Annotated in this window: 111 protein-coding genes, 6 pseudogenes and 2 other annotated features (2 of these 119 running past the window's edge); of the genes and pseudogenes, 28 read left to right on the top strand and 89 right to left on the bottom strand. The window is 36.9% G+C overall.

Annotated features, from left to right (window positions below):
* From AN957_RS06665 to AN957_RS06645, 5 genes are all read right to left on the bottom strand, one after another.
* On the bottom strand, positions 1 to 365 hold the 5' portion of the coding sequence (locus AN957_RS06665; protein ID WP_053474767.1) for an LOG family protein. 220 nt of this gene lie to the left of the window's left edge; the window shows 365 of its 585 coding nt (coding positions 1-365); the start codon lies at positions 363 to 365; its stop codon lies off the left edge, out of view.
* Between the two features lie 692 nt (positions 366 to 1,057).
* Complete coding sequence (locus AN957_RS06660; RefSeq protein WP_053474766.1) at positions 1,058 to 1,816, bottom strand: alpha/beta fold hydrolase; 759 nt, start codon at positions 1,814 to 1,816, stop codon at positions 1,058 to 1,060.
* A gap of 489 nt (positions 1,817 to 2,305) precedes the next feature.
* Positions 2,306 to 2,833: a hypothetical protein gene (locus AN957_RS28280; protein ID WP_056682981.1), complete on the bottom strand. Its 528-nt coding sequence runs from the start codon at positions 2,831 to 2,833 to the stop codon at positions 2,306 to 2,308.
* A gap of 757 nt (positions 2,834 to 3,590) precedes the next feature.
* Positions 3,591 to 4,439: an MBL fold metallo-hydrolase gene (locus AN957_RS06650; protein ID WP_056682978.1), complete on the bottom strand. Its 849-nt coding sequence runs from the start codon at positions 4,437 to 4,439 to the stop codon at positions 3,591 to 3,593.
* Between the two features lie 84 nt (positions 4,440 to 4,523).
* Positions 4,524 to 4,982 carry a VOC family protein gene (locus tag AN957_RS06645; protein WP_056682975.1) on the bottom strand — a complete coding sequence of 153 codons (459 nt, stop codon included), beginning with the start codon at positions 4,980 to 4,982 and terminating at the stop codon, positions 4,524 to 4,526.
* A gap of 219 nt (positions 4,983 to 5,201) precedes the next feature.
* Here AN957_RS06645 and AN957_RS06640 point away from each other — a divergent pair, with 219 nt between their 5' ends.
* Positions 5,202 to 6,146 carry a helix-turn-helix transcriptional regulator gene (locus AN957_RS06640; protein ID WP_056682972.1) on the top strand — a complete coding sequence of 315 codons (945 nt, stop codon included), beginning with the start codon at positions 5,202 to 5,204 and terminating at the stop codon, positions 6,144 to 6,146.
* Between the two features lie 350 nt (positions 6,147 to 6,496).
* On the opposite strand, the gene AN957_RS06635 is transcribed toward AN957_RS06640, so the two are convergent.
* Together AN957_RS06635 and AN957_RS06630 are read right to left on the bottom strand one after the other, a co-directional pair.
* Positions 6,497 to 7,675, bottom strand: a complete 1,179-nt coding sequence (locus AN957_RS06635) for an MFS transporter (protein WP_056682969.1) — start codon at positions 7,673 to 7,675, stop codon at positions 6,497 to 6,499.
* Between the two features lie 138 nt (positions 7,676 to 7,813).
* Complete coding sequence (locus AN957_RS06630; protein ID WP_053474761.1) at positions 7,814 to 8,629, bottom strand: MerR family transcriptional regulator; 816 nt, start codon at positions 8,627 to 8,629, stop codon at positions 7,814 to 7,816.
* Positions 8,630 to 9,162: 533 nt separating this feature from the next.
* On the opposite strand from AN957_RS06630, the pseudogene AN957_RS06625 reads away from it, so the two are divergent.
* Positions 9,163 to 9,852: pseudogene (locus AN957_RS06625) on the top strand (IS110 family transposase); the annotation flags it as partial.
* A gap of 1,155 nt (positions 9,853 to 11,007) precedes the next feature.
* On the opposite strand, the gene AN957_RS06620 reads toward AN957_RS06625, so the two are convergent.
* The gene (locus AN957_RS06620; protein ID WP_053474760.1) at positions 11,008 to 11,883 is read right to left on the bottom strand and encodes a GNAT family N-acetyltransferase; all 876 of its coding nucleotides are present in this window, start codon (positions 11,881 to 11,883) and stop codon (positions 11,008 to 11,010) included.
* Positions 11,884 to 12,363: 480 nt separating this feature from the next.
* Here AN957_RS06620 and AN957_RS27555 point away from each other — a divergent pair, with 480 nt between their 5' ends.
* The gene (locus tag AN957_RS27555) at positions 12,364 to 12,582 is read left to right on the top strand and encodes a hypothetical protein (protein WP_053474759.1); all 219 of its coding nucleotides are present in this window, start codon (positions 12,364 to 12,366) and stop codon (positions 12,580 to 12,582) included.
* Positions 12,583 to 12,820: 238 nt separating this feature from the next.
* On the opposite strand, the gene AN957_RS26705 is transcribed toward AN957_RS27555, so the two are convergent.
* Complete coding sequence (locus AN957_RS26705; RefSeq protein ID WP_379998040.1) at positions 12,821 to 13,354, bottom strand: tyrosine-type recombinase/integrase; 534 nt, start codon at positions 13,352 to 13,354, stop codon at positions 12,821 to 12,823.
* 116 nt (positions 13,355 to 13,470) lie between these two features.
* Between AN957_RS26705 and AN957_RS06610 the strand changes: the two are divergent.
* A pseudogene (locus AN957_RS06610) lies at positions 13,471 to 14,022 on the top strand (IS110 family RNA-guided transposase); the annotation flags it as partial.
* A gap of 233 nt (positions 14,023 to 14,255) precedes the next feature.
* Here the strand turns inward: AN957_RS06610 and AN957_RS06605 are convergent.
* The 3 genes from AN957_RS06605 to AN957_RS06595 form a co-directional block, all read right to left on the bottom strand.
* Positions 14,256 to 15,278 (bottom strand): Gfo/Idh/MocA family protein, encoded by a 1,023-nt coding sequence (locus AN957_RS06605; protein ID WP_075209096.1) that lies wholly within the window; start codon positions 15,276 to 15,278, stop codon positions 14,256 to 14,258.
* A 543-nt stretch (positions 15,279 to 15,821) separates the two neighbouring features.
* Positions 15,822 to 16,655: a CPBP family intramembrane glutamic endopeptidase gene (locus tag AN957_RS06600; RefSeq protein WP_053474756.1), complete on the bottom strand. Its 834-nt coding sequence runs from the start codon at positions 16,653 to 16,655 to the stop codon at positions 15,822 to 15,824.
* Between the two features lie 314 nt (positions 16,656 to 16,969).
* Positions 16,970 to 17,764 (bottom strand): MerR family transcriptional regulator, encoded by a 795-nt coding sequence (locus AN957_RS06595; protein WP_053474755.1) that lies wholly within the window; start codon positions 17,762 to 17,764, stop codon positions 16,970 to 16,972.
* 56 nt (positions 17,765 to 17,820) lie between these two features.
* Here AN957_RS06595 and AN957_RS06590 point away from each other — a divergent pair, with 56 nt between their 5' ends.
* Complete coding sequence (locus tag AN957_RS06590) at positions 17,821 to 18,015, top strand: hypothetical protein (RefSeq protein ID WP_053474754.1); 195 nt, start codon at positions 17,821 to 17,823, stop codon at positions 18,013 to 18,015.
* A gap of 350 nt (positions 18,016 to 18,365) precedes the next feature.
* On the opposite strand, the gene AN957_RS06585 is transcribed toward AN957_RS06590, so the two are convergent.
* From AN957_RS06585 to AN957_RS06570, 4 genes are all read right to left on the bottom strand, one after another.
* Positions 18,366 to 18,788 carry a VOC family protein gene (locus AN957_RS06585; RefSeq protein WP_053474753.1) on the bottom strand — a complete coding sequence of 141 codons (423 nt, stop codon included), beginning with the start codon at positions 18,786 to 18,788 and terminating at the stop codon, positions 18,366 to 18,368.
* 119 nt (positions 18,789 to 18,907) lie between these two features.
* Positions 18,908 to 19,330 (bottom strand): DUF1801 domain-containing protein, encoded by a 423-nt coding sequence (locus tag AN957_RS06580; RefSeq protein ID WP_053474752.1) that lies wholly within the window; start codon positions 19,328 to 19,330, stop codon positions 18,908 to 18,910.
* Between the two features lie 552 nt (positions 19,331 to 19,882).
* Positions 19,883 to 20,500, bottom strand: coding sequence for a sterol desaturase family protein (locus AN957_RS06575; RefSeq protein WP_056682964.1), 618 nt, complete (start codon positions 20,498 to 20,500; stop codon positions 19,883 to 19,885).
* Positions 20,497 to 21,189: a GntR family transcriptional regulator gene (locus tag AN957_RS06570; RefSeq protein WP_056682961.1), complete on the bottom strand. Its 693-nt coding sequence runs from the start codon at positions 21,187 to 21,189 to the stop codon at positions 20,497 to 20,499. Before AN957_RS06570 ends, AN957_RS06575 begins: the two co-directional genes overlap by 4 nt.
* A gap of 1,908 nt (positions 21,190 to 23,097) precedes the next feature.
* On the opposite strand from AN957_RS06570, the gene AN957_RS06565 reads away from it, so the two are divergent.
* Positions 23,098 to 23,457 carry an ArsR/SmtB family transcription factor gene (locus AN957_RS06565; RefSeq protein WP_053474749.1) on the top strand — a complete coding sequence of 120 codons (360 nt, stop codon included), beginning with the start codon at positions 23,098 to 23,100 and terminating at the stop codon, positions 23,455 to 23,457.
* 3 nt (positions 23,458 to 23,460) lie between these two features.
* A complete protein-coding gene (locus tag AN957_RS06560; RefSeq protein WP_056682958.1) occupies positions 23,461 to 24,459 on the top strand; it encodes an NADP-dependent oxidoreductase in 999 nt (332 codons plus the stop codon).
* A 232-nt stretch (positions 24,460 to 24,691) separates the two neighbouring features.
* On the opposite strand, the gene AN957_RS06555 is transcribed toward AN957_RS06560, so the two are convergent.
* Positions 24,692 to 26,755, bottom strand: a complete 2,064-nt coding sequence (locus AN957_RS06555; protein WP_056682953.1) for a sigma-70 family RNA polymerase sigma factor — start codon at positions 26,753 to 26,755, stop codon at positions 24,692 to 24,694.
* A gap of 299 nt (positions 26,756 to 27,054) precedes the next feature.
* Here AN957_RS06555 and AN957_RS06550 point away from each other — a divergent pair, with 299 nt between their 5' ends.
* A complete protein-coding gene (locus AN957_RS06550) occupies positions 27,055 to 28,104 on the top strand; it encodes a PD-(D/E)XK nuclease family protein (RefSeq protein ID WP_056682951.1) in 1,050 nt (349 codons plus the stop codon).
* Between the two features lie 158 nt (positions 28,105 to 28,262).
* On the opposite strand, the gene AN957_RS06545 is transcribed toward AN957_RS06550, so the two are convergent.
* The 21 genes from AN957_RS06545 to AN957_RS06445 all read right to left on the bottom strand — a co-directional run bounded on the left by AN957_RS06545 (position 28,263) and on the right by AN957_RS06445 (position 49,029).
* Positions 28,263 to 29,216: a branched-chain amino acid ABC transporter permease gene (locus tag AN957_RS06545; protein WP_053477451.1), complete on the bottom strand. Its 954-nt coding sequence runs from the start codon at positions 29,214 to 29,216 to the stop codon at positions 28,263 to 28,265.
* Positions 29,217 to 29,257: 41 nt separating this feature from the next.
* Positions 29,258 to 30,127 (bottom strand): branched-chain amino acid ABC transporter permease, encoded by an 870-nt coding sequence (locus AN957_RS06540; RefSeq protein ID WP_056682949.1) that lies wholly within the window; start codon positions 30,125 to 30,127, stop codon positions 29,258 to 29,260.
* Positions 30,128 to 30,148: 21 nt separating this feature from the next.
* Positions 30,149 to 30,853, bottom strand: coding sequence for an ABC transporter ATP-binding protein (locus AN957_RS06535; protein ID WP_056682946.1), 705 nt, complete (start codon positions 30,851 to 30,853; stop codon positions 30,149 to 30,151).
* On the bottom strand, positions 30,831 to 31,604 hold the full coding sequence (locus tag AN957_RS06530; RefSeq protein WP_053474744.1) for an ABC transporter ATP-binding protein: 774 nt from the start codon (positions 31,602 to 31,604) through the stop codon (positions 30,831 to 30,833). Before AN957_RS06530 ends, AN957_RS06535 begins: the two co-directional genes overlap by 23 nt.
* Before the next feature lie 46 nt (positions 31,605 to 31,650).
* Positions 31,651 to 32,853, bottom strand: coding sequence for a substrate-binding domain-containing protein (locus AN957_RS06525; protein WP_142108985.1), 1,203 nt, complete (start codon positions 32,851 to 32,853; stop codon positions 31,651 to 31,653).
* Between the two features lie 30 nt (positions 32,854 to 32,883).
* Entirely contained in the window at positions 32,884 to 34,725 is a 1,842-nt protein-coding gene (locus tag AN957_RS06520; protein WP_056682940.1) for an NHL repeat-containing protein, read from the bottom strand.
* Positions 34,722 to 35,732, bottom strand: coding sequence for a 3-oxoacyl-ACP synthase (locus AN957_RS06515; protein WP_056682937.1), 1,011 nt, complete (start codon positions 35,730 to 35,732; stop codon positions 34,722 to 34,724). The genes AN957_RS06520 and AN957_RS06515 overlap by 4 nt, the downstream gene beginning before the upstream one ends.
* The gene (locus AN957_RS06510; protein WP_053474740.1) at positions 35,732 to 36,148 is read right to left on the bottom strand and encodes a MaoC family dehydratase; all 417 of its coding nucleotides are present in this window, start codon (positions 36,146 to 36,148) and stop codon (positions 35,732 to 35,734) included. The genes AN957_RS06515 and AN957_RS06510 overlap by 1 nt, the downstream gene beginning before the upstream one ends.
* A gap of 4 nt (positions 36,149 to 36,152) precedes the next feature.
* Positions 36,153 to 37,634, bottom strand: coding sequence for an o-succinylbenzoate--CoA ligase (locus tag AN957_RS06505; RefSeq protein WP_053474739.1), 1,482 nt, complete (start codon positions 37,632 to 37,634; stop codon positions 36,153 to 36,155).
* A 14-nt stretch (positions 37,635 to 37,648) separates the two neighbouring features.
* Positions 37,649 to 38,251 (bottom strand): TetR/AcrR family transcriptional regulator, encoded by a 603-nt coding sequence (locus AN957_RS06500; RefSeq protein WP_053474738.1) that lies wholly within the window; start codon positions 38,249 to 38,251, stop codon positions 37,649 to 37,651.
* Positions 38,252 to 38,602: 351 nt separating this feature from the next.
* Complete coding sequence (locus tag AN957_RS06495) at positions 38,603 to 38,914, bottom strand: DUF6092 family protein (RefSeq protein ID WP_156319084.1); 312 nt, start codon at positions 38,912 to 38,914, stop codon at positions 38,603 to 38,605.
* Positions 38,892 to 39,416 (bottom strand): nitroreductase family protein, encoded by a 525-nt coding sequence (locus AN957_RS06490; protein WP_053474736.1) that lies wholly within the window; start codon positions 39,414 to 39,416, stop codon positions 38,892 to 38,894. Before AN957_RS06490 ends, AN957_RS06495 begins: the two co-directional genes overlap by 23 nt.
* 16 nt (positions 39,417 to 39,432) lie before the next feature.
* Positions 39,433 to 40,245, bottom strand: a complete 813-nt coding sequence (locus tag AN957_RS06485; RefSeq protein WP_245637765.1) for an NADPH-dependent oxidoreductase — start codon at positions 40,243 to 40,245, stop codon at positions 39,433 to 39,435.
* A 74-nt stretch (positions 40,246 to 40,319) separates the two neighbouring features.
* Entirely contained in the window at positions 40,320 to 41,267 is a 948-nt protein-coding gene (locus tag AN957_RS06480; protein WP_053474734.1) for an aminopeptidase, read from the bottom strand.
* A 15-nt stretch (positions 41,268 to 41,282) separates the two neighbouring features.
* Positions 41,283 to 41,954, bottom strand: coding sequence for an AroM family protein (locus AN957_RS06475; protein ID WP_053474733.1), 672 nt, complete (start codon positions 41,952 to 41,954; stop codon positions 41,283 to 41,285).
* 49 nt (positions 41,955 to 42,003) lie between these two features.
* Positions 42,004 to 42,951: a DUF1177 domain-containing protein gene (locus AN957_RS06470; protein ID WP_053474732.1), complete on the bottom strand. Its 948-nt coding sequence runs from the start codon at positions 42,949 to 42,951 to the stop codon at positions 42,004 to 42,006.
* A gap of 22 nt (positions 42,952 to 42,973) precedes the next feature.
* Positions 42,974 to 44,035: an S-methyl thiohydantoin desulfurase family protein gene (locus AN957_RS06465; RefSeq protein ID WP_053474731.1), complete on the bottom strand. Its 1,062-nt coding sequence runs from the start codon at positions 44,033 to 44,035 to the stop codon at positions 42,974 to 42,976.
* A gap of 11 nt (positions 44,036 to 44,046) precedes the next feature.
* Positions 44,047 to 45,666 carry an OPT/YSL family transporter gene (locus tag AN957_RS06460; RefSeq protein WP_053474730.1) on the bottom strand — a complete coding sequence of 540 codons (1,620 nt, stop codon included), beginning with the start codon at positions 45,664 to 45,666 and terminating at the stop codon, positions 44,047 to 44,049.
* A 52-nt stretch (positions 45,667 to 45,718) separates the two neighbouring features.
* Positions 45,719 to 46,636 carry a DMT family transporter gene (locus AN957_RS06455; RefSeq protein ID WP_053474729.1) on the bottom strand — a complete coding sequence of 306 codons (918 nt, stop codon included), beginning with the start codon at positions 46,634 to 46,636 and terminating at the stop codon, positions 45,719 to 45,721.
* Positions 46,637 to 46,680: 44 nt separating this feature from the next.
* Positions 46,681 to 47,337, bottom strand: coding sequence for an aspartate/glutamate racemase family protein (locus AN957_RS06450; protein ID WP_056682932.1), 657 nt, complete (start codon positions 47,335 to 47,337; stop codon positions 46,681 to 46,683).
* A gap of 165 nt (positions 47,338 to 47,502) precedes the next feature.
* Entirely contained in the window at positions 47,503 to 49,029 is a 1,527-nt protein-coding gene (locus AN957_RS06445) for a PucR family transcriptional regulator (RefSeq protein ID WP_053474727.1), read from the bottom strand.
* Positions 49,030 to 49,482: 453 nt separating this feature from the next.
* Between AN957_RS06445 and AN957_RS06440 the strand changes: the two genes are divergently transcribed.
* The 3 genes from AN957_RS06440 to AN957_RS06430 are packed head-to-tail and all read left to right on the top strand — an operon-like array spanning position 49,483 to position 50,543.
* On the top strand, positions 49,483 to 49,848 hold the full coding sequence (locus AN957_RS06440; RefSeq protein ID WP_053474726.1) for a DUF2089 domain-containing protein: 366 nt from the start codon (positions 49,483 to 49,485) through the stop codon (positions 49,846 to 49,848).
* 13 nt (positions 49,849 to 49,861) lie between these two features.
* Positions 49,862 to 50,251 (top strand): SHOCT-like domain-containing protein, encoded by a 390-nt coding sequence (locus tag AN957_RS06435; RefSeq protein WP_053474725.1) that lies wholly within the window; start codon positions 49,862 to 49,864, stop codon positions 50,249 to 50,251.
* Between the two features lie 10 nt (positions 50,252 to 50,261).
* A complete protein-coding gene (locus AN957_RS06430) occupies positions 50,262 to 50,543 on the top strand; it encodes a hypothetical protein (RefSeq protein WP_053477450.1) in 282 nt (93 codons plus the stop codon).
* Between the two features lie 306 nt (positions 50,544 to 50,849).
* Here AN957_RS06430 and AN957_RS06425 read toward each other — a convergent pair whose 3' ends face one another.
* From AN957_RS06425 to AN957_RS06405, 5 genes are all read right to left on the bottom strand, one after another.
* Positions 50,850 to 51,872 carry a DUF4179 domain-containing protein gene (locus tag AN957_RS06425; RefSeq protein ID WP_056682929.1) on the bottom strand — a complete coding sequence of 341 codons (1,023 nt, stop codon included), beginning with the start codon at positions 51,870 to 51,872 and terminating at the stop codon, positions 50,850 to 50,852.
* Positions 51,865 to 52,398: a sigma-70 family RNA polymerase sigma factor gene (locus tag AN957_RS06420; RefSeq protein WP_053474723.1), complete on the bottom strand. Its 534-nt coding sequence runs from the start codon at positions 52,396 to 52,398 to the stop codon at positions 51,865 to 51,867. Before AN957_RS06420 ends, AN957_RS06425 begins: the two co-directional genes overlap by 8 nt.
* A 303-nt stretch (positions 52,399 to 52,701) precedes the next feature.
* Entirely contained in the window at positions 52,702 to 53,532 is an 831-nt protein-coding gene (locus AN957_RS06415) for a nucleotidyltransferase domain-containing protein (RefSeq protein ID WP_053474722.1), read from the bottom strand.
* Positions 53,533 to 54,152: 620 nt separating this feature from the next.
* Positions 54,153 to 55,169, bottom strand: coding sequence for a serine hydrolase domain-containing protein (locus AN957_RS06410; protein ID WP_056682926.1), 1,017 nt, complete (start codon positions 55,167 to 55,169; stop codon positions 54,153 to 54,155).
* Between the two features lie 387 nt (positions 55,170 to 55,556).
* The gene (locus AN957_RS06405) at positions 55,557 to 56,759 is read right to left on the bottom strand and encodes an MFS transporter (protein ID WP_053474720.1); all 1,203 of its coding nucleotides are present in this window, start codon (positions 56,757 to 56,759) and stop codon (positions 55,557 to 55,559) included.
* Positions 56,760 to 56,883: 124 nt separating this feature from the next.
* Between AN957_RS06405 and AN957_RS06400 the strand changes: the two genes are divergently transcribed.
* Positions 56,884 to 57,492: a TetR/AcrR family transcriptional regulator gene (locus tag AN957_RS06400; RefSeq protein ID WP_053474719.1), complete on the top strand. Its 609-nt coding sequence runs from the start codon at positions 56,884 to 56,886 to the stop codon at positions 57,490 to 57,492.
* Positions 57,493 to 57,646: 154 nt separating this feature from the next.
* Positions 57,647 to 58,462, top strand: a complete 816-nt coding sequence (locus tag AN957_RS06395) for a DMT family transporter (RefSeq protein WP_231690022.1) — start codon at positions 57,647 to 57,649, stop codon at positions 58,460 to 58,462.
* Between the two features lie 83 nt (positions 58,463 to 58,545).
* On the opposite strand, the gene AN957_RS06390 is transcribed toward AN957_RS06395, so the two are convergent.
* From AN957_RS06390 to AN957_RS06355, 7 genes are all read right to left on the bottom strand, one after another.
* A complete protein-coding gene (locus AN957_RS06390; RefSeq protein WP_053474718.1) occupies positions 58,546 to 61,362 on the bottom strand; it encodes a DUF6359 domain-containing protein in 2,817 nt (938 codons plus the stop codon).
* 224 nt (positions 61,363 to 61,586) lie between these two features.
* On the bottom strand, positions 61,587 to 62,783 hold the full coding sequence (locus tag AN957_RS06385) for a M14 family zinc carboxypeptidase (protein WP_053474717.1): 1,197 nt from the start codon (positions 62,781 to 62,783) through the stop codon (positions 61,587 to 61,589).
* Between the two features lie 448 nt (positions 62,784 to 63,231).
* The gene (locus tag AN957_RS06380) at positions 63,232 to 64,413 is read right to left on the bottom strand and encodes an MFS transporter (RefSeq protein ID WP_053474716.1); all 1,182 of its coding nucleotides are present in this window, start codon (positions 64,411 to 64,413) and stop codon (positions 63,232 to 63,234) included.
* Positions 64,414 to 64,580: 167 nt separating this feature from the next.
* Positions 64,581 to 64,883: an ArsR/SmtB family transcription factor gene (locus tag AN957_RS06375; protein WP_053474715.1), complete on the bottom strand. Its 303-nt coding sequence runs from the start codon at positions 64,881 to 64,883 to the stop codon at positions 64,581 to 64,583.
* A 221-nt stretch (positions 64,884 to 65,104) separates the two neighbouring features.
* Positions 65,105 to 66,127, bottom strand: a complete 1,023-nt coding sequence (locus AN957_RS06370) for a DUF3231 family protein (protein ID WP_053474714.1) — start codon at positions 66,125 to 66,127, stop codon at positions 65,105 to 65,107.
* 397 nt (positions 66,128 to 66,524) lie between these two features.
* On the bottom strand, positions 66,525 to 67,862 hold the full coding sequence (gene ltrA, locus AN957_RS06360) for a group II intron reverse transcriptase/maturase (protein ID WP_056682923.1): 1,338 nt from the start codon (positions 67,860 to 67,862) through the stop codon (positions 66,525 to 66,527).
* Between the two features lie 682 nt (positions 67,863 to 68,544).
* Positions 68,545 to 69,738: an MFS transporter gene (locus AN957_RS06355; RefSeq protein ID WP_056682920.1), complete on the bottom strand. Its 1,194-nt coding sequence runs from the start codon at positions 69,736 to 69,738 to the stop codon at positions 68,545 to 68,547.
* 255 nt (positions 69,739 to 69,993) lie between these two features.
* On the opposite strand from AN957_RS06355, the gene AN957_RS06350 reads away from it, so the two are divergent.
* Positions 69,994 to 70,572 (top strand): TetR/AcrR family transcriptional regulator, encoded by a 579-nt coding sequence (locus AN957_RS06350; protein WP_056682917.1) that lies wholly within the window; start codon positions 69,994 to 69,996, stop codon positions 70,570 to 70,572.
* Between the two features lie 469 nt (positions 70,573 to 71,041).
* Here AN957_RS06350 and AN957_RS06345 read toward each other — a convergent pair whose 3' ends face one another.
* From AN957_RS06345 to AN957_RS26690, 9 genes and pseudogenes are all read right to left on the bottom strand, one after another.
* Positions 71,042 to 72,010, bottom strand: a complete 969-nt coding sequence (locus tag AN957_RS06345) for an LCP family protein (RefSeq protein WP_053474710.1) — start codon at positions 72,008 to 72,010, stop codon at positions 71,042 to 71,044.
* Between the two features lie 31 nt (positions 72,011 to 72,041).
* Entirely contained in the window at positions 72,042 to 72,677 is a 636-nt protein-coding gene (locus AN957_RS06340) for a DUF1232 domain-containing protein (protein WP_053474709.1), read from the bottom strand.
* Positions 72,678 to 72,863: 186 nt separating this feature from the next.
* Positions 72,864 to 73,037, bottom strand: coding sequence for a twin-arginine translocase TatA/TatE family subunit (locus tag AN957_RS26700; RefSeq protein ID WP_075209095.1), 174 nt, complete (start codon positions 73,035 to 73,037; stop codon positions 72,864 to 72,866).
* 723 nt (positions 73,038 to 73,760) lie between these two features.
* Positions 73,761 to 73,844 (bottom strand): annotated as a pseudogene (locus AN957_RS26695) (IS3 family transposase); the annotation flags it as partial.
* A 5-nt stretch (positions 73,845 to 73,849) separates the two neighbouring features.
* A pseudogene (locus AN957_RS28400) lies at positions 73,850 to 74,101 on the bottom strand (IS3 family transposase); the annotation flags it as partial.
* Positions 74,102 to 74,265: 164 nt separating this feature from the next.
* On the bottom strand, positions 74,266 to 75,744 hold the full coding sequence (locus AN957_RS06335) for an Lsa family ABC-F type ribosomal protection protein (protein ID WP_053474708.1): 1,479 nt from the start codon (positions 75,742 to 75,744) through the stop codon (positions 74,266 to 74,268).
* A gap of 498 nt (positions 75,745 to 76,242) precedes the next feature.
* Positions 76,243 to 77,298: a Cfr family 23S rRNA (adenine(2503)-C(8))-methyltransferase gene (locus tag AN957_RS06330; protein WP_053474707.1), complete on the bottom strand. Its 1,056-nt coding sequence runs from the start codon at positions 77,296 to 77,298 to the stop codon at positions 76,243 to 76,245.
* A gap of 151 nt (positions 77,299 to 77,449) precedes the next feature.
* On the bottom strand, positions 77,450 to 77,599 hold the full coding sequence (locus AN957_RS28005) for a hypothetical protein (RefSeq protein ID WP_172797601.1): 150 nt from the start codon (positions 77,597 to 77,599) through the stop codon (positions 77,450 to 77,452).
* A gap of 80 nt (positions 77,600 to 77,679) precedes the next feature.
* Positions 77,680 to 77,964, bottom strand: a pseudogene (locus AN957_RS26690) (IS4 family transposase); the annotation flags it as partial.
* 173 nt (positions 77,965 to 78,137) lie between these two features.
* On the opposite strand from AN957_RS26690, the gene AN957_RS06325 reads away from it, so the two are divergent.
* On the top strand, positions 78,138 to 79,211 hold the full coding sequence (locus tag AN957_RS06325) for a sulfite oxidase (RefSeq protein ID WP_056682915.1): 1,074 nt from the start codon (positions 78,138 to 78,140) through the stop codon (positions 79,209 to 79,211).
* 62 nt (positions 79,212 to 79,273) lie between these two features.
* Here the strand turns inward: AN957_RS06325 and AN957_RS29090 are convergent, their stop codons facing one another.
* The 7 genes and pseudogenes from AN957_RS29090 to AN957_RS06300 form a co-directional block, all read right to left on the bottom strand.
* Positions 79,274 to 79,498, bottom strand: coding sequence for a helix-turn-helix domain-containing protein (locus AN957_RS29090; protein WP_425388872.1), 225 nt, complete (start codon positions 79,496 to 79,498; stop codon positions 79,274 to 79,276).
* Positions 79,499 to 79,593: 95 nt separating this feature from the next.
* Positions 79,594 to 79,698 (bottom strand): annotated as a pseudogene (locus AN957_RS26685) (IS3 family transposase); the annotation flags it as partial.
* A 25-nt stretch (positions 79,699 to 79,723) separates the two neighbouring features.
* Entirely contained in the window at positions 79,724 to 80,752 is a 1,029-nt protein-coding gene (locus tag AN957_RS06315; protein WP_053474704.1) for a S66 family peptidase, read from the bottom strand.
* Between the two features lie 40 nt (positions 80,753 to 80,792).
* Positions 80,793 to 81,019 (bottom strand) — a binding site (T-box leader).
* Positions 81,020 to 81,302: 283 nt separating this feature from the next.
* Positions 81,303 to 81,767: a DinB family protein gene (locus AN957_RS06310; RefSeq protein WP_056682910.1), complete on the bottom strand. Its 465-nt coding sequence runs from the start codon at positions 81,765 to 81,767 to the stop codon at positions 81,303 to 81,305.
* Positions 81,768 to 82,089: 322 nt separating this feature from the next.
* Positions 82,090 to 82,746 (bottom strand): lysozyme inhibitor LprI family protein, encoded by a 657-nt coding sequence (locus tag AN957_RS06305; protein WP_056682908.1) that lies wholly within the window; start codon positions 82,744 to 82,746, stop codon positions 82,090 to 82,092.
* A gap of 76 nt (positions 82,747 to 82,822) precedes the next feature.
* Positions 82,823 to 82,918 (bottom strand): GrpB family protein, encoded by a 96-nt coding sequence (locus AN957_RS27550; RefSeq protein WP_142108044.1) that lies wholly within the window; start codon positions 82,916 to 82,918, stop codon positions 82,823 to 82,825.
* A 182-nt stretch (positions 82,919 to 83,100) separates the two neighbouring features.
* Positions 83,101 to 83,955 carry a helix-turn-helix transcriptional regulator gene (locus AN957_RS06300; RefSeq protein WP_053474701.1) on the bottom strand — a complete coding sequence of 285 codons (855 nt, stop codon included), beginning with the start codon at positions 83,953 to 83,955 and terminating at the stop codon, positions 83,101 to 83,103.
* 122 nt (positions 83,956 to 84,077) lie between these two features.
* Here AN957_RS06300 and fabF point away from each other — a divergent pair, with 122 nt between their 5' ends.
* Positions 84,078 to 85,316, top strand: a complete 1,239-nt coding sequence (gene fabF / locus AN957_RS06295; protein WP_053474700.1) for a beta-ketoacyl-ACP synthase II — start codon at positions 84,078 to 84,080, stop codon at positions 85,314 to 85,316.
* 375 nt (positions 85,317 to 85,691) lie between these two features.
* Positions 85,692 to 85,905: a binding site (T-box leader), on the top strand.
* Positions 85,906 to 86,012: 107 nt separating this feature from the next.
* Entirely contained in the window at positions 86,013 to 87,305 is a 1,293-nt protein-coding gene (aspS, locus tag AN957_RS06285) for an aspartate--tRNA(Asn) ligase (RefSeq protein ID WP_056687073.1), read from the top strand.
* Positions 87,306 to 87,617: 312 nt separating this feature from the next.
* On the opposite strand, the gene AN957_RS06280 is transcribed toward aspS, so the two are convergent.
* The 3 genes from AN957_RS06280 to AN957_RS06270 form a co-directional block, all read right to left on the bottom strand.
* The gene (locus AN957_RS06280) at positions 87,618 to 88,211 is read right to left on the bottom strand and encodes a dienelactone hydrolase family protein (RefSeq protein ID WP_056682901.1); all 594 of its coding nucleotides are present in this window, start codon (positions 88,209 to 88,211) and stop codon (positions 87,618 to 87,620) included.
* Between the two features lie 312 nt (positions 88,212 to 88,523).
* Positions 88,524 to 89,054: a GNAT family N-acetyltransferase gene (locus AN957_RS06275; RefSeq protein WP_053474697.1), complete on the bottom strand. Its 531-nt coding sequence runs from the start codon at positions 89,052 to 89,054 to the stop codon at positions 88,524 to 88,526.
* Positions 89,055 to 89,565: 511 nt separating this feature from the next.
* Complete coding sequence (locus AN957_RS06270) at positions 89,566 to 90,075, bottom strand: TetR/AcrR family transcriptional regulator (RefSeq protein WP_245637824.1); 510 nt, start codon at positions 90,073 to 90,075, stop codon at positions 89,566 to 89,568.
* A 174-nt stretch (positions 90,076 to 90,249) separates the two neighbouring features.
* On the opposite strand from AN957_RS06270, the gene AN957_RS06265 reads away from it, so the two are divergent.
* A complete protein-coding gene (locus tag AN957_RS06265; protein WP_053474696.1) occupies positions 90,250 to 90,885 on the top strand; it encodes a pentapeptide repeat-containing protein in 636 nt (211 codons plus the stop codon).
* Positions 90,886 to 91,034: 149 nt separating this feature from the next.
* On the opposite strand, the gene AN957_RS06260 is transcribed toward AN957_RS06265, so the two are convergent.
* Both AN957_RS06260 and AN957_RS06255 read right to left on the bottom strand, forming a co-directional pair.
* Positions 91,035 to 91,577, bottom strand: coding sequence for a hypothetical protein (locus tag AN957_RS06260; protein WP_053474695.1), 543 nt, complete (start codon positions 91,575 to 91,577; stop codon positions 91,035 to 91,037).
* A gap of 117 nt (positions 91,578 to 91,694) precedes the next feature.
* Positions 91,695 to 92,210, bottom strand: coding sequence for a DinB family protein (locus AN957_RS06255; protein ID WP_053474694.1), 516 nt, complete (start codon positions 92,208 to 92,210; stop codon positions 91,695 to 91,697).
* 263 nt (positions 92,211 to 92,473) lie between these two features.
* Between AN957_RS06255 and AN957_RS06250 the strand changes: the two genes are divergently transcribed.
* Entirely contained in the window at positions 92,474 to 92,962 is a 489-nt protein-coding gene (locus AN957_RS06250; RefSeq protein ID WP_053474693.1) for a MarR family transcriptional regulator, read from the top strand.
* A 3-nt stretch (positions 92,963 to 92,965) separates the two neighbouring features.
* The gene (locus AN957_RS06245; RefSeq protein WP_056682898.1) at positions 92,966 to 94,153 is read left to right on the top strand and encodes an MFS transporter; all 1,188 of its coding nucleotides are present in this window, start codon (positions 92,966 to 92,968) and stop codon (positions 94,151 to 94,153) included.
* A 221-nt stretch (positions 94,154 to 94,374) separates the two neighbouring features.
* Here the strand turns inward: AN957_RS06245 and AN957_RS06240 are convergent, their stop codons facing one another.
* Together AN957_RS06240 and AN957_RS06235 are read right to left on the bottom strand one after the other, a co-directional pair.
* Positions 94,375 to 95,064, bottom strand: coding sequence for an alpha/beta fold hydrolase (locus AN957_RS06240; protein ID WP_053474691.1), 690 nt, complete (start codon positions 95,062 to 95,064; stop codon positions 94,375 to 94,377).
* A gap of 328 nt (positions 95,065 to 95,392) precedes the next feature.
* Complete coding sequence (locus AN957_RS06235; protein WP_056687070.1) at positions 95,393 to 95,821, bottom strand: VOC family protein; 429 nt, start codon at positions 95,819 to 95,821, stop codon at positions 95,393 to 95,395.
* A gap of 597 nt (positions 95,822 to 96,418) precedes the next feature.
* Between AN957_RS06235 and AN957_RS06230 the strand changes: the two genes are divergently transcribed.
* Positions 96,419 to 97,333, top strand: coding sequence for a helix-turn-helix transcriptional regulator (locus AN957_RS06230; RefSeq protein WP_056682895.1), 915 nt, complete (start codon positions 96,419 to 96,421; stop codon positions 97,331 to 97,333).
* A 78-nt stretch (positions 97,334 to 97,411) separates the two neighbouring features.
* Complete coding sequence (locus AN957_RS06225; RefSeq protein ID WP_053474690.1) at positions 97,412 to 97,912, top strand: DinB family protein; 501 nt, start codon at positions 97,412 to 97,414, stop codon at positions 97,910 to 97,912.
* Between the two features lie 435 nt (positions 97,913 to 98,347).
* Here the strand turns inward: AN957_RS06225 and AN957_RS06220 are convergent, their stop codons facing one another.
* The 5 genes from AN957_RS06220 to AN957_RS06200 all read right to left on the bottom strand — a co-directional run bounded on the left by AN957_RS06220 (position 98,348) and on the right by AN957_RS06200 (position 101,023).
* Positions 98,348 to 98,782, bottom strand: coding sequence for an NUDIX hydrolase (locus AN957_RS06220; protein WP_056682892.1), 435 nt, complete (start codon positions 98,780 to 98,782; stop codon positions 98,348 to 98,350).
* A 153-nt stretch (positions 98,783 to 98,935) separates the two neighbouring features.
* Entirely contained in the window at positions 98,936 to 99,190 is a 255-nt protein-coding gene (locus tag AN957_RS06215; protein WP_245637823.1) for a GNAT family N-acetyltransferase, read from the bottom strand.
* A gap of 40 nt (positions 99,191 to 99,230) precedes the next feature.
* On the bottom strand, positions 99,231 to 99,758 hold the full coding sequence (locus AN957_RS06210; protein WP_053474688.1) for a GNAT family N-acetyltransferase: 528 nt from the start codon (positions 99,756 to 99,758) through the stop codon (positions 99,231 to 99,233).
* A 97-nt stretch (positions 99,759 to 99,855) separates the two neighbouring features.
* On the bottom strand, positions 99,856 to 100,260 hold the full coding sequence (locus tag AN957_RS06205; RefSeq protein WP_053474687.1) for an NUDIX hydrolase: 405 nt from the start codon (positions 100,258 to 100,260) through the stop codon (positions 99,856 to 99,858).
* A gap of 319 nt (positions 100,261 to 100,579) precedes the next feature.
* Positions 100,580 to 101,023, bottom strand: a complete 444-nt coding sequence (locus AN957_RS06200; RefSeq protein WP_379997923.1) for a GNAT family N-acetyltransferase — start codon at positions 101,021 to 101,023, stop codon at positions 100,580 to 100,582.
* Positions 101,024 to 101,129: 106 nt separating this feature from the next.
* Here AN957_RS06200 and pdxR point away from each other — a divergent pair, with 106 nt between their 5' ends.
* Positions 101,130 to 102,530 (top strand): MocR-like pyridoxine biosynthesis transcription factor PdxR, encoded by a 1,401-nt coding sequence (gene pdxR, locus AN957_RS06195; protein ID WP_056682889.1) that lies wholly within the window; start codon positions 101,130 to 101,132, stop codon positions 102,528 to 102,530.
* A 335-nt stretch (positions 102,531 to 102,865) separates the two neighbouring features.
* Here the strand turns inward: pdxR and AN957_RS06190 are convergent, their stop codons facing one another.
* Positions 102,866 to 103,330 carry a hypothetical protein gene (locus AN957_RS06190; RefSeq protein WP_053474685.1) on the bottom strand — a complete coding sequence of 155 codons (465 nt, stop codon included), beginning with the start codon at positions 103,328 to 103,330 and terminating at the stop codon, positions 102,866 to 102,868.
* Between the two features lie 216 nt (positions 103,331 to 103,546).
* Here AN957_RS06190 and AN957_RS06185 point away from each other — a divergent pair, with 216 nt between their 5' ends.
* Positions 103,547 to 104,920, top strand: a complete 1,374-nt coding sequence (locus AN957_RS06185; RefSeq protein WP_056682886.1) for an IS1182 family transposase — start codon at positions 103,547 to 103,549, stop codon at positions 104,918 to 104,920.
* A gap of 102 nt (positions 104,921 to 105,022) precedes the next feature.
* On the opposite strand, the gene AN957_RS06180 is transcribed toward AN957_RS06185, so the two are convergent.
* Both AN957_RS06180 and AN957_RS06175 read right to left on the bottom strand, forming a co-directional pair.
* A complete protein-coding gene (locus AN957_RS06180; RefSeq protein WP_056682880.1) occupies positions 105,023 to 105,298 on the bottom strand; it encodes a hypothetical protein in 276 nt (91 codons plus the stop codon).
* Between the two features lie 352 nt (positions 105,299 to 105,650).
* Positions 105,651 to 106,646, bottom strand: coding sequence for a zinc-dependent alcohol dehydrogenase family protein (locus AN957_RS06175; RefSeq protein ID WP_056682877.1), 996 nt, complete (start codon positions 106,644 to 106,646; stop codon positions 105,651 to 105,653).
* A gap of 280 nt (positions 106,647 to 106,926) precedes the next feature.
* Here AN957_RS06175 and AN957_RS06170 point away from each other — a divergent pair, with 280 nt between their 5' ends.
* Complete coding sequence (locus AN957_RS06170; protein ID WP_053474682.1) at positions 106,927 to 107,367, top strand: YaiI/YqxD family protein; 441 nt, start codon at positions 106,927 to 106,929, stop codon at positions 107,365 to 107,367.
* A gap of 171 nt (positions 107,368 to 107,538) precedes the next feature.
* Here the strand turns inward: AN957_RS06170 and AN957_RS26680 are convergent, their stop codons facing one another.
* Positions 107,539 to 107,700 carry a DUF3934 domain-containing protein gene (locus tag AN957_RS26680; RefSeq protein ID WP_075209094.1) on the bottom strand — a complete coding sequence of 54 codons (162 nt, stop codon included), beginning with the start codon at positions 107,698 to 107,700 and terminating at the stop codon, positions 107,539 to 107,541.
* 186 nt (positions 107,701 to 107,886) lie between these two features.
* A complete protein-coding gene (locus AN957_RS06165) occupies positions 107,887 to 108,450 on the bottom strand; it encodes a hypothetical protein (RefSeq protein WP_053474681.1) in 564 nt (187 codons plus the stop codon).
* Positions 108,451 to 109,124: 674 nt separating this feature from the next.
* Here AN957_RS06165 and AN957_RS06155 point away from each other — a divergent pair.
* Positions 109,125 to 109,907 (top strand): alpha/beta fold hydrolase, encoded by a 783-nt coding sequence (locus AN957_RS06155; protein ID WP_053474679.1) that lies wholly within the window; start codon positions 109,125 to 109,127, stop codon positions 109,905 to 109,907.
* A gap of 171 nt (positions 109,908 to 110,078) precedes the next feature.
* On the opposite strand, the gene catA is transcribed toward AN957_RS06155, so the two are convergent.
* The 4 genes from catA to AN957_RS06135 all read right to left on the bottom strand — a co-directional run bounded on the left by catA (position 110,079) and on the right by AN957_RS06135 (position 113,937).
* On the bottom strand, positions 110,079 to 110,726 hold the full coding sequence (gene catA, locus AN957_RS06150) for a type A chloramphenicol O-acetyltransferase (RefSeq protein ID WP_056682874.1): 648 nt from the start codon (positions 110,724 to 110,726) through the stop codon (positions 110,079 to 110,081).
* A 328-nt stretch (positions 110,727 to 111,054) separates the two neighbouring features.
* A complete protein-coding gene (locus AN957_RS06145) occupies positions 111,055 to 111,525 on the bottom strand; it encodes a DinB family protein (protein ID WP_056682871.1) in 471 nt (156 codons plus the stop codon).
* A 463-nt stretch (positions 111,526 to 111,988) separates the two neighbouring features.
* Positions 111,989 to 112,783 carry an SDR family NAD(P)-dependent oxidoreductase gene (locus AN957_RS06140; protein ID WP_053474676.1) on the bottom strand — a complete coding sequence of 265 codons (795 nt, stop codon included), beginning with the start codon at positions 112,781 to 112,783 and terminating at the stop codon, positions 111,989 to 111,991.
* Positions 112,784 to 112,923: 140 nt separating this feature from the next.
* Positions 112,924 to 113,937, bottom strand: a complete 1,014-nt coding sequence (locus AN957_RS06135; protein ID WP_056682868.1) for an AraC family transcriptional regulator — start codon at positions 113,935 to 113,937, stop codon at positions 112,924 to 112,926.
* Positions 113,938 to 114,226: 289 nt separating this feature from the next.
* Here AN957_RS06135 and AN957_RS28970 point away from each other — a divergent pair, with 289 nt between their 5' ends.
* Complete coding sequence (locus tag AN957_RS28970) at positions 114,227 to 114,487, top strand: TetR/AcrR family transcriptional regulator (protein WP_342668464.1); 261 nt, start codon at positions 114,227 to 114,229, stop codon at positions 114,485 to 114,487.
* Positions 114,475 to 114,810, top strand: coding sequence for a hypothetical protein (locus tag AN957_RS28965; protein WP_342668463.1), 336 nt, complete (start codon positions 114,475 to 114,477; stop codon positions 114,808 to 114,810). The genes AN957_RS28970 and AN957_RS28965 overlap by 13 nt, the downstream gene beginning before the upstream one ends.
* A gap of 40 nt (positions 114,811 to 114,850) precedes the next feature.
* Here the strand turns inward: AN957_RS28965 and AN957_RS06125 are convergent, their stop codons facing one another.
* Both AN957_RS06125 and AN957_RS06120 read right to left on the bottom strand, forming a co-directional pair.
* Entirely contained in the window at positions 114,851 to 115,141 is a 291-nt protein-coding gene (locus AN957_RS06125; RefSeq protein ID WP_053474674.1) for a TIGR04104 family putative zinc finger protein, read from the bottom strand.
* Positions 115,142 to 115,282: 141 nt separating this feature from the next.
* Positions 115,283 to 115,343, bottom strand: the final stretch of a protein-coding gene (locus AN957_RS06120; RefSeq protein ID WP_053474673.1) for a MerR family transcriptional regulator. It continues 641 nt past the right edge of the window; the window shows 61 of its 702 coding nt (coding positions 642-702); its start codon lies beyond the right edge, outside the window; its stop codon occupies positions 115,283 to 115,285.

Below are 115,343 nucleotides of genomic sequence, written 5' to 3'. Positions count from 1 at the left end.
TGTGCCCATGTAAAGATTTCAAAAAACTCTTCTAACGTTCCTGGCCCACCGGGTAAAGCAATAAAGCCGTCTGCCAGGTCCGCCATCTTGGCCTTTCTTTCATGCATAGATTCTACAACAATCAGCTTGGACAAGTTTTTGTGGGATATTTCTCTTTCATCCAAAAAGCTTGGCATTACCCCGATCACATGTCCGCCTGCTTCTAAAGCGGCATCGGCCACCGCTCCCATGACACCTACACTGGCTCCTCCGTATACAAGGCCAATCCTACGCTTCGCAAGCTCTATTCCTAGCGCTTTTGCTTCCTCTATGTAAATGTCGGATGCCCCATTACTCGATCCACAAAATACAGCTAACCTTTTCATATGTATTCCTCCTTTAATGACACACTGTTATCGATTATACAGGACAACCAAATGTTTGGTAAAGTATTCCACATATAGGAAAAGAGACTGGTATGTAGCTGTTAGAGTGAATAAAGATGAACTAAAAATGCAGCACGACTTTGATATAACAGCAGGAAAAAGAACTCCGTTTGACAAAGATTGATCAAAGGAGAGCCCTTTTTTAAAAATTAGTTATCAAATTTTCATAAGAATGTTGATCATTGCGAGTCATCTTTATTTTATAAACATTTAAAATTTTTTCAAAATGGTGCGACTCTTTTATAAACAGTTAAACTTTATTTCAAACCAACATTTTCTCTACAACTTGTCCCACAATCTGGCTCGATTGTTGATTAAAAGCTAAAGACCATTCCACCACTAAACTGCTTCGTTCGTATAATAACTTCAACGAAAAATGGTATCTAATTTTTGTTCAAGAGAAACTCTTGCCATAAAAAAGGAACCTCTAAGTGTTAGATTCGTGTCTAACATTTGGGGTGCAGTTCAGTTACAGGAAAGCGCCCTTTAATGGAATAACTATATTCTGACCGCTCTCATAAAATCACTTAATAAACTAACGCACCCGTTAGTTTAAGTGAAATACTTCACATATGAAATATATTCATTCAATCTTAGACTTGATACCAAAAAAATTTTAAAAGCAATGTCGCTTATTTTCCCATCTCCATCAACATTAACATAATCTCCTCTATAACAATTTCTGGCTCATCATGATGAATATAATGTCCACTTCGACTAGCAATTCTGTACTTGCTTGACGTTGACAGCCATTGGAATTCTGCTTGGAGTCTTTGCTCAATTTCCAGTATTTCTTGAGATGGCCATCCCTCTTCATCATTGTCAGGCAAACCTCTTGTAATAATTGAGAGAGGGAGGTTGTTTTGCTTTGAATGATCAACGATTTGCTTATAGCTTTGTATTTTATCAATCTTCTCACTATTCAACATAGGATTCTCGTAATATTCCCTATTTCCTGCAATCAGATTTTCTGGTAGAACCTTTTCATAGGCAAGTTCTTTATATTCCGGTGCAGCGTCAACCAAAACCATACCACAGATGTTCAGTGGATAAAGGCTGGCATATAATCTGGCGACCAAACCACCAAAAGAATGTCCCACCAATATATAGGGTTTCTCCACTTCAAGTGCTAGCAACAATTCGTTGAGCTCCTCGACTAGATCATAGCAAGTCGTCGGGACGGATGCGACTTGACTCCTGCCAATACCCGCCCTGTTATAGGACAAGGTTGATGTTTTTTGCGATATTCGGTCTTGGACTTTTTTCCATGTCTCATAGCTATCGCCTAACCCTGCTATGAAGATTACGCTTGGAGTACTGTTACGTGAATTATTATTGAATAGTCTGCGGTTATCACAGATATCAATTATCTTTTTATTTTGTATAGTCACTTTTAATCACCTAGTTCAATTATAAGCTTCACACTATTAATATTTCCATAATAATTGGATTATTATATAGTTTTGCGAACTTTTCCATTTTTTATTTTGTAACTTCAGCTGAAACCACTTCAAAAGAAATCTGTAGAATACCAATTGATAATTTGCTTACTTCCAAGTTTTTTGTCGTTTTAAACATTTCACACTGGATCGCCTAAATCTATTTGATTGTTCTGTACATATAAATAGACCATCGAATGATGGTCTTGTTCTGCTAAAGTACCTGTTAGTAAAAATTCGAATTTTCAACTTTTTCTTTTTCTAAAAATACTTTTAACAAAATTCCCCTTGAAATCAGTATATTCATTTACTCTTGTGGAAGACATTTTTAGATAATCCAACTTAATCTCTAAATACAGTTTTCTTGCTGTTGCATCTGAATTAATATAAACAACAAAATCTTCCAATAATAAGATAGTGGAAGGTTATTTGGCAGCTCAATTATACGATTTGTGAACAAATAATATAACCGCACAGTGTAAACTGTTGATTACCTTGACCTTCTGCTCGAAAAATCCATTGATTAGGGGAAGAACCAACCGGTTGCATTTGAGTAAGTCTAACTTGATTACCGCCAGTAATAGAAAACCCAGCAGAGATCGCAATATTACTAGGTGGACAGGTAATTGTAAAGGTCGCGACACCAGCTTGTGAAGTTACACATTCTGATACTATTTGAAAACCAGTTAATCCAGGTCCTTGTGGTCCCTGTGGTCCTTCTGGTCCCTGTGGTCCTTGTGGTCCTTCTGGTCCTTGTGGTCCTTCTGGTCCTTGTGGTCCTTGTGGTCCTTGTGGTCCTTGTGGTCCTTCTGGTCCTTGTGGTCCTTCTGGTCCCTGTGGTCCTTCTGGTCCAGGAGGACAATTGCACATTTGTCCGTGCGATTTTGGAATCGGAAACAGTGGACAGCATCCTCTAAACTTTGAATTAGAGGATTGAGGCCAGGAAGGAGGAATAATATAATGTTTCATTTTATCATCCTTTCTCAATTATCTATAAAATTATATATTCAAAGATAATTAAGATGCCTGGACAGTTTTATCAAAAACAATCACTACTTCTCTAACAAAAGAATTGAAAAAAATCTATAAACTACAATTAGAAACAAGCTTTTACTAGGCATTGAATATCATGATTTGGATTTAGTCTTTGCTCAAAAAAATAGTAAACAAATCCACCCACCTAAAAATGGCAAGAAATTATCGAAAGCCCGTTGATAAAAGCGGCTTACCATATTGGCGGGACTGTGTGGGAATCCACCCCACCAGACCTGCCACGCAGGTATCAAGCAGTTTTGAAGACTGTGGAGGACAACAGTAAGCATATCAGCTTCATAATTTTCACATTAATATGCTAGTGATTTTGGGAGGGATTGTACTATTTTCATATTTGTACTATTATCCTTTTTGTACAACATATGACTTCAATTACTACAACAACATCAAAATTTTTACCACAACAAAATCCCTTATGTTTCTTCAACTAAAGCACCCGTTCGTACAACAGCCAATCAATATTGTAATATTATACTCTTATCTATAGCAGATAAAACTTGATTCTTCACTTATAGTAGTCACGCTTATAGTTGCTAAGACCATTATAATTTTATTTTTTTTCTGTCAAACCATCAGATCATGTGATACGGAAAAAATGGCCTGCAACTCATTAAAAAGCCAACTCGTTTTTAAAGAGTTGGCTTCACATAATTGTGATGATAAATCTATTGAACTATTGTGATCGAATAATATGATCATTCACAAATCCTTTTATGAAGAATAATTCATTATCATTTGGGTCTCTCTTATTATCTACCTTAAAACATTCTATAGCACTTTCTAGTGATGTGGATTTTGTAGCTTGACTTGCTGTTGTCAACTCTTTCCAATACATATTCATTTCATCTTTGTTATAGATAGATTCATGACCCAGCAAGAAAAATTCAGAATCATATTTTTGAATGTCTTTTATCATGGGCAATAACAATGATTGCTTGAAATGGAATAAAGAATTTGTATTAGTACCATAAACACTATCACCTAAGAAAATAACTTTTTCATCAGGAATATAAATGATTGTCGAGTCATCAGTATGAGTGCTTCTGATCCTCTCAAGGAAGCAAAGTTTATTTCCCAAATCAATAGTTAATGAATTTTCAAAAATTACATTTGGAGAGTTCAACTTAAAATTTTCTCTATTAGGTATTTCAGACTGTATTATTTCCTTACACATAGAAGTCATTTTATTAGTATTCACATACTTTTGAAGAGAACTATCATCGTATAGATAGCCTTGCCACTCTTTAATCACTTTATTTGTCTGACTATTAACTATAACAATAGCATCAAATTCATTCATACCTAAAATATGATCCCAATGTGCATGTGTAATAACCACATATTTAATAGGTGGTACGTTTAGTTTATCTATTTCCTGTAAAAAATCCTTAGCATGTTGTACAGAATTACCTGAGTCTATTACCAGACTGTATTTGTCTCCACATACCAACCCTAATGTTGGTCGGACTCGTTCATCTTGATTAGATAAATAATAAATACTATTACTTAATTTATTTAACATGTTATCTCTCCTCTATTCTTAAATGTTACTTTTATGAAATTTTTCCATCTGACAATTCTCAAGAGTGAAACAGATTCATAACGTTTAACTATCCTTTTGATGTCCTCTTTTTACTGCATCTTCTGATAGTGCTGTGAAAATTTGAAAGGTAACACCGAATTTGTCTGTTATCATTCCATAAGCTGGGCTAAAATGAACTTGTTGAAGTGGCATCACCACTTGACCTTCTTGGCTCAACAATTCATAAAACTTAGTGGTTTTCTCTATTTCATTGGTCGATATACAGATGTTAACGTTGTTCCCGTTTCGATAAGGCATACCAGGGAACATGTCAGCAACCATGATATTGGTCTCACCGATATTTAATATTGAGTGTGCCACCAAATCCTTCATATTTTCTGTCAAAGGAGATTTGGGATCTTCCGGTGCATCCCCGAATGTTTGGCTAAATAAAAGCTTGGCATCCAGCACTTCCTTATAAAACTCAATGGCTTCTTTTGCATTTCCGTTCATCATCAAAAATGAACTCAATTGTACAGTCATAGAATGACAACTCCTTTAGATTTTGTGTAGTATAAATACTCATATCTTTGGTAAATCCAATACTTATCTTTCATTTCAACCGGGTTATTTTACTCTCAAATACAACTATTTTTACGCTTTTTTCTTTTTCATATGTCCCCTTTATCTATTTGTGATTATACATTATAATGGTGACAACTTTTGTCACTGTTATGTTTGTTTTTAGGAGGTTTATCATGAATGTCTAAAGCAAAAAGATTAAATGAAATGATCATGATGGTTAATCGAAAAAAAAGATTTAAAGTTAAAGAATTAGCACAAGAATTCGGCGTGTCAAAAAGAACCATATTGAGAGATTTACAAGAATTAAGTGAGATGGGCGTCCCTCTATATTCTGAATCAGGTCCATATGGTGGGTATCAAGTACTTAATGAAAGAATTCTGCCCCCAATTGCTTTTAATGAAGGTGAGGCTATTTCTATATTTTTTGCAATTCACGCATTACGACATTATATTTCCCTCCCTTTTGATAGTGAATATGAATCTATTATCAAGAAATTTTATTTAAATCTTTCTGGAGACATAAGGGAAACGATAGACAAGATGAAAAATCGAGTTGACTTTGTGTCTGTTTACCAACAGGAAGAAACTCCTTATATAAAACAATTATTAGAGGTATCAATCAAACAAGAAATAGTTATAGTAGGCTATGAAGTAAATGGAAAAATCACGTATAGAAGTATTCAACCTATTGGTATTTATGCAAATGAAGGAAAGTGGTATTGTCCATCTTATTGTTTTTTAAGAAAGGATTATCGTGTATTCAGATGTGATCGCATAAAAACTATTGAACTTGATGTAAATACTGTACCTATTAATTTATCAACTATTTATTTAACTAACCGATTTTCTCTTATAAATAGAAATAAAGAAACATACCAATTACATGTGGAATTAACAAATAAGGGTGTGGATAAATATAAATCAACAAAATGGCCAAATATTGAGTTGATTATAAGAAATGATGGGACAGGTTTTTTGAAAGGAACTATCTTAAAAAGCGATACTGCCTTTTTTTCCAATTTCTTTATCAATTATGGTGAAGATGCTATGGTTAAAAGCCCCTCCGAATTAGTTGATTCCATAAAAGAAAAACTAAATACCATTTTAAAACAATATCTTTAACAAACAGTATTACTCCTATATTCAATGGAATTTATATTTTGAGCATTAATTCTTGGATGTATGTTCCATTTTCCCTTCTTTCTTCTCATTCAATTATGCTCTCCCTTAGTGTAATAATAAAAGCTGCCAAAATGGCAGCTTTCTCTATAATACTTGCGCCATTAGTTAAAGAAGTGTGTGCGTTAGTTGATCGTTTTTAAACCGCTTAATGCATGTGCATTATTTTTCATTTCACAAGAATGTATTTTTTCTGTTGACTTTACTTAAGAAAAAGGAAAGCAAGTACTAAAAGTAAACGACTAATTCCACTCAAATTCGAACCAATAGTTGAAATAAATAGACGATCGTTTCTAACATTTTTCCATCAATGTCTTACTACTAGAGATTCGTTCAAAAGCAACTAACATTAAGGTCATTAGTAAAGCAAGAACAACAGTGCCGGCACTGACCCAACTAAGATTCAATACAGATGTGTCCATTATCACAAGTCCTCCTAGTCCCGAACCTAGGGCGAATCCAAATTGAATAAATGAAGTGTTCACACTTAAGGCGATATCAGGAGATTTCGGTACCAGCGTAACTAAATATAGTTGCTGTGCTGGAGAGGTACTCCACGTAGCTATCATCCATATCATGATAACGGCAATAATGCCAACTAGATTTCCACCGATTAGTGCCAGTAAAATCAACATGAGTATTTGTAATATTAATCCAGTGAAAATCGTAAACTTTGGACCTTTTTTATCCGCAGCTATCCCTCCAATGCTAGAGCCGATGAAGCTACAGATTCCCGCAAGTAATAAAATACCACTAATTTCTGCAATTGTGAGATTTGCTGAAGCTTGTAAGAATGGTGTTAAATAGGTGAATAATGTGGAATAGCCGCCTACATAAAATAACGTCACTGCAACTGCTAACACAATTCTTTTATCTTTTAATATGGATAATTGCATACCAATCGTAACTGGTTCTTGTTCCTTAATAGCAGGAACACTCCTATAAACAGCGAGTAGTGGAATAATTGTTATCAAACCAATTAATACGAATAATCCCCTCCACCCCATGATCTCACTGAGAAATGTGCCAAGTGGTACTCCAACGACTAAGGAGCTACTTAAACCCATTAAAATGATCCCAATAGCACTTCCTCTTTTTTCATTCTCAACAAGGCGAGTAGCAACAGCCATTGCTACGACAATAGCAATCCCACCACTTAATCCTTGCAAAATTCGTGTGAAAAGAACCATTTCAAAAGAATGACTAAAAAAAGTGATAAAATTACTCAAAATGAAAATGATAAGCATCGATAACAATATTTTTTTGCGGTCAAAATTAATGGTGAGGGCAATGACAATAGGTGCACCAATAGCCGCTGAAAGTGCGAATGAAGTGACCAATAACCCAGCAACAGATGTAGATACACTTAAGTCAGTTGCTACCATTTGAATGATACCTGTGATGATATATTCAATCGTTCCTATTAAAAAGGCTGCTAGGGCAAGCAAATAGATGACTGTTTTATTTTTCATCGAAACATTTCTCCTTCGGACAACCAATTATGTTTTTTTCAAAATAAACAAACAGTAAAACTCTCTTCCAAAAATTAAATGCAGTTTACCTAATTTAGAATTTGTGAAATGAACCACAAATTCATTGGGAATTCTACTTCATAGTTCAATCGGGATTTGAATTTCAATTAATCTATCTTCTTGGTTTTCAGACAATGGTAAATAAATTTCTCTACCCGGCTGATCTTCTTTTACTCGATAGCCATTTTTTTCTATCCATGTCGCCAAATCAATACAAGCAGTTTGTGCAAAAGTTGATTTTGAACGAAATAGCAGCGTAGCCATCGTTGTTTCAGCTGGCAAAGAACGTATATATAACTCCTTTGGAAGAGATGCAATTTCACCTTTGACAGAATATCCCACTTCAAATTCAAAATCACTTTCTTTTTCAGCTGATTCTCTCCATAGCACGATTTGAGGTTCGGTTATCAAATCTCGACTATATTTTCCTAGCAAATGATTAAGGGTTTGAAAGAGAAAGGGAATCTCTTCTACTGATCCGTAAGAATGAAAAGAAATGAGGCGCTCACTTTCAACTGTTTTTATAATAACCTCCTGCTCCCTTTCCGCACTCCCTTCCCGTCCGATTAACTGCATACGTTCTTTAATACGGACTAATTTTTCTTGTTCTTTCTCCAGCAACTGTTGAATTTCGCTCTCTTTCAGCTTAAACATCCCCTGAATCTGTTCTAAAGAAATTTCTTCATGAAGGAGCTGAGCTATTTGTTTTAAGGTAAAACCTAATTCTTTGTATAAAAAGATTCGATTTACTTCAAGAAGCTGCTCTGCTGAATAATATCGATAACCTGTATCTCGATCCGTTTTCTGGGGCTTTAATAGCTCAATTTGGTCATAATAACGTAACGTTTTTACGGGAACTTTACTTAACATAGAAAAATCACCTATTTTAAACATCTTAAATCCTCCATTTTGTTTATTTGATCAGAGTATAAACCCTTTAGTAAGGGGGAAGGTCAAATGATTTTTTGAAAAATTTCCGAATAACTATTTATAAATGACAATACTACAGAACTAAATTGCAGTGCGAATGAAAAAACGAGTATAAAAAAAAGATATTGCTTTTGACACAATACCTTTTTTAATCAACATATTCTAGTTCTATAATTCCTTTAAGATCTATCACTAAAAATTATTTACATAGCACTTTATTCCCTAACCAAACTGCTTCTTCGTATTATAAGGTTAGCCAGAATGCTAAATTTTTCTGGTTGACCTTATTTATATTGGTCTTATTATATCAGTAGCCAGGGTAGAACGTAACTGCTCGTGGGGCTTCGACCCCGTCAACTAAACGGTTCGCCCCCTACTTGTAGAAACATGATTGAGGCTGGTTGGGACTTAGATCTCGTATAACAAGCGAAGCTGTGATACTGCATGGAGGAATTAGGGGTTACTGGCAACTTACTAGTTTAGGAGGAGATTTGAAAATGAATCCAGTCGTTGGTCTGGATGTATCAAAGGGAGAAAGTCAGGTTCAAGCATTTTTGGGAAAAGGAAAACCATTTCGAAAAAGTTTTAAAGTTTCTCATACTCTTGAAGGTCTTGGTTTACTTGTAGAATTTTTGGAGGAAGTTAAGAGAGCAACAGGACAGAAACCACCGATAATCTTAGAATCAACAGGACACTATCATTCCTCAGTTGTTCAATACTTGGAGGACCGTGGATATTTATTGATAATCGTTAATCCATTGATTTCTTATAAGGCTAAAAGTTCAAGTCTCAGGAAAGTAAAAACAGATGCAGCTGATGCTTACCATCTCTGCGAGCTGTTTTATAAAGAGGACTTAGAGCCTTATAAAAAGCGAGGAGTTCAACTTTTAAACCTTCGAAATCTTACCAGACAGCACGAGAATATAACTGGGGTATTAATCCAAACAAAGCTACAATTTCAAGCCATTCTGGACCAGGTCTTTCCTGAATATAGAGGGGTTTTTGGCGACTTATATTCAGTAGTATCACTGTTAACTCTTTCAGAGTTTCCCTCATCTGAAGATATATTAGAGGCAAGTGTTGAAACCTTAGCTGACAAAATCGCTCAATTATGTAAAAGCCGTTCATACAGATGGGCAAATGAAAAAGCTATTCAACTCAAAGCTGCCGCAGACCGAAATCCGTTTGATATGTTTGTGAATATGTAGATGATAAGCTAGATACCCGCTCCCCTTCTACTCTCTATAATTATGTATTAGACTATAAACTTTTTTTTGAATGGTTAATTAAAAAGAAAATTGCTAAATGCATTGAAATCAAAGATGTACCCTACTCAGTTTTAGAAAACTTAAAATTAGAACATGCCAAAGCATTTATAAGGGATCTTAATCGACGCGACATTCAAGTAAACAAGAATGAAACAAAGAAACCTGAAAAAGAAAGCGTAAATCGAAAAATTTCCGCTCTTCGATCTCTTTTTAAATACTTAACTACTCAAACCGAGAAAGACAACGGTGAGCCTTATTTTTATAGAAACGTCATGTTGAAAATTGAAGTAACAAAAGTTAAAGAGACAAAAATATTCCTTGCTTCATTCTTTGTAAGATTCCATATTGATGTTGCAGCCTTTACAAAAGAATTACGTATACCCGATCGAACATTATATAGCATATATTGAATCAATCTCTTCATTTGCATCTTTAGCTAATAATTTTTTTGTGAACTTAAGAATAACTGTATGGGTTCTATCAATCGTTTCAATTTCAAATGATGTTATTTAATATTTCACAGAGTGATTTGACCATGCTTGCAGATCAAATTAGGCACAAAACTATTGATTGCAATAGGTCAACAAATTAGTAAAAAAGTTAATCCGATGTATGGTCAATATCGTTAATATGACAGCAAACCAAAGATTAAGGTTTCTGGATCATGGATAAACGTACGGAAGTACGGGAGGCTTCCCGTCGTTCCGTACGTTTTTTGTGTTAGGCGAGCGCTCGCGAAGCTGGCGATCCTTTAAGCTGCACTGGCAGCGCGGATGAATCTGCTCTGGCTCCGATTAAGCGGACAGATTGGTTATTATCATTATGGAAACAAGTATTCGGGGGGAGTGAGCAAAGCGTTTAGTAACTTGTTAAAGTACATCGACAAATTACCACATACAAAAAGAACTAGTATATCAATGTAAGTAGTTCAGTAGTTATTGTGGAGAAAACCTAAAATAACAATCTAATTAACATTTGAATTCAATGGGCTTTATTTGTAGAAGCCCTACTTGAAAAGACAAGTTAGAGCAATCTGAGCTTTTTTGCGTGCTATTTACTGTGTGATTAACTTTCTTATACATTTCTAGTAAAAAAACATAATTCATGTATATGTTGAAATCCTACTTTCTTATATAAACTTATAGCATTCTGATTACTTGAATTGACACAAAGAGTAATAGATTTGATACTTTCAATAGTAAAGAGCCATTTTAGGGCAATAGTTAATAATTTACTTCCTATTCCTTTTCCTCTCTCACTTTCTTTAACAGCGAAAAATTCAATACTTGCTTCTCCATAGGCTGGTTCTGCTTCTACATAAATATAGCCGCATAATTGACTGTTATCTACTATTATAAAAACTTTCCTTTCCTCATTTAGTCGGTTAATAATTTGTTGACCACTATAATAAGTATTAGGAAAATATTTATCATGCAGCTGTTTCATTTCTGTAAAATACTCTTCCTTTAATTCTAAAATAGAAACCGCATCTAATTCAGTTATTCTATTCCGGTTGAATTTCAATATAGTTTGGTCACTATGTCTATTAAATGAAAGGTCTTTAGCAAGTTGAAGGACTTGTTTGTTTTGTTTATTTGGAAACATACTAATTGAATTTATTTCATCAGGTAGCAATCCAATCATTTTATTCCACAATGTATTAACAACGTCCCATTTATTTTTCTTAACAAATGGTCCCCAAATTTCCGCACTATTATTCTCCAGGTCTGCATCAAATCCTAATACACCAATCAGTTCACCTTCCTCATACACAGTCAAAAAGCTGTTATTATATGGAATATCTGATATATCTTCCCTTAATGCATGAGCTATTTCCAAACTATCTTTGCCGCAATAACCTATATTTGATTCTTCAATTTTGTTAATTTCTGAAATGAAATCAGCAACAATATCAACTTCGTTATATTTCATTAACTCTATTTCTGCCATATCCTAATCTCCCTAAATATTAATTTGATTTTATTATAACTAACAATTAAAAGATATTTCTGATTTTTTATTATGACAAAAACCCTAGTTGCTTGTTGAATTATCCTGCTATGTTAACAGAACAGAAGCAATTTTGCTTCTCTCTATTTTAACATAAATTACTTATTAATCTTTATAAAACATCAAATTACAACCTTAATTATTCCCAAAATAACGGAGTGACAATAGTTGTTATTATCCTGTTAATTGGTATGCTATTTCGCCTGTTAATTCGATAACGAAAACAGGGAGAACATTTACATATAATAAAAAATCAAGTATAAAATCTTTACGATTTAATATCCGATTTCGAATGCTAATTCTATTTTTAAGGAATCATCCATTGAATACTCGAAGATTGGTGATAAACAGTCTGTTAATGACGGTCATTCAGTACGTTTTGTGAATTGTGGTGCGTCTAGTCGACAAGAGATTATTGAAATGCCAAGCTCAGTGCTTCGTTCCTCCACTATCCAATTAATGGGTAGTGGTCTAGGAAGTGTACCAATGCCTAAGTTGCTTCATACAATTAGAAATGTTTTTGAGGCAGTTAAGATGGAAAATCTACAAGTTAATACAAATGTTGTACCACTTTCATCTGTTGAGAGCATTTGGGATAACGCTTCTGGTAAACCGCGTGTTGTTTTTACCATTAATTAAAGAGGTACCTCGGTTTCAGCAATCGGGCGCTTAAACGGAGCAACGAAAAAAGCCTAATTTCTCAATATAAATATTGAGAAATTAGGCTTTTTAATATAGGAATTTCCTTAACGTTGTAAATCCGCATTTTCCTGATGCTACCCCTTAAATAAGAAAGAAAAGAAAGGTAACGAGAAATTTATAAAATAAATAGGAGCCGCTCCCATGGAAGCGCTTCAAAATAAACGGCAAATGATTATTATTTTCTTCTTTTACCCATTTTAGCTGCAGCATGCTGTGCTTTATCAAGCTCTGGGTTATCATATAAAGCTGCAGTTGTAGTTGAGGTATGACCTAATTGAGACATTAATAGATGAATATCTTTTTCTTGGGCCATGAGATTGGTCGCGTAGGTATGCCTTAGTTTGTGTGGTGACATTGACTTATTAGACTTAAATGCCTTAGTATATTTTTTTACTAACGTTTCTACGGTCCGATTTGATAGTGGGGTAGAGGTATTTTGTGTCTTAGTAACAAATACAAATTCATTTTCATCGTCTGTTGCATTGTACCTTTGACAGCGTACATTCAGATATTCTCTTACATCGATCATTGACTCAGGTGTAACTGGTACAACATCACTTTTATCACCTTTTCTAATCACCGATATTCGATTACTTTCAAAATCTAAATCTTTCAGTTTTAAGTTTGTTAACTCATTAACTCGTATCCCAGAACCAAGAAATAGGGAGATAATAGAATAGTCTCTCTCTTTATCTCGTTTAAAATAGATTTTACTTCTAGAACCTTCACCTAATGTATTTTCATAATGATTCTTTAGATAGTCCAGGAATAAAACGTCATCATCATTATGGAATATCTTCTGAGATATCCGTGCTGCCCTAGCACACTTTGTATCAAAGTCATATTTTGAGTCTAGGTATGTATATTAACATCATTCTTCAATACAAAGAGCACCTATCCAAGTTAGAGTCAGAGATAGATGCCCTCGCTAAAGAAGTTGAAGAATATAATATTATCAAATCTATCCCAGGTATCGGTGAAAAGATCGCTGCAACGATCATTTCAGAAATTGGGGAGATAGATCGTTTTACTGATCCTAAAAAGATCGTAGCTTTCGCTGGAGTTGATCCTAGTGTATTCGAATCTGGTAAGTTCACAGCCACCAAAAACCGAATTACGAAAAGAGGCTCCAGTAGGCTTCGTCACGCCTTATATATGGCTGTTCGTTGTGCGATTCGTGACTGTCGTAAGAGCAAAACAAGCGATGAAATTATTCCTCGAAATAAGAAATTACGAGAGTTCTATGATAAAAAACGTGAAGAAGGAAAACCTTTTAAAGTAGCTGTTATCGCTTGTGTAAATAAGCTCTTACACTGGATATTTGCCCTTTTAAAAAGCAAAACGACTTTCCAAGATATAGATTATAACCTAAATTAAACCAAATAGAACAAAACCTTCCAAAAATAGACTAAAGGAAGGTTATTTGGCGTGCACATTTTTAGTATAGCATGAGATATTTTAAGTTTTTATTGAAAAATATTGACAAACTATTAGCTGGTTTAGTTAAATACAAATTTTCACAAACATTATTCTGTCAATACCATAAGTATTCAATTTTCTTGATACTCTTCCTCCGTTAAATGCCAAAATTGACCCTCATAAATTTTTAATTATTTTGGACTTACATCATATGCTTTTAAGATAATTTCCATTGATTTTTTGCCTTCTTCACCATTGATTAAAGGCTCAGTGTTGTTGTTAATAGCATCAATGAAATCTTTATAAAGCGGAGTATGACCTTTACCATAAACATTTTCAATTTCCATTTCTTCTTGCTCTTTGTCATAGTCTCTTTCATCTGCAAACTGCCATGTTTTAATTTCGTTAACAGCCAGTCCACCGATAACTACTGTTCCGGTTTCGCCGAAGATACTTAATGTTTCTTCTAAGTTCTTCGGATAAACAACGGCACTACCTTCGATGATGCCGATCGATCCATTTTTAAACCGGATTAAAATCGCACCAAAGTCCTCCATCTCGATGTCTCGTAGGAAGGTTTCTCTTTCAGCATGAATACGTTCTACCTCAGAACCCATCATCCATTGAAGAAGGTCAATGTTATGTATACACTGGTTCATAAGTGTTCCGCCATCTAGTTCAGAAGTTCCACGCCATGGAGCCTGCTTGTAATAATTGTTATCTCGAGTCCAAAGAATTCGAGCTGTTCCATTCATAATTCTTCCGAAACGACCTTCTTCGATCGCTCTTCTTAGCTTTTGAATTGGAGGATTGAATCTATTTTGGTGAGATACACAAATCTTTAGGCACTTCTCTCTTCCTAATGCGATCATATGATCAGCATCTTCTACTGATAGGGCCATTGGCTTTTCAATCAATACATGTGCTCCATCATTCATGCAGTCTATCGCATGCTTTGCATGGTAACCGCTTTCTGTTGCAATCGTAACTACATCAATGTCTTCGTTCTTTATCATTTTCATATAGTCTGTGTAAATCTTCACATTTGCATTTGGAAATGCCTTTTCATATTGATCTTTTCTTTCAATTGCTTTTTCTTCTACGATATCACATGTAGCTACTAATATCGCATCTGGTTCGTTATTTATTAACGCTTCCACATGCTTATAAGAAATTCTTCCGCAGCCTACAATTGCGAATTTTAATTTCGACATTTTTATCACCTCTGTAATATCTTTATAATAACTCATTTTGTTATTTAAAAGTTAGTTTATGCTTTGATTACACTACCATTAATTTTTTATCTTTTTTTTAAGGCTTATATCCATACTTTTTAGCTTTCACTACATTCTTTAGAATCCTTATCTTTGCTTGGTTTACATTAGTAACACAATAATGAGGTTTTCAAAGTATCCCTCCTATTATTCTTCTACTATTTAACCCGTTACTTTAAGACATTGATTCACAATCGCTTCCTAATTTTAGCACATTTTGTGTGCAACGTTATTCAACAATTTGGTCCAATTGTTGAATAACGCTATATTGTTCAACTAAAATGTTCTTAATTATATAAGCCAAATTAAAAAGCCCTTGATATAAAGACAAGTATATAGAGCATGTTTTGAAAAAGATTGATCAAAACATGCTCTTATTTTATGTAATCGATTCATTTCTTTATAAAAAAGTTTGATAATTTTATTAAACCTTGTTCAACTAACGCTTCCAATTGTTTAAGTGTATAGCTGTACAAACTATCACTAACTCATATAATGCTTTCCATTATTAATATTTGTATCTTCCTTTCCATACAATACTTTCTTTGGATTTATAACGATGAGTAGAACAGCTGCTGCTAAATATAAAAATGCGTTATACATAATTAAATCGACTAAGTTTTCGTTTATTATGCCAATAAAAAAATTAAAGGATTGGTGGATGACAATGGAGATGATTAAATTCTGATTTAAATTATAAAATGCCGCTATGATAATCGTAGTGGATAAGATTGAAATCATAAAGAATAGCATATATTTGATTAAATCAATGCCCGTATACCCTGTAGTAAACCATATTGGCAAATGCCACATCCCCCACCAAAAACCTAAGATTATCGCAGCTTTTAATGGCGAATACTTTTTTTGAAGCTCAATTTGAGCGAATCCTCTCCACCCTAGTTCTTCTCCTAATGGCCCTGACAGAAGATTTTTAAAAAAGAAATAGATTAGCATTCCCCATGAAGATTTAGTAAAAATAGAGTCCACTTCACTATTATTAGATACGAAAAATAAAATCAGCAAAAATATGAAGACTTGTATCATACTTACCGTAAAAAGCACAGAAAATTTAAGTTTATTCTTAAATTTATCTTTTACAAATTGTATAAAACTCTGCCCAGGATAGATTCTTTTAAATAACACTCCAAAAGCAAAGGTTGAGGACCAAGCAGATATACAGAGCATAATATCAAAGACCCATGCAGGAAATCCTAACATCCTTATGGCTCCTACAAGAAGAAAAAGTGGCCAAAAAATGATATTGGTTAGCAGAATAAAGCTTGCTACTGGTTTATTTAGTTTCTTTTCTCTATTCATGTATAAGCCCCCGATTCAAACTAAGTATTTCGTAAATATAATTACACTCATATTTACGAATACCTTCAGCTTATACCTAGGGGTTACTCACAGGTCAATATATGTCTGCATTATTTTATCCCGCATTAAAGAACAGTAAGAATCCCACCTCAAAATTCAGCAAAAGCCAAGATGGCAGGTGAAGATCAACTGCCCGTGAAAGCCTGATTCGTGAAATAAGAATTTTCTTTGAGCTTCAGCTCTTAGAAAAATCAATCAGACTCAGCGTGACTATAATCAGCGGGGGAGGAAGAAAACCCCCACTGATTGAAGTTTCACTTTATAGGTGCATACATTTCTAAAAATACACGTTCGAGTCCATCTTCATAAGTGGTAAGTAATAGATTTATATAAACTAGCCCCAAAAGCTCATACCCATTTACTATCGCTGCTTTTCTTAAACTAGCCTCCACGTTATCGTCAATATTTTTTCCACCAGTTGACCATCTTCCATCTTCAATAACGGTATACAGACATTTTTGATGAGATACAATTTCACGTTCAATTGCTCTATGATAGTCTTCTACTTTTCTTACAATAATAAACTTATCTTCTAGAACACCTTGATCATTAAACCTTATGACTCTTCTTAAAGAGGTTAGATTAACAGCTTTTTTCAAGCTGTCCGTGTTCACTTTAAGAGCTTCATATTCATCAAACGCATTGAAATGCCCTATTTCTCCTTTTATTTCTAAAGGCTCCATTTCTTTTATTGTGTATTCTCCTAAGAATTGTTTAATTTTTGCGCAATCTTCTTTTACAATCTGAAGCTTTTTTAAAAGAAGCTTTTTATATTCTATTTCTGCTAAAACCTCTTGTTCTTTCTCTTCTAATAATAATTTTATTCCCTCTACACTCTTGCTTTTTCTTATTTCCTGGATTTTTTTTATTTCAATATCCATCTCTCTATAGAAATTTACCGTGGCTATATCATATATATCAAAACGATTATATTTTCTATACCCATTCTCAATATTTTGCTTAGGCTTTACTAATTCCTTTTCTTCATAAAATTTTAAGGTATCTCTAGAAACACCTAAAAATTTAGCTACTTGACCAATTGTGTACATTATACTCTCCCTTATCATTGCTACATCTACCATATTATGAAGTATACCGGGCACACATGTATAAATTCTATCATTTACTCTTAAGTACAAACTTTGGAAATACTGGCTGGGTAGGTTATGCACATAATACGAGTACCGAAAAAGTCGCAAAAGCTGAGGAAAAACGGATTGTAGATGGTGATCCGACTGAATTTTTCGGAGATGTTTATGAATTAACTGAAGAAAGTCCTAATATAATTATAGGGACTTGAAATGATAGAAAGGAATAAGAAAAAAAGAAGTAATCCCTCGTCCAAGGTCGGATCTATCACCCAACCAAAAGCATCAGCGATATACAAAAAACTCATAAAACATAGAATTTTGGTGCAAGACCTCCAGTTCGGTAACACTTTAACTCATCGGGGAGCTGGCACCATTTCCTGAACGAACACTAATGCCACTCTTCAAATGTGACAGATTTGCTCAGGTAGGCGAAACTCTCTTGCTTTACCGCTCCCTTCTTTTTTCTAATAGTTTGCAGTCAATTTTGTGAGAAAAAAGAGCCCTTAAAAAACGACTTTGTCATTCGTACAAAGCCGTTTTTCTACTTTTATCGTATGTACTAACCTTGATATCCTTCAGTATAAATTTGGAAGGTTACACCGAATTTATCTTTAATCACCCCGTAAGCAGGACTAAAACCCGTTTCTGATAGTGGCATTTCAACTTGTCCGCCATCCTGTAAGGCTTCAAAAATTTGGCGAGCTTTGTCTGCATTGTCAAACGTGACACAAATGGTCACTAGATTTCCTTCTTGAGCTGGTTGACCTGGGAATGTATCTGAAAACATAATTACTGACTCTCCAACCCTTATCGTAGCGTGTGAAACAAGGTCTTTTGCATCCTCAGGGAAAGGAAAATCTGGGGTAGTAAGCATTTCACCATATGTAATAACTCCTAAATTTTCTGCATGAAATACCTTTTCGTAAAATCCAATTGCCTCTCTTGCATTTCCGTTCAACTGTAAATAAGGAATACATTGCATTTTTTTCAGCTCCTCTGATTTTATTGGGAGTATGTACTCCAAATTTTATTATAACCAACAAGATCGTGAGTTGTATTAAAATTCCGATAAATTTAATTATTTCGTGCCAGGCTATATCTTTAGTCGTTCGGATAAAGATTCTGATATGTTTCTACTGTATGTATAATTAAATCCTTTAAAACATTGGTATCGATATCAGCTAATTTATTAACATAAATACAAGCCTTACTCTTAGTGTGTTTACCAAAGCTTTCTAATAATTTTTCTCTTTCCTCACTTTCATAGGCCAAATAAAGACTAATTTTCGCCTTTCTTGGTGAAAAACCCACTAAAGGCGCATCCCCTTCATGCCCTGATTCATACTTATAGTGATAGCTACCAAAGCCTATAATACTAGGACCCCACATTTTTGCGTCGTAACCAGTTACCTCTTCAAAAATTTCTACTAACTGATAGGCATCTGCCTTCTTCTTCTCATTTTCCACACTTTCAATAAATTCAATTACACTATTGTCGGTTTCTTTCATCTTCGGTTCATACATATATGCGCTCTCCTATTCTCTGAGTAAATACTTATTTACATTATTTTCATCATTATTACATTCTAAAATACAAGTCCAATTTCCTGCAAAAAAAAATAATCTTTAAATAACCAATTACCCTATTTTACTCAAATATTTTGCAGGAAATCTAAAAGTCTTTGTTACTGAAAACACATGCAAATAACTCTATTGTCTTTACTTCCCCAATATTTTAAATGTCCCTTTACTATCCTCGGCCAATGTTAGATCTATAACAAAACCACTTTCCGGCAAATAGGTAACTGCTATTTTTTTACCTTTTTTTCTACTAACATATCCTTTTTTCATTATTCGTCCATTAGAATTCACTGGTTCTTTACTAAGCTTGAGATACCCCTATACAGAGGGGGAATACGGTGCAACTTTATTTCAAAGTCACAAAATGAGCGCTAATCCTTTTTTTTCAGGATAGCGCCCGAGTGCATCCAGTACAAAATCGTTTGAGTGAACATAACAGTACAATGACGAACAGCTTATCGGAATCAAAACTGTTCAAGAACAAATTGTGTAGTATTATGCTCTCTTTTCTAAATCCTTTGCTGTCTCACTCGTCTCTACCTCTTTTTCGTTCTTTAATGTACCAAATAATACGTCGACAAATGGAGTCGAAACACCATACCAATAGTTTTCATTTTTATAGTGATGGAGGATGTGCGTCTTTTTCACCCAATTGCCTAGCTTTGTTTTCGGCTTTATTGGCCGATGAGCAACATAATGCTTCCATTCGTATATGAGAAGCATGAGGACTGTCCCGATAATAAACGATACGGTTCCAACCACCGATTGGACGATTAAATAGAAGATGCCAGCTGCAATAAGTAAATTAGGAACACTGTACCAAAGAGGGAGGAACAATAAATGCAAGTCATTTGGATGTTTATGATGATCATAATGGAGACGTTTCAATAATTTTAGGAAAAAGGGGTCTTTGGGTGTTTTTAGGTGAAAAAAATAGCGGTGTGTTAAATATTCTGTGAACATATAAGAGACTAATCCAATTAAAAAATACAGCATGTATACCCAGGTCATTCCTTTTACGAGTACAAATGTTGTTGCTATGCCAAATACGGCAAGCATAATAAGAATATCAAAATGAAGAAAATAATCTCGATACAACCCTTTCTTTTTCATGACTCCTTCTCCCCTTCACTTTTTTTCTTCCATAGCGATAAGCTTTTTTCCATCATCGTTTTTGCAATCTGTTCTGTTCCTTCTACATTCCCCTTCAATAGGGATGAAACAAGATCATCAAAGTATTGTTTTGAGACAATCCTGTGATCTTGTTCACCAAAGTATTTTTCGGCCATGGGAATATATATTTCTGCGAAGCTATTGATAAGTAAGCGATAGATTGGATTTGGGGAGAGCTGAGCCAGATTTTGGTGTAGAGCCCAATCAAAAGCAGCATATGATTTCGCATCGTCCTGAAGCTCATCAAGCTTAGCAAATAATGCAAGGACCTTTAGCCGGTTATGCACTGCTGCCTCTTTCATATAGATCGGAGTAATCGCAATTCTTAGACCTAGCATGTATTCAATAAATACATTTGGAATTTCATCATAGCATTGCAGAATATCCACGATTGTCATTAGATTCCCATGGGACCAATAATCGTTTACAACGGCAGGCATTCCTTTACGGGCAGCTATCCATCCATCCCGTTCTAAACGCTGGAGCGCTTCTCTTATTGTTGGTCTGCCAACTTGAAATTTCACCGCTAATTCCCTTTCTGGCAACAGGGGTTCATTGATTTTATATTCTCCCTCTAAAATGGCTGAGATGACTTTTTTACAAATTAACTCTGAAGATCGTAGCTTCAAACTCTATTCACCTTCCTTCCATTTGGTCATACCAAAAATCACCTTGGTATTACCAATATATTATTGTTTATTAAATTAAGTGTCAATATATTCATAAAATTCAAAATAACAAATCCCAACTGCGGTCTTGCAGTGGGGAGTCAGTTCCCTTCTTTAAAATAGGAACAAAGGGGGGGCACTTGCTTACTGAATAAAAAAGATCAGGTGCTTAGAACACCTGATCAGCGCAACTGCAAGTCGGAAAGTGAGTGGCTCCTATGTAATGATTATTAAAAAATGAAGGAACCACTCTAACCTAGGGCAAGGAAAGCAGTTCCTACTTTTTATGCTAACTTTAAGTTTGATATTTTCCTTTGCAAGTTCCTTTGCAAAAGCCTTCACAGTAATCATCAGACTCCCCTTTTTTTAAATGGCATGTTTTATTGATATTTATGAAAAAAGTAAATCCGCTTCAAATTGCATAAATCTATTATTCCGATTTCCGAAAGAAGTTCATTTGTATTATTTCGAGATTGAGTAGTTTTTCCTTTGTTTCTCATCTTTCTTTTCCTTTGACATGAGAAATATATCTTCGAACTTGTCTTCCACTATAAGAGGATGAGTATTTCTTCAAAAAAGAAGAGTGAAAGAAGCTTTTCAGCTGGTGCAGCGGGGTTGCCATTTTCTTTACTTTATAATGCGAAATTCGTTCCAAACCATATAAAAAAGCAATATTGATAATGGTTATACGGAACGAAATAATCAATTAAAAGGCCAGTTTAGTTCAAACTGAACTCAATCGAGCTCATCGGTTCCCGTTAACGAGTAATTTTTGGATAAACCTAACTCAATCGAGCTCATTGGTTCCCGTTAGCGGGTTATTTTTGAATAAACTGAACTCAATCGAGCTCATTGGTTCCCGTTAACGAGTAATTTTTGGATAAACTGAACTCAATCGAGCTCATTGGTTCCCGTTAACGAGTAATTTTTGGATAAATTGAACTCAATCGAGCTCATTGGTTCCCGTTAGCGGGTAATTTTTGGATAAACTGAACTCAATCGGGTCTATTGATTCCCGTTAGCGGGTAACTTTAGAAGAAACTGAACTCAATCGGGTCTGTTGATTCCCGTTAGCGGGTAATTTTTGGATAAACTGAACTCAATCGGGTCTATTGATTCCCGTTAGCGGGTTATTTTTGGATAAACTGAACTCAATCGAGCTGATTGGTTCCCGTTAGCGGGTTATTTTTGAATAAACTGAACTCAATCGAGCTCATTGGTTCCCGTAAACGAGTAATTTTTGGATAAATTGAACTCAATCGAGCTCATTGGTTCCCGTAAACGAGTAATTTTTGAATAAACTGAACTCAATCAGGTCTATTGATTCCTCCAAATAAGCAATTTTTGTTCAGCGGCAACGAATAGAGTGTAATCATGCTCATGATCGAACAAAAAGCCTATCAGGAGTGAGATTAATAGAAGAAACTAAATTGTTCAAGAATCCTCCCTTTTGGGACAGCCTCTTTATCATAGAATTCCCATCCATTTAGGTATTAAAACGGCTACTAAGCAACCACTCTAACCGAGAGCAAAGAGAGCGGTTACTTCTTTTTATGTTACCTTTATATTATAGATTGCAACAACAATACCTATTAAACGAAGCGATCATCCTTTCACAAATCCCCCTCCCACAGATACTATCTCGATCCCCTTTAAATTCTTCAAATTCGTCAGCATATTAATAAAATTTGCTAGCTATCCTTCTTTAATCTGTCCTTCCTTTCTTCCAAGTATCCCACTTCTAAGAAGTGATTCGTCTCGATTTGCTTTCTCAATATTGCACCCAATACCCCCATAGTATTTTGTAGTATTCGAAGATATGGTTCGTTAAATTAAACCATTCAACTGATTATTGGAGGGATTCATTAAATGAATAAACAGGACCAACTAAATATGATCAAAGAAGATTTTATTAATTGTCAAAAAGTACTATTGGCGATTGGTGATGAAACACGTCAAGCGATCTTGTTAGTTTTAATGGGAACGGATTGTCAAACAGGATTGCGTGTAGGTGAAATCACAGAGCAAACACATCTTTCTCGACCTGCCGTGTCACATCATCTTAAAATTTTGCGAGATGCCGGGATTATTTTAATGCGTAAAGAAGGGACAAAAAACTTTTACTATATTAATGTACGTACAGAATTAGGTTTATTAAGAACGCTTGTGTTGGATATTGATAACTTCTTGCAGAACTTTTATTCAAATGATGGAATTTTGGAGGGATAAGCAATGAAAGCAATGGTTATTGATAAATATGGGAAAGTTCCATTGCGTTTGGCAGAAATGCCCACACCTGAAATTGGTGAATATGAGGTTCTAGCAGAAATTCATGCAGCTAGTATGAATCCTATTGATTTTAAGATACGCGATGGGAAAGTGAAATTGTTAGTTAAATATAAAATGCCTCTTATCTTAGGGAATGACTTTTCTGGTGTCGTTACAAAGGTTGGCGCAAAAGTGACTCGTTTTAAAGTTGGCGACGAAATATATGCACGTCCACGTAAAAGTAAAATCGGGACTTTTGCTGAATATATCGCTATTCATGAAGATGACATCGCCTTAAAACCGAAAAATTTGAGCTTTGAAGAAGCAGCATCGATCCCGCTGGTTGGGTTAACCTCCTATCAAGCCTTAATAGACATTATGCAATTACAAAAGGGACAAAAGATTTTAATTCAAGCTGGGGCTGGTGGTGTCGGTACATTTGCTATACAACTGGCTAAAGTAATGGGTGCCACTGTTGCAACGACTGCAAGTGTTGCTGGTACGAATTTAGTAAAATCCCTAGGTGCTGATGAAATTATTAATTACAAGACAGAAAAATTTGATAAGATACTGAAAAACTATGATGCTGTATTTGATACACTTGGGGGCGAGACACTCGAAAAATCATTCGAAGTGATAAAAAGCGGAGGAAAAATTGTTTCCGTTTCGGGATTACCGAATGCTCGTTTCGGCAAAGAATATGGTTCCGGATTTTTTAAAACGTTGTTGTTTTCAGCAGCAAGCAGTAAACTTACTGCACTTGAAAAAAAGCATAATGTTCAATATACGTTTTTGTTTATGAAGCCAAGTGGAGATCAATTACGTATGATCGCAAACCTTATTGAGGCTGGTAAAATCAAGCCTGTAATTGATAGAGTTTTTCCTTTTGAAGATGCACAAAAAGCGATGGAATATGCGGAGGAGGGAAGGGCGAAAGGGAAAATAATTTTGAAAATCAGATAATTATTATACGAAGCAAAAAACATTCATATGGACTATTTATCATTCTGGCACGATTGTTGAAAAAGAAAGGACATTACAGATTAGTATATAAAATATGTAATGTCCTTAATTTATTTATCTTTATTTAATTTAAGTCTTGTTCCCCATTAGTCATTTCTTATGAGACATTGCCCTAACCTAAAAGAAAATATTGGGGCGATTTCCCTGTAAATAATTGAAAAACATACACAGATTAATCCACCAAAATCTCCACCACATCATCCACATACTTCGTTGTATTATATCCATAAATCTCCAGCCTTTTAGGAACTACTTTTTCTCCAGAGTTATTATCGTACAGCTCGATATTTTGTACTGTAATGAAAAAGCGCGGCCACTCCAGTTCCACAAATGGGACAGGTGGTTGATTCATATCGTATTCCTTCCCGCTTTTATCAACGATCACTGCTTCTGTTCTATTTCCCATTGAACTCACTTCCATTTCATCCTCTGCTATAATACGGAAATGAAAGGAATCATATTGTCGATTCTTAATTTGATGATCACTTAGTACCACTTTGCTCGGGGTTCCCACCTCCACCTTGTCGATAGAGATTGTACTCCCTGCATATTCAAACAATTGAGGTTCTTCCTTTGAAGCATCAATTTCAATCGTCTTATGGTCTTCAATCCTTAAATAAATGGATCCAAATTGAACCTTCACTTCTTTTGCCTTTTCTTTAAATAGCGAGTCGAAATGTGCTTGAAGACCATCCTCATTCATGCCTTGCTGTGGATCTACATAAGAGCTGCCAAATGGATCAGTCTTTACTTTCTTCTTGTTCACTTCAAGGCTCTCAAAGTTAACAGATTCTAACCGCTTCTCTAGCTGTACATTATGAATATCATAGTGCAAAATTGTCGTAGTTGGAGCAATCGTTAGTTTATTAAATTGAACCGGAATCCCCTCGATTTCTATTTCTTTATCCAGCGAATATTCGATGGAAGGACGTTTTGTTACAGGAATCTCAAAGTTCCACTCGCCTGTTTCATATTCACTTCCCACGTACCCCCTATAACTAACAAGATTAGAGGGATCATGGATCAATTTCTGCAGTCTTGTAACCTTCAGTTTGATCGTCCCATTTTCCGCTGTGAGCGGCAGAAGACTGATCTTACCCTGATATACGTTCTTTTCTTTATTATTTTGAGCAGGGGGATAGTATTTTGGATGTGCGTTAATGTTCATGATCTCATTTTCGTTCTCTATCCAAACCCCATTTTGATATGTCATCGTATATTGATTGTCTTCATTCGTATCTTCAATTTCATAAAAAAGCAGCGTCTGAATATCATCGGCAATCACACTTTTAATTGTAATTTTCACGCCATTACTTTCCGCTTCCAGATTCAGCCTCTCACCTAGATTATGCTGAAGGTATTGGCGCAGCTCTTGATCTTCTTCCGTCCATAAATAGTAAAGATCGAAGAACCATCCAGTAAGAAAGCCAGTACAAATTAACATGACAATGACACTTGCAGATACGAGTCCAATTTTTTTAAGTTTCCTTGCCCTCAGTTGTCTATGCTTTTCCTTTTCTGCCAGCTTAGCTTTAATCTTCTTCATGAAACCTGATGGCATATGGAAATCTCCAACCATTTCCGTAAGCTCTAACATGTTTAACATGACCTCTTGAAAAGTAGCCAAATCCTCCTGACAGTTTTGACAATGATGAACATGCATCTCGAAATCTACCTTTTCCGGCCGATCGAGCGTTCTTTCTAAATAACCAATGTAAAGCTGATGATATTCCTTGCAGCCATCAAAGTGTGATCCATATCCCGACTTTTCACGAAGTGACTGGATGCCAGAAAACAAACGTGCTTTCATCTCTTCAACTGAAACTTCAAGAATATGTGCGGATTCCTCCAAAGAGATTCCTATTACATATGTAAGAACCATCGCTTCTTTTTCGGACACTTTTAATTGATCAAGTGCTTGAAAAACATCCTTCCGCTGCTCACTTTCCTCTGAAGCTTGTAAACTACTCTCGGCTGAAAGCTCTCTGCACATATGTATGAAAATAGTAGTTATCCAACGATCTAATGAAGTTTCTCTTTTAAATCGAGGCAGTTCCTTATGTATTTTTAAAATCACACGATAAAAAAGCTCTTCCATTTGCCCCTGATTCCTAAGATAGGACCAGCCAAGTGTATAGAACGATTCCTTATGATCATCAAACCAATCAACGGTGGATTCCAGGCTCATTTGGAATTCAGCATTGATTCGATTGGAATCTATTTTTATTGGGATCATCTTGATGTCCCCCCTTTTATATTGATTTAAAACTTCATGCTGGCCTTTTTCCAATCATGTGCTTTTCAGCTATCGTCCTTTCCAGTTCCACCCTATTTTATTCATCATATCATATGGGTGCACAGCCTGTAGTTAGCAATTCATCCAAGGTGATTATATATTGCTTCATTTATTTTTATTATGGATGCTTAATAACTTAGTAAGGAAAATCTATCAAATAAACAGATTGTCAAATTGTGCGAATAGTTCTATTGCACTATACTAATTAAGAAAGAATTCGTTCAGTGGAGGTACATAAAGTGAATAACAATTTTGTTAGTCTTATAGGCTACCAGCTAGAAAAAATCCATACAGGAGTCATCAGATGGATGCTTGATTCCAAGAATACGAATGTATCAGTAGAAACAAAGTACAAAATTCTTAGAAGAATGTTTAATATGACGAAGAACCCTATCAACTTTCAAATCCATGAGATCTCAGCCATTTCGTGTTTCCCTGAGTATTCTTTTGGGCGAAAAAGAAAGATTGATCTCGTAGTGAAAATTGACCTTTTTCAAAAACCAGCAAAATATATTGTTATCGAAATGAAAGTAGACTCGCTGCCATATAGTGCACAATTGGAAGGAACAAAGAATGATTTCTTTGAGTCAACCCACTGTCAGCCTGAGGATGCAACCTTTATTCTCATGTTATTTGGTTCTTCTCAAGTTTGCGAGGTGCCTGAACTTCACCAATTCCATTTGTTCCGTCTGTTTGAAATCATTGAAGTATTTAACGGTCTTCCTATAGAAGATGTCATCTATAAACAGTGGATCGATTCTCTATTTGAAGAGGAGAATAGACGCATCGACATTCTAGCTGATTTAGACGTTGCCCCAGATATTTGGAATATGGAATACTGGAAAGACAAAGGCTATAGAACCCCCTTTCCGCTTTTCTATTATCTATATGACCATTTAAAAATGAAATCAAAGAGATCAAAAGAATGGGAGATTTATAGCGGACAGAATAATCCTGTTATGAACTGGACCAATGGTGCGCTGCACAAAGATATTTTAGGACATCCTGTAAAATTTTATTGGGAATTCAACTATGATGAGTTCGTACTTAAAGTACGATTAAATGAGGATAATAAGCTTCCGCAGGATCAATTGAACTGGCTTCGGGAGGAAATCGCAAAAATTTGCTTCGAGGAAGTTCAAAGCGGGAAACGCACGAAGAAAACATACGGCAAGTTTAATTCCATCTATAAATGGAAATTCGATTTCCATAAGCAGCCGTTTGAAGCAATCATGAAGAAAGTCGATCGCATTCTGGATAAAATCCCGCCGGTGCTTTCTTCCATTTAATAAGGCAGGGAGAGAATCTAATGATACCGCTGAGCAGATTAGTAAGCTTCAAAAAAATTAGAAGGTAAAATGAATCAGCAATAAACTTCTAAATGAATAAAGGGGGAGCTAGAACGCCCCCTCATTTGGTCCTTTGTTTAAAGTCAACATAGAGCTTACTAAGCTACTCTCTGCAATTCCCCTTTCTTCTTCATCTTCCTCTTATTTTTCAAATTGATTCTCTTTATAAATCCTGCCAGCCCAGAAGGAAACACAAGCAGAACCACAATATACAAGAACCCAAGAATAATCGTCCATCTTTCAAAAATAGGGTAAGTCATCGCGAGCTCTGATAGATAATGTCTGAGGAACTCGATAATTCCCGCACCTGCAATAGCACCTGCCAGGGTTCCTAGCCCTCCGATCATCGTCATTAAGAGCGCATCCAGCGTGACTTCGATGGAAAAAACATTTGTATTGATGAACCTTAGGGACACAGCATATAGCGCTCCGCTAAAGGAAGCTGCTACTCCAGCCGTTACGCTCGCAATCAGTTTATAATGAAGCGATTTATACCCTAATGCCTCTGCACGATACTCATTTTGAGAGATGGCTTTTAACACCTTGCCAGTAGATGACTCCGTGAATAGCTTCAGCAGGATGAATACAACTGCAACACTTATGAGCGTTATATAATAGAAGGAAGTACGGTCTTTGAACACATCAGGCACACTGAATGTAAATCCGTCTCCTCCGTGTGTCAGACCGCGCCACTTCTCTGCCAGGACTAGGAACAGTTGTGAAACGGCCAGTGTCAGCATCGCATAAAAATGGCTTTTGAGCCGTAAGGATAATGAGCCAATGATATAGCTCACCAAGGCAGACAGGATGATCCCGATAGCCAAGCCGATCATAAAATTAAGCAGAGTTGCTTCTAAATGATTAAAAATGATAGCTGTACTATAAGCACCGATTCCAAAGAACATACAATGCCCAAAGGACACAATGCCTGTATATCCTAAAAGGATATCAAAGCTCATCGCAAAGATAGCAAAGATGAAGATTTGCGTTAACAAAATCAGCATGCTACGGGAGTCGTTAACAAACGGGAACAGCAGCATAAACAGCATAATCGCAAGTCCCCAATATAGCGGGACTTTATGAAAAAGACCTCTCATACGGCACTCCCCTTTTCTCCCATCAGGCCTGTTGGTTTTACAAGTAAGACGATGGCCAATAGAAGCATATTCAATGCGAGTGACAAATCAGGGATATAGTATGCCATAAATGCTCCAGCAACTCCTACAATCAGAGAAGCGAGTGCCGATCCCTGCAGGCTGCCCATTCCTCCTATGATCACCACAATAAAAGCCAATATAGCGTACTGCATGCCCATTTCCGCAAAGACCACTCCCGAATACGGCGCCAAAAGGGCTCCTCCTAAAGCAGCCAGTGCTGCGCCTAGCAGGAATACGAAGGTAAAAAGTCCCTTTACATTGATTCCAAGCGCCTGAACCATTTCCTTATCCATAACTCCAGCCCTGATCATAAGTCCGATCTGGGTCCTGCTGAGCAGCAGCCATAATGCCAGATACAAAAGCAGTCCAACCACGATTACAAATACGCGGTATTTAATGATGATGATTCCATCAAACTGATAACTACCCTCCAGCCACCCAGGCAGGTTTACCCGTATCGGATTCGGTCCCCAGAAGATTTTGATGCTTTCTGATAATACTAGCATTCCTCCTAAAGTAATCAGCAGCTGCCTGACATGATTTCCGTAAACAGGGCGGATAAGGAATCTCTCTAATACCCAGCCTAATGCCATTCCGATTACAATGGCACCAACAATCGCCAATAGGAAGCTGTTTGTCTCTTTATAAATCCATGCTCCTGAAAAAGCACCCCAGACGAATAGTCCGCCATGGGCAAAATTCAATACACTCATCAGTCCGAAGATTAAAGTAAGTCCAGCAGCCAGAAGGAAAATAAGCAGCCCTGTTGAGACCCCGTTGACCAATAAATTAATAAATACTTCCATTTCCAGCCCCCCCTTCGTTGCTTACGCTATGCCCAAGTATTTCTGGCAGGTTGCCTTGTCTTCTTTTAAGTCCTGCATCAAGCCTTTATGGACAATTTTTCCGTCATCCATAATGTAAAAATAATCACCTATTTCGCTTGCCATCAGAAAGTTTTGTTCAACAAGCAGAATCGTCGTTTTTTCCTTCATTTTTAGAATCGATTCCATCAGCTTTTCAACCATTATCGGGGACAGACCTTTACTTGGCTCATCAATCAGCAGCAATCCATCCCCATTGATATACGCCCTGGCAATCGCAAGCATCTGCTTTTGTCCGCCAGAAAGCAATCCGCTTTTTTTGCGCCAGAATTTCTTTAGATCCGGGAATAGCTCCAGCATCCATTCCATTTTCTCTTCCGTTTCTCCCTTGCTCTTTGCCTTAGCTAGATTTAGCGTTTCCTCCACTGTCAGGGCACTGAATATCCCCTGATTTTCAGGTACATATCCGATTCCCTTTCTCGATATCAGATGGGTAGAAATTCCGCTAATCCGCTGGTTGTTATAATGCACAGAGCCAGTGGTGGATGGATTGAAGCCCATGATGGAGCGGAGTGTTGTCGTTTTGCCCGCTCCATTTCTGCCGAACAGAACAGTGATGCTTCCTTCTTCAACTGACATCGACACTCCCTGCAGGATGTGATATTGCCCTAAATAGGTTTCCAGATTATCCAGTTTTAATAGACTCACGATGCAAGCCTCCTAAGTATGCCGTCTGAACTCTTTGATCCTTAATGATTTCCTGCGGGTTGCCGCTGGCGAGGAGCTCGCCATTGAATAGAACCACAAGGATATCCGACAGATGCATGACCATCTCCATTTTATGTTCGATTAATACAATCGTGTACATGCCGTCCTTCTTAATGTTCTCGATCACTTCCAGAATGGCAGGTATCTCTTCAATCGAGATGCCTGCTGTTGGTTCATCGAGAAGCAGCAGCTCGGTTTTGAGAGCAAGCAGCATCGCCAGCTCCAGTTTTCTTTTTTCCCCGTGCGCTAGATCTTGGGCCAGCACATGTTCCTTGCCATTCAGCATACACTTTTTCATGTAAGCTTTTGCTTCATCCTGTTGCCGGCTCAAAGCAGACAGCCTCGGAAAGATCGAGTAGTAATCTTTGCTTGAGGATTGGATGGCCAGCCTGATATTCTCAAGAACAGTCAGCTCAGGAAAAATATTTGTGAGCTGGAAGGAGCGGCCAATGCCCCTTCTGGCCCGTAATGGTACAGAAAGCTTTGTTACATTTTCGTTCTTAAAATAAATCTCTCCTTTTGTGGAGGTAATCTGGCCGCTCAGCAAATTAAAGAGAGTCGTCTTACCCGCCCCATTTGGACCAATAATGGAGATCAATTTTCCGCGCTCTATTTCCAGGTTCACATCTTTAATGACATCATGCTCACCAAAGGAAACGGATAGGTCTTTCGTTTCTAAAATATTTTCCATCTTGGCGATCCCTCCCTGGTGATTTATATCTAACTATTCTGTAATTTTATTTCCCATTTCTGATCGGTGGCTCTGTTTCCTCCATATTCAATTCCCTGATTAGAACAGGAACTGGATGATCCACGCCTTCCTGCTCCTCAAGGGTTACCGCGTACAGAGACTGCAATGCCTGGTGGTCTTCTGCCCGGAATTTCATCGTCCCTTTCGGTGTCTCGAACTCCATATTCTCCATTGTGCTGATTAAGCCATCTACATCTTTGTCGCCATCTGTTTTCTTAAGAGCTTCCACAATGGAAATGGCAGCCGTCATCCCACCTGCAGTGAACAGATCAGGTATTTCCCCATCAAATTTTTTCTTGTGCTGCTCCACTAACCAGTCATTTATTTTATTATCAGGCAGCGTATGATAGTAAATAGAAAAGCCGCTCATGCCAATTAAAGAATCCATTGTTTTTAAAGAAGCGATATCCTGTGCGGCTGTGGATATCTTGATTCCCTGTTCCTCCAGCTGCATATCTTTTAACTGCTTCCATGGTGCATTGGAACCTGCCCAAACAATATAGAGATAATCAGGCTTTTCATTGATAATGCTTTGAATGTTCGCTGTGAAATCAGTGGAATTTGGATCTGCATATTGTTCATTCACAATTTTGGCTCCAAGCTTTTCTGCTCCCTCTTTAAAAGCCGCGATTCCTTCTCTTCCATAGGCATTATCCTGTGCGAAGGTAGCGATTTTCACATCCTTTTCAGCGATTGCTGCCGCACCTGCAACTGCATCCTGTGAGGAGTTTCTTCCTGTCCTGAAAATGTACTTGTTCCAGTTCTGACCGGTGATGCTATCTGCAACCGCAGGCTCCACCACCATGATTTTTTCGTATTCTTCAGCCAGCGGCAATACGGCCAGCGTGTCTCCTGAGCTTGATGAACCAACTAAGAAATCCACCTCATCCTCTTCCAGCAGCTTAGTCGCCTTTCTTACCGCCACATCTGGTTTCGTTTCGGTATCTTCCACGATAAACTCAATCTTCTTGCCTGCTACTTCATTCGACCCTTCTGTTGCATACTCCAGCCCCAGTTCAAATCCCGCTACTGTTTGCTTTCCGTACGTCTCCAGCGGACCGGTTAAGGAAGCAAGGACACCGATTTTGATCGTTTCTTCATCTGAACTTGCCTTGTCGCCGGAACATCCAGTGATGAATAAAAGAGTGAGTACGACGAAGAGCGTTAATATAGACTTAAAGCCATACAACTTACACTTCACTTCCCATTCCCCCTATCTTTAATTACCTTTATTGAAAAACTGTATTTTATGAAGAAGCCCGTCTGCGATGATGATGTTCCCATTGATGTCTATATCAAGACCCTGAGGTGAGAAGAACTGCCCGTCTTCTCCGCTGAAAGAACCAAATTGTTCTATAAACGTCCCATTCTCATCGTAGACATTCATGCGGTTATTTGAAGTATCGGTCACATAAACACGGTCTTGATCATCAATAGCAATTCCAGTAGGCAAGAACAAATCACCCGGTTCTTCACCCCAATTCTCCAGCGGGTCTAGGTGGCCGCTTCCGTTGTTTGTTCCCCACTTAGCAATAAACTGGCCATTGTTATCGAATTTCTGAACACGATTGTTAATTCGGTCCACAACGTACACATTGTCTTTAGAATCGATCGCAAGCTGCATCGGCTGAGAAAATTTTCCATCGCCAGTCCCTTTTCCGCCCCATTCTTTCATGTATACAAAAAAGGAATTGAACTTTTGGATTCTATTATTTTCAGAGTCTGATACAAAAATATTGCCTTTGCTGTCTACTGCTACTCCACTTGGAAAACGGAAAAAACCGCTTAATGTTCCTAAAGAACCGTAGGCTGCCAGAAAAGTCCCTGAATTGGAGAACTTTTGAATGCGATGATTCACTGAGTCAGCCACATATACATTGTCATAACGGTCAACAGCAATTTGTCTCGGCACGAAAAATTGGCCTGCATAGCTGCCATATCCAAAAGGCCCGCCAGTACCGAACATGCTTCCCCATTTGCTTACCAGACTCCCGCTTGAATTATATTTCAAAATTCTATGATTAAACGAATCTGATACAAACACATTCCCCTTTGAATCGCTTTGAACATCATAAGGCCCTGCATATTGTTTGTCCCCATATCTGCCTAAGCCAATTGTCATTTTGTAAGAGATGCTTAATCCAATCTCCTTGTAAACCTCAATGCGATTATTGCCTGTATCCGTTATGAATAAATCCCCATCCTCATCCGGCAGGATCTGGTTCGGATACACTAAGTTAGGAAAAATCCCCGTTGTGTAGAGAAACCTGTCTGCACTATCAAATTTCATTATTCGGTTATTATAAGTGTCCGCTACATATAAAGCTCCAGACTTAGGCTCAAAGTTAATTCCTCTTGGATGGTAAAACTGATAATAGCCTAAACCAGGTTCAAGACCGCCTATTTTCCGTTTGAAGCTGCCGTTTGGATCAAACACTTGAATACGATTATTGTAAGTATCAGCAACATAAACTTCGCCTTTATCGTTTATGGCAATGCCTTGCGGGAGTGCCATCTGTCCGTTGCCTTTTCCATAGGAACCTATTGTAAGAAGATACTGGCCATCGGAATTATATTTTTGAATACGATGATTAAACTCATCCGTGATGTAATAATTATTCTGCTGGTCTATCGCAATTTCTCTCGGAAAGCCAAATTGATTATCCCCTTCCCCCTTCGTACCCCAGCTTTTTAAATAGTTGAATTGAGAATCGAACTTTTGAATTCGATAGTTTCCCGTATCAGCAACCAGAATGTTCCCTTCGCGATCAACAGCGATTCCAAATGGCATATTGAATTGTCCAGGGGAATCACCGAGCGTGCCAAATGTTTTCAGTATTTTGCCGGAAGAATCCATTTTTACAATTCGATGATTTCCCATATCAGCCATGTAAATATTGCCTGAACGATCCTTAGCCAGAGCTACCGGCGTCCGGAACTCGTTTGCAGGATCGGTCTCATTTCCCCAAGCATGCTGGAAACGATAGGATGCCTCTGCAAACCCGCCGCTACAAAGGGAAAATAGAAGGAGGAAAAGTACTAGTCGCTTTATCCTTTTCATCGTTTCTCTCCTTTCCACTTCACAACAGTCGCAGCCCATGTGTACCCCGTTCCAGCACTGACTGCTACAGTAAGATCGCCAGAATTCAGAAGTCCCTTTTCCTGTGCAAAGTGAAGGCCAATGCATGGATCAAGTGCAGACATATGGCCATGGTGATTAAGATAGATAGCATTTTCTTCAGGAAGTTCTAATGATTGTAAAAGTTCTTTGAACATTGAGCGTTTTGTATGCAGTGGCAATAGAAGTTTAATATCTTGAGGAGTATAACCGCTCTTATGAAGTGCTTTGCGAATAACATGGTCAAAATTTGAGATAGATACAGGATCCAGTCTTTCTTTCATTGATTGTGGATCTTTTACATCAATATAATGAAGATTCTTTTCGACTGTTTCGTGGCTGGCAAAATGTTTCGACCCTCCAGCCGGTGTTCTGACATCATCATGAAAGGACCCGTCTGTCAGGATGGCGCTTTCCAGTATTTCGCTCTGGGAGGAATCCCTGGTGACTAGTGCAGCCGTGCCTCCATCCGCAAAGTTAAACATAAACCGTGACCGTGGGTTCTCATAATCCACGATTTGAGATTCTTTGCATCCCCCAACAAGCAGGATGTTTTGGATTGATTGATCGGAAGCAATCATGTCCTTTGCTACCTTTAAGGCAATCGGAAAACAGGAGCTGACATTCATGATTTCAAATGCATAGGCATTTTTCGCACCCAATTCATGCTGAATTTTTGGCGCGCTCGACCAGACATAATAATCCTTATGAGGACTTCCAAAGTAAATCACTACATCGATAGTTAGAGGGTCAATCCCTTCGATCGCCTGCCTTCCTGCAGCAATGGCCAAATCAGATGCATGCAGGCTTTCATCTGCAACATGCTTCTGGACTAAACCGAACTTTTCAATAATCACCTGTTCGGGTATGCCCGTCTTCACAGCCAGATCGGCAGCTGTTTCTATGCCAGGAGGAAAAAAGACACCAGTCGCTTCTATGCCAATTCCCATTAGATTACCCCTCCATCCTCAGGCACCATCATCTTAGCGGTACCCGTCAAAACAAGTGTCCCATCCTGATTAAAGCACTGTGTTAGCAGCGTCAGAATTCGTCTTTCCTCGTCAATTTCCTGAACCGTCCCTTTTGCGGTAATCGTTTCGCCTATAAAAACGGGTGCTTTAAACCTGATGGTTTGCTCGACATAAATGGCCCCTTTTCCTGGAAGATGAACACCCAACAGCTGCGATAATAAGCTTGAAGTTAGAAGCCCATGTGCAATTCGCTGCTTAAACCTCGTTTTTTTGGCATATTCCCCATCTATGTGGATGGGATTAAAGTCACCGCTTAATCCTGCAAACAGGACAAAGTCCGTTTCTGTTATCGTTTTGCTGCAGGAGGCCTGCTGACCGATACTATAACTATTCACCACTTCACCTGCTTTCTATGAGTTTTGTTTTTTGAATTTTTCCGGTGGCATTCTTTGGCAGTTCCTTTAAAAATGTAACTTTCTTTGGAATTTTATATTTTGCCAGATTTCCTTGACAGTATTGAATGATGTCTTCCTCGGCTAAAGCGCTTCCATTTCCCTTTACAATAAACGCTGCAGGCACCTCACCCCAAAGCGGATCCGCTTTTCCGACTACGGCAACTTCATCTACACCTTCCATTTGGCTGATGACCTGCTCCACTTCGAGCGGATAAATATTTTCCCCACCCGAAATGATCATTTCTTTTTTCCTGCCTACGATAAACAGGAAGCCTTCATCATCTGTTTTCGCTAAATCTCCTGTCAGTAGCCACCCTTCTTTCAGTGCATCCTTAGTGGCATCAGACCGGTTCCAATATTCTTTCATTATATTTGGCCCTCTAACAGCTAACTCGCCAACTTCACCCTTGTCAACCTCTTTCCCCTCCGAATCAATCAGCTTGTATTCGGAAAATAACACAGGCTTTCCAATGGAGCCTCTCTTTCTTGGGGCGTCCTCTTTTGATAGCATAAATAGAGTAGGAGACGTTTCAGTCATTCCAAATCCCTGGCCAAATAAGAAGCCTCTATCAAAATAGGCATCTATTAATTCTCTCGGACATGGTGCTCCACCATTATAGAACCAGCGGACTGTACTCAAATCAGCGGAATTGAATGCTGGGCTCGTGAGCAATGCGTGATGGATGGTCGGAACTCCCATCACCACGGTCACCTTATACTTTTCAATCATTAAGAGGGCTTTTTCCGGATCGAACTTTCCGGGGATGACGATCGTTCCGCCTGAAAATAAGGATGGAAACGCGAATAGCCCGATTCCCCCAATATGAAACAACGGAAGGAGCACGATGCAGCGATCCTCTGACGTCAAATCGATAGCAAGCTTGTTATTGACGGCATTCCAGAACATATTACTTTGTGTCAGCACAGCGCCTTTTGGCTTACCAGTTGTCCCTGATGTATAGCAGATAATGTATGGTGCTTCCTCATCAATCGTACACTCAAAAGGAGCACTAGTTTGAGTCCCCTGGCATAAATCCTCCATGAACGCCAAATCTTCAAGTTCACTTTGCTCAACAAGGGATGCTGCAAACTCCGCATTTTCTTTTTCGGCATAGATGATTTTTGAGCCGCTATCATTGAGCTGGAAAATAAGTTCCTTCGCGCTTAACCGAATATTTAACGGGATCGCTACACATTCTGCCTTAGCAATAGCAAATAAAAGGATAATGTATTCCATCCGATTGTGCGACAATATTGCGATGCGCTCCCCATTTCTTCCTTTCAGCTTTTCCTGAATCTTTCTAGCAGCAGAATCTATCATTCTATCCAACTGCTTATACGACACTTTTTCGTTATCTGTAATAATTGCTGTTCGATCTGGATGTGTGTATGCCCATTTCTCAATCCAATAGGCAATCCCTTTCATCGAACTCCCCCTCTTTACTTTTTTAACCCTTGGAAGATAAGAGTCATCGCAGCATCAAATGCTTCTTCAGGAACTTCTTTCTTTTCCCAATACACCCATCTCATTCCTAGGAACTGTCCAATAGACATTAAACAGTAAGCGACTGTCTCCTGGTCAAGATTCTTAAATTCACCCGCCTCCATTCCTTGTGACAGACTCTTTAAAAATCCATTGGCAAGCTTGCCATAATACCAGCGGAATAGCTCCTGATCCACTACAACAGCCTGTTGTACAATGCTGTACAAATTGGGGTGATTTTTTACCCAGCTGAAGAAAGCGAAGAAGCCGTTTCGCTGTGCTTCCTCAAAAGAAGAGCTTCCTGCCATTCCTTCTTTAATCGCAATGCGCAAATCCCGGCTGTAGCTCCGGATTAACTCATCATAAATATCTTTTTTTGAAGGAAAATAATTATAAAACGTTCCCTGCGCAACTTTGGCTTCCTGTGAAATATTAACAATGGAAGCCTCAAAATATCCCTTCTGACCAAAGACCTCTTCAGCTGCTCTTAAAAGCTTCTCACGTGTTTCGATTCCTCTTGGGGTTAGTGCTTTTTCCTCAGATATATTATTAGTTGACACCTGAATCACCTCTCAACTTTATTATAAATAATATTCTTAAAATTACAACAATAAATTTCTATTTTTAAAATTACTAAATTAATAGGTTGATAAAACAGGGACGGTTCTCCTATTTTTTCAATTCAAAGGAATAATAGAAAAAGAAACACAGAAATTTCTCCTATACTAAAGAAACGATGTTGGAGGGAGAAAATGCTAGAGAGGAATTTAGTTGATCAAATCTAATGAACTAGTAAAAATTTACCTTTTTCAAAAACCAGCAAAAAATAATATTTAAATACAAATAAAGGGGAACACAACATGTCGAAATGTTATGTTCCCCCATTTATGTTCTATGCACCTTAAGAAATCTTATTTATTTACCGTTATATCTACAAGATTAAGAATCGATTCATCCATTGCCTTTCCAAACTCTTCTGACTCGGTCATCGCTTTCCATCTTGCGTTTCTTACAGCTGCTAAGCCTTCCTCCAGTGCCTCATCCTGTATTCCTGCTTCTTTCAGCAGGTGCAGCGCTTTTTCCATTGAATCGATCATCCGCATTGGTCCGTAGCTATGAGGCTCCCTATATAATCCTTTCGCGCTCGTTAATGTATAGGCAACATAATCTAGAAGGTCCTCTTGTAAAAGCTGGGCAGTCTTAGTATTTTCCGTAGTGTTCAAAAGAAATAACCTCCTGTACATGCTTGCTCGTTTTGGGGCGCGGCGGCCTATCAGCATAGCCTAAGCTTATAAGAAGCTCTGGTTCTATTTCAGGTGGCAGGTCAAGTATGCGTTTAATAGACTCCTTATGGAAGGAGCGTACAGGGCAGTTTCCTACCCCATCGGAATGGGCAGTGAGAAGAATGTAGGCTGCTGCTATCCCGAGATTCACAAAACGCAGCACTTCTTCCGAATCCTTCCCGCCCCGAATGAACGACTCATTTGCATTGGAGCATAAGACAACGATCGCGGCAGGATTGCCTGATAATCCAGGGGCAAACCGTTTCATGTTTTTTATTTGTCTTTCATCCTGAACGATCACAAAATGAGATTCTTGTGCATTACTGCCAGAAGGACTATTTAATATCGCATTTTCGATGTCTTTCATTATTTCCGTTGGCAATACACGCGGATCAAAGGACCTGGTACTCCGCCTTGTTTTAACGGCTTCTATTACTTCCATTCTATTCTCACTCCCTTTACCGTATCGAAAATCCAAGTTCTTCAAGGGTTTGTTTTAGATTTTCTCTTAGGCTTGCTGAAACAGCAATTGTTTCAGGGCGGGTGCATCGCCGCGCTGTGTGCTCACACCAGCCGTAATCCCCCCCATGTTTTTCGGGTTCTCCTGCTAAAGAAACTCTGCGCCCGTCATACGTTTTTCGTGAAATCATCGTTTGGTCATATTCATTTAGATAGTGATCTCTATTTTCTGTAGAATAGATTTCATCATGAACGGTTAGTTGTTCTGGAAGCCGAGGCTTGACCCCTCTTCTAACACCCTCTCGTTCAAATCCTATGGCTAATCCAGCAACTGCAAAAACACCTTCAGGCAGTTTCAATTCCTTCGCCACAGCTTTTGGATCATTCCTAATGGAACCAACAGGAACACACCCTAGTCCAAGGGATTCAGCGGCAACTAAAGCATTTTGTAAGGCCAATGAAGCATCAACGGCAGAAAGCAGAAACATCTCGAGTGTCTCAGCTGCAAATGTATAGCCTTGTTTAGCCGTTACATATTTTAAGCGATTAATATCAGCACAAAATACTAGATATACAGGGGCTTCTCTAATAAAATGCTGATTGCCTGATAATGTGGCTAATCGATTCTTCCGTTGTTCATTTTTGACGATAATGATACTGTATGCTTGAAGATTGGATGATGTGGGCGCACTGCGTGCAGAAGCTGTAATGGCCTGTAAAGCCCCTTCTGGAATAGGCTTTGATTGAAATCCCCTGACAGATTCATGGCTAGTAAGAGTCTCAATTGTTTGATTGAGACAATCATTTGCCAAATGGAGTTCTTCTAGTTCTAATCGATTGGAAGCATTGATTGGATTAGATATGTTACATCCACCCTTTACTACACTTAGATTTTAAATACTCCTTTTTCCATGAGCAGTTCTTCGTTTATATAAACATCGGGCTGTTTGACTACCCCATCTATGTGCACGCCCGCTGATACGTTTCCGCCAAAGGTATTGTTGCTGCCAAAGGCAACATGAATTGTTCCGTAAACCTTTTCATCCTCAAGCACAACACCTGTAATACGGGCTTTGTTATTTGTACCAATTCCAAATTCCCCTAGAAGTCTGCCGTCGCCTTCACCTAATATCTCTAGTAACTTTGCCCCTTCCTCTCCCTTCGCCTCAACAATCCGTCCATTTTCAATAGAAAGAAGGACTGGTGATTGCAGTTTGCCGATGCCTGCAATGGAGCCGTCAATTAGGATTTGCCCATTTGCCGTTCCCTCGATAGGAGCGATGTACGCTTCTCCAGATGGCAGGTTTCCTGACTCTCCAGCATGTAAATACATCCCCGTACTCGGAATGCCATCCCGTCCCGAAATGGAGAATGAGAGTGAGTATCTATCCTTCTCAATTCTTACTGATTCCCCTTCGGTCAAAATTTCTGTCACACGATCTGTAAGTACTTTTACTTCTGCATAATCAGCGGAAATCGCTCCCTCTAAAAACATATCTTCTGTAATACCCGGCATCGTCGCTAAGCGAGTACCTGAAGCAGCGGCTTTTTTCCTTGCTTCTGTATGGGTTAAGGAATGCTCTGTTATGCATACAGCAACATCTGCCTGCAGCATGGCGGCTGTAACGGCAGCTGGCGGTTCTTCTCCTGATCTTTCTCTTTCCTGCATGACTATCAGCATGGATTCAGCCCCAAGCAGCTTTCCAGCTTCGTACAAGGATTCAGCGAGCTCCTTTTTGACATCATCTGCCACGACAAGGAACTGTTCATCTTGTTTTAGACCGAGGCATTTCGATAGTACATTTTTGCTTGTTTCAATCAATTGTTCTTTCATTGCTACCATCCTTTTCTAAATCATTTCTGAAGTTAATTTTGCCATGATTGCATTGGATAAAATGACAGGAAGTCCCGTTGCCTTTGCAATCATTTCACGCGCCTCTTCCGTGTATCCCATACAGTCTAGTAAAATAATTTCCACTTTGTTTTTTAGGTTTTCTGCCGCTTCTGCATAGCCTGTATGATCATGATGATAGGGAGAGGCTACAGCGAAAAAAGGATCTAAGCCAAAGGGAGAAAATTTTGGATACAGTGTTTCTTTTTGTTCACTAAGCGGGACGATGACCCCAAACCGACGGTCTCCAACCATCGCCTTTACGGTTGGCGGGATTACATGATCAGGTTCGATCAGATACGATGATGTAGTTGTCAGTCCTGGAAAAACGCCTGTACATAGAAGAAGTATCTGTTCAATGCCTTGCTTTTCGAGATAAGTTATTTTCTCCTGTAAAATAGGTTTAATTTTTTCACGAGACATCACTACCGATTCATTTGTTACTAAACGAGAGGTTAATACATAATCATCCTTCTCAGGGTACAAATTCTCCTCAATATACTCCTTCGACATTCCGTCCAAAACACCTACCTGCACCAATTCGGCACGTCCATCCAAGTATTTTTCAATAATAGGTGCAACATCTGTACGTGGAGCCTGGCCGATGGTGATCATTCCTAGCTTTTTCATTTCCTTCACCCCTTTATAATAGAAAAAGGAGGGCACCGCCCCCCTCTATTTATTGCTGAGTAGTTTTTTGCCCTAATGTTTGTAATACTTTCATTGAACCGTATAAATCTGTGATTCTATTAAATTCATCATTGCTGTAAAATGTGCATGTTCCATTTGTCGCTTCCTTTGCCACTTCCACCGCAAAACGAACGGCATCCGCAATGTCTGTTTCATGGCTTGCCCCTGTGCCACACCCAGGAACAATCGATTGTGCTGTAATGGCTACCCCGACAACAGGAGAATCCGTTGCTACCGCAGGCTGCAGGATTGAATTAATATGATAGAGTTCATTTCCATATGGAGTAATGTCTTGAGTTGTAATAGGGAATGTAACAGGCAGCTGACCTGTTGTCATCTCCATAATTCTCAGCAGGTCATCACTTACGCGCAGAATATACCCTTCCTTTACAGTTGGAGAAATTGCAATTCCTTTATGATTGACGACACGATTCCCTTTCGTTGTATCAATAGATAAAATGACTTCCATTTCAGGCAGTACTTCATATTTATTCATGGTTAAAATATCTACCGGTGAGTCCATGAAATCAACCGGATCATGCGGAAGTGTTGGCGCATCTGGACAGATATGGGTAGTAACCAATACATCTCCAAGGAGTGTGTCCCCTTTTGATTGCATATCAGCAAGTTTCAGGGCTGAAGCGACCGCTGCAACAGCTCCGTCTGCATCTGACACGAGACCAATTCGGCTAGGGCGGGCACCAATGCCTCCAAGACGACCTATAATACCAACTGTCGGTGCATTTCCACCTTTACTCTTCCCCTCTGACCCTGGGATAACAACTTTAACAAAATCCGTGCTTCCCTTTTCACCTGTAACAGTCTGAACCGTTACTTCAACGTTTTCATGCGGACTGAATAATTCCTTCACCTTTTCTCCAGTTACGTAAGCACTTTCTAGAGATTCCATCACTGTTAATGTTTGCTTAAGTACCATTTAAAACCTCATCCCTTCTATTTTAGAAACTGTATTCAAGAATCGATTTCTTAATGATTTCTTCTACCGGCTTCATCAATTTTTCATTTCTCATCGTGCTGCTCAAAATTAGATGTTCCTTTGGTACGGAAATGACGGCAATTTGCTGGCCTTTTTGGATGGCTGCTGAGACAATTGGTTCTGCAGTTCTTGCATCCAGAGTCATGATTAGGTCTGGAAACGTGCCAAATCTCTCGCCATTTTTTTCAATCGTCATATATTCATTCCAGAAGGTCATTTCAAAGGCATCATTAATCGTTACCGTTCCAACATCAAAGCCTCCAGTCGTTTCAAGGGTAAAATCGGTTACAAGCCCCTCTGTTACCACTTTCCCTCCAAGCTTCTGCACAACCGCATCAATCGCAGCTTCACCTGTATGACTTAGCAATGCTTGTCCAACCTCAATGGCCTGCTGGATGGCCCCTGCTGCACCATTCGCCTTTGCATAAGCGGCAGTAATTGGATTTCTCGCAACCGCTAATAAACCTCCAGCTTCAACAGAAGCTTTACGAATCAAGGTTGATGCCTTGTCCAGTGATCCAGAAATGCTCAATTCCATATAGTTGGAACCCTTCCCGCCAACAGCTGCTTGATGGGAAACATACTTCTCCTGCTCAGATAGATTCATCGAACCCATTGAGCCAGTTGGATGCGCTCTTCCATTGCAAGGGATATCCACGACTGGAATGCCTGTTATCGCGGATTGGAACCATCCATTCACTGTCGTTCCTGCACCATTTTCATTGGTGATAATTCCTTGAATCGGTTTTCCGATCTTTTGAGCAAGAATTTCAAGCGCTTTTGAATAATGAATCGGTTTCAAATAGGCATCCTTTGCCGCGGGGGCCCCAACTAGTGAAACGGTTACAAGCAAATCTTCATCCTGAACCTCATCTGCTGTAAGGAGGACCGGCTGGCCAATATCAACTGCAAGCCTGCCGATTTGGAGGCCTTCTTCAATCCAGCCTCCTCCTCCGCCTCCTAAGACTGCACCGCCATAGACGGCATATTCTACCATTTTTTTGTCTAATTGAATGTTTGCCATTTTAATTCTCCTCACTTACCCATTTTAAATACGGAATTGAAGAAGCTATACAATGCGTCACCCGCAATAAACCCTGCTGCTAAAATACTCATTGGTGTATCTGCTTCTTTTCCTTTCGCTTTTCTCCAGATGATGCGAATGAGAATCCCTGCTAAAACTGCAAAGCCTGCATAAGGAGTCAAAATTAATAGACCTGTCGCTAGCATGACACCTAACTGACGGCTCGGTCCGCCGATCAATTGAATGATTGCACCTGGGATCGCCCATAGGAGAAGCTGCATAGCTACGTCTTTCGATGTCCCTGCTTCGATCGTTGATACATACACAGCATCAATTGGCGGGACTAAGTTCTGTGCAAAATAGCCTTTGTACGTGACAACTACTGTTAAAAGCGCTACACCAAATGCGATCATGGCAGTAATGTATTGCTGCTTTCTGCCCTTTATTTCAAATTCTCTGTCTTGCCCATTTCCACGCAGGATATGACCTGTTTTAAAGTCATAGCCCATATCTGCAAATGCCGGGCCCGTTGCTGCGCTAAAACCTGCAAGTAAAGCGAGTGCTAGCGGCGGGAAACCAACCATCATCCCGATCAGGAGTGTAATGAAGGCTACTGCAAAGGCAGGGAACCAGCCGGAGTGCATGGCTGCAATACCGACAATTAATTCATGGACGAATGCTGCAAAAGCTGCGAATACTAAGAATCCGATTAACATGCCTGGAGACATATCTGTAATAATTCCAGCTGTAAGAGCGATGATCAAAGCAATGACAACATAAACGATAAAACCTATTCCTAATGTTCTTCGTGCCTCTTTAATTGAACGAGTTAAGCCAGCTTCATCTGCTGTTTCTAGTGCTGCTGCCACCTCTTTATTGGCATTCTTTGGTGTTTTTTGCTTTGAAAAAATCAGCATAGAAACTTGAACCAATGCGACGATACCCGCACCAACCATGATTCCATGTGGGATATATAATGCATTTACATCGATGCCAAACACGGGTACCGAGTATTGGCGTATCAAAAGTCCAATCCCAAACATGGAAAGCGCCCAAATGTTCCCGATAAATGCAACCCCAAACGCTGACATGGGAATATGGAGAAATGAACCTATGATCCCGATTCCTGTACCAAGACCAAGAAGTCCAGCGCGCTTCCCGCCTTTATCTCCCGCTATAATGGCTTCTGCTGTCGCAACCCCAGGCGCCCATGTTCCGGATGCAGGAAATAGCTTGGAGTCAAATATTTTATAAAGGATGCCCGCATCGACAAACATCGCTAATGCTGCACCGATTAACATTGGAACGATTAATTCTGGAGCCCCCATCAGGAAGGGAATCCCAATCGGAATTAATAAACTATTAGCCGCACCGAATGTAGCTGCTGAAATAGAGGTTTGAACCAGGTTTTGACGGTGCATCGATTTGTATCTTTTAAAAAGAGTCATCGGGATTCTAGCAATCAGCATCGCTAAAAGAGCACCAATGATAGAAGTATTCGGTGTTACACCGAGACTAGTAATAATCTGCATCCCAATGATTGCACCGAAAACGGCTGTAACAATCGTCAAAATAAAAGTAACTGGCTCAAAAATACGCGGATGTTTTTTTTCCTTCTCTTCTAGATTCATCGAAATTCCCCCTATAAAGATAGATGTTGGTTCATTTTCTAATCTACTTTTTTCAATTTCTTTTCCATTCCTTCTTTTGTTTTAGACAATGTATAGTTTGTTTGTTTTTTACTAAACGTCTTTTCTGGACAATACTTATAAGAATTCCGGTGAAAACAAATACAGCACCAACTATTTGCTGAAATGTTACGACGTTCTGGTAAATCCAATAATCAAGCATCATCGTCATTAAAGGCTGTAAATTCAGAATAACGGCAGCCTTTACAGCACCTACATCATTCATTGCCTTATTCCAAAGAATGGTCGTAAGCCCTTGTCCAATAAGAACGGATGCGACAGCAAAGGCCCATATAGAAAGGGAATGACTCCAATCAATCGTGGTACTCGATAATATAAAAGGATCAAATATAATCGCACTGATCATAAAACTGTAGGTCGTAATGATAAAGGGTGATAAACGCTTAGAAAGCAAGCGGACAAATATAAGATTGCATGAAAATGTAGCTGTTGCACCAAACAGAAGGACATCCCCAATGTTGAATGCAAATTGTCCTCTCACTGATAGAACCAAATAGATTCCAAAGATAGCGATTAAACTGCCAAGAATCATTTGCATGGTTATCTTTTCTTTAAGAAAAACAGCAGCTAGTACAGCTGTAATTAAAGGAGCTAGGCTAAAAATTAACGAAGCATTCGTAGCTGAGGAATACTTCAATCCAGTAAACAAAAAGACTTGATTGGCGACCAATCCTATTAAACCTGCCAAGCAAAAAAGTAACAGTTCATTCCGTGTAAGCCGAACATAGGATTTCGCAAGGAATGCCACAAAACAAAAGAAAAGAGAAATAACCGTTAAACTAAAGGCTGATAGAAATAATGGCGTATATTCTTTTAATAAAAATTGACGAGCCAGATAGTTTCCTGCCCAAATAAACACACAGAATAAGAGAATTAAATAGGATTTGTTCAACGAACAACCTTCTTTCAAAGCAGCAAGGCTACCCTAGCAATCAATTATTTTCCATTGGAGGCTGTCAATTGCTTATCGAGCGCTGCGGCAAACATTCCCTCTGCTTCGACTGCATCAATAATCGGGACGCCTAATTCTTCTCTTAAAACATTCGCTAATCCAATCGTCGAAAAACCAGTACATGCAAACAATATGACCTTTGCTCCCTGATTGATCAGTGTTTTAGCAGCTTCCAGCCCTTTTTTACGGCCATCAGGGCTTAATAAATCAGTTGTATTCCTTACCCCTTCTGGTCTTTTATAACCCGTATACAGTGGACCTAGAAGACTTTCTATGACTGCTGGTGGTTCATTTGTTATTCCAATAACACCAACGGGTTCACCAATTGCTAATGCGGCAAGGGCAGCTGAACTGCCAGCCCCGATGACTGGGATCGATACTTCCTTTCGAATTTCAGCAACAGCCGGGTCAGCTGCACAGCTGATCACAATCACATGGCAGCCTTGCTGTTCAAGCTCCTTGCCCAGCTTTACGATCTTAGGGATAGCCACTTCTTCTGTTTCATCATTAAAGATCCCTAACGGCTGATCCGGTATACATTTTGTTACCGTTGGAACTTCATAGGTTTTGGTAATAACATTTCCATGCTGTTCAAGAATTTCTTGATCATCAGTTGTAAAAACACGGATAATACCAATCATCCATTCGCTCTCCCCTCATTAACAAATTCGCCAAAAACAATTCTGAATTCATCCAAATCATTGAATATTTATAATTTTAATGAAGTCTATATTTTTAAACAATGTCCCTCAGATATAAAAAAAATGGGAGACTATTATGCTCTGCGCACAATAGACCCCATTCAACTAATCCTTTTTTAACAGGTAATACACAATACAATAGTAATACTCAAATCGTTTTTGATGATTATCTAAATCAATATCAGACAGCTGCTTAATTCGGTCGATTCGATATTTAACTGAATTTCGATGTATAAATAATCGTTTGGCTGTTTCTATTAAACTTCCGCCCGTGCTTAAATAATGATATAAGGTGGGCAGCAGATCCATCCCATTCTCTTGATCATATTTATAAAGATGTCCAATCCTTTTCTCTACATAGGCATCCATATCTACATATTCAGATGCATCGATTAATAAATCCAATATTTCTATTTCCTCATAGGTAAATACCCTTGGATTCAAATTCATTCTGGCCCCAATCATGAGTGCTTTTTTTGCTTCTAAATAACTCCGATTGATGTTCCATAGTTGTGTTTTCCCACCCAGGCCAAGACGAATGCCTTTCCAGTCATTCATAAAAGGAGTAAGGATTTCATTCCAGCAAAAAGACAGGTTTGATTGATGTTTTGGATCTGCATCAAGGCTTTTTGAAGCTAATAATAGAATGTATTTATCCCCTTGCCTGTGAACATGCGACTTCACACGTAATTTTTGAGACTCTAGATGAATGAGGTTCGTAACTTTATCGATGAATAAGGAAATGGATTCGCTATCTGACTCAACAACCGCAATTTCCCAATCGACCTCTGAATTAAATCCTAATTGACTGCCTTTATTGATAATGACTTGTTTAGATAGGGGAAGACCACTCAACAGTTCATCAATAAAATCCCCTCGGATTTTTTTCTCCGTTTCCAGTGCCGTTTTTCTTCTCATTAATTCCAAAGAAAATACTAGCCTTGCCTGCTCCACACAAATAAGCTCCAATTCATCTAATGCTTCCTTTTCTATAAAGAGCCTTCCTTCTATTTGTTTATCTACTGTAATATTCCAAAACTTCGTATGACTAGAGAGTTTATCTGCTGTATCTGATGGCGATTGAACAATGGTTTCTCCAGTCTTATCTACTAACCAGATTGAGGACTTTAATAATCCTGCCACATTGTCTGCAACCGCTTGAATGCCTTGATTTTCTAATACTAAAGTCGTCAATCTTTTGTATATTTCTTCTGATCGGCGAAGAAGAGAGCCTTGTTTATCAATAATCTGCTCCATAACCGCATTCGTAATATCCATATATGGAATATTGTTTGGAAGCTGAATAATAGGCAAATGATAGTTATTGCTCATTTGAAGCATTTCTATCGGCATATCATGTAAAAATCTTTCCGGTTTAATGGCTAATGCAGCTGCATTTGCCTTAGCCAGCTCTTCTACTAATTTAGGCAGTAAAGTGGGATCATGACGAATCGAGTAAGCAGTCGTCAGTAATAACTCCCCTTCTCTCAGCCACCCTTGGACATCCGGTACTTCCATAATATCCACGAATTTAACCATTCGATTTAATCCCTTTTCCCCACTAATCACCTTAGCCTCTTTTAAAACGGGAAGGCGAAGCAATTCAGATAATGTAATACCAGCAGGATTCATTTTTCTCCCCCCATTTCATTTTTTGAATAAAAACTTGTAAGCTTCTCTCTGAATAAAAATTATATTACCAAAGTAATTATAGTTTTAAATAGTTTAACATTTTAATAAGTGAAAAAATATACGATTTGAAATGTTTGGTGTTCACTAAAATATGGGCCTTTGCAAAGTTTAGTATAGAGGATTGGAATTGGACTGCTGAATAATCATCATCAGTTGGAATATTAATCAGCATTTCAAAGTCTAAGTAATCGTGCTCATTATGTAACTGAGTATTTTCACCAAGAGGATTGTCTGCAGCTTCAACTATTACTAATAAAAACCAAAACGTAAATTCATAATATTAAACAACAAATTAACATTATTAATTTTTTTAATAAAAAAATTTGATTTTATTGTTTATATTTTTATTTTCTTGTTGTATAATCAAATCAACTAAAAGGAAGGAATGTCATTATGGCTTATAAAGTAATTACAAATTGTCCTGTCTGCAGTAAAACATTGAAAATTACAAAGCTGCATTGCTCTCATTGTCATACGACGATTGAAAACGAGTTTGAATTATCTAAGCTGGCATCCTTATCAAAGGATCAGCTTCATTTTGTGGAAGTATTTTTAACATGCAGAGGGAATATCAAAGAAGTTGAAAAGGAACTGGGGATTTCGTATCCAACGGTTCGAGGCAAGCTGACAGACATCATTTCATCCCTAGGATATGAGCAGAAGAAGAAAAATGAAGTAGACGAGAAAAAAGTTGTCACCATGCTGGAAAATGGCGAAATCACACCAGAAGAAGCGATTAAGCTCTTAAAAGAGGAATAAGGAGGAATTTATCATGAAAGAGGAAATTACAAGAGTGTTAACGATGGTTCAAGAAGGAAAGATTGATGCAGATAAGGGCTCAGAATTGATTCAAGTATTAAGAGAGAAAGAAGAAACAGGTAATAAGCTTTTTGAAAAACCAACTAAATATTTAGATAAAACATTAAAAATTCGTGTGGTATCAACCGAAAATGATAACGTCACGGTCAATTTGCCTATAAAACTTGTCAGAGCAGTATTAATGGCTGGACACAGCATCGCAGCGAGTATTCCTCAATCGGAAAAATACGTTAAAGATATAGACATAAATCTTATTATTGAAGCAATCGAAAATGAATTAGATGGCCAAATTGTTGATATTAAATCAGCAAATGGGGATACCGTTTCGGTTATCATTGATTAGTGATTCGCTTATGATGCATGTAAAAGTGAAAGCAAAAGACGTTCGATTTACCATCCCCATCCCATATGCTATGTTAAACATGGTTATTTCCATTTTGTCCTCAAAATTTGTTCTGCACCAAGCAAACAAATGGACAAAAGAGCACTTCGAAAGAAAAAAATTGGACCTTGCCATTCCACAAATAGACAAAGAAATGCTAAAGCCTATCGTCCAGGAACTGAAAAATTATAAGGGGCTGGTGCTAGTAGATGTCAAAGCTAAGGACGGGACTGAGGTGAAGGTTAGACTATAGTTTATTAAAGAGTACACCGGCTACTGACAGGTATTTTGAAGAATGAGCTTAATTTCTTGCTCACCATAACGAGTAAATTGTAAAAAGACAATAAAGTTATTTCATTTTAAACGCTCAAACATGCAAAACCCCGTTCTACATTTAGGACGGGGTTCCTTTACTATACTAAATTCTTTAAAAAATCTAAGTTTTATTCAATAAATAGCGCTCTATAACTGAACAATGAAACTTCATTTCATATCATCTTTCAAAAAGATGTGTGATCTATTTTCTTGTTACACAAACCCTGAGTAAATCTTAAGAATGTTATTTTTCCTTATTTAAAGGAACGACCAGTTCTAATTCCTTTATTTCTTCCCTATAACCTTTATTGTTTATCTCAGCAGGCTTGATGATAAATGAATGAGGCATCTCATCCATTGGAGGCAGTACTAATACCATATGGTGTCCGTAATCTCCAGCCATACCAGCTTGTAGCTTTAGCCGATCATATACTTGGCCTTTATCATCGACTACTGCGAATTCAAACCATGGCCACGTATCGTTTTCATCCATTTTAGCAGGATAATCAATCGTTAAGTCTATTCGTGTTGATAGAGGTGAGAATGTTACTTTGTCAACTGTTATTGCATAATCTTTATCGGTTGTTTTCGTTTTCACCTTTGGATAGAACTCATGAATAACCCCGTCTACTTTTTCAAGTGGAAAAGCTACATTCCATTTTCCTTTATATCCAAATAAATTTTCCCCATGAACCGCAACCTCAATTTTATCACCGTATTCATTATGATTAGATAAAGTAAGTTGATGATGTTCAATGATCGTCTTTGAGTCGATTGCATCTTGGCCTGTGGAGGCAATGGCAGGCTTGACCGACTGTCCGTTAATTGTTAGATCATTTATGCCAACCGTTTCTTCTGTAAGAGAAAGCTTTTTCTGACCTGTATATTCTACTGTTACGATTAATCGGCCCCCGTCGTAAACAGCTTCCTTTACAGTCATCGTTAAGCCATTTTGACTATCTTGTTTTTCAATTTCTGTCGTAAGTTGATCTTGCTGAATTTTATCGGATGCAATGTCACTAAATTTCGCATAAATAGGTCCGATAAGCGGGATATTTGATAATGCTTCTGCCATTCCTGTTGAAACAAAGCCGGAGCCTAGAAGGGTCATACATAATCCGCATGCAATCAATAGGGAATGCCTTGTTGTTCTTCCCATTTTTTTTCTTTTCTTTGCTTGGAGCATTGCCGTCTTTTCCCTAGCAACTAGCTTTTCAAGAGGTATATCAATATTATCAATAGAATGATTAAACTTTTCTTTATTCATAAAAATAGCCCTCCTTTAAAATCGGCCTCAGTTCTTTTTGCGCTCTATTCAAGTGCGATTTCACCGTTCCTTCGGGGTAATTCATGATGTTAGCAATTTCCCTTATGGATAGATCATGGTAATACCTCAGTAAAATAATCGTTTTGTATTTAGGGTCCAAGAACTTAAAGGCTTCAGATAAATCCATCGAATGAGCTATGTAATCTGCGCTTTCTTTAGAAATTAATTCAGCAAATATTTTCTCATCATCAGTAGTAAAATGCCGGGACTCTTTTCGAATAAAATCAATAGACTTGAAGACAAGTATTTTTATTATCCAGCTTTGAAAGCTAACTGGTTTTTTTAATGTTTTCAGTGAAGTGTAGGCCTTATAAATGGTTTCTTGATAAATATCAAGGGCATCTTGCTCATTTCTAACATATGAATAGGCTGTCCGATACAATTTATTACGAACAGAACTGATCAGAAGTTCAAACGCCTCATCATTCCCCTTTTTCGCTTCTTGCACCAATTTCTCAACATCCATTTGAGTATCCCCTCCTTTTCATAATAAAGTCGAATGAGGGAGTTGAATCGTTGCAAAAAAATTTTAAATAACAATCTATTTATTTATGTAATCTCGTTGGAATAATCGTACAATTAATATTTCATGTCACCGGAGGGAAAGGGCTACACCAATTTGATTACGCATAATTAGCATATTATTGATCAATCACATTACGCACCTAATTAAATGTAGGGTTAAAATTTGTTGAGGGTATACCATCTTTTATTCCATTAACCATAAATAAGCGCCATTACTCAATAATGGCGCCCGATTATGGAGAGTTTATAATACTTCTATTTCAGAAATCAAATCTTTTAAGTTCTTTACGGCTTGGTTTATCTCATCAATATCTGTTGAAAGAAGAGAAACAATTTCATCGATTCGATTTTTGTAGTTAACAGGCTTGATTGGAAAATCTTGAATCATAGCTACAGCTTTCTTTTCATTGATACAATACATTTCATTTTTCGCAAAGAGAACTTGATTCAAACAAGACATACTTCGAAAGCAATGACCCATCACATATGAAATATCATCTTTGTTAGCATTAGCTTCCATAAACATAAGAGAAAATGAAGCTTCAAAAGAAAAATATTGAATCATCGCTTCTTTTAATTTCTCAGGATAGGGTTCCGTTTTCTTTTTTAATTCATTTAGCGTGCCTTTGGGATCAGATAATACTTTACAAACTGCTAATTCTCCCATATACATCGCATTCAAATAACCGTGTGGGTGCCCAGTTTGATAATGAATGGACACATTCCCCGATCGACAGTCATCAATGATTTTACTTACTCGCTTGATATCACGAAATAGAAAATCCACTTGGTGTCCACGTACAACTAACCAACCACCACCGTTTACCCACTCGCCCCATTCACCTAAGGAGGTGATTAATTGATCTTTTTTTTCATCATTGAGATTTAATGCCACATTCTCGATATCATTGATATTAAAGCCTTTTGATTCATCATAGTAAATACCGATATCGATATCAGAATCCGGTCTGTGCGTTCCTTTCGCTCTAGAGCCTCCTAAAACGACTCCAACAACTCCAGGCAGTCCTTCTAATTCTTCTTTTATGTCTTGAATGATATTATCAATAGCTGCCATTATGTTTCACTCCGATCTTATTCAATAAAATGGCCCTCAAATAAAAAACGAGTGCTTATTCTTGTTCCAGGATAGCACCTTTAATTGAATAAACATAACACAATCAACCTGTTTTAATTCCAAGCTTAATTGATAAATCCATTTGTTCTTTAAATACACCAGTCCCATTAATTGTTAGTAAAGTATCTCTTACATCTTGTTCAAATGACTCTACATTATTTCCCAGATAATGCTTAGATCCATACGATGTTGAATATAAATTTCCAAGTATGATTCAATTGTCCAATTAACTTCGTAAATACCTACAATTTTATTGTACCAATCGGAAAACCTGGTTGTTAACTGTCCTGTGCACACCTTAGATCAAGAAGCTTCTGTTGACCGTTTAGAGAAAACCTATTCACCAAAAATCTCACAAGTGAAGATGGATACATAGGTCTAGACTTCGAATAATACCTAGAAGCTCCTCTAAATAAGTCATTTCCATATTTGTTCAATTAATCTCACCCGTATTAGGCTAGGCATAGCCTTCTAAAAAGATCGCTCCTGTTTGCGTAACAAAAAATTCATTTATGATCGTAAGAAAAGGAGCTATTGGTAGCCCCTTTTCCGATTTTACATTATAAAATTACTTTTTCAATTCCTTTAATCATGTCATAAGCTCCATCAGTTTCATTTGAGCAAACCACAATGGTAAGATGTGTATCAGGATAATGCACAGATCGAAAGTTTACCCCAGGATCATAGCCCATTAAGATATACTTCACAACACCATTTTGATTCGTTTCCATATATACTCCATAGCCATAATAAATATCTTCTACAACCTCCGTATGAGGCGTCAATAAAGTCAGAGTCATTTCTTTCGTTAACAGCTGATGATTCATTAATGCATCCCAAAAAATAATCATATCTTTTGCAGTCACATAGGCTCCCCCATCAGATGCAGGTTTTGCTGGGAGTGAATAGACATTTGTTTTCCAGCCACCATTGGGCTTTTCAATATAACCCAGAGCGACTCTCTCAGGCAATTCATCCATTTCAAAATATCCAGAATCAACCATCCCAGCCTTCTGAAAGATAAATTGCTCGATATAATCACTAAAGATGAGTCCACTAACATGTTCAACAATAAGACCTAAGACTATATAGCCCGAATTATTATAGTGAAAAGAACTACCAACTTCTGCTTTCATTTTTCTATTTTGAAACAATGGCAAGAAATCGTGCAACTTACGGATACGGTACATGGGTGTAGACACCCAAAGTTCTTCATAATCATCCATCTCATCTTCATCAAAATAATCTGGTATTCCAGATGTATGAGTGAGTAAGTGGTGGATCGTCACCCCTTCTTCAAAATGAGGAAAGTCGATATCCAGGCACTCTTCTACTTTCGTATCAAAAGAAATCTTTCCTTCCTCAACCAGTTGGCAAATCGCAATGGATGTGAAGATTTTACAGCCAGAAGCAATTGCATATCGAGTGGTTGTTTGATTTTTGATTTTTTCGGAACGATTAGCAAATCCATAACTTCCCGTTAAAACATTCTCTCTTGATTTTGTATAAAATGTTCCAGAAAATCGAATGCCCTCTTGTACTTTACCTATTCTATTCATTGCATCATTATGATTCATTTAAAGGCCTCCTAAATGTCCTTTTTACAAGTTTTTATTTTACAGATTGGAAAAATAAGAAAAAAGTACATTTAGTTAGACTCTTCACATTTGATAACAGATCATACGCTCATCTCCTTTTATAAAAGGTAGCATAATTCCAAAAATTTTAAAAATAACAAGAAGGTGAAAATTAAAATATTTATATATCCGAAATGATATGTTTTTACTTAAAGTTACTTGAACAAACAAAAAGGCAATTTGATAAAAGAAATTGGAGTACTGAACAATGAAGTGCTTGGGTGGATAACTTTTCGTTTTGTAAAGGTAAATAAGATTAGTGATACAAAAATACTATATACAGTTACGTATGATTTATAATTCATTTTCTTTGCAAATGGATTTTCACTACTTTCGTGGAAAACCGTGTCTCTTTGCACTCCACGCAATAATCAAAGCAACAAGCAGCAAAATCAATAGCACTCCTGGAAATGACTGTACACCAACAATCTCTAACAAAGCACCACCGGCAATGCCTCCACCAGCAATTGCTAAATTCCATACAGTGGTATTAATAGGCATTACGACATCAACACCTTCTTCACCGCTTGCATCTGCAAGCGCGGTTTGCAACAGGGTGGCAGCACCTCCGAAAGTAAGTCCCCATAAAGCCACTGCCGAATAAACGATGGATTCCAATGCGGCTCCCACCCATAGTACGGAGGCTACCAGCGCAAAGCCAAGCAGACTAACCAGTACAAGCAGTCGCAACATACGGTCTACCAACAGACCAACAATCCAGATGGAGACAAGCGCAGTTAATCCAAAAACCAGCAAGACTAGATCGACATTTCCTTCGAGTCCGGAAGGCTCAAGAAACGGCGAAATATATGTATATAAAATATTGTGTGCCAACATCCAAGTGAGCACTACCATGAGAATCGGACGTATGCCGGGCAAAACAAACACCTGACCAACTGTCATTCTTTGCTCTGCAGATTGTCCAGGATAATCCGGCACCTTCCAGAGCACCCATACAATTAAAACAAGAGTCAGAAGAGACATGAGTCCGAATACGGCACGCCAACCGATTAAGTCACCGAGCAAGGTACCGACTGGCACTCCGAATGTAAGAGCAATCGGCGTTCCTACCATCGCAACAGCTAAAGCACGCCCTCTTAAGACATCCGGTACCATACGCCGTGCATAACCGGCGATCATTCCCCAAGCAGCGCCAGCAGCCACACCGGCAAAAAATCGCGCGAGAAGTGTTAAAGCATAGCTGGTCGACAAGGCTGTAATTGTGTTGAAAACTAAGAATCCCACAATAATGGAGATAAGCAGCGGACGTCGTCTATACCCGCTAGTAAACATTGCAAATGGAATTGCTGCTACAAGTGAGCCAATAGCATAAAGGGTAACTAGTTGCCCTGCCATCGCTTTGGTAACATGCAGCCCTTCTCCGATTAACGGTAGTAACCCAGCTGGGATCGTTTCTGTAAGAATACAGATAAATCCTGTCATTGCAAGTGCTAGAAGTGCGAACCAAGGAAGTCGTGCAGGGGTGTTAGCAGATTGAACCATACCCGTAGATGATGAAAAGTGAGACAAATTAGTTTCCTCCTTAAGATGAGTTGATTTATGGAACGTTCATTCCATATATTAAATTCAACCACATCCACTTGTCTAGGACTTCTGGAATGATTAATATATAATTAATAAAGGAGGTCATCTTATGCCACGAACTGGACGCCCCCGCGAATTCAATCGTGACGAGGCGGTAGTTGCCGCAATGCTTCTATTCTGGGAACACGGCTTTGAATCCACTTCACTTGCTCAGTTGCGCACTGCGATGGGAGGTATATCTCCCGCAAGTTTTTACGCTGCGTTCGAGTCCAAGGAAGCACTGTTTCGCGAAGCGATACAACAGTATATCTCTACTTACGGAAAGGTTTCGGAAAGTTTCTGCGATACGAGGATGACATCGAAAGCAGCCATCGAGCTGGGATTAAGGCGATCTGCAAGGATGCAGACAGAGAGGTCACACCCTCTAGGCTGTCTTTTGGTTTTGTCCGCTGTAAACTGTTCTCCTGAGCAACAACACATTCGAGATATGCTCGCCAAGGAGCGAGAAAAGGTTCACGATTGGATTAATAATTGTATAGAACGGGCCGTAGCAAATGGAGAGTTGCCTGATTCTACGGATATCCACATGCTGGTAACCTTATTTGAAACATTTCTTCGAGGAATTTCGACACAAGCTCAGGACGGTGTTCCATACGAGATAATTGATGCTGCCATTACTCAATTGATGAGCATATGGGATTCATTATCTGCTAGCTAAGCCAAGGGTTTAGAGGATAATTGAAGAAATTATACTAAATGACGGGCAACTTAGTTTAAAACAAAAAGTTTCATTAAAAATGTATTATAAATGATAACTTTTCGATAGAATATACCCTCGTATTTTGAAAAAAATTATATATGAGGGTACTTATTTGTTTTTACTCTTAACTGTTCAATTTTTTGGAAAAGATCGTTCTCAAGTTTTGGGTGTCTGGAAAAATAGAAGGACAGCTGTTCAACTGATTATTTTCGGATTACTCGGCATGCTTGCGGTTCAATACACGTATATGGCATCTATTAAATATGGCAATGCTGCTGTTGCAACACTATTACAATACTTAGCACCTGTAATGATTATCATTTACTTAATTTTACGTAAACAAGCTGTACTAACACGACAAGATTTGTTAACTGTTACGCTTGCTTTAGGAGGCTGCTTTTTCTTATTAACAAACGGTTCAATCTCCAGCTTATCTGTGCCGACACTTGCAATCGTTTGGGGTGTTTTATCTGGACTAGCTTTAGCATTTTACACCTTATATGCAGTTCCTCTCCTTGCGCAATACGATTCCCTTGTCATTGTTGGCTGGGCTATGATGATCGGTGGTTTTACATTAAGTTTTATCCATCCACCTTGGCAAATGGACTTTACAAACTTAACAGTAGAAGCCTATTTTTACTTAGTCTTCGTTATAATATTCGGTACAATGCTTGCATTCTGGTTTTATATAGAAAGCTTACAAAGTCTTTTACCTAAAGAAACAAGCCTTTTAGGCAGTTTAGAACCATTAGCAGCTGTTTTAACAACAGTCTTTTGGCTAAAAGAACCTTTTGGATTTTTTCAATGGGTTGGTACAGCCTGTATCATTGGGATGATATTATTATTGGCTTTGAATAAAAAGTCTTCTTCAAATACTAAGCAATCACAAAAAAATAAAAAGCCTTTCAGAATTAATCTTTTGTTATAAAAACGACCTTCATATGAGAAGGTCGTTTTTTGATTAAACTTAATTTATTTGATTGACAATTTGTCTCTTTGCCGTTATTTTTCCTAAAGACTTAATCTCAGAAGCGGTGAATGATTCTCTTTAGGAGCAAAAGGGGAAGGAATCTCTTCTCCTTTCGAATTTGTAAATTTAATAGAGGAAGGATCAGCCTTTTTGTCCAATGTCCATAGCATTATATTCTCTGCCCCTCTAATTTCCTTTACCTTATTCGTTTCAATTAGAACTTCCTTAATTTCTGTTCCAGTAAGATCAACAACCGTACCTTTTTGTGCAGAGCTTATAACAACTCTTGTTTTCTTTAAGCCTTCCCCTTTAAGGGTAGCTGATTTTTTAAGCCAAATTCCTTCGGTGATTGTTGAAGTTTTATCCATAATAATTAACGTATTGTCCTGACCGATGACAAGTTTTTTTGCTTCGAAATTGACAAGATCGTACACTTTGTCATATTTCGGCTCTTCTGGCTTAACCGGATCCTTTAGAATCGTTTGAATTAATACAGGATCATGGTCGCTTGCACGGCCATGTTCTTCCATAAAGCCGGAATTAATATGAACAATATCCACTTCAGTTGAAGCTGCTAAATTATTCGATACTAAAATATGATCTAAAACCTGTGCATTCCCTTGGTAGTTATAAGTATAACGCTCTTCAGCTGAAACTTTTTCTATCATATTTGTTAATTCTTGTCCTTTTAATGCTTTCAATGGATTAGAAAATTCAAAATCATTAAAGTCACCGAGCAATACAATATTTGCATTCGGGTCCTTTGATTGAATATCCTTGACAAAATTGTTTACAGCCGCAGAAATTTCCATCCGCTGTTTTTCACTATTTAAAACTGGAGGCTGAGTTTTTCCAAACAGAGGAAGATCCCCGCCTTTAGAGTTAAAATGGTTTGCAACAACAATGACATTTTCCCCTTTGAATTCAAACTGTGCTGCAAGCGGTTTGCGGCTTGAATTGAAAGCTGAATTCGCAGGGTCAATACGGCCTGGATTAAGTGTAAGCTTGCCATTCTCATATCCGACTGCTTCAGTTGGAGAGCCTTTTATACCATCCATTAATGATACTCGTTCAGGATTGTATAGGAAGCCAACGCGAATATTTCCACCTGGCTGTCCGCCATCTAATTTATCTACTGGAGCAATATCTGTATAAACATATGTTGGGCCGCCTAAAGACACTATTTTTGCGATTAATTTCGCCGCACTTTGGCTGGCATCAGTCGTTCCGCTGTCCGTTGGCCCATCATTATCCTGAACCTCTGTCAAGCCAATAATATCTGGCTGTTTCATATTCGTCACAATAGCTTCTGCTAGTCTAGTAACCTTTGAATCATCCGTTTTCGTTGAAAAGTTTTCTACATTGTATGATGCTATAGTCAGTTTTTCATCTTCCGGTACGATTGCTGTTGTTTCGCGTTCATTTGCCCCATGCACCAGCGGTGGCAATTTTTCTTTATCACTGAGGATTTTATAATTGCTGTAGCCATAGCTTACAACCCCCTGAATAGATCCATTGAAGCGATCCCCCATTTTAGCAACAAATGATTGATCATTAATATCAATTGTCATTCTTTCTGGGTTAAAATCCGTTTCTGTAATGCGTAATCCACCCGCTTTTGTATTTGTGGGAATATTCTCGGGAACAACGATAATTTCTCCATATTTCTGCGGTGCTACAACCTTAGGATTGTTAATCCGTACGAGCATTCCCTCAAGGCTCTCAAAAAAGTCAACGCCATCCTCCTCAGGATCAAAAGAAGTAAAACCATCGTTGTCGATCACTTCAAAAGGCGGCATACGATCTGCTCCGATTACAACAGGAGCAGGCAGTTCTTGATTGCTTTCAATCATTTGAATATTAGTTGCATTAATTTCAGTGACTGGGAGGTCCGTCTGCAGTTTTTCAGCATACCCTTCCAATACCCATTCTTTCACCTGACCACTAGCTTTTACAACATCTCCCACTTTTACATTATGGGATTTTTTATAAACTAAAATACCTTCAGAAGTGTTTGGGTCGTCATCCGGCTGCCTGTCTTGCATATAAAAATTGCTTCCATCAACTACATAAGTAACGATTCCCTCAATACCTGCCACTTTCTGATCTGCGTATGGAGAATAATGGCCGGCACCCTGAATATCATGAATACGGATAGTATCCTCCTGTTGGATGATATAATCATATTCAGTTACTTCACTGTCTGTTAGACCAGCTTTCACGGCAATCGCTTTAATAGTAACTGGAGCATTTATTTCGATCGGCTCAGTGTAAAGTGTGCTGAATTTAGCAGGCTCAGACCCATCCAAAGTAAAATAGATTTCTGCATCTTTAGTAGCTGTCGCTAATTCAACTTTTGTACCTTTAAAAACCGCACCTCCACCTGGGGAAGCAGTAACAGCTTGAACCTTATCAGGATCCGTGTCCTCGACAAATGAATAAGAAGTAGGGCTTTTCAAACCTGGAACAGCAAAGTAAGCTGCCAAAGTACCAGAAATAGTAATTTTCTTTCCTAAGTTCTCTGGGTGATCTGCTAGATTTAATGCCGTTCTAATAGAACCTGTTGGCAGCTGAACAGGCAAAATTTTTGTTGCATCTGTTTCATCTGCTGAATCTGCAATGGCAATATTGGTGGTAACTGTAAATGGTCCACTATGCTGATATTTGGGACCATTATTTGTGACACCAACAATGTACCCTTCAACCGTGGCCGAACCACTATTATTGGCAATTGCCTCCGCAACTGTAATTGTTGCCGCCGCTCTTGATGTATTCTCAAGGAACGGATTAAACAGGCTAAAAATCATTGTAAAAATCAGAATAAGGCTGAATGTCTTTTTCTGAGGTCTACCTCTCATTTGAACTCCTCCAGATTCTATTAAATTATTTATTCCTTCTTCTCATTTAGTTAAGCACGCCTCTATTATCTTCACAATTATATTTTTGTAAATTTTATATGAAATACCAAAAATAAGAAAAAGAGACTAGTCACTTTATAGGTTTAACTACTCAAATATGTACACAAAATGAAAGCCGCCAATTGACTGAATCTTCAATTGGCGGGCTTATGAACAACTATTTTTTACAGTCCTCCTGGAGTTCTAACGCTTAACGGAATGTTTTCATATTCTTCTGGGTTTAATTGGTAAATAGATCTATCTGTCACACTATTGATAATACCCATGAGGCCTGTTTCAACTGTTTTTACAAGCTGACCTCTCTTCTTTTGGCCGAAGTTTTGCGTTTGCCCGCTTACTTCGAAGAGAACGGCTCCGCTTCCATTTAAAGCAAATGCTCCTAAAGCTGTACCTGGCAAGTCGATAGTTTGGTCATACAACGAAATATTTGTAAATACAGAATTACCCTTTTCCTGAAGTGCATTATATAGGGCGAGATTTAATTGCCTTGAAAAATCATAATTATAGTTTTCTGCGTATTCAGCATATTTTTCCCCGCCAGGGCTGTTTGGATGCTTGACGAACTTTCCTGAAATTGACATTGTTACACGATCATCCGTCCCCTCTACATATGGAAATCCTTGATGGTGAAGATCAATGAAGACGTCTACTTTTCCGAATTGTTCCTTTAAATCCTTATATACATCTCTAAGTGTTTGCGCTTCAGGTGTAATATACCAGCCGTATTTATTCGATGCTCCAGGAAAATCTTCAGGCTTTGGAACATAGTTTAAGTCTGGATTAAAGTCTCGGTTCACATCAAATCCCGGGTTGAGATCATAATTATAACTTCCTGGATAATTGTAATAATTCCAGGAAGGCTGGACATTTGCTAACTGAGGAAATTTCGCAACTACCTCCGCCCAATCCATGTCATTCGCACGGCGGTCAAGCTCGGAGCCATCAGCATTCATCATTGGAATAACGACGATCGTTAATTCATCCAAAATCTTTTTCGCTTCTTTTGAATTACTTGATCCAAGATTTTGCAAAATATTTAATAGCGCAACCGTTCCTGTTTTTTCATTTCCATGAATCTCACTCTCGATTAATACAACCTTGTCGCCATGGCCAACTGTTACCTTATAGATGTCACGCCCTAAATTTGTTTTACCAGCGGATTCGACCTTTACCTTCCCTTGACTCGATTTCTGAATCTGCTCTAATTTTCTTCCTAGCTCTTCATAGCTAATGAATCCTTCAATTGATAAGTTTTCCCCTTGTTGCGGACTTGGCCCTGGTTCAGCAAAACCAACATTAGGTGCAGCCAATAACGATGCAGCTAAAGCCGTTGAACTTAAAACCTTCCAAAGCTTATTCATTCTCCATTCCTCCACCCTTTTATAAGTAAAATCCTTGAAATATTTCTATAATATATCCCCATTTCCTCTTACTTTTTTGAAAATGAATATTAAAGACTAAACAACGAAAAAACAGCTCAGTAACTAAGTATTCGTTATTTTCAGAATTTTTACAAATGCTGGTTCCGTTGAACTATTTCTAGTTACGAAAATTTTAGCTTACGAAAGATGAGGAAGAAATTGTAATGATATAATAGAAGAATAGAAAAGATTAATTCCTAAAAAACGGAAAGGATGAAGAAAGACACTTTCCTTATTTCAGGAAAGCGTCCGATTGCTGAATATTAATCCTTTTTTATTTTATTTTTAATTCTTCAACTAAGAACCGTATATTTATTATGAAATCTTTCTACCTCAATGAAAAGTCTTTACTCCGTTCAATGACTAAAGGTAACCTATTTGATCTGAATTACTGGATCATTTCTTTTAAATTCGATGATTTATGTTTAGAATTTGTACTGGAAGCTATCAAAGAAGCAACAATAGCGATTGCAACCCCCAATGCCCCAATCCAGGTAATGGAATCCAGTGATACCTTCTCTACAAAAATACCTCCTATTCCTGCACCTACAGCCATAGCTAATTGCATCATTGACTGATTAATGCCAAGCAATACACCCGATAATTCTGGTTCTATTGTAGCTAAGTGATATTGTTGCGTCGGGCCTGTAGACCATGCTGCAAACGACCATAATATTAGAATGACCAATACTCCGATATAGGAGTGGGTTACGATTGACAGCATAATCAGCATGATGATATGTAATGCCATTCCACCAATCAGTGTAAAGGACACTCCCCACCGATCGGTGCTATATCCCCCGAACTTTGACCCTACCAAACTTGCTATTCCAAATATAAGTAAAACTCCACTAAGCAGCTTGTCACTTATCCCTGAAATCGTAAGGAGGTATGGTGATAGATAAGTATAAGCAATAGAATATCCTCCTAGCCAGAAAAAAGTGATAGATAATCCAATTGCAACTTTTCGTTTCCTAAAAAGGGAAAATTGTTTAGATAAAGGCACGGGCTTATCCCCTTCTGTATGTGGAAGAATAAAGTATAAAACCAACATTGCTAGTAATCCCAATAAGGCAATTCCACCAAATACAGATTTCCAGCCAAATGCTTCTGCTGTCATTCTTCCAATGGGAACACCAATAATTAGAGAAGCAGTAAATCCCATGACTACAGTAGCGATTGCACTACCCTGTTTACCTTCTGGTGCAATCTTGGATGCGATGGCTAATGAAGTTACAACAACTATACCTGCTCCTAATGCCATAATTACCCGAGCTACAATAAACCAGCCATAGCCAGGCAGGGCATACGCTAGGATATTTCCTATAACAAACAGAAAGAGTGAATACATCATTAACTTGCGTCTATCCATACTTGCTGTCAATGCCATAAGAATTGGTGTGAAAATAGCATAAACAAGGGAAAAGATCGTAATTAACTGGCCCGCAGCAGCTAAAGTTATCCCAAGTGTATGAGCAATATTATCTAAAATACCGGAAATAATGTACTCTGAGGTTCCTACTAAAAAGCTGATAATTGCTAAAATATAAATTCTCCAAGTGTTAGACATAATAGTTAACTCCTTAATATATTTACATATCGAGAAATATAGATTTGTTTATTTTAAAAATAGACAAATCGCAATATGTCGATTTGTATGTCGTAAAAATAAACATCAAGAGATGTTTATTTTTTATGAAATATTAAATTCAATTCTCCTTAAAGTCGGTTTCATTATCATATTTCTTTTTTAAGAATGTCAGCAATTTTTTCAACGGCATTCTCATCTCTTTTGTAGTAAGTATACTTTCCTATTCGTTCAGCCTTAATAAGACCAGCTTTTAAAAGTATGGTGAGATATTGGGAAGCAGTCGATTGTGTCATTTTCAATTTATCTGTTATTTGACTAACACATACCCCTGTTGTGTTCATATCAATCCCTTCATGGGGTATAAAATGACGATCAGGCTCCTTCAGCCATTGCAAAATTTGCAACCTTGATTCATTTGATAGAGCTTTGAAGATTTCAATTGGTTCCATGAGGTTTATTATATCGTTATTTTCCGATATGTCAATATATTTGATTCTTGATCAATATTTTCTATGTAGTTTCGAGTATTCCCTTTTCTTATAGACCCATCCTGCCCATTTCTTGAATACTCACAACTTCGAATGTTCCCTTTACACTCGTTTACTCCACAAAAATCTTTATATTCGTTCAACATTCTGGTATAAAAAGCATGAGAAGCAGCAATCCAATGTTAATTATCTTTATCTACTGCACTTGGTGGGTGTTCAAACCAGCCTTTCTCAATCATAATTTTTGCTGCATCTTGAACAAAATTTGCATTTCTCATTAACGCATTACTATGCTTTAGTGCTATATCATGTCTTCCATTGACAGCTGCTGCATTTCCAAAGGATCTAATTTTAATTGTAAACATATCCATCTTATGAAATAGCATTAACTTATCAGAAAAAGGAGAAAAAGTAGATGATGTTACTAAGTCATTAAGAGAAGATGGGTAAGGCAAATTTTCATTCTCTAACATTTTCATATCTTTTTCAATATTTTTTTGGGTAATGTCTTTTCCTCTTTCAAATAACTTGCGAATCTCTTCATCCTTTACTACTTGGGCAAATGCTGTAATTAGTGCCTTGCTCGTTGTATTATTTTCAATAATATCGTAAAGATGGGTAATTTCTAATGCATGCATTGGTCGTACATGCCCGAAGTATCCATTTAAAAAATCATTATGAACAAATTTCACTTTTTCAGGAACTGGTATTAATGGAGGCTTAATGATTAGCCCTTTATACATTAATATCTCTTTAATTTGACCCATTAAATCCATAGTTGAATCCATACAGTATCTGAAAAATTGTTCTACATCTTTCCTAAATACAAGTGGAAAAGCAACGTTATAAATACTCATTCCTGCTTTTGCCGTATATTTTAAATAATGGACATAAAATTCATCTTGAAATAAACGAGGTGCATGTATATTTACGTCAGCATCAGAAAAACCATGAGGAATAGGGAAGTTCTCTTTTGTGAAAATTCCGGTAATTATTTTCAAAAATTCTTCACTTAATAATAATGCATTTTCCAATAAAGTTTTAATATCTTCATCTTCAACATGTTGCAGATAATAACTCAATATGCATTTCCCCATACTGTTTCCCATATAGGTAGCCCAAAGTTTACCCAATTCTGTCGATGTTAGTTTTTCTGTATTGTTTGTTTTATCTGTACTTAAATTAATTGGTTTAATCTTTTGCATGATACAACCTTCATTCCTTTTTTTTCATAGTATTTCCTCCCCATTCGATTACATGTACTAAGATCTTTAGGTGTTTTGAAAAAAGTTTTGAGGGCAATATGATGTAGGCTGCGGTGGATTTTCCAGTAGGAGTAGGAGTAGAAGCAGGATCATTCAAGCAAAATTTTACTAAATGCTTCGATTGTTTAAGTAAATTTCTCCACAAACACCATACTATCATTACATAAGAATTCAATTTTCCTTGAAATTCATCCTCCATTAAATGACCCTTTTCATGAAGAAAGACGCTTTCCTTATTTCAGAAGTCGAGTAGAAGGGAGCCTTTCTACCTTGCGGTAAATTGGACTCCACCCCCCTCACAGAACCGTGCTTGCACTATTAATGCACACGGCTCCTCCTAGTTATCGTTTACAGAATAGCTAATCTCTTTTCTTAAATCATATATATTCACTTTAATTCTTGGTGAAGGTAGTGGATATTTATTAAGAAATAGACTGAATTTATCCCATGTAAAGGATTTCCTTTGACTTCTTCTATTGAGCCATTTAAACAGTAAGTTTTCGATTTTGTCTTTGAAGTTGTTAACATTTTGGGTATTATCAGTGATGCAATAATAGTTGTAATAACCTATTAGTGAACGCTTAAATCTATCCATAAGCATATGAATATCTTTATTTCTATTATTCTTCAGCCATTCTTTCGTTTCTCTTAGTTTGCCTTGGACTTTCTTCCTGCTTGATTTCCGTTTCACTCGAAAGTTTCCTTGTTTACTTTTCCCACAATAGTGTGTGAAACCAAGGAAATCAAAGGTTGCTGGTTTACTCCTCCCCTGTTGATTTGCATTTTTCTCCGCAAACCTCCCGAAGGGAATAATTTTGGTTTTATCCTCAGCTATTTCTAAATTGAATTTCTTTAATCTCAACTTTAATGAATGGAAGAATTGCTGAGCTTCACTTTTATATTGAAAACAACAAACAAAATCATCTGCATATCTCACTATGTAGGCTTGTCCATTGCACTGCTTCCTAACCTTTTTCTCAAACCATAGGTCGAGGACATAATGGAGATATACATTGGCTAATACCGGAGATATTACTCCACCTTGCGGTGTGCCATTGTCTGTCTTATATTTCTTACCTTCCTCCATGTACCCACTTTTAAGAAACCTACCAATTATCCTTAGTAGGTTAGGGTCAGCGATTCGCAGTTTTAAGAACTCCATCATCCATATGTGGTCAACGTTGTCGAAGAATCCTTTAATATCTACATCTACTACATAATTTACTGACCTCTTTTCAATATAATGGTTCAGTATTTTTAAAGCATCGTGGCAGTTACGGTTTGGGCGGAATCCAAAGGAACAGTCTAGAAAGTCATTTTCATAAATGGTATTTAGTATCTTTGTAATGCCTTTTTGAACAATTTTATCTTCATGTTCTGGTATTCCCAATGGTCTTTTCTTGTTGGAATTGAGCTTTGGAATATACATTCTCCTTACTGGAACAGGACGATAGCTTTTGCTTTTAAGCCTACTTACTAAATCCTCTATGTTTTCTTCTAAACTTTCACCGTATTGCTCTTTAGTTGTACCGTTAATCCCAGCTGCCTTCTTATTGGGTAGTTCAAGATGACATTGAACTAATGCTTCCTTATTTAATAGATGAGCAAGAGATGTAAATTTCATTTTAGGATCAGATTTTGCTAATTCTGCTATCCTTAGTAGTTTTGTTTCCATTTATTATACCTACCTCTGTGTGTAGTAAATGTGTCCCTAGTAAGGGTGATAACTGGTAGCTAGCCTTTCCTCCATCGGCATTACCCAACTTCATTGGTACTACGCTGCTATCCGACTCCCTACATCGGCATTTGGTTTCCTTGCTTATTATCGCTTGTTGACCATACTCTTCTAAAAAAGAAAAGACCGGTAGGGTCTCCCGAGTTGCCGTATCATATCAATGTATAACGTGCCAAGGTCTCTGACTCCAGAGAGGTTTTACCCTTCTTGCCTTTAACGAAAGATAAAATGTAGCTTTCTGCTGCGCTTAGGGCATCAGCCCTCTCGATTTACTAACATTATGGAGCTCAATCCCTTCAACCATTTGGCTTTCGGCCCGCTATCTAACTGTCTACGCTTAAAGACTAAAGTTACCTTTATTCCTCCAAGACTCGCTACGAGCGAATGGCTAGTTCTTACTCGACGGGAATCCCACCCGCTATATGATACGACCTAGGCTCGGCCGCACAAGCACCCTTTAGTTGAATAACGATTTAATATAGCTTGGACATATAATATTGATCTTTTAATTTATAAATAAAAGCCGTACATACATAGCAACTGAAACTTATTTATTAGCTAAAAAGCAGCCAGGCATCTCTCCCGACAACTAATACATCACTTAAAGAATACTATCATAGAATTACTTCTTCTCTGTGGAAAAATATAGGATGGCAACGATTGGGAAAGCAATTCCAATCCATAATGCAGTATTCCATCCTCCCACGGCGTATGCCCATCCCCCAATTGCGGATCCGATTGCACCACCAAAAAAGAAAATAGCCATGAATAGCCCATTCAGACGACTGCGAATTTCCGGACTCAATGAGAAAAGCGCGCGTTGTCCGAACACAAGATTTGCGGATACTCCAGCGTCCAATAATAACGATGAAACGACGAGAACAGCTATTCCGATGGGTGAGCTAGTTTGGACAATAAGCGGCAACAAAAGAGAAATAACGACAATAAGAAGAGCTATTCCTGTTGCAGGTCTTGTCAAGCCGCGGTCGGCTAGTCGACCTGCCAGGGGCGCGGCTACTGCACCTGCAACTCCAACAAGCGCGAACACCGCAATGCCTTTCTGAGAAAAATGAAAGGCAGGGCTTGATAACAGTTGTGGAACTGTTGTCCAAAATAAGCTAAAGGACGCAAACACACATGCATGATAGGCTGCCCGACGGCGTAATATCGGGGTTGTTCGCAGCAAGTGCCACATAGAACTGAGTAATACTGCATAGTTTGTGTCCGTGGAAGGCTTTCTTGTAGGTAACACCTTCAAAAGTACGATAGCCAAAATAAAAACAGCTATGGCAGACATAGCGAATACAGCATGCCAGCCAAAAAAGTCAGCTGCCAAGCTAGACAAAGGACGTGAGAGCATGATGCCAAGTAACAAACCGCTCATGACATTGCCGACAACACGACCGCGTGAAGAATCGGTTGCAAGATATGACGCAAAAGGTACGAGTACTTGCGTAGCCACTGAACCTAAACCGATTACAAATGAAGCAGCTAAGAACAGCATAGCTTGTTTCGACACTGCAGTAATTGCTAGGGCAACTGCTGTAAAAAGTAAAGATAGGACAATCAGTCTTCGATTTTCAACAATATCTCCCAAAGGCACAATAAATAGCAATCCGACTACGTAACCGATCTGCGTTAACGTGACAATGAAACCAGAACCGCTTGCTGACAGCCCGATTGTTGAGCTGATTGCCCCGACTATAGGCTGAGCATAGTAAAGATTAGCTACAATGATACCGCATGCGGTAGCCAGAAGGATTGTTAACCACGTAGGGATGTTTTTCTCGATTGTCTGTTTTTTTATATCATTCATTTCGAACAACTCCTTTTAATAATGCTCTACATTTAGTAACTTCATTAGTTCACACAATTTCAATGTCATGTGGATTACTCCACATGTAAGTTTTTCTCTCCTTTCAAATACTGAACGTTTAGTATATTAAATTGATAACAATATAATATACTGAACGTATGGTTTTGTAAATAGGTGATTCAACTTTCTTTTTTTGTATATTATTGGTATACTGAACGTACAGTTTATTATTTTTTGAAGAAAGGTGATATTACGATGAATGGTAAAAGAGGCAGGCCACGTAATGTAGAAGCTCAAAAGTCAATCCTTTCTGCGTCTTATAAGTTATTGTTGGAAAATGGCTTTCAAGCTGTCACAGTTGATAAAATTGCTGATTGTGCCAAAGTTAGCAAAGCCACGATTTATAAATGGTGGCCAAACAAGGCTGCTGTGGTGATGGATGGTTTCCTTTATGCCGCCTCGGAAAGATTGCCCATGCCTAATACGGGTTCGGCATATAATGATATACTTATTCACGCCACGAATTTAACTCGGTTTTTGACAAGTCGAGAGGGGACCGTTATTACGCAGTTATTAGGCGAAGGACAGTTTGATTCAGGTTTGGCAGAGGCCTATCGGGATCGATATTTCCGTCCCCGCCGACTTGAAGCAAGGAGTCTTTTAGAGAAAGGGGTTCAACGCGGAGAATTGAAAAAAAGTCTCGATATTGACATATGCATTGATTTAATTTATGGACCAATTTTCTATCGTTTGCTTGTGACAGGCGAAACGCTGGACGAATCCTATGTGCAACAATTAGTAATAAACGCTTTTGAAGGAATCCGTTCTACCTGAGCCGTAAATTTGATTCGTCTTAAGAGGATCTAATATGTCTCCGTTTTCATCATCTCAGGGTGCGGTTCAACTATAAAGAGAAAAATCCATCCCGCCCTGATCGTTACGATCCTGTTTTCTAACCTATTATATCCAATCTAGTTACCCAGTTTTGATCCATTAAATAGCCCTTAACATACAGAAAGAGCACGATTCCTGCTACAGAATTGCGCCCTTTCGTAAAAGGGCCAGACGATTCTCTCAATCTTGCCCGTATTTAGATAAAACAGGATAAATCCAATCATACAGCTGACTCCCTGCTTTAGTATAAAATTCTGGGCTCCATATTAGCGGGTACCCTGGTAGCTGTACATAAAAAGAAGTCTTAAGATACTGAATGTACAAGTAATGGATAAGACTAATTTATCTAGTCTTTTCAAGTGTGAATTTCCAATGCTGTCGTTCTCCTAATAAGCCGATAAATCTTTACTCATGCTTCTTCACTTTCTAATGAAAACTGCACTGGCTCCTTGCTTTGATCCCCCTTTAAAAAGGAGTGAATCGCCTCTTTATTCTTCACAAAATCAATATTCAGTGCCAGCCCTACTCCCTCATATCTTTCATTGGAAAAAGAATTCTCTATTGGGATAGTCAGTGTTTCAAGTGTTTCAGGCGGGTGCAAAGTAACGCTTTGCATAATATTGAAAAGTTCTCCAGTCTGGAGATTTGTATGGATATAAGACTGTGCTGCCCCGATCAGCTTTGGTAGCTTTGCAACACCATTTACGCTTAAAAGCTCACTCTTTAGGGCATTGATGACTTGCTGCTGGCGCCTGACTCGTCCAAAATCGGCTTCTGCGTCCTTGCGGAAACGGGCATATCCCAGTAATTCCTTCCCATTCAGCCTTTGCAAACCTGGCTCCAGGGAGACGCCGATATTGGCGGACATCTTTTTCTCAACATCGATCTGAATGCCATCAGGCGCAAGGGCATCTACCATTTTTTCAAAGCCTGTAAAGTCGATCAGGGCATAATATTCAATATCCAAGTCAAAGTCCTGCTTTAAGGTTTCGCGTAGTAATTCTGGGCCGCCTAGATAAAAGGCAGTATTGATTTTATAATTCTTATATCCAGGAATTTCTGTGTAAATATCCCGCATGACGGAGATGACCTTAGCCGTTCCTTCCTTCGGATCATATTGTGCGACCATGATGGAGTCAGTCCGGGATCTTCCCTCATCCGGCCGTTCGTCGACTCCCATCAACAGTACATTAATCTTATCGAGATTTTTCTCCCCGTTAAACTCATATTCCTTGTGCTGCTCTTCAGGGTCTGCCATGCTTACCCCCTCTTGATACTGGAAGGTTAAATACCCGGCTGCGGCCACAAGTACCAGAAGAAACGCTGCTGATATTTTACAAAACCTGCTTCTTCTTTTATAAGATTTTTGTCTGCTCATATTCGTTCCAATCCTTTATTTAATCATCTATTCATTTTTTTAGAGGCAGTCCATTCATCACCCAATTGATTACTAGTGCATCGTCAATATACCCGACAGCAAATAAATAATCTGGGATACAGTCAACCGCCGCTATAAAGTAGAGGAGGGCGCCCCCCATCAGGGTTAGCTCCATCTTCGAGCCACTTTTCTGGGAAAAGCTCTCGTACATTTTTTTTAAATATTGAATAATGGGCCCAATACTCCCCACTTTTTCAACTTTCTTCTCAAACTTGTTGAGAATGGTTTCTGCACCTTCCTCTGTTTGAGAAAATTGTTCATACTTTTCTAATTCCTTTTTTACATCTTCCAGCCGGAACTCTTTATCAACTAAATCAATGGATTCAAGGATGACTTGAATATCGCTAATTGAATCATTCCGGTACGATTGCTTTCGATCAACCAGATACCCTGCAGCCTCATACAAATCGATAATTGGAACGCCAAGATGGACTGCAAACTGCTGTAAATGCTCCGGGGTCGCTTTTCGCTTCCCATTGATGATTTTTGAGATGATGGCTGTATCGATCCCCGTTATCTGGCTTAATTTCCTCATGGATAAAGACCGTTCCTTCAGCAAGCCCTTTAGGCGCAAGCCAATTTCGTTACTTTTATTTTCCATACTCATTTTCCTTTCTAACTTAGTAACTCCTAGCAGGACTGCTACAACCGGCCGACAAGGGGAATTGATGATGGACCACCGCCATTCCCCAATATTCTGGACCGAAATAACTTATGAAACTATCTCATTGTCTCCTGTCCTCACTAACCTGTACATAAGTACCAATAATCATGGTTAATTCAAAAATTAAGTTTATTTCTCCTTTTTATCCTCAATATCTTCTGTTATCTCTTTCGTTGCTTTTTTAAATTCTTGTAAAGATTTCCCAAATGATCTGCCGATTTCCGGAAGCTTATTAGGACCAAATACGATAAGTGCTACAGTTAGAATTAATATTAAACCAGGTACACCTATATTTGATAACATTAGATCCTCTCCTATTTCTTGAAAGTCTTACATCCTTTTAGTCATGAACCTTTACTTAGTTAAACCTTAAAGTTTATCAGTAAAATTAAACTTCATATTTGTAGTTAATTCGTTTGACTGCAATAGCATCAACTTTATAACCAATTGGAATAATGTATATGAAATAACTTCACCAGTAAAAATAAAATAGATTAAAAGGTTACAAAGATATCAAACAAAGGGGCTGTTCTTTTCTCAACTTCAATGGTAAAGCCAGCCGTTTGTTTTTAAAAAGGTCAAAAATATGAACTTTTAAATGATCGGTAAATCTTTTAAATGTTATGTATGAGCTTTACGTTTCTCCATTGATGATCCATGAAATTGCAGCGAGCAATGTCATTATCATTAACCCCCAAGTTATCGCATTTATAAAGTACATTCTTCTGCAAATTCTTCCATAACACACCAAGTTTATTAACTACTATTCCTTAAGATACGTGCGACTACTTCCCTTCTGCTTTAGTTTGAAGTTGGCTCTTTTTGTTCGCAAAATTTGTTGTAAATCTCCAACTTAATAATTAAAATATAATTTTATATTGACGATTTGTCAACATCGTCAACGAAAAACTGTAACTATAGTTGAATAAAAAGCGATACTTCGTTATTGAAGTATCGCGCCCGGTCGTAATATAAGGTCAGCCAGTTTTTAAACAGTACCCGTTGTAAAGGACATTTTGAAAAAGGTTATGCCACGTTAAGAAGATGATTTCTGAATTCAACAGGGGTCATCTTCTTTAAATTCCATTGATATCTGAAATTGTTATAGTATTATGCTCTCTTTTAGTTGGTCTTCCTGAATTATCTTTAGATGTACTCGAAGTCCTAATACTCCTGATTCATTATAAACAGCACGCCATCTATAAGCAGCTCTATTTACCCTAACCTAACGATACCAATGATATCGATATCAAAACCATTTTCCTCAAAAATTTGTCGTGGTGATTTCCCATACTCACTTTCAGCTATAAAAATCCTTTTAAAATCATCAGTTAAGTTATTCCTTTTGAACTTACAGATTTGACATAATGCTTCTTGAATACAAAAAACATCTATCTACGCTTGAAGGCGAGATAGATGTTTTAGCAAAGCATATTAAAGAGTGTGAGATTATTCGATCAATCCCCAGCATCTTTGAAAAATAAAACTAAACAATCCAAAACTTTCCAAACATTCGATTCATCAAATTCAACTACATAGATATCATTTTTGTTGCAACTGTCTGCTGAAATGCCTGATCATGCTCAACAAAAACCATTGTGGGATTAAAACTTTGAATAAGCTCTTCAATCTGCATGCGCGAATAAATATCAATAAAATTTAACGGTTCATCCCAAATATATAAATGAGCTTTTTCACATAAACTTTTGGCTATAAGCAGCTTTTTCTTTTGTCCACCAGAATAATGAGATATATCTTTCTCAAATTGAATTCGGTCAAAATCCATCTTGCGTAGAATGGATTTAAATAACGTTTCATCAATCTCATGCAATTCAATAAAGTCCGATAACAGTCCCTTCAAATGAGAAGTATCTTGTTGGACATAGGAGATAATGAGGCCTGAACCTAAATTAATTGTGCCTGTATGCTGTATGGGATTTCCTAGAATTAGTTTTAGAATACTACTTTTTCCGCTTCCGTTCTTTCCATCAAGTACAATTCGGTCACCATGTTCAACGTTAAAGCTAATTGGCTTATTTACTACTTGGTCATCGTACTTAACAGCCACATCAGCCAAAACAATCAATTCATTTGACTGAAATTCCAATGGCTCTAATTTTAATGACTCGGTTTTTTCCATATTTTTTAGCAGTTTTGACTTTTCCTCAATCGCTTTTTGTTGCCTTGATTCAAGGTTCTTTGCTCTCTTCATCATCTTTGCCGCTTTATGTCCTACAAAACCCTTGTCCAGCTTAGAACCCGAATTTGTTGTCCCATTTTTAGATGCTTCTACTTGACTAGACCAACCAGCTGATCGCTTTGAAGATTGTTTTAATCTCCCAATGTCTTTTTGCAAACGCTGATTTGTTGCCTCTTCGTGTTCTTGTTGTCTATCAAAATTTAGCTTCCAAGAAGAATAGTTGCCACTTTGCACTTCAATATTTGCTCTATTTATAGATAAAATATGGTCCACACATCCATCTAAAAAGATTCTGTCATGTGAAATTAAAATAAACCCTTTTTTCTTACGTAGATACTCAGAGACCACCTTTCGAGCATCAGTGTCTAGATGATTGGTTGGCTCATCAATCAATAGAAATTGACCCTCATTCAAAAAAAGTGCAGCAAGCAGCACCTTTGTTTGTTCTCCATTTGATAATGTATTAAATGGTCGGTACATAACCTCAGCATCAACATTTAGATAGGATATTTCACGGAGAAACTCCCAATCTTCTGCTTGGGGACAAATTTCTTCTAAGATTTCATGTGTATACTTGTTTTTATCCGAAACTGGATAAGGGAAATAATTAAATTCTACCGATGAAATGATATTCCCACTATACTCATAATTACCTAATAATAAATTAAAAAATGTAGTCTTCCCTCGTCCATTTCTACCGATAAATCCAAGTTTCCAATCCGTATCTATTTGAAAGTTTACACCTTCAAAAATATTGTCAAAGCTACCTGGGTAAGAAAAAGTTAAGTCTTGAACTTTTATCATTGACATATAAATTCCTCCTTTGTATATCAACACGTATTACTTTTTATACAAAGTCGGTCCACCCATCTATTTAAATAACTCCGTATAAGTTTGATGGATAATAACGACTTATACGGAGTATTACATGCGTAACAATCGTGTCTGAGCTCACTTTATCTCTCCTTTACTCATTAGAAGATAGGTAAATATATGAAAAATATACTTCATATCTGCGAGAGAATCAAAAATCCTCCCCATTTTTAATTGGAAGGATTAGTCATACACTCATATTTAATAAGGCATCAACTGACTTATAAAAAAATGAATAGACTAATCCTATATTTTAAAGTACGAACGTATTCGTTTTTAATAGAATATAGATTAGTTAATCATCATTCATCCATCAGCCCTTTCATATTTTCACTTTAATAGTAACTATTTTTATATGAAATACAATAATTGCAATGTATTCCTTTAACCTCCATTAGGAGGCCTCCTACTTTGTAAACATTACTTTCCCTCAAATTACTGCTTGTCGCTCTTTTGATAATTTGCATACAACTGACCACAAGCAGCATCTATATCAATTCCAAATTGACTTCTAATAGTCACATTGAGCCCTGATGATTTTAATTCTTTATAAAAATTAACAACACGACTTTCGTCCACTTCATCAAACCATAAAGGAGAACGAACGGTATGGTTATATCTAATTAAATTTACATGATATAGACTCCCAGCTTTATATCGGCCTTTTAAAAGACTTACTACTCCTTTAGCATGATCAATTGAATCATTTACACCAGGCAGCATAATATAAGCGATGTAAACTTTTCTGGAAGTAACTCGTATATGCTCATCTAATATATCCAACACATCTAGTAATGGATATCGATTATTAATTGGCATCAACTTACTTCGTTGCTCATTAAAAGGAGAATGTAGCGAAAACGTCAAGTTAACTTGCGGATAATTCTGAGTCATTTTTTTGATGCTTGGTATAATACCAATAGTAGAAATCGTTAGCCTACGAGGGCTTAAAGCAAACAGCGTAGGATCAGTGAGTACATCTATGGCATCGAAAACTTGTACATTGGCTAATGCTTCTCCCATCCCCATAAAAGAAATACTATCAATGGAATGACCTTGTAAGTGAAAATAGAGAATTTGGTCAGTAATTTCATCTGATGTCAAATTCCTTTTTAATCCAATGTCACCTGTTGCACAAAATTTACACCCAAAACTACAACCGCACTGAGAAGATATACAAAATGATTCCCACCCAGCTTTATATTTCATATTAACCGTTTCTACTTTTTCATTTCCCGAAATTTCAAATAAGACTTTAGTGACTTGCTCAGAATGTTGTTCCTTTAAAGGGATAACATCTAAAATAGACTCCCCAAATTCTTTAACCAAAATTCCCCTTAACGATTTTGGAAGTACATTCATTTCATTGTATTTATCTATTCTTTCTTTAAAAATAGCATTCAATATTTGTTTCATTCTAAAATTAGGGCATTTATGTTCCCTTAAGAATTCTTCTATTCTTCTATATTTATTCATTTGTCTTAATTGCATGTTTCTCACCTTCCATATGACTCTCTAATCTTTTGTGAGTAAATAGAAGGGAGTTTATCTATCCTTTAAGTTAAAGAAGAATACAAAAAGCACCGATCAAATTATCGGTGCTAGACATTAATAGCAAATTGTACACAAATAAATAAGTTATTTATTTGTATTTTGTCATAGATGCAATGCTCCGATAACTGTTTTTTATATGGTTGTATAGCATAAAAAAGGACAGACTGCTCCCTTTATGTGCTAATTCATCACCAATTTTTGCATTTTTCCCAAACAAAATTCTAAAAACAGTTAACATCGCTTGCACCTCCCTTTGTCAAATTTATCATTGAGTAATTTAACATAAAAGTAAGTATATGTAAAGTATAATTCGAGAATAGAGATTACGTGTGCAGAAAGTGAGTGATTTGAACAGAGTTTTTGTGTGAGTAGAGAAGTAAAGACTTCTCGAAGAAATACGACAGCTGCCGAATTAAAGCGTTGATTCAGTCCTTCTGAGCTCATAAGTACCCCAGTGGAAGCTTCTAACTGACTGCACAATTGTGTAAGTGATGTGCTAGCAATTTCTTGACTGAGACATATGCTAAGGGCAATGAGTTCGTTTGCTTGATATTTACTAGATCGATTTACAAAGCCAACTTGTCTGGCGATGTCTTGTAGAATTTATTACCTCCCTAACTAACTCATTACATAAATTTGTTTGTCGTTTGTCCCAACAACTACTACTCCTTTAAAGAAGTGTTGAGGCTTTCATAAATGCATTGATTCCTATATGACTAATCAAAATGCCTTGCTCATATGCATATGATATGAGCATTTTTGATTAGGAGGAAGCTATGGACCGTTCAAACCACCATAAAGTGAAGCCATACTTATTGACGCGTAGTTTGTTACCGGAAAATCAGGAAACACCCATTCAATTTATTAATAATGACATGATGATTAATAATTTATTTTATAGGCGGAACCACTTTTCTTATCCAACCCTTTCTTTACGAAACTATTGGCTCCCGATTAATGGGATAGTTTCAAGACCAGTAATACTGTCCATGCAGGACATTCTTCAATTGCCTTCAAAAACAATACAAGTTGTCCTTGAATGTTCGGGAGATAAACGTAGCCTTTTCGAACCAAAAGTATTTGGAGAACAATGGGGAAAGGGTGCTATTAGTCAAGGATATTGGAAGGGTGTACCATTACGAAACCTACTTGATCTTGCTAGAATAAGAGAAGATGCAAAGGAAATTGTCGTGGAAGGATACGACTTTGGAGAAAGAACTGATCTAAATAACGAGGTTTTCACCTACGCAAGAAGTTTACCTATTAGGAAGGCCCTCCACCCTGAAACCATTATTGCATATGAGTATAATAATCAACCAATTCCGTTTAAGCACGGGTATCCACTGAGATTAATTGTTCCACAGTGGTATGCAATGGCATCCGTAAAATGGATCAAGCAAATTAGTGTTATTGATTCTAAATTTACAGGACCCTTTCAGACAATCGATTACGTGTATTACCCAAATAAAGAAAGTAATAAGGATTCCTTCCCTGTTACTACAATAAATGTAAACTCGACTATTCAAAAGCCTTTAGATTTGGAAATTTTACATACTGGTAAGCATTTTATTAAAGGGATTGCTTGGACAGGCAATGGCGTTATTACAAAGGTAGATATAAGCGTAGACGGTGGAAGTGATTGGCTCAATGCAAAAATAGAGCCTTCTAAAAATCCTTGTTACGGCTGGCAATCATGGTCTTATGAATGGAATATATTAAGGAAAGGTGAATATATGATCATGTCAAAAGCAACAGATTCATATGGTCGAAGCCAACCAACTACACCTTTATGGAATAAAAAGGGTTATGGATATAACGCTATTGATAAAATCAAGGTTAAAGTAGAATAGCCGCAATTTACTCTTTCTTTTTAAAAATAATTAGAGCAGGATTTTTTATTTCCTGCTCTAATCTATTTATGGATACATATCAAATTTGTAAGCTGTACCAATATTTGTGATACTGTTCTCTTATTGGTCAAAGTCCTTCTCTTGCTAACGCCTAATACAACAGCTAACTCCGGCAGCTTTGTGATATCCGGCATGGTTTCCCCGCGCTCCCAATTGCTGATGGCCTGGTAAGTAACGCCTAATTTATCCGCCACCCCCATTTGGGTCAACTGATTATCTTTCCTCAATTTTGCACAGTTACTTAAACAATCTGGCCCTTTTCATGAAGAAAGACGCTTTCCTTATTTTGAAGTGACCCCAAAAAGTTAGACATACTATTAAATTAAGCTGCTATGGAGGATTGAATTCGGTACTGTACCGGACTCAATCCTCTTAATTTTCCTTTGATACGTTTGTGATTGTAATATTCGATATACAGTTCAAGCTCAGAAATGACCCCTGATATATAAACTCTAATTTAAATTTAATTCTATTTCACCTATTCCATTTTGATAACGAATGTTTGCTATTGCTCCATTCACTAAGGTTATCTGTGGTGGTAAATGGCTAATGTCCACGTCATAAATAAAAGGAATGTTTGCTTCAGTAAAAATATCCTTTAAAACATCTAATAATTCATAGTCTTTAGATGCTGTATACCCACTAAGTCTTCCAATAAGAACGCCATTCGTGTTTTTAAACCAACCATTTATTTTCATTTGCCATAAAGCACGGTAAATTTCAGCAGCACTCATACCAACGCTTTCGAAATACCATACGGTTCCTACATCAATTGTATAATTCTCTATATAACTTTCAACTTTATCAAAAGGCGTTCGGTGAAGTAATTGCAAAGTATTAAGAACCCCTCCAATTAACCTACCTGAAAAAGAAGTTCGCTCTACGTTACTTTTCCATTCTGTTTTTGTATCTAAATAAAATCCTGTTGCAGGATTTTGAAATACTTTTTCCCATGATGATTGAAATTTTTCAGATGAATTTTGTTTAATTAAATACCCTTTGTTAGCAGTTAATACATCATGCCAACGGCTACTTGTTTCATCTAGCTGCGGGGCAGACATTTCATTAAAATTAATACCATGAGCTGATGCATTACCAGTGGCGGTCGTATAAACAAAATTAAAAGTACTTATGTCTGAGTATCCCAAGATCCATTTTGGAGGTAGTGTTTTTAGGTTCTCCCAATCAATTAATGGAAGAACTTCTATTGCAAACTGACCTCCCCAAGGCGGGATAATAGCTTTTATCATTGGATCAGTGTAAAATTCCATGAACTCTGCTGCTCTAATTTCTTTTGCTGCACTTCTAGCTTTTTCTTCTTTCCAAACGGTGTTTCCTAATACTACTTCATACCCTAAAGATTCAAGGTTCCTTTTAGCTTTTTCTAATAGTATATGTAGAGACTTCTCTACACCACTTGAAAGTGCTGTAACTGCAACTTTATCACCTTTTACCAACCCAATTGGATAGTTAATTTTCATTTTGAGACCTCCTTACTAAATATAAAAAACCTATCATCTCATAAGAGACGACAGGTTTTACCTTCGTGGTACCACTCTTTTTGGTTTGATACTTACATAAACAAACCCACTCTAAACCGATTACGGGGTAAACCGTTAAAACTTAGGTTAAGACAACCTCAGCCTTACCACTCCTAGGTGAGTTCAGGGATTTATTGACTGTTTTACACCAACCAACAGCTCTCTTAACAATAAATGATCCTTACTACTCCTAATCACAGCGTTTAATTATCGTTATTTCTGAATATTATAAATCAATAAATTTTAATGTCAACTGAATTTTATTCACTAACCTGCCAAGTTAAATTAAGTGTAGTACTTCACATTTTATCAAAAATAACCTCATCATCTATAAGCTCGATCTTCCACAATCTGACCCTAAAACGGAAAATAAGCGCCTATCCTTGCTACTGATAAGCGCCCGATTCTTGAATAAGCAGCTGCCTACTATTAGCTGGTTTTATTGAACTCTCCAATCTTAAAACTGTAGCCGCCGGTTAGCTACCAAGTATCACCAAGAAGGTGGAGGCCATTCTCCAATTAATTGCCGAATCAGTGCGATCTGTCCGGTATGATAACTGTTATGTGCCATAAGAGTGGTTAAAAGGTCCCCACGAGTCCTTTCCAATCCTAGGTCTTTCAGTTCCGTTAAATCTTTTTTTGCTTCGTTTTCAGCTTCCTTTAACCCCTTACTGAATAGAAGAAGTGTGTCACTCCATTCGGCTTCATTTGACGGAGCTATTTCATCTGGCCATGAGTCTTCATCATGTTCTGGATGTTTGGGCACCTTACCTTTTAGATAGGCAAGATAGAAATCTTGCCAGAAAATCATATGGTTTAGAAGCTGCCACACTGAATATGGACAGTTTGCGGGTTTACCCCCAGCCTTCTCCCAAAGTAAACCCTCAAATACCTCCAAGGGGTCAACATGAGCATTTACGCCATGTAACCCGTTTTCAAAGAAATATGATGACATAAGCATTCCCTCACTTTTACAAAATGAGCAAACTTTTTTCACTCAACAAAATGACCAATTCTTTTGGCCTTCCCACTGTTTCTCAGTCCTCTAGTGTTTTTTGTAAATTAGCCAAGCAACGGAACTTAAAAAGTATGAATTTTCCGTATTTTCATTATAACAAAAATTCAACAATCCTGCTCAATTCATTAAGAAAGGCACATTTCCTGTTCCAGAAATGCGCCTGATTGTTAAGTACGTTTTTATAAAAAAACTACCGTCTGCACACTAAATCCAGTAACAGAGGGTGACGTAAATAAAAGTCAATACTCGTTATGAAAAATTATTTCATATAATCTTCAACCAATTCAAAGCATCTTTCTTCTGTCAGATTAGCTAGCACTGCCACATATTCCAAGTGTTCTAGCGTACCGCCTTTATATTTTAGCGATGCTTCCAATGCACGATCATCTCTATATTTTATCCAATTCCGTTGTTCTTCTCTTAATTGGTTCATCTCTTCTGGTGACAGTTGCTCCTTTAAAACTCCATAAATTTCATTCAACCATTCATCCCAAATATTCCATCTATCGTTTTCCACTTTTTTCAAAGCGTATGTCGATGAATCTTCTACTTCCAATTCTTCCGTTTCATTTTTAGTATCATATAATTTTTTTAAATACTTTTCCTTCAGACTTCCTTCAGTTTGATTAGTAGACAGGCCTTCTTCTTTTCCAGGTACATTGCTTGATGTATCCACTTTTTTGTTTGTATCATTATTTTCTTGATCAATGGTATCCGTATTAGTGTTGTCGCTATTTAAGGCATTCTCAGGTGAATCTGAATTAAAAGAGTCTTCATTGGTGTTTTGTGATAAGTTACTATTTTGTGAATCGTTGTCCAACACTGCTCCTGACTCGTTAGATGAGTTTCCACAAGCAGCCAATATAACTGATACTCCTATTAATATTCCCATTAAACATTTACGATTATTTTTCATTAAAATACTACCTTTCTTCTAATATAATCTGGGTTTTAAATATATTCTTTATCGTTTTTCACCCATTCTACCGTTCCTAATCAGCTAATATTTCCTCTAGTTTTTCTTTTTCTTCTTCAAATTGTTTAGACCAATTTGGATTGTAGTCTTCAATTGTTATTTCCTTGTCCATTCTTTTCCCCTACTTTTTTTATTAAAACTTTTCTAGTTCAACTAAACTATGTTTCTAGTTTAAATACATTACTTTACGATCTCTATTTTTTTACTAAACAGTTACTAAACAATCTGTCCCTAAAAAATAAGTACTGATGCTTATTATAGATAGGTACCAAATAATGGAATAACAAAATGACTTTAGACATTTTCAACGGAAACCCTCATCATTAATCGCTTTAATTTATTTTCTGTATCTGTTTCCTCTACTGGTGTATAGATACTGCACCGTAAATCCATATCCCCTTGAACTTGGAGAGAAGTTAAGTTAAACAACATTTTGCCTGCTTTAGCATGCCTAAATTCAATGATCATTTCTGGGGCTTTACTTACTTGACTTTCTCGCCATAAATCATGGAATTCTGAATGTGAACGACTCATTTCTTTAATAAATTGGTTGTACCATTCATCACCTAAATAGTGTCCATAATAGGTACGGAAAATAGCAAGAAAACCTTTTGCAAAATGCTCCCAATTGACAGCCAATGCTTTAAATTCTTTTCTAGTGAACACTAAACGAATTAAATTTCTTTCATCATTCGGTATTTGTTCAAAATCTAAAAAAACATGAGCAGCTGCCGGATTCCAACCCACAATATGGCAATGTCGATCTGTAATGATCGTCGGACAATAGGTTAATTCAGCTAGTATTCGCTTTAAAGAAGGGCTAAGCTCTGATTGCTCCTTTTTCTGATCGGTAATTTCTGATTTTGCTTCTAATGCCAGGTCATATAAGTAGTCTCTTTCATCATTATTTAATTGTAGAGCTGTAGAAATACAATCTAGTACGATAGAAGAAACCTTGATATCTCTTCCTTGCTCTAGCCATGTATACCAAGTGGTACTAACACCTGCTAATTGTGCAACCTCTTCTCTTCGTAATCCTGGTGTCCTTCTCCGTATTCCAGCAGGCAAACCAATAGACTCTGGCTTAATTTGGGCACGCTTGTTTTTCAAGAATGTCGACAACGCTTCAAGCCTCGCTTTATCATTCATTTTTAAAACTCCTCATCTTATCAATTTAACGTAGTAGCAATTATACCAGGATAAACTCCCCCTTGTAATAGGATAAAAGAGATGTAAAATACAAGATAATGATTGATTTGGAGGGATGAAAAGTGGAAAGAGTTGTGATTACCGGTATGGGGATCATGTCTCCTATAGGAAATAGCATCCAAACATTTTGGAACAATCTGATTAACGGGGAATCTGGAATATCCACTATTGATACATTTGATGTTACGAATCATAAGACAAAAATAGCAGGGATCGTCCAAGATTTTGATGCAGAAAGCGTTTTAGGAAAGAATGAAGCTAGACGGTTAGATCGTTTTTCTCAATTTGCATTGGCTGCAGCTGAACAAGCTTGGGCAGATTCTAATTTAGAACTCGATCGTATAGATGCAGAAAGGTTAGGCGTATATGTAGGTTCAGGTATAGGTGGAATTGAAACCTTAATTGAAAATATTGATGCTCTTAGACAAAAGGGGCCAAGAAGAGTCAGCCCGACCCTAGTGCCTGCTATGATTTCGAATGCTGCTGCAGCACAAATTAGTATCAAGTGGAATGCGATGGGACCTTCTATGTCGCCTGTTTCAGCTTGTGCCATTGGAAATACAGCTATCGGAGAAGCCTTTAGACTTATCCGTTATGGAGAAGTTGACGTTATGTTTGCAGGTGGAACAGAGGCAGCAATAACAGATTTATCCATAGCAAGCTTTGGCAATGCTACAGCATTATCAACAAGAAACGATGATCCTACTAAAGCTAGTCGTCCATTTGATGAAAGTCGAGATGGATTTGTCATGTCAGAAGGTGCAGGAATTCTAATTTTAGAATCTTTATCTCATGCTTTACGCAGAGGGACAAAAATTTATGCAGAAGTCATTGGATATGGTGCAAGTTCAGACGCACACCATATCGTAGCTACACATCCGGAAGGGAAAGGTGCCTATCTTGCAATGAGATCCGCTTTAAAAAATGCCAATATAATGCCTGAAGAAATTGATGTTATTAGTGCCCATGCAACAAGTACAAAAGTCGGGGACATCTCTGAAACGATGGCTATTAAGCAGTTGTTTGGACAACAAGCTTATCAGATTCCCGTAACAGCTAATAAATCGATGATTGGTCATATGTTAGGTGCAGCTGGTGGAGTTGAAGCAATTGCTTTAGCAATGAGTTTAAAGGAAGGGATCATCCCTCCGACCATTAACTTAGAAAATCCTGATCCATTATGTGATCTAGATTATGTACCATCCGTTGCTCGCCAAGTGAAAATAAATATGGGTCTATCTAACTCATTTGGCTTCGGAGGTCATAATGCAGCAATTGTTTTAAAGAAATACAGTGAATAAATTTTCTCTCGTCCTAGATTGATTAGTGAGATTGAAGGTTTCATCACCGTCGAGATCATACTGCTAATCTTATTCTATAATCTAGTCCTTCACTTGAAAAAAGAGCTTCATTCCTACTGCAGAATTGCGCACAATAGAAAAAAGGGGAAATAACCATCGCCAATACTATTTCATTTTGAAGAACGTATACATTCTCCCATTCACCTGAATAAGATTAGGAATAAGAAGGTTCTTTTTAGGAGCCATCTGTTCTTGTTTATCACTTTTACTAATAAAGTTTCCCAAAAGAAATAATTCATTAGCTATTTTTCTGAAGGAAATAAAGATTTTGTTGAAAATAAAAAGAAGAATGGATATAATAACTTTTACAATATTCATAAAACGATGAACAGGAAAAGTAAGTCATTCCCTTTAACTAAAGAGAGCAATCGGCAGCTGAAAAGATTGTGTTAAATAATGATTGAAAGACACCTGTGAGTGTTATCCTGAAAAAAGTAGGGATAGACGGTTTGCAACCGTTAATAAGCTTTGAGGTGGCTGTGTACGCAGCAATTAGGGTGGTACCGCGAGATAAGCTCTCGTCCCTGACAAATTGTCAGGGGCGGGAGTTTTTTTATTTAAAGGAGGTGAGTGTCCGTGGATGATGATGATGATGATAAAAAAAATCAAAAGTTGAAAAATTTGGGAGGAAAAATCATGTATACAAATCTAAAACGTACACTCGCCAAAGAGTGTGTAAAAAAAGTTGGAGAAACTGTAAAAGTACAAGGTTGGGTTAAAAAAGTAAGACATCTTGGAAACATCAGTTTTTTAGTGATAAGAGATCGAACTGGTGAAATCCAATGTGTATTAGAAGGAGAACTTGCTGGATTCATTGTAGAAACAGAAAGTGTTATAGAAGCTATTGGAGAAGTGGTTTCAACAAATCAAACATCCCTTGGCGTTGAACTGTTATCAAAATCTGTGAAAGTGATGAACAAAAATAGTTTGCTGCCTTTTGAAGTAAATAAAAAAGAATTGAAGGCAGGACTTGAGAATCTTTTAAATCATCGGGTATTATCACTCCGTCATGAAAAAATTGCTTCGATTTTTAAAATAAAAGCAACTCTTGAAGAAGCATTTCGTGAATATTTAACAGACCTGGGTTTCATTAGAATTTTCACACCGAAAATTGTTTCTCAAGGTGCAGAGGGTGGAGCCAATGTTTTTACATTTAATTATTTTGGGAAAGAAGCATTTCTGGCACAATCTCCCCAATTTTATAAACAGATGATGGTGGCTTCAGGTCTTGAGCGCGTATTTGAAATTGGAGCTGTTTACCGGGCAGAAGAACACAACTCCTCAAGACATTTAAATGAATATATTTCTTTGGATGTTGAAATGGGTTTTATTGAAGGCTGTGAAGAATTAATGGAACTTGAAACTGAAGTTTTAAAATATATGTTTGAAAAAGTAAAAGAAAAAAATGAAAATGAGTTAAACCTTTTGAAAATTGAGGTGCCAATTATCACGGAAATTCCAAAACTAACAGTACATGATGTAAGTGAAATTTTAAAGAAGCATTATAAAAAAGAAATGCCGGAAGGTGACCTAAATTCTGAAGGCGAAAAACTCATTGCAAAATATATAAAAGAAACAACAGGGAGTGAATTTGTCTTTATTACAGAGTACCCGAAAGAAAATAGACCTATGTATACAATGCCTTCGGAAAACGGATTAACTAAGTCATTTGATCTCTTATTTAAAGGTCTAGAAATTACATCTGGAGGTGAGCGAATTCACGAATATGAAATGCTTGTAGCATCATTCAGAGAAAAAGGGCTTAACGAGGAAAACTTCGAAAATTATTTAAACACGTTCAAATACGGTGTTCCGCCGCACGGAGGTTTTGCTATTGGACTGGAACGTTTAACTGCTAGACTCCTTGGATTAATGAACGTTCGAGAGGCAAGTGCTTTTCCGCGTGACATGAATAGGTTAACACCATAATTGGACTATTAAGCTGTTTATTTTAGCCTGTTCAGTAACAATTAGGCCCACTTCATATAGTGGGTTTTCTTGTTTTTATAACGAAAATTCCCCCACTTTCTCCCCCGTTACTTAAATAAAATAACAGATTTCGTTAAACTTCTCTATGTGAAACAAATCAAATAAAGAAGCCCTCCCATTAGGGGGATCGTCTGAAAATAGGCTTAGCGTTGTAAATCCGCATTTTCCTGAATCCCCCCAATTCCTGCTGCTGAATAGCGCCCTATTTATGGAATACAAGAGGAAATTCAATTAGCCGGTTTGCGGAAAAAATCAGTTGTTTTTTAAAAAACTCAATGTTTCTCTAAATGTATTTTGAGCTAATTCTTCATTGTATTTAGAAGAGTATGGATCACTAAATCCGTGCTCACCCCTACATATACGTGCATCTATATTTGGTTTATCAATCGTTGAAACTAGTTCATTGACATTAAATGATTTTTCCTCATTCGGAAAAAATAACAATACCGGACAATTTGGATTTATATTTACATAGTCCCTAATACGTGAACCATAGTATCCAACAATACCATCAACATATTCTTCCTCACAACACAACCAAGCAACCGTTGCCCCTACACTAAATCCAATGATAAATATTTTTGAATACTCATCTTTAATATCTAATAATATACTTTTTATTTTATTTAATCCGTTTGAGAAACCTACATTATCCATAAAAATTTGGTAAGCTTTTTCCTCTTGAGAATAATCAAAAGGGATTTCCTGTTCTAATAAATCTGGACAAATAATATCAAAATTTTCTTCTGATAGTAATTCACATAAATCCACCATATGTTGGTTAATTCCATATATTTCGTGAACGACTACAATTAATTTATCTGATTTGTTGTTTATTTTAAGCATGCTATTCACCCCTTAAATGATATTCACATTGTTAATGATTATATCATTTCAACCTGTCCTTTAATGAAAATTCAATGTATCTTCTTTTTTATTCAAGAAAATAGCCCTTTACATAAAGAAAAGGCTTAATTCTTGCTGCAGAATTGCGCCCTTTAATGGAATATCTGGATATCTTCGATTAGCGTATTTTTTCTTTATATTCATCGTAAGCTGCTGTCAAGCTGTTTCGCCACTAATATAAAAAGTGGACCCTAATGGCCCATTAATGCACCACATGAGTCAACTTTTTCATATCAAAGCTATAATTCTTACCTATTTAACAAACTTATACATTAAGACGTCGTCTACATATTCATCATCGCAAAACTTAAACTCTTTTACTTTGCGACCTTCCTCGACAAACCCTAGTTTGTTATATAGCGCTATGGCTCTTGAGTTCGTGGAGAACGTCCCTAACGAAACTTTTTCGATCACTGGATGTTGCGCTGCCCATGAGAGGATCTCATTGAGCAAAAGCTTGCCGATCCCCTTATTTCGATAGTCTTTCTGTAGCATGATGGCGATGGATCCTGTGTGGTGCATCCTTTGTCTCTCTTGTGACAGGAACACGATCCAACCTACTACTCTTCCATTCATTTCTGCAACAAACATCGTTTCTCTATCATGCTCGATGATCTTTGTTATCCATTCTTGGTGCTCTTCCACAGTTTTATTGAACTCTTCTGAAACCGCTATAAAATAGTCCTTTTCTTTAATGACCTCACGTTGAATATCAAGTATTGCTTCAGCATCTTCTATTCGAACCGTCCGAATTATAGCTTTGTAGTCTTGTTTTGATGACATGCTTTTCCCCCTCTATCTTTATAATAAAAATAGTGCCTTTCTCTTTACTATAAATATTTCCCTTCACAATTCACCCTATATTTTAACATAAATATCCATATTTCTTTAAAGGTGTTGTTCAATTATATGGCAATTTCCATGAAGAAAGACGCTTTCCTTTTTTCAGAAACGCCATTTAATTGAATAAGCTTTTGAGCTTTTATTAGCTCATTTAGTTAATCACTTCATCTTTCAATCCCAATAACTGCAAATCCTTAACAAGCAAGAAAGAAAAACCTTTAAGAAGCAGGCTCATTTTCACATTAGAATGTGATGCATATATATTACATTATTAATGTGAATACAGCCGTTTTCCTGGTATTTAGGAAAGCGTTTTTTAGTTGGCTTAAAACTTGACTGATTAATGGGCTCGAACTGTTTATTCTGGGCAAATACTTGAATCTATGTCCTCTACGCCACAAGAAACTCCATTTTTATAACTATCCTTTTATATAAAGGGAGATATGTTGTTTCATTCAACGCCTTTTAAAAAAATTTTAGAAAAACGTTCCATAAGCTCCATTCTCTTTTTTATATCACTTTTAATAGTAAAGGTTATAATTCCATTAATGGTAGTAACTGCAATCTGACTAGCAGATTCTACATCTTCAATATTCCATTCATTTTCTCTATTTCCAGCACTAAATATCTCATAATAAATGTCAGCATATCGCTTTTCATACTCATTTATTTTTTCTTCAATATACGTTGATTCATGTTCTCTAGAATAAAATTCAATACTTGCCATTTGCAGTTGATCCATTTTAACGGATAATTCGTTAATTCGATAAAACTTTTCTCTATTGCTCTGACATTTTTTCTCTTCCTCTTGCCACAATCCAAACCATTTTTCTTCCTCAATATTTAATGTTTCAAAAAAGAGATTCTCTTTTGTTTTAAAATGATAATATGAATTCCCTTTACTTGTGCGAGCATATTCCACAATATCCCCAGTTGTAGTCGCATTGTAACCATTTTTAATAAATAGTTAAAAGGAAAGAACAAAAATAGTTGAAGCAAGTGTAGAAACAGAGGATGATAGGATATAACAGCTTGCTCTCTATGATACAAAAAGCTTTCAGTAGGTAACCAGCTATGGATATGTTTTTCTTTATTCGCTCGATAGCTGCCTAATAAATAGAAAGAAGGATATGATATGAAAATTGACTTTCCAAAAATTTCGCCAGCGTTATCTTCAAGAAATTTTCACGATATTTTTTATGAAGAGGACCCCATTCTCGAGATGTGCACAATCATCGACTCCGCTTTTGAAAATAAAGCGGTAGATAGAGTCCGGTTATATAATGCAGTGATAAAGAATTGCAAGTTCACTAATACAGACTTTAGTAATATTGATATTACAGATGTTTGCTTTGAAAATTGCGATTTATCAAATGTAAATTTAAGCAAATCTTCTGTTCATAGAGTCGAATTTAAAAATTGCAAATTAGTCGGCGTTAATTTTGCAGAATCTAGCGTAGGAAATGTTATGTTTGAGGATTCGGTATTAAACTTGGCAGGATTCGGAAACTCTAAGCTAGAGAAAGTTATATTTAAAGAAGCTTCATTAAATAGTACAGATTTTTATGACTGCAAACTAAAAAAGGTTGAATTCCAAAAATGCATTCTTGATGGAGCGAACTTTGAGCAAACATCTTTAAAAGGAATCGATATTAGTTCGTCTGCTTTTGATACACTTACTATTTCCATCGAAAGCTTAAAGGGATGCAAGGTATCATCCTATCAGGCAATTCAGTTTGCATCGCTAATGGGATTGATTATTAAAGATTAGCATGTCTGAATAAATGGGATAAACAGTACCAAACCAGAAAGAAGACATTCGAATCAACTTATTCGAGTGCCTTCTTTTTTGCGTTTGTACTGTATTTTAGCATTTCTTATTAAACTACCTCTTTAGTTAACTAACCTACTCTCAAAAACTCATTCTTTTACCAACAGGATTACATCAGCATAGAATTCACCATCTATTTCTGCCTCAAATCGCCACAAACCACTTATAGGTATTTTAAAAAAAGCAATAAAACGTTCTAAACTAGGATACCCAGAAGATGGATTAGTTATGATTTTTGGAGGAACAACTGTAATTTTATCTCCTGTCTCTTTGTGGTAGGCATAAATAGCTAATTCTTTTCTATTAAACGTTTCAAATGGTTCAGAGAAACTGAATATATAACCAAAGGATTTTCCCGCCCTCAGACTTGGATCTTCCATAACCTCTAGAATTACTTTTCCGTTTTTTGTATAGGTATTTCGTGTAATCCAATCATCTTTGTTTGAAACTTCTCTCAAACCAGGCACAATTCGTTCTTTAATAACGCCATCCAAGTCTTCCACTTTTAATTCAAGATTGTTAATCTTACTTTTATATTCAGTAAGTAATGAAGTTTGATGAAATAACGCACCCCCGATAACAACGTTCATTATTAACATTAAAATTAAAATGATGTTATAAGGTTTATTCATCTTTTTCCTCCTCATTAATACCTTGTAATCGCTCTATCGAACCTTCATATTTTTCTTAATTTACTAGAAATTTTTATAAATAAGTTTGATCACAAGAATCCATTTATACTCCTAAATTTAGTGCTTCACATCTAAAAGTAATTTTATCTCTTTTATTTGTTCTATATGTCGCTGTTCATGCAAATATATCTGTTCGATCCATTGATCAAGAGGTAATTCACCTAAGGCAGGATGCTTCACTGATTTTTCCTCCAATATGGCTTTATCTTCTATAGTACTAAGAAAAGCCATCAATTTTTTTCTCGAATTGTTTAACAAATCAATTATTTGCAGAACTTCAAATGATTCTACATCTGGTTCAACGATTTTTGGAGCTTTAATCTTTTTCGTTCTATCCAATAATATAAATTGAACATTTTTACGTTCTTTTTGAGTACGATTATTGTCTTTTAATCCCCATGCAATAGCCTTTATAGATGCCTCTTCCACTAAAACTAAGTGATGGCAAACTTGTGCTATACTCCACATATTCATATCAGGCTTACTATTAAGTTCAGTATCACTTAATAAAGTAATTTCTTTTACTAGGTTATTTCTCGTTTCATACAGATTGTCATTTACTAATTTATTCATGAGATTTCCCCCTTCATCCTAAAGTGCCTACTTAGATTTCTATTCTGCTTTTATTAATATTATAAGTTTAGTTGAATAAAAAAATCGCCCTAAATAATATATTTTAATGTAGAAAACATAACAGCATCTTTATTTTAAGCATTCCTTTCCAGTAATCGCGCCAATTTGTTAAAAAACGAAACTAACACTTGATATTATTTTTTATTAACTGGTAAACTATAATTGTTAACCGGTTAATAATAATAAAAAGTAGGTGATATACGATGAATCATATGGATAAAAAAAAAGAAGCACTGAATGCTTTGCAGCAGTTAATTAAAGAGAGAGAAGCTGCTCAAAAAAGAAGGAGTTTCAATATAAAAGAGACAGAAGACTCTATGGTGATGGATTGGACACTCACTCAGTTACACATCGTTTCCGCCATCAAGGAACAGGGATCTGCGAATAACACATCACTTGCCGAAACATTGCATGTGTCCAAGCCAGCTATTACGAAGGCTATTCGAAAAATGCTAGAGAAACACATAATTGTTAAAACCAGACAGGAAGATAATCAAAAGGAAGTACACTACCTCCTTACTGAATTTGGAGAACAACTCGCTTCTATTCATGCAAGGCTGCACGAGCAAGTAAGAAATCGATATTTGAGTTTGCTGGACGGCTTTAATACAGACGAGTTGGATACCATTATCTCCTTTTTAAAAACGATAACCGATAATCTCAAACATAATGACATGTCATTTGGAGAGTAACACATGGCAAGAGATATAGCGCAGGGAAAATTGTTTGTTTTATATGTCTTGAGTATTAGCGCGTTTTTTGCTTCTTTAAGCCAGAACATCTATACACCGATTATCCCCATAATCCGGGATTCCTTTCATGTGCCCATCAGCTCGGTGAATTTCACGGTCAGCAGTTTTATCTTTATTATTGCGGTGATACAAATCCTTCTAGGAACGGTGGTTGATCACAAAGATAAAAAAAGTTTGTTGATGGTCAGCCTTGTGTTGATAGGTGTCTCAGCCGTCATTTGCGCTTATACGGACAGTTTTGCGCTATTTCTGTTGTTCCGGATGGTTCAGGCTGTCGGGGCTGGCATTATCCCTTTGGCTGTCATTAGTATCGTGGCACAACAGTTTGAAGGTGAGGCAAGGGGCAGTGCTATGGGAACCTATCAAATTCTGCTTACCCTTGCCCCTGCCGTTTCACCTGTCTTCGGGGGTTTTATTGGGGAGTATTTCGGCTATGAGGGAGCCTTCCTTTTCCTTTTGATGATCGCAGTTGTGCTGCTTATTTTCATGGCTTATCTCCTGCCAGGCGAGAAACAGACTGAAACGGTTAAAAAACAGCGTAAAGGATTCATGGAGACATATAAAGCCGTTTTTTCTCATTACAATGGCGTCAGTATCATCATGGTTAGCTTTATAGTATTTTTCATCTATTTTGCGATTCTTGTTTATCTGCCCGTCCTGCTCCATGATCATTATCGACTGACTATACAGCTCATTGGATTGTTATATTTACCACTCTCCGTCAGCATGATTGTGGGGAGCATCTTGTTCAAAAAATTACAGAAAAATATATCGTTAAGCAGATTATTGATGCCACTTTTGATCACCATGCCCTTGTTAATCATACTGTTTGGTGTATTTCACACACAATCACTTATTGGGTTAAGCATGATTTTATTTGGATATGGAATCGTGGTAGGATTTTCAGCACCTCTTTTTTCGACGCTTATCAGTAACGAATACATTCAGCATAGAGGAACAGCTTTAGGTTTATTTAATTTCGTGCGTTATTCAGGGATGGCACTTGGAGGAATGGCTCCGGCCTTGTTTCATATCCTGCCTGGACCTGTTTTATTTGTACTGTTTGGTATCTTGCTGCTTTTAGTTTCCATATTGCCATATAAAAGCTTTCAAGACAGGAATGTTTCTTAAAATAAATAGGCAACGGGTATGAGAGAGGGGTCTAATATCCGTTGTTTGTTTTTACTTCACAATCTGACCCTTTAATTGAGTAACATGCTAGGTAATTCTGAGCAGCCACAAAAGTAAAAAGGGATTTTGTCCATCTTTTTTATAAAAGAACATACTTAATTATAATCAAGCTTTTTACATTGCTACAATAATTCAGGGTAGTAATAATCGCTTTCGAAAATTCATGAATCAAGAAAACTTTTTATGGCAGCTAAGAAGGCTGGTAAATTATCCTCATGCACATGGTGCCCGGCATTCTCTATCGTTACCAGGTCGCAATCAGGAATAAGCTTAGAGACTTCCAGTAATTTATTTTGAGGAATATGACTAGCCCCACCGCCTATAATAAGCGTCGGTATGATAATGTCGGCGAGACGTGCCCACCAATTAGGATTAGGTTCATTAAGTTGGCGTAGAATCGAAGGTACAACCAGCCAATCGAACGGCAGAGGATCAGAAGGTTCGGAAGGAATTTCGATCGGCTTATTTGGAAAAGGAGGAGGAGTGTCTTCAACAATCAACCGCTCTATCCTCGAAGGAAATGTTTCCGCGAAAAGATATGAAACTGTTCCCCCCATGGAATGACCAATTAGCGTAAACCGTTCTAAATTCAACACATCTGCAAAATAAAGCAAGTCATCACACATCAATTCAAAAGAGTATGTACTCGTTCTCGCACTTCCACCATGACCTCTTTGGTCTAAAGCTAAAATGCGGTATTTTTCTGCTAAGCTAGCAGCCACATGATCCCATGATTCTGCACTTTTTCCCAGCGCGTGAAGGGCAACAAGTGGTGGTGCAGAAGGTTCCCCACTCTCACGATATTGAAAAGTGAGTCCATTCAATTCAATTTGATTCACACGTATTTCCATCTCCGGTCAACTCCTAGTGGTTTCGTCATTTGAAACCCGATTTATTTAATTTCTATATCTATATATTCAGCGAATGTGTGAATTTTACCTTCTTAAACGCTTCTTCCCTTTTGTTGAATATTCCTTGCTCATCTTCAAAAATCTGCTCCTTTACAAAATGAAAGAGCGCAATTCTTACTGCCGAATTGCACTCTTTTTGGAAGGATCTTGACCTCGCAGGATTTATTCATTAGCCACACAAACATTGTATTGGCAAATAAGTTGACCTCCTGTCCATTCGTAAACAGAGGCTTTGTTTGTTGGTAGAGCGGAAAGCTTTTTTCTAATACTACGATTGCTCTCCAGGGACATTCACTTGGAAAGTAACGCCGAACTTGTCCTTTACTTGCCCATACAAGGCGCTCCAATCCGTCTTCTGAAGGGGCATAATGACTTGTCCGCCGTCTTCCAAAGCAGCAAAGATTTCTCTAGCTCTAGCCTCTTCTTTCGGATGAATGGCCATCTGAATCGTATTGCCTGGCTGATAAGGCATGCCTTCGTATGTATCGCTGAACATGAGGTCTGCTTCTCCAACTTTCAAATGTGCATGCATAACTCGATTCTTCATATCATCCGTCAACGGGTAATTCGGGTCTGCCGGCATATCTCCGAACGTCATGATACCCATCACTTTTCCGCCAAGCGCTTTCTCGTAAAAATGGACAGCTTCTCTCGCGTTCCCATCAAAAATCAAATACGGATTCAAACTAACTGACATCATTCAACAGCTCCTTAGTCTTAATTTCTTCAATGCTCAAGTAATTTCCAAGTAGGAGTAACTCCCAACTATTATCACCATAAACACACTTTACAATACAGAACACACGTTCGTCAATAAAAACATAATTGAATACTAAAAATTTTTAATGTTCTTATTCATGATATTCAGGCGCTATGCGGTGCTGCCGCTATATCATGCTCCTGTATCTTCTTTCTTTGACAAGCCTATCAGCGTCAATGAAAGGCAGTAGTGGCTGTACTTCAGAAAATCCCTGTTTCTCAAGCGCATCCACCGCCAGTTCTTGCAAGAACTCATTTTCAAGAAATGGGGCGATGCTGCAGAGCGAGGAGAGGCCATTACGTTCATCTCCTTATTTACTAAACATCTTGCCCTTACATGAAAAATGAGCTCTTATCCTAGTTTAGGTTAGCAAACTTTAATGATTTTTTATTTCAAATAAACGAATTAACAGTTACACTATGTACAAATATTCATTTTTAGAAAGGATACGTTCAAAAATGAAAATTAAGAATTTAATTAGGGTTTGGAATGACAATAGTCGCTAAATTAATTATTGAGGGAAGGAAATGAGAATTGAAATTAGAACGTTTGATATCCATCATATTCAAGCTCCTAAATAATGAAATTTTATCAGCTTCTAGTTTAGCTGAAGAATTCCAAGTATCATCTCGAACCATATATAGAGACATCGAAGCTATTTGTGCTGCCGGAATACCAGTCGTTTCTTATCATGGTACTAACGGAGGTTTCGGTATCATAAAGGGATACAAATTTGATAAAAGCTTAATGGGTTCCTATGACATATTGAATCTAATCACAGTATTAAGCAGTTTATCACGTATTTTTGAAGATAAGGAAGTTGAACAAACGATAGAAAGATTAAAAACACTGGATACAAGCGGCAACACTAGTGCTTTATTAGTTAACTTGGAAAGCGATAAAACAGAACCGGCTTCATTAATCGATCTGCGAAAAGCTATACAGGAAAAAAGGGTCATCCACTTTGATTATGTAAGTAAAAAAAATGAATTTACATCACGTGAATTAGAACCTGTTCATCTTCATTATAAGTTTCGCAGCTGGTATGTATATGGTTATTGCAGAGAACGTCAGAATTATAGAGAATTTAGAGTATCACGTATGCTGAATATCATTCTGAAACAAGAAAAGTTACTGCAAACTCACGAAATGAAAGGTGACTCATCTTATTCAGATTTTGATCTAGATGGATTTGAGGATGTGGTAATCCGGGTGAATCCTGATTCCTTAGCAGAAGTATTAGACCAATTCCAAAATTCATCAAAGGTCTTTAACAGTGATGGAAGTATGACACTGACAATTTCTGTTTACCAGCCTCTGCATGCTGGATGGCTTAAATCCATTCTTTTAAGCTTTGGCAGCGGGGCTAAAGTTTTAAAGCCTGTGAAACTGCAATCCATTTTATTAGATGAGGCAAAAAAAATAATGAAAGTTTATAAAGATGTATGACAAGATGCTGTCATATATCTTTTTTTATAATACAAATATCAACTGTTACAAAAACAGAAATTAAGGAGTAGATGTTAAATGAACCATGCAAAAAATATGTATAAGTATCATGTTTGGGCTAATAAGCTGTTACTAGAAAGAATAAAAGAATTACCAAGTAATGTCCTATATGAAGAGGTAAGCAGTTCATATCCAACGATTGCTCAAACGTTTAGTCACATCTATGTAGTAGATGTTATGTGGTTACAAGTACTTAAGGGAATGGATATGCAAGAAGCATTGGCAATTTCTATCGCTCTCCAAGAAAAGTCTAATTTATTTTCCGCAGATGAGTTTGTTAAATCTTATAAGGAATTAGCTTCACAATATGAAGATTGGATCAATAATCAAAACGATTTAGAACAAAAGATTCATTTGAATAATCCTTGGACCGGTGCTAGAGAAACGGCTTACTCGGAAATGTTATTTCATGTTGCTAATCATGGTACTTATCATCGAGGGAACATAACGACTATGTTAAGACAACAAGGGTACGCTTCGACAATGAATGACTACGCTTTATATTGGTACCAGAGTTAAGACAAAATAGTTTAAGAAGACAGATACAAAAAGCCGATTCCTTAGGTTCAGGAATTCGGCTTTTCAGGTTAAAATTTACTTATTCGTTAAAGAAAGGGAACTCCTGAACAAATAAAGAAATGGTTAGAACAAATAGGGAAAAAGAAAAACTCAGCTATATTTGTTGTTGAAAATGAAGACAACCTATTATTCGGTTATTTAGCTGTCATTGGTGGAGATACAATCAGAACAAAACACACAGCTTATGTAATTATAGGGATACTACTGCACCTTTTTACTTAATACCTATTACTTTAAAATTCAATTTCTTTCACAATACAATACTCCAGAATGTGGCCCTGAAAAATAAGCACTTATCCTTATTACAGGAAAGCGCACAATTACGGAACATCAACAATATTAATCAACAAAAGTACAAGTTCGTAAAGAAAATAATTAAATTTGAATAATTCTTTTTCTAAGTAAATATGGTACTGTTGATTTACGTTTTATTAATCCCTTTGAATTGGTTATATGTATGTAATCTTCTGCTTTCTGTGAATCCATCCAAGTGAGTTCTTCGATTTCTTCTGGCATTGAAATATTCATTTCTCCCCCGATTATTTTCCCTCTAAAAGTAAAGAAAATAACATGGTGTCCTCTTTCTTCGAAGAATGCTTCACTTACAGAAAAAACACCATCTATCTCTACATCTAAGCCTGTTTCTTCTTTCACTTCACGGATAGCAGCTTCTTCAAGTGTTTCTCCTGGCTCAACTGCTCCTCCAGGAAGTGTATAGTAAGAAGAGTTTTCTCCTTTATTTTTTACCATCAATACATTCTCGCCCTGATCATCAAAGAGAAGTACGTATGTTACATCTACTCGTTTCATAAATTAACTTTCCCCCATTTAAGATTGATATTTATATTTCTTTTTTTATCCAAAGTACATGCGCACTTTTCTAGAATAGCTAAAATATGATCACAATATTAAAAACAATTTCTTCTTTCTTTAACGCTGCTTCTTTATTTGAAAAAAAATTTTTTATTCTGTTATACAATCACTGACCTTTATTCTCCAAATCATATGATCATGTCCTTTGTCCCAATAATCCTTAAACAGGTAATCAGGCGCTCCAAATTTCCTTTTCCAAATTTTTTGGGCACTATTATATCCACAATCTAAACAAAATTCTTTAATCCCATTTTTTTGCATAGTATAATAAATTGCCTTCAGTAATAAATTCCCTACTCCATTCCTTTGAAAATCTGGATGAACAAATACTGTACCTACCTCAATTAGTCCTTTGTAAACATTGTTTGTACATATTTTTATGAGATCACTTACTGGGCCGTATTTGATATTCTTCCTCTAAAATAGCATAGCAATATTCATCCCACCATTGATCACCATGAGGAATGCATTTTTTAAAATAACCTTCTCTTCTCATGCCGATTTTTTCCATGACACGATAAGATGGAATATTTTCTGGCTGACATGTAGCTACAATTCTATGTAACTTTAGATCCTCAAAACCATATTTTAATATGGCAGATGCAGCTTCCGAAGCGTAACCTTTATTGTAATATTCAGGGTTAAATACCCACCCAATTTCATAAGAATGCTCTCCAAAATATTTGAAGAACTCAACATGCCCGATTAAAATATTTTCTTCAGCTAATATTACTGGAAATTTCTCAGCTGAATCACCAATATTTCTATTAATAAACTCCTTTGTATCTTTTTCCGTTAATACACCTTCAGGCATATATTTCATCACATTCTTTTTGGAAGTATACTCATGTACCTCTTTCCAATCATCTAATTCAAAATTACGTATAATTAATCTTTCTGTTTTTATATACATGTTTTTTCCCCTTTAAAAATTCCAAATTTGTTTAAAAAGAAGCTTTATTAAATAAACGCGCCCGATTCTGGAAGAAGAACTAATGATATATGTTAGCTTAATTTCTACCTTGCAAGTAATTTAGTAGTATTTCACGTTCCTCTTCAAATAGCATTTTTATTTCACTAATTTTAGATATAGGTATCCAACTAATATCTAAAATTAACTGATCTGGATCTTGAATTTTCTTTTCTCCCCCTATAAGTTGGACTTCAAAATACTTAACATGGACATCTACCTTATAAGTAATTCCATCACGTTCATGTACTTTTTTAATTACCTTAATCCTATAGCCGGTTTCCTCAAATACTTCACGAGCACAACATTCTTCAAATGTTTCATTTTCTTCTACTCCACCTGAGGGAACAGACCAAAGTTCCGGCTCATTTGGTTTTTCTTGTGCTACCATTAGGATTTCATCTTTTTCATTAATACAAATAGCTGCTGATCCTTCCCACATCATTAATACCCTCCATATTTTCTATACATCGTAAAGGTTATTCTAGAAGGATAATTCAAATCCCTTCAAAATATTAAATAAACAGGCCCTTTACATAAAGAAAGAGCGTAATTCTTGCTGCAGAATTTTGCTCTTATTCGACGTTGTCATCTATTACATCTATCAGTTGCTTGAATACTTTCCCTCTTACAAATTGATTCTACATTCCGTTCTTTTAAAAGCACCATATTTCACCAATTTGCGCTTAAACAAAACTTTTTCGATTAACAAAACCCATGCCTCACGCTCTTTACAACCCTTTATTACTCAATTAGTCTTTAGATTATAGTCTTTTTAAAAATACATAGCTTACTTTGTCATATGCCATTTTATTTTCGTAGAAATGATGGGCTTCTGTCCTTTGTACACCCGATGAAAGCGAAACAATCTTAAACCCATGTTCCTGTGACCAATCATGTACATATTCAAGCAGTTCTTGTCCATAGCCTCTTGATCGTTTAGTTGAATCGGTTACTAAATCACACACCCAGATGAACCTGCCATTATACAATGTCACCATTGGCATAAAGCCAGTAACGGCAACCACTTTTTGGTTATCGTATAGGGCAAAGAGTTTATATTCCTGCTTTTGTTTTGCCTCATTGACTAATGCTAAAAAATCGCTTTCTTCTAAATGGCTCCTTAATTGCTTCATGATTGGAAATGCTTCTCTCCATTCACTCTCATTCATTAATTCCTTAATAACTCTTCTCTGTTCGTTCATCATTTTTCATCCTCCTTTTTTCTAATTAAATCAAAAACTGGTATAATTAAAAGAATCAGATTTATGAATTTCAACAGTACCAGATAACTTAGATTTGAGGTGAAAACATATGATTGAAATAACGCCTATTTTAGATAATAAAAGTAATAAACCATTATACATTCAGTTGACAGATTATATTAAGAAGGAAATTATTGCAGGAAGAATACCTTCTAATGAGAAATTGCCATCAAAGCGCAAACTATCCAGTTATCTTGGAGTGAGTGTAAATACTGTTCAGACTGCATATGACCAGCTATGTGCTGAAGGCTATGTAGAAAGTAAACAGCGTCAAGGTTTGTTTGTTTCCATTCTTGAAGATGACCTATTCTCTAATCCATTCACGTGTGAAATTAATACACAACGCAACAAGGAATCACCAAATGTTAAAATTGATTTCAATTCAGGAAAGGTTGACTTGAAACATTTCCCGTATAATATTTGGAAAAAAATATCTATACGATCATTAAATGAAACGGAGGGGGAACTTTTTTATACTGGAGATCCTCAAGGGGAACTTGAGCTTAGAATGGCAATTGCCAAGTACTTGTTTGAATCTAGAGGAGTAAAGTGTTCTCCTGATCAAATTGTTATTGGGGCTGGTTCTCAAGTTTTGATGATATTATTATGCTTACTAATCGGGAAACAACATACATTTGCACTTGAGAATCCAGGATTCCACAGAATAAGAGCAGTCTTAAAAGATCAGGGAATAAATATAGTTTCTATTCCTCTTAATAAAGATGGAATGGATGTAAATCTTCTTAAATCTAGTGAAGCGAGTATTGCTTATGTGACTCCATCCCATCAATTTCCCGATGGAATGGTCATGCCTATCACTCGAAGAATGGAATTATTAAAATGGGCTGAAGAGAATGATCGTTTCATTATTGAGGATGATTATGACGGTGAGTATAGGTATAAAGGAAAACCGATTCCTTCTTTGCAAGGGTTGGATAATAACGGTAAGGTCGTTTACATGGGGACATTTTCAAAGTCATTAATTCCATCCATTCGCATTAGTTATTTAGTATTGCCAACATCACTCCTACGAAAGTACCAAGATCATTTCACCATTTATAAACAGACCGTATCACGGCTTCATCAACATACACTATATCACTTTATGAACGAAGGTCACTGGCAAACCCATTTAAATAAAATGAGAACACTCTACCGAAGAAAACAAAGCACCTTAATGCAAGCTATCAACACATACATGGGCAGTCATGTTAAAGTAATTGGAGAGAAGTCTGGACTGCATTTGATCATTGAATTGGACAATCAAATGTCGGAAGAAGAACTAGTTACCGCTGCTTTAAATGCAGGGGTAAAAGTCTATCCATTTTCTATCTATTATGATGGACACAAACAAACTAAGGGCTCAAAAATTTTACTAGGGTATGGTGGGTTATCAGAGACAGAAATTGAAGAAGGCATTCAATTATTAAAAGAGACGTGGAGAATTTAAGATTGAAATAGACAGGAAATTTAAATTCCTGTCTCAGATTGACGACAAAAGGCATTTAGGCATACTCATATTCCCAAATGCCTTTTTATTTTTTCCAGAATATCACTAAGGATTCATCATAAACATATTCATGTTTACGCATAAAGCCTTCCTTTGTTTTTAGTCGAGTATAAGGGAGTGCAGGGTTTTTTCTAAAAGGAATTTACAGATAGCAGGTGTCTTATAGACAGCATCTGCCTTAATAATCATTGTAAATGAAAAATGACGTAAACAAACTCGATGTCTTCGAGTTTGTCTACAGTCTGAGCCCTTCCGATTGGAAGGGCATTTAGATTCTAATTTCTCCTAATAAAATTTAAATGCCATGGTAAGTAAAAAGCATATGCAATAAAGTGGACAGGGGATGACCACAAAATATTCCAATGTCTCATTAATCCAACTCTAGTTGTTAACCATTCAAGTGTAAGTGACAAGATGAAAAATAAGATAACCAAGAACCATTTCCGTTTTTTTTCATATAAGTTTAAATATATTACCGATAAACATGAGGGGATAATTCCAAAAAGGGTTATCTCAGGTAATCCCTCTTTTTGCGGATTACCTATATCGAAAAGATCAAATGGAGCAGCTATTGTCATATCAACCATCCATACGATATAACCAATTACTCCGAAAGTAATATAAACTTCTTTCCAGCTTAATCTTTTCTTGGGCATGAAAAAAACAATTGAAAGGAGAATAATACTTAGAACTGCAGGATACCACCACCCTTGGGTTAAAGCAAAGTCAGGCTGTTTCACAGAACTCGCCACCTTTTTTTCTTATTATTACTCACTATTAATCAAATATTCACATATTAAGAAGGGGATCGAAATCCATGTTTATCTATCCTTCTACCTTGGTTAAACAAGCAAAAAAAGCCCTTCCATTTGGGGCTGTTGACAAACTAATAGGATTTACCAATACCTGTGTAGAATTTAATTATTCTATACAGGTTTTTTATTGGGGGAATTTTTATGATGGGTCGTAAAGATGAATATCAAAGTAAACTAGAGTTTATTGATTTAAATACATTTGTTCCTTCAAATCATATTCTTCGCCAAATTAATGAAAAGATAGACTTCTCTTTTGTATATAACAAAATGGAAAAATATTATTCAAAACTCGGCAGGAAATCACTTGATCCTGTACTTTTATTTAAGATGTTACTCATTGGCTATCTTTATAATGTTGATTCAGAACGAGTGTTAGAACAAGAAGTCAATCTAAACATTGCTTATCGCTGGTTTTTAGGCCTTGATTTATCTGACACTGTACCTGATCACTCCACATTTAGCCAGAATCGACGAAGGAGATTTAAGGATAGTACTGTCTTTCAAGAAATTTTTGATTATATTATAGATCTTTGTATAGAGAATGGGTTAGTGACTGGTGAAGTCATTGTTACTGATTCTACCCATATTAAAGCTAGTGCTGCAAAGGCTAAGGCTGAGAAGGTAGTTGTAGAGAAAACACCTTCTCAATATTTGAATACCCTTGAAAAGGAAGCCAAAAAAATTGAAAAAGAGCTTGAGGATAAAAGAATTGAATCTGGGAAGAAGAAACGAGGCAGAAAATCAAAGAGTTCATCTACCGAAAAGATTTCTGTAATAAAAACGGACCCTGACTCTGGCTTATTAAATCGCCCTGGAAAGCCATCTGGTCCCCACTACTTAGCACATGCAAGTATTGATACAAAAAACGGAATCATAGTTGATATTCATCCGAGTGCTGGTAACATAAATGATTGTGAGCCTTTTATAGATAGATTAAATGTGATACAAGAAAAATTTGAATTAAACATTAAAAATGTGGCAGCTGATAAAGGATATGATAAAACTAAGATTCATCATGGCTTAAAAACATTGGAAATCACAGGTTATATTAGTCCCATAGGATATACTACACCTTTCGAAACAACGTCTTATAAGGAGTTTACCTACAACATTGACACTGATACGTATACTTGCCCCAATAAAAAAACACTTACGTTTACCCATTTAAGAAAAAAAGAAACTGATAATTATTTAAAAACGTATTCTGCTAAAAGTAAAGACTGTAAAGTCTGTCCATTTCGAGAATGTTGTTTTGGGGAAACAGCAAGTAAAAGAACGATTTCTCGACCAATTGCACATGAATTGTTGGAAGCAAATACTCAGAGGGCAAAAACTAGTGAATATAAAGCATTCCAAAAGCTCCGAAGAGTTTGGTGTGAAGGTTCCTTCGGAACATTGAAATCTAAGCATAACCTGTATAAAACATATAAGAGGGGCATTGAAAAAATTTCTGAACAATGCCTTTTTTCAGCGTTGGCATTAAATTTAAAAAGAATTATAAAGGTAATGAATTAAGACAAAAATTATAAAGAAAACTAATAAATATACTCTTAAAAAGAAAATGGGAAAGGAGCAAAGCTCTTTTCCCATTTTGTCAACAGCCCCATTTGGAAGGGCTTAATGAACTTTATTAAATACTTCTTTCTCCATTTTATTAACTGCAATATCTCGTGCTTGCTCAAGTGTTCGACCTACACCAGATGTCAGATGGTTGCGGTAGGGTGGCTGGCCTTGATCATCAAGCAATAAATAGGTTTCAAATCGATTTTTATACTCGATACAAAGCCATAACATTGCTTCTTTTTCCTTGTAAAACATAAGTCCTGATTCCATTTTAATAATCCCTGGCGCGTCTTGCTTCTGGAAGATGATTTTTTCTAATGGTGATTCCATAAAAAATCCCTCCTTTCCCCATATATTAGGCAGATAGGAGGGAAATCCTTGTGACGAATTGGTGAAAAAAATCCCTTCTCTTTTGAGAGAGCTTTTAATGTCTTATTTAAGTAAAACACCAGTTAGTTGGTTAAGAAAGAGAAGCATATTCAACAATTGCGCACTTTAATGGAATAACGAAAATATGTGTTCAATTTTCATTTTAAATAATCAAACTTTGTTTTAAGTGATCCATCTTTTTTATAAAACTAAAAAAGCGCAGCTCTTTTTCTGGAAATGCCGCCCTTTTGCTGAAAATTATTGCTTAAACTTTTTTAAAAATTATGTACTCTCTACTTGACGAAGTATTCACTCAATCGCTTGTTAGAAACACTTTTCCTCTGGCTGTCTTTGAAGATTCAACAGCATCAACAGCCTTTTTTATGTTTGATAAGTCGTATTGAGAATCTTTCTTCATTAGACTCAATTTTTTATCATCTATTAGTCTTATCAAACGATTAAAAGTTTCTTGCCACTTATCTGCCGACACATCTTTATTCCAATTCCGTAAATGAAACATATTCGCATTCACCTTGGCTTTATTTACAATATCGGCCCAGTTTACTAGTACCCCTGATAAAAGACCAATCGTTAAAAAGTTCCCATTAGGGTGAACACAAAAAGCTAAGTCATTTCCAGATGAACCTCCAACGGAATCAATAGCAGCATCTGCACCCTTTCCATTTGTTAACTCCATAACTGTTTCGTGGAGTGGAAAATTAGAAGTATCTATCACATAAGAAGCACCGAGATGAAGCAAATCTTCTGTATATTTATTATTTCTTGTCACTGCAATCAATCGAAAACCTAAAACCTTCGATAATTGAGCAAAAATATGCCCAATCGCAGATCCGCACGCATTAACCAAGAGAATATCATTCTGTCCTAGTTTTAATACTTCTGTACAAACCACCCATGCTGTAATTGGATTGATATACATCTGTGCTGCCGTAAAATCATCAATCGAATTAGGGATAGGAACTGCCAATTCTGATGAGGTCTTAACATACTCTTGCCATGTGCCTTCCCCACGCAAAGGTAAAACACGCTTCCCAATAACATGCTGAGAAACGAAAGGACCAACATCTTCTACAATACCAACGCCTTCATATCCCGGAATATTTGGTAAAGAAATCCGATGAGAATATGCCCCTCTAATTGGTATCAAGTCAGAAGGATTGATAGGGCGAGCTAACATTCGAACAAGGACCTCATGATCTCTTGGGCGTTCAATCCTTTTAGACTCAACTCTTAGCACATCTCTAGGGCTGCCGAATTCAGAGAATATAATACATTTTGCATCCAAAATTATAAGTCTCCTTATACAATGAGTTTTATTTAATTATATCATTTTTTCATCCACTGACTCGTTCGTTTAGTTTTCAACAATATGGCCCTTTACATAAAGAAAGAGCGTCAGTCTTGTTATAGAATTGCGCCCGATCGTAGAAAATATAAATTAATCAATTTTTCACCATATGTTTTTGTATTAATCTTTTAATTTTTTTAGGTAAACCATCTTTCTCGTTTGACAAAGGATACCTTTGCCATTATCATCAACTCAAACTTACTTACGGGGAGAGGTAAACATGAAAATTTATGTTGATGCAGATGCTTGTCCGGTAAAAGATATCATTATTTCTGAAGGTACGAATGCTGAAATTCCTGTTGTCCTTGTTACTAGCTTTTCTCATTTTTCTCATGCGGAACAACCATCAGGAGTGGAAACCATTTATGTTGATTCTGGAGCAGATGCTGCTGATTATCGGATTATGAAGTTAGCAGAAAAAGGAGATATAATCGTTACGCAAGATTATGGTCTTGCTTCGCTTGGTTTAGCAAAAGGGTGTGCGGTCCTTCACCATAATGGGTCTAGCTATACAAATGAAAACATCGACCAATTATTGCAAACACGATATTTGAGTGCAATGGCTCGAAAAAGCGGAAAGCGTACAAAGGGGCCAAAACCATTTACATCAGAAGATAGGGAGAAATTTAAGGAGCTTTTTAAAAGAGAGATTTCACATTAAAAAAAAGCCGTTCCTTTTTAAGAAAAACTAGAAAAATAAATTGTCTTAACTATTAAACGAACCTGCCCAGCAGAAAATGAAAAAAGCGAACTCCTTAAAGGAGCTCGCACACGTTGGCTAATTAAATAATTGTATTTATTAGCATTCGTTATAATTTGGATATAAGTAACTTTATCTCTTGCTCGTTGGGTCATTTTCAACTTCCGTTTTTTTTGTACCTTTACTTTTATATGGTTTTGCACTCTTTTTTTTGTTTGCACTAGCTTGCCAACGATTCCACCCCTTCTTGTCTGTTCCTCTCCCTGTTCCACCTTTTCCTTTAGATTTACTCATCAAAACACCCCATTATTATTCCAGTTGAGTTACCTTTCTAGTTAGTGTTGATCATTTTCCTATGTTATTAACAAGCTTATTGCAATCAATAATATCCTTCCATTCACCCATACTATTGTGTAGAAACAATAAGCGAATATCGACTCCACGGAATTTCCTTTTTCACTCCCCCCATTTGTTTAAGTGTTACTCTTCTTTCAATTTTTTCATAAAAACAATCTTCTTTCTTTTTCCTTGTATTAATTTGACTCTTTCAGAGGAATATTTCGTTTGATTTGTTACCCATCTAAAAAACAGAATATGGAACATAAAAACAAGAAGATAAACAAAAAATGAGTACAATATATGCCAATTATGATATTGAAAAACATTGAAACAAGTTGAAATCCATTCAAAAAATGTACTGGAAGCAGCCCACACGATAAGGAGAATCCACGAAGGTATCATATAATATTTATCATAGAAGTAATAAAACAGATATCCGTAAATCGGATAAACGATTGAATACGTAATTTCATCTAATATTTCATGTGTATTCCCATCAAAACTATCGTAAATATTAAAGGGGCGTATAGCAATGGAAGTATCCACAGTACGGCCGATATAAGAATTTATTAAAAATAATAGAATAAATAAATGCAATGGGAAGCGTTTCGGTAAGATTATAAAAAAAAGGAATAGTCCCATTGCAACGAATAATACAAAGATTTCATTCTCATCTAAGCTTTTAGGCATTGTTAATACTTTCATTAACTATTCCTACTCTCCTTAGCAATTTTCTATATCCGAAGAGTAAAAATAAGTTTACAAATAAAACAGCTCCCCAGAAAATAATGGTAAGATCATACGACCAATGGATTAAGTTTACTAATCCTAGCCATTCATTGATGTATAAACATGAAGTATGAACTAATACCGAAATGGAAATAAGTATTATCCTGCTAATAGTAGTTTGAAATATTAAAAAATATGTTAAAAAACAAAGGGATAACATCGGCATTAAATAGATCTTACTTATGAGTAATGTGATAGCGGGTATTGGTTCATTCGGCATTTTAATCACTTTAAGATTAGCTATCGTTATGAGAATAAATTCCTCATTGATCATTGCATTTATCATCCAATATAAAACAATTTCTACAGGATGTAACACCTTATTCATATTTATTAGTAAGAGAATTGTTGCAGCTAAAATATATAAAATAAGTACAAGCAAATATCTCACCTTTCTTCAGATTCATTTACTCTGAAATAGATTGATACTCTATTTTCCCACATTTCCATTTAGCTATTCTCCTCTTTATGGAATCACTTCTAGCTTATATTTTCTCATTAACTTAGATACATAATTGAATCGTATGTTTAGCAAAATATAATCGTATTAAATCAGGAAGAACACTCTAAAAGGATGAGGTGAATACAGGTTGCCTGTGTTGTATATAGGAGAAACAAGTTTGTACTATAATGTACAGGGCAGTGGGGTTCCGATTGTTTTTATTCATCCGCCATTACTCACAAGTGCAAATTTTTTTTATCAAGTGGAAGAGTTGTCTAAGAAATATAAAATTATTACTTTTGATATCAGAGGACATGGCAGGAGTGGGTATTCGAAACATCCTATTACATACTCCCAAATTGTTGAAGATATCATATTCCTTTTGGATTATTTAGGAATAGATAAAGCGTTTATTTGTGGATATTCAACAGGTGGTTCTATTGTATTAGAATATTTGTTGAATCATTCTAGTAGAGCATTAGGCGGCATTATTATTAGCGGGATGTCAGAAGTGGACGATCTGATTTTAAAGCAGAGAATATCTTTAGCAGTAAAAATTGCCAAAACAAAAACAATCCCTTTTCTATCTTTTGCGATTTCGTGGGGGAATTCTGATAATAGAAGCATTTTTAGGAAGATGTATAAAGAAGCATTGCATGGGTATGCAGAGAATATCCAGCAATATTACCGTTATAGCTTACAATATAATTGTACTGCAAAACTTCAACATATTGATTTACCTGTTTTACTTGTCTATGGTATGAAGGATAAATCCTTTCATAAATATGCTCAAATCTTACATGAAAAGCTACCTAATAATCAATTATTGTACTTAGAAAAAGAAAAACATCAAATCCCTACTAAAGCAGCAACTAAATTAAATGAAGTAATTAATCATTTTATTAAGGATTTATTTGAAAAAAGCAGATAAACGAATTTATCGTATTAACATGATTGGAAGGATATTTGCTTGGCATCCCATATTTTAATTCGGATAAAGTAGATCTACGTATAAGGTGGATGCCCCTAAATGAATAGTTTTTCTAATAAAAAAGGAACTGATTTAACAGTTCCTTTTAGACATATTACCCATGATAAACAACTATAGCCACTCTACACTTTCATCAGCTAGTCTTTGGAATTCATTCATAAAAACACTTGCATGATAACCATCACAAACTGCATGATGAATTTGTAACGAAACAGGTAAGAATAATTCCCCATTTATTTGAGAATATTTACCGCCAGTTGTAATTGGTAGAAGATAGTCTCCACCATTATTAATATTCAAATTAAATCCAGTAAAAGAACTCCAAGGAATCATAGATATTGGAATATTATTTTCTGGTATAGGCGTCTTTGGAAACATCCTACCCGTACCATTGTATCTTTCTACATCTTTTTCATATTGAGAATAAAACTCAGAAAAAATTGTTACATTTGATGACCAAATGCTTGAAAATGTACATGTTTTTTTATCAAAAATGGTATAAGAAGGTAAAACCTCCGTCCAATACCCTAATTTCCCTTCTGAGTTAAAGCTCGTTCTGAATTCTCTATGTGCATTAACGATTTTTGTAATTATAAAAATAAACGCAGGATATAACTTAACATTCTTTTTCTTTAAGTTTTCCATAAGAATAGTAATATTTATTTCATTCGTTATACTAAATGTTGTTTGTTGCTGTAAATAGTGTTCAAAATACTCTTTTCGATGCCAATTTTTACGGTCTATCCTATTAAATTTCATTTTCAACGCCTCCTAAAATGTTCATTACGTTTTTAGGAGGCTATTTTGTCTGCTTTCTTCATCATATTCATCCTTTTGTAAATAAAAATACAGCACCATTATAGGTATATCTATTACTTTAGTCAACCTCATTCTTCTTCAGGTACTAGCATAAATATCTAACTTTTATTATTGAGTAGTATTCAAGAAAATAACCCTAAAATGAAAATGAGTGCTGAGCTTTGCTGCTGAATCGCACTCTTAATGGAACAACTTAAACATGTAACAAGTTCTAAAATCATTTCATGCTTAATCAACTAACACCCTCATTTTAACTTAAGAAGAAAGACTATTCAAACAATAAAATATTTGGGTCTTTTCCATAACAGTGGACAAGCATAGAGTGTAGTTGACCTCTGTGATGATAAACGTGTGCTAAAATCTCTAACAACCACTCAAACCTTGTGTATGTTACTTCCCAATAGGAGGTAATACTTTCTTGAAGTTCAGCTTCTGTAAATTTCATATAGCATTCTTTTAGACATTTATAATTAACAACTAAAGCATCTTTTATATCTTTTATGTTTTTAAATAGAACACTTGAATAGAATTCTTTCATCTCTTCTTGTGTTGCACCGTTTGAAATGAGTAAATCAGCTTTACAGATAATTGCAATATGTTCTAACAGTTCCCCTATCGAACGCTTATTTAAAGAAGGTCTCTTTTGTAAGTCAGCTTCTTCTAATTTATCGATTATCTCAGCAGTAGCTTTTAATGCTATTTTGATTTGATTTAATGCGCTTTTGCAGTATGTACTCAATTATATCCACCCTTCTAAACCGAATGTACGTTCGTTTTTATTATATTATTTTTTATGCCCTTCTTCAACCAATTCCCCGATAGTTTGAGCACGAACCTACATAATCTCTTCTAATTTTTAACATAGATATCCCATTTTCTTTTAAGGTGCTGTTCCATATAATGGCCCTAATATGAAAAATGAGCGCCAATCCTTGTTCTAGTTTGTAGAAAAGGTGTTGGATAAAAATATAGTTTGATTCAATTGGGCTGATAAAACCTGATTTACTAAATAGATCAGAGACTGCTTATGAAAAGATGATTGAAGCGTGCCAGAGGGGCAAATAATTAAGTGGGATTCTATGTTACTTCTTGTTTTAAAGCTATAATATGATAGGAATTAGGCTGCTCCAATACTGTAGTATTAGAGCAGCCTATTGTTATACATATCTTAACTTATTTACATTATTAAAATTAGAAAAATGTTAAAAAATAGTCGGTACCATTCCCCCATCCATACGGATGGGAGAACCTTTAAATGCGGATGCATATGGGCTGCATACAAATGTAGTTAGTCTGCCTATTTCAATTGGCTTGATAAATCGCTGTATTTCAGATTGAGGTAGGTTTGTAGTCATAAATTCTTTCTCTTTTTCTGAAAAAGTCATCTCTTCGTTAGGGTATATACCCTCAATTATTTGATGCACATTTTCAGAGAGTGTTGGTCCTGGCATGATTGTATTGACTGTAACTTCTGTTCCTATTGTTAATTTAGATAAACTTTTTGACAATGATAATAGCATTGATTTGGTCATACAATACTGAGGCATTTGCCCTGAAGGCATAATTGCTTCTTCACTCGCAATAAAGATAATGCGGCCATAATCATTTTTCAACATTTTAGGTAAATAAAATTTAGTTAATCCATTTGCTGCAAGAACATTCGTACGGAAGTAATTTTCCCATACTTCATCGTCAACGTCCTCATATTGCATCATTTCATAAATCCCCATATTGTTAACTAAAATATCAATATGGGGATATTTTTCAAACAAAGCTTCTCTTTGATGAATATCCACAATATCGGCTGTAGCATTCCCGGGAGAGGTAGCCGGGAATTCCGATTTAATTTCATTTACAATTCGTTCTACCTCTTCATCATTTCGTCCATTAATTAGTACATTAACCCCTTCTTTGGCAAGTTCAATGGCTATTGCTTTACCTATCCCTTTCGTTGATCCTGTAACTAAAGCTGTTTTATTATTTAATCCCATATCCATCATACATTTCTCCTTCTAACTTACTTATTTTGATAATAAAAAATTTCTATAAAAACCGTTCCTATTATTTTGTAATTATTATTAGGTTTTCCTCTTTTCGGCTTTTAATATAGTGATAAAAAACTACTTTTAAGACAAAATCAATGTATTGAGTTTGCACCTAAATGTTCAGTACGCCAATTTGAAGGGGTATTCCCTTCCCAAAGGCGGAAGGCACGGTAGAACGAGTTCTGGTCCTCATATCCAATCAGGAAAGCCACTTCTTTAATATCGAGCGAGGGGTCTGCCAAGTACTCTCGTGCCTGCTCATGTCGGACTTTTGTCAACAGATGCTTGAAGCTTGTGCCTTCATCAGTAAGCCGGCGCTGCAAGGTACGATCGCTCATTCCCAACTCGCTCGCGATAGTCTGAATTTCGGGGCGCCCTCCTGTCAGACTACGTTTCATGATCCACATAACCATCTCGGTGATTGAGTGGCTCCGTTGCTGCTCATCTAACGATTGATCCAGTACGGGAGTCAGAATCTCCAGCAACTCTGCGTTGTACGAGACAAAGGGGCGGTCCAGATCTTCTCGATGCAGTGTCAGCCGATTCCCATTTGCACCGATCCGGATACGGCAGCCGAAGTAAGCTTCAAGTGCCTGTACATCACCCATTGAGTGCGAAAATTCGACAAGCTTTGCCGTTAATGGTTGACCTGTGCCCCGGCGCCCTAGCTCCATAAGAAATGCCAGTGTGATACCAACTAGCATCGGTGGTCCGGGTTGCTCGGTATCCAACCAATCTAGTTCGATTGTACAATGCTCATCTTCCTCGGTGATACGTAAGCTTTCGGGAGGGCACAGTTGTTTGTACCGAACCATTCGCTTTAGAGCGTCGCGGTAGTCACGAGCATGGTAAGTCGCTAAGACGGTCGGTGGGTAATGCGCTGTTTCAAATCCGGTCGTAAGCTGGATGATTCCTTTGGCAGTGTCATCCATGATCTCAGAATAAGCCTGCCAGATCGCGAAGTATTGGGCCGTGGTGACAACTGGTTCAGTAATAATCGTAAGCGGCAGTCGTGCTTTTCGAACCACATCGTTGGCGGAAATTCCTAATTGAAGTAATCCTGCCCAGAATCCTGCTGGGATTTTAATACGAGTATGAGACGTCATAATGGGGCCTCCTTTATCTATCTACACATTCACTAGGTTTGTTTGCGATTGCGATTGCGTTCTGCCTTATTGACGGGATAGTAATTATATTACCTATTCATCATCGCTTTGTAACTAGCAAAGGGCGACATTTCACTTGCCAACTACGTCGACTAAATCAGCTAGAATAGGTGCCATTAACTGGGTTATTCGTCACGGATTACGTTCTCTAGTCAGTTCGGGAGATCAAGAAGCTCTAGGTCTATTGGAAATTCTATGAGTAATGACAAGAACAGGAGAATTACTTTTCATGAAAAGAAGTAGGGAAGAAACTAACGAAACAATTAACCAACTCAAAGAAGTAGCTAGAAAGCATTTTACCGAGTATGGCTACGCAGCTACTGTATTGAATGAAATAGTGAAGGAAGCTAAATTAACTCGAGGGGCAGTCTATCACCATTTTGGGAGTAAAAAAGGGCTTTTTCTCGCAGTACTAGAATCTGTTCAAAATGAAGTTGCGGAAAAGGTGGAAACTGAGTCAGGCAAGAGCAAGGATGTATGGACCAGCTAATTCTTGGATGCCGTACCTTTGTTACTACAGCCGTCGAACAAAAAAATAAGCGAATCATGCTTATAGATGGACCAGCAGTGCTAGGTTGGGAAACTTGGCGAAGCATGGATGAACAAGGCTCTATGCGGCTATTACACGAGCAACTCCAATTGATGCAGCAGCAAGGGTACTTTGAATCGATATCCATTGATGCGTTAACACATATCCTCTCAGGTGTGCTGAATGAATCTACTCTATGGATTGCACAAATGCCAAATGTGATGGAATCGGTGGAGGAAACGATGAAAATCATTTCTCAGCTGTTGGAAAGATTTAGAACTTGAAACGGATGGCTGCGCTGGAGACAATTCTTCAGCGCTATGATTACTGATCTACCTTTTTGTATTTAACCAAATAGGGTGTAAAAAGAGAACCGATTATTAAAATAGCAATTCCTACCCCCATTGTTGCAAAAGCATGATCAAAGGGTGAAAAGAAATATCCAAATACCAGCATTGGTAAGATCGTCAAAGATACAAATATTATCCTTCCAAGAACTGTTATTCTATGTTCAGTATTACAGGTTTCACATTCAATTGGTTTATATCCCCACCAAAAAGATTTATAAATATTAACCCAACTAAACTGCATGTTACAGTTCTTACACTTTTGCATTGAATACACCACCACACTTTCTTTTTGGGTAGCTATTCTGGCCCATTTCATAAAGAATGACGATTTTCCTTGTTTTAGATCAGCGCCCGATTACAGAAGATCAAACATTATATAAATGTTAATAAAACAACATTATATTTCTTATCTCTCCTTGTTTGAAACGATTTCTAAAAGGTTATGCAAATAGGCAATTCCCCGTACT

Source organism: Cytobacillus solani, from assembly GCF_001420595.1.
GTDB lineage: Bacteria > Bacillota > Bacilli > Bacillales > Cytobacillaceae > Cytobacillus > Cytobacillus solani.
The sequence above is the reverse complement of the archived record's forward strand: the minus strand, read 5'-3'. Positions and strand labels throughout refer to the sequence as shown.

What these genes read in the sequence shown, in the direction of transcription:
- AN957_RS28280 (WP_056682981.1), bottom strand. Translation starts at nt 2,833, where the DNA reads ATGAAACATTATATTATTCCTCCTTCCTGGCCTCAATCCTCTAATTCA.
- AN957_RS06650 (WP_056682978.1), bottom strand. Translation starts at nt 4,439, where the DNA reads ATGTTAAATAAATTAAGTAATAGTATTTATTATTTATCTAATCAAGAT.
- AN957_RS06645 (WP_056682975.1), bottom strand. Translation starts at nt 4,982, where the DNA reads ATGACTGTACAATTGAGTTCATTTTTGATGATGAACGGAAATGCAAAA.
- AN957_RS06640 (WP_056682972.1), top strand. Translation starts at nt 5,202, where the DNA reads ATGTCTAAAGCAAAAAGATTAAATGAAATGATCATGATGGTTAATCGA.
- AN957_RS06635 (WP_056682969.1), bottom strand. Translation starts at nt 7,675, where the DNA reads ATGAAAAATAAAACAGTCATCTATTTGCTTGCCCTAGCAGCCTTTTTA.
- AN957_RS06630 (WP_053474761.1), bottom strand. Translation starts at nt 8,629, where the DNA reads ATGTTTAAAATAGGTGATTTTTCTATGTTAAGTAAAGTTCCCGTAAAA.
- AN957_RS06620 (WP_053474760.1), bottom strand. Translation starts at nt 11,883, where the DNA reads ATGGCAGAAATAGAGTTAATGAAATATAACGAAGTTGATATTGTTGCT.
- AN957_RS27555 (WP_053474759.1), top strand. Translation starts at nt 12,364, where the DNA reads ATGCCAAGCTCAGTGCTTCGTTCCTCCACTATCCAATTAATGGGTAGT.
- AN957_RS06605 (WP_075209096.1), bottom strand. Translation starts at nt 15,278, where the DNA reads ATGTCGAAATTAAAATTCGCAATTGTAGGCTGCGGAAGAATTTCTTAT.
- AN957_RS06600 (WP_053474756.1), bottom strand. Translation starts at nt 16,655, where the DNA reads ATGAATAGAGAAAAGAAACTAAATAAACCAGTAGCAAGCTTTATTCTG.
- AN957_RS06595 (WP_053474755.1), bottom strand. Translation starts at nt 17,764, where the DNA reads ATGTACACAATTGGTCAAGTAGCTAAATTTTTAGGTGTTTCTAGAGAT.
- AN957_RS06590 (WP_053474754.1), top strand. Translation starts at nt 17,821, where the DNA reads ATGTATAAATTCTATCATTTACTCTTAAGTACAAACTTTGGAAATACT.
- AN957_RS06585 (WP_053474753.1), bottom strand. Translation starts at nt 18,788, where the DNA reads ATGCAATGTATTCCTTATTTACAGTTGAACGGAAATGCAAGAGAGGCA.
- AN957_RS06580 (WP_053474752.1), bottom strand. Translation starts at nt 19,330, where the DNA reads ATGTATGAACCGAAGATGAAAGAAACCGACAATAGTGTAATTGAATTT.
- AN957_RS06575 (WP_056682964.1), bottom strand. Translation starts at nt 20,500, where the DNA reads ATGAAAAAGAAAGGGTTGTATCGAGATTATTTTCTTCATTTTGATATT.
- AN957_RS06565 (WP_053474749.1), top strand. Translation starts at nt 23,098, where the DNA reads ATGAATAAACAGGACCAACTAAATATGATCAAAGAAGATTTTATTAAT.
- AN957_RS06560 (WP_056682958.1), top strand. Translation starts at nt 23,461, where the DNA reads ATGAAAGCAATGGTTATTGATAAATATGGGAAAGTTCCATTGCGTTTG.
- AN957_RS06555 (WP_056682953.1), bottom strand. Translation starts at nt 26,755, where the DNA reads ATGATCCCAATAAAAATAGATTCCAATCGAATCAATGCTGAATTCCAA.
- AN957_RS06540 (WP_056682949.1), bottom strand. Translation starts at nt 30,127, where the DNA reads ATGGAAGTATTTATTAATTTATTGGTCAACGGGGTCTCAACAGGGCTG.
- AN957_RS06530 (WP_053474744.1), bottom strand. Translation starts at nt 31,604, where the DNA reads ATGGAAAATATTTTAGAAACGAAAGACCTATCCGTTTCCTTTGGTGAG.
- AN957_RS06520 (WP_056682940.1), bottom strand. Translation starts at nt 34,725, where the DNA reads ATGAAAAGGATAAAGCGACTAGTACTTTTCCTCCTTCTATTTTCCCTT.
- AN957_RS06515 (WP_056682937.1), bottom strand. Translation starts at nt 35,732, where the DNA reads ATGGGAATTGGCATAGAAGCGACTGGTGTCTTTTTTCCTCCTGGCATA.
- AN957_RS06505 (WP_053474739.1), bottom strand. Translation starts at nt 37,634, where the DNA reads ATGAAAGGGATTGCCTATTGGATTGAGAAATGGGCATACACACATCCA.
- AN957_RS06490 (WP_053474736.1), bottom strand. Translation starts at nt 39,416, where the DNA reads ATGGAAGTAATAGAAGCCGTTAAAACAAGGCGGAGTACCAGGTCCTTT.
- AN957_RS06480 (WP_053474734.1), bottom strand. Translation starts at nt 41,267, where the DNA reads ATGAAAGAACAATTGATTGAAACAAGCAAAAATGTACTATCGAAATGC.
- AN957_RS06475 (WP_053474733.1), bottom strand. Translation starts at nt 41,954, where the DNA reads ATGAAAAAGCTAGGAATGATCACCATCGGCCAGGCTCCACGTACAGAT.
- AN957_RS06470 (WP_053474732.1), bottom strand. Translation starts at nt 42,951, where the DNA reads ATGGTACTTAAGCAAACATTAACAGTGATGGAATCTCTAGAAAGTGCT.
- AN957_RS06465 (WP_053474731.1), bottom strand. Translation starts at nt 44,035, where the DNA reads ATGGCAAACATTCAATTAGACAAAAAAATGGTAGAATATGCCGTCTAT.
- AN957_RS06460 (WP_053474730.1), bottom strand. Translation starts at nt 45,666, where the DNA reads ATGAATCTAGAAGAGAAGGAAAAAAAACATCCGCGTATTTTTGAGCCA.
- AN957_RS06450 (WP_056682932.1), bottom strand. Translation starts at nt 47,337, where the DNA reads ATGATTGGTATTATCCGTGTTTTTACAACTGATGATCAAGAAATTCTT.
- AN957_RS06445 (WP_053474727.1), bottom strand. Translation starts at nt 49,029, where the DNA reads ATGAATCCTGCTGGTATTACATTATCTGAATTGCTTCGCCTTCCCGTT.
- AN957_RS06440 (WP_053474726.1), top strand. Translation starts at nt 49,483, where the DNA reads ATGGCTTATAAAGTAATTACAAATTGTCCTGTCTGCAGTAAAACATTG.
- AN957_RS06435 (WP_053474725.1), top strand. Translation starts at nt 49,862, where the DNA reads ATGAAAGAGGAAATTACAAGAGTGTTAACGATGGTTCAAGAAGGAAAG.
- AN957_RS06430 (WP_053477450.1), top strand. Translation starts at nt 50,262, where the DNA reads ATGATGCATGTAAAAGTGAAAGCAAAAGACGTTCGATTTACCATCCCC.
- AN957_RS06425 (WP_056682929.1), bottom strand. Translation starts at nt 51,872, where the DNA reads ATGAATAAAGAAAAGTTTAATCATTCTATTGATAATATTGATATACCT.
- AN957_RS06420 (WP_053474723.1), bottom strand. Translation starts at nt 52,398, where the DNA reads ATGGATGTTGAGAAATTGGTGCAAGAAGCGAAAAAGGGGAATGATGAG.
- AN957_RS06415 (WP_053474722.1), bottom strand. Translation starts at nt 53,532, where the DNA reads ATGGCAGCTATTGATAATATCATTCAAGACATAAAAGAAGAATTAGAA.
- AN957_RS06410 (WP_056682926.1), bottom strand. Translation starts at nt 55,169, where the DNA reads ATGAATCATAATGATGCAATGAATAGAATAGGTAAAGTACAAGAGGGC.
- AN957_RS06400 (WP_053474719.1), top strand. Translation starts at nt 56,884, where the DNA reads ATGCCACGAACTGGACGCCCCCGCGAATTCAATCGTGACGAGGCGGTA.
- AN957_RS06390 (WP_053474718.1), bottom strand. Translation starts at nt 61,362, where the DNA reads ATGAGAGGTAGACCTCAGAAAAAGACATTCAGCCTTATTCTGATTTTT.
- AN957_RS06385 (WP_053474717.1), bottom strand. Translation starts at nt 62,783, where the DNA reads ATGAATAAGCTTTGGAAGGTTTTAAGTTCAACGGCTTTAGCTGCATCG.
- AN957_RS06380 (WP_053474716.1), bottom strand. Translation starts at nt 64,413, where the DNA reads ATGTCTAACACTTGGAGAATTTATATTTTAGCAATTATCAGCTTTTTA.
- AN957_RS06375 (WP_053474715.1), bottom strand. Translation starts at nt 64,883, where the DNA reads ATGGAACCAATTGAAATCTTCAAAGCTCTATCAAATGAATCAAGGTTG.
- AN957_RS06370 (WP_053474714.1), bottom strand. Translation starts at nt 66,127, where the DNA reads ATGCAAAAGATTAAACCAATTAATTTAAGTACAGATAAAACAAACAAT.
- ltrA (WP_056682923.1), bottom strand. Translation starts at nt 67,862, where the DNA reads ATGGAAACAAAACTACTAAGGATAGCAGAATTAGCAAAATCTGATCCT.
- AN957_RS06355 (WP_056682920.1), bottom strand. Translation starts at nt 69,738, where the DNA reads ATGAATGATATAAAAAAACAGACAATCGAGAAAAACATCCCTACGTGG.
- AN957_RS06350 (WP_056682917.1), top strand. Translation starts at nt 69,994, where the DNA reads ATGAATGGTAAAAGAGGCAGGCCACGTAATGTAGAAGCTCAAAAGTCA.
- AN957_RS06345 (WP_053474710.1), bottom strand. Translation starts at nt 72,010, where the DNA reads ATGAGCAGACAAAAATCTTATAAAAGAAGAAGCAGGTTTTGTAAAATA.
- AN957_RS06340 (WP_053474709.1), bottom strand. Translation starts at nt 72,677, where the DNA reads ATGAGTATGGAAAATAAAAGTAACGAAATTGGCTTGCGCCTAAAGGGC.
- AN957_RS26700 (WP_075209095.1), bottom strand. Translation starts at nt 73,037, where the DNA reads ATGTTATCAAATATAGGTGTACCTGGTTTAATATTAATTCTAACTGTA.
- AN957_RS06335 (WP_053474708.1), bottom strand. Translation starts at nt 75,744, where the DNA reads ATGTCAATGATAAAAGTTCAAGACTTAACTTTTTCTTACCCAGGTAGC.
- AN957_RS06330 (WP_053474707.1), bottom strand. Translation starts at nt 77,298, where the DNA reads ATGCAATTAAGACAAATGAATAAATATAGAAGAATAGAAGAATTCTTA.
- AN957_RS28005 (WP_172797601.1), bottom strand. Translation starts at nt 77,599, where the DNA reads ATGTTAACTGTTTTTAGAATTTTGTTTGGGAAAAATGCAAAAATTGGT.
- AN957_RS06325 (WP_056682915.1), top strand. Translation starts at nt 78,138, where the DNA reads ATGGACCGTTCAAACCACCATAAAGTGAAGCCATACTTATTGACGCGT.
- AN957_RS06315 (WP_053474704.1), bottom strand. Translation starts at nt 80,752, where the DNA reads ATGAAAATTAACTATCCAATTGGGTTGGTAAAAGGTGATAAAGTTGCA.
- AN957_RS06310 (WP_056682910.1), bottom strand. Translation starts at nt 81,767, where the DNA reads ATGTCATCATATTTCTTTGAAAACGGGTTACATGGCGTAAATGCTCAT.
- AN957_RS06305 (WP_056682908.1), bottom strand. Translation starts at nt 82,746, where the DNA reads ATGAAAAATAATCGTAAATGTTTAATGGGAATATTAATAGGAGTATCA.
- AN957_RS27550 (WP_142108044.1), bottom strand. Translation starts at nt 82,918, where the DNA reads ATGGACAAGGAAATAACAATTGAAGACTACAATCCAAATTGGTCTAAA.
- AN957_RS06300 (WP_053474701.1), bottom strand. Translation starts at nt 83,955, where the DNA reads ATGAATGATAAAGCGAGGCTTGAAGCGTTGTCGACATTCTTGAAAAAC.
- aspS (WP_056687073.1), top strand. Translation starts at nt 86,013, where the DNA reads ATGTATACAAATCTAAAACGTACACTCGCCAAAGAGTGTGTAAAAAAA.
- AN957_RS06280 (WP_056682901.1), bottom strand. Translation starts at nt 88,211, where the DNA reads ATGCTTAAAATAAACAACAAATCAGATAAATTAATTGTAGTCGTTCAC.
- AN957_RS06275 (WP_053474697.1), bottom strand. Translation starts at nt 89,054, where the DNA reads ATGTCATCAAAACAAGACTACAAAGCTATAATTCGGACGGTTCGAATA.
- AN957_RS06265 (WP_053474696.1), top strand. Translation starts at nt 90,250, where the DNA reads ATGAAAATTGACTTTCCAAAAATTTCGCCAGCGTTATCTTCAAGAAAT.
- AN957_RS06260 (WP_053474695.1), bottom strand. Translation starts at nt 91,577, where the DNA reads ATGAATAAACCTTATAACATCATTTTAATTTTAATGTTAATAATGAAC.
- AN957_RS06255 (WP_053474694.1), bottom strand. Translation starts at nt 92,210, where the DNA reads ATGAATAAATTAGTAAATGACAATCTGTATGAAACGAGAAATAACCTA.
- AN957_RS06250 (WP_053474693.1), top strand. Translation starts at nt 92,474, where the DNA reads ATGAATCATATGGATAAAAAAAAAGAAGCACTGAATGCTTTGCAGCAG.
- AN957_RS06245 (WP_056682898.1), top strand. Translation starts at nt 92,966, where the DNA reads ATGGCAAGAGATATAGCGCAGGGAAAATTGTTTGTTTTATATGTCTTG.
- AN957_RS06240 (WP_053474691.1), bottom strand. Translation starts at nt 95,064, where the DNA reads ATGGAAATACGTGTGAATCAAATTGAATTGAATGGACTCACTTTTCAA.
- AN957_RS06235 (WP_056687070.1), bottom strand. Translation starts at nt 95,821, where the DNA reads ATGTCAGTTAGTTTGAATCCGTATTTGATTTTTGATGGGAACGCGAGA.
- AN957_RS06225 (WP_053474690.1), top strand. Translation starts at nt 97,412, where the DNA reads ATGAACCATGCAAAAAATATGTATAAGTATCATGTTTGGGCTAATAAG.
- AN957_RS06220 (WP_056682892.1), bottom strand. Translation starts at nt 98,782, where the DNA reads ATGAAACGAGTAGATGTAACATACGTACTTCTCTTTGATGATCAGGGC.
- AN957_RS06210 (WP_053474688.1), bottom strand. Translation starts at nt 99,758, where the DNA reads ATGTATATAAAAACAGAAAGATTAATTATACGTAATTTTGAATTAGAT.
- AN957_RS06205 (WP_053474687.1), bottom strand. Translation starts at nt 100,260, where the DNA reads ATGATGTGGGAAGGATCAGCAGCTATTTGTATTAATGAAAAAGATGAA.
- AN957_RS06200 (WP_379997923.1), bottom strand. Translation starts at nt 101,023, where the DNA reads ATGATGAACGAACAGAGAAGAGTTATTAAGGAATTAATGAATGAGAGT.
- pdxR (WP_056682889.1), top strand. Translation starts at nt 101,130, where the DNA reads ATGATTGAAATAACGCCTATTTTAGATAATAAAAGTAATAAACCATTA.
- AN957_RS06185 (WP_056682886.1), top strand. Translation starts at nt 103,547, where the DNA reads ATGATGGGTCGTAAAGATGAATATCAAAGTAAACTAGAGTTTATTGAT.
- AN957_RS06180 (WP_056682880.1), bottom strand. Translation starts at nt 105,298, where the DNA reads ATGGAATCACCATTAGAAAAAATCATCTTCCAGAAGCAAGACGCGCCA.
- AN957_RS06170 (WP_053474682.1), top strand. Translation starts at nt 106,927, where the DNA reads ATGAAAATTTATGTTGATGCAGATGCTTGTCCGGTAAAAGATATCATT.
- AN957_RS26680 (WP_075209094.1), bottom strand. Translation starts at nt 107,700, where the DNA reads ATGAGTAAATCTAAAGGAAAAGGTGGAACAGGGAGAGGAACAGACAAG.
- AN957_RS06165 (WP_053474681.1), bottom strand. Translation starts at nt 108,450, where the DNA reads ATGAAAGTATTAACAATGCCTAAAAGCTTAGATGAGAATGAAATCTTT.
- catA (WP_056682874.1), bottom strand. Translation starts at nt 110,726, where the DNA reads ATGAAATTTAATAGGATAGACCGTAAAAATTGGCATCGAAAAGAGTAT.
- AN957_RS06140 (WP_053474676.1), bottom strand. Translation starts at nt 112,783, where the DNA reads ATGGATATGGGATTAAATAATAAAACAGCTTTAGTTACAGGATCAACG.
- AN957_RS06135 (WP_056682868.1), bottom strand. Translation starts at nt 113,937, where the DNA reads ATGACGTCTCATACTCGTATTAAAATCCCAGCAGGATTCTGGGCAGGA.
- AN957_RS28970 (WP_342668464.1), top strand. Translation starts at nt 114,227, where the DNA reads ATGAAAAGAAGTAGGGAAGAAACTAACGAAACAATTAACCAACTCAAA.
- AN957_RS28965 (WP_342668463.1), top strand. Translation starts at nt 114,475, where the DNA reads ATGGACCAGCTAATTCTTGGATGCCGTACCTTTGTTACTACAGCCGTC.
- AN957_RS06125 (WP_053474674.1), bottom strand. Translation starts at nt 115,141, where the DNA reads ATGCAAAAGTGTAAGAACTGTAACATGCAGTTTAGTTGGGTTAATATT.